At 51.2% G+C, this 115,343-nt stretch carries 89 protein-coding genes, 1 tRNA gene and 1 riboswitch (2 of these 91 cut by a window edge); of the genes, 45 read left to right on the top strand and 45 right to left on the bottom strand.

Annotated elements, in window-relative coordinates; genetic code table 11:
- The 14 genes from HGH92_RS24325 to HGH92_RS24260 form a co-directional block, all read left to right on the top strand.
- Positions 1-1,939: the 3' portion of a hypothetical protein gene (locus tag HGH92_RS24325; RefSeq protein ID WP_168873419.1), read on the top strand. It extends 1,325 nt beyond the left edge of the window; 1,939 of the gene's 3,264 nt are visible here — the last part of the coding sequence; its start codon lies beyond the left edge, outside the window; the stop codon is at positions 1,937-1,939.
- A 55-nt stretch (positions 1,940-1,994) separates the two neighbouring features.
- Positions 1,995-5,264: a hypothetical protein gene (locus tag HGH92_RS24320; RefSeq protein ID WP_168873418.1), complete on the top strand. Its 3,270-nt coding sequence runs from the start codon at positions 1,995-1,997 to the stop codon at positions 5,262-5,264.
- Between the two features lie 18 nt (positions 5,265-5,282).
- Positions 5,283-6,713, top strand: coding sequence for a contractile injection system tape measure protein (locus tag HGH92_RS24315; RefSeq protein ID WP_168873417.1), 1,431 nt, complete (start codon positions 5,283-5,285; stop codon positions 6,711-6,713).
- Positions 6,714-6,731: 18 nt separating this feature from the next.
- Positions 6,732-10,019 (top strand): DUF4157 domain-containing protein, encoded by a 3,288-nt coding sequence (locus HGH92_RS24310; RefSeq protein ID WP_168873416.1) that lies wholly within the window; start codon positions 6,732-6,734, stop codon positions 10,017-10,019.
- Between the two features lie 11 nt (positions 10,020-10,030).
- Positions 10,031-10,588 carry a T6SS immunity protein Tdi1 domain-containing protein gene (locus HGH92_RS24305; RefSeq protein ID WP_168873415.1) on the top strand — a complete coding sequence of 186 codons (558 nt, stop codon included), beginning with the start codon at positions 10,031-10,033 and terminating at the stop codon, positions 10,586-10,588.
- A gap of 1 nt (position 10,589) precedes the next feature.
- Positions 10,590-11,903 carry an ATP-binding protein gene (locus HGH92_RS24300; protein ID WP_168873414.1) on the top strand — a complete coding sequence of 438 codons (1,314 nt, stop codon included), beginning with the start codon at positions 10,590-10,592 and terminating at the stop codon, positions 11,901-11,903.
- Positions 11,904-12,052: 149 nt separating this feature from the next.
- Complete coding sequence (locus HGH92_RS24295; protein ID WP_168873413.1) at positions 12,053-12,454, top strand: helix-turn-helix domain-containing protein; 402 nt, start codon at positions 12,053-12,055, stop codon at positions 12,452-12,454.
- 84 nt (positions 12,455-12,538) lie between these two features.
- Positions 12,539-14,809: a heavy metal translocating P-type ATPase gene (locus tag HGH92_RS24290; RefSeq protein ID WP_168873412.1), complete on the top strand. Its 2,271-nt coding sequence runs from the start codon at positions 12,539-12,541 to the stop codon at positions 14,807-14,809.
- Positions 14,810-14,831: 22 nt separating this feature from the next.
- Positions 14,832-15,887 carry a ferredoxin--NADP reductase gene (locus tag HGH92_RS24285; RefSeq protein ID WP_168873411.1) on the top strand — a complete coding sequence of 352 codons (1,056 nt, stop codon included), beginning with the start codon at positions 14,832-14,834 and terminating at the stop codon, positions 15,885-15,887.
- Positions 15,888-15,994: 107 nt separating this feature from the next.
- Positions 15,995-16,207, top strand: coding sequence for a heavy-metal-associated domain-containing protein (locus HGH92_RS24280; RefSeq protein WP_168873410.1), 213 nt, complete (start codon positions 15,995-15,997; stop codon positions 16,205-16,207).
- A 13-nt stretch (positions 16,208-16,220) separates the two neighbouring features.
- Entirely contained in the window at positions 16,221-16,673 is a 453-nt protein-coding gene (locus HGH92_RS24275) for a DUF3347 domain-containing protein (RefSeq protein WP_168873409.1), read from the top strand.
- Between the two features lie 84 nt (positions 16,674-16,757).
- Positions 16,758-18,899: a multicopper oxidase domain-containing protein gene (locus HGH92_RS24270; RefSeq protein ID WP_168873408.1), complete on the top strand. Its 2,142-nt coding sequence runs from the start codon at positions 16,758-16,760 to the stop codon at positions 18,897-18,899.
- 41 nt (positions 18,900-18,940) lie between these two features.
- Positions 18,941-19,915 carry an NAD-dependent epimerase/dehydratase family protein gene (locus tag HGH92_RS24265; RefSeq protein WP_168873407.1) on the top strand — a complete coding sequence of 325 codons (975 nt, stop codon included), beginning with the start codon at positions 18,941-18,943 and terminating at the stop codon, positions 19,913-19,915.
- The gene (locus HGH92_RS24260; RefSeq protein ID WP_168873406.1) at positions 19,912-20,679 is read left to right on the top strand and encodes a hypothetical protein; all 768 of its coding nucleotides are present in this window, start codon (positions 19,912-19,914) and stop codon (positions 20,677-20,679) included. Before HGH92_RS24265 ends, HGH92_RS24260 begins: the two co-directional genes overlap by 4 nt.
- Before the next feature lie 4 nt (positions 20,680-20,683).
- On the opposite strand, the gene HGH92_RS24255 is transcribed toward HGH92_RS24260, so the two are convergent.
- Positions 20,684-21,811 (bottom strand): lactonase family protein, encoded by a 1,128-nt coding sequence (locus HGH92_RS24255; RefSeq protein ID WP_168873405.1) that lies wholly within the window; start codon positions 21,809-21,811, stop codon positions 20,684-20,686.
- Positions 21,812-21,965: 154 nt separating this feature from the next.
- Here HGH92_RS24255 and HGH92_RS24250 point away from each other — a divergent pair, with 154 nt between their 5' ends.
- Positions 21,966-22,304 (top strand): ArsR/SmtB family transcription factor, encoded by a 339-nt coding sequence (locus tag HGH92_RS24250; RefSeq protein ID WP_168873404.1) that lies wholly within the window; start codon positions 21,966-21,968, stop codon positions 22,302-22,304.
- A gap of 29 nt (positions 22,305-22,333) precedes the next feature.
- On the top strand, positions 22,334-22,723 hold the full coding sequence (locus tag HGH92_RS24245; RefSeq protein ID WP_168873403.1) for a DoxX family protein: 390 nt from the start codon (positions 22,334-22,336) through the stop codon (positions 22,721-22,723).
- Positions 22,724-22,762: 39 nt separating this feature from the next.
- On the opposite strand, the gene HGH92_RS24240 is transcribed toward HGH92_RS24245, so the two are convergent.
- The 3 genes from HGH92_RS24240 to HGH92_RS24230 are packed head-to-tail and all read right to left on the bottom strand — an operon-like array spanning position 22,763 to position 34,706.
- Complete coding sequence (locus HGH92_RS24240) at positions 22,763-28,168, bottom strand: T9SS type A sorting domain-containing protein (RefSeq protein ID WP_168873402.1); 5,406 nt, start codon at positions 28,166-28,168, stop codon at positions 22,763-22,765.
- A gap of 17 nt (positions 28,169-28,185) precedes the next feature.
- Entirely contained in the window at positions 28,186-30,273 is a 2,088-nt protein-coding gene (locus tag HGH92_RS24235; protein WP_168873401.1) for a fibronectin type III domain-containing protein, read from the bottom strand.
- A gap of 5 nt (positions 30,274-30,278) precedes the next feature.
- The gene (locus HGH92_RS24230) at positions 30,279-34,706 is read right to left on the bottom strand and encodes a hypothetical protein (RefSeq protein WP_168873400.1); all 4,428 of its coding nucleotides are present in this window, start codon (positions 34,704-34,706) and stop codon (positions 30,279-30,281) included.
- A 231-nt stretch (positions 34,707-34,937) separates the two neighbouring features.
- Between HGH92_RS24230 and HGH92_RS24225 the strand changes: the two genes are divergently transcribed.
- Positions 34,938-35,411: a macro domain-containing protein gene (locus HGH92_RS24225; protein WP_168873399.1), complete on the top strand. Its 474-nt coding sequence runs from the start codon at positions 34,938-34,940 to the stop codon at positions 35,409-35,411.
- Between the two features lie 116 nt (positions 35,412-35,527).
- Here the strand turns inward: HGH92_RS24225 and HGH92_RS24220 are convergent, their stop codons facing one another.
- The 8 genes from HGH92_RS24220 to HGH92_RS24185 all read right to left on the bottom strand — a co-directional run bounded on the left by HGH92_RS24220 (position 35,528) and on the right by HGH92_RS24185 (position 43,485).
- Positions 35,528-36,571: an SMI1/KNR4 family protein gene (locus tag HGH92_RS24220; RefSeq protein WP_168873398.1), complete on the bottom strand. Its 1,044-nt coding sequence runs from the start codon at positions 36,569-36,571 to the stop codon at positions 35,528-35,530.
- A 21-nt stretch (positions 36,572-36,592) separates the two neighbouring features.
- A complete protein-coding gene (locus HGH92_RS24215) occupies positions 36,593-37,738 on the bottom strand; it encodes a trans-sulfuration enzyme family protein (protein WP_168873397.1) in 1,146 nt (381 codons plus the stop codon).
- A 65-nt stretch (positions 37,739-37,803) separates the two neighbouring features.
- The gene (locus tag HGH92_RS24210; protein WP_168873396.1) at positions 37,804-38,775 is read right to left on the bottom strand and encodes a tail fiber protein; all 972 of its coding nucleotides are present in this window, start codon (positions 38,773-38,775) and stop codon (positions 37,804-37,806) included.
- Positions 38,776-38,927: 152 nt separating this feature from the next.
- Positions 38,928-39,683 (bottom strand): LytR/AlgR family response regulator transcription factor, encoded by a 756-nt coding sequence (locus tag HGH92_RS24205; RefSeq protein ID WP_168873395.1) that lies wholly within the window; start codon positions 39,681-39,683, stop codon positions 38,928-38,930.
- Between the two features lie 7 nt (positions 39,684-39,690).
- Positions 39,691-40,767, bottom strand: coding sequence for a sensor histidine kinase (locus tag HGH92_RS24200; RefSeq protein WP_168873394.1), 1,077 nt, complete (start codon positions 40,765-40,767; stop codon positions 39,691-39,693).
- Positions 40,768-40,781: 14 nt separating this feature from the next.
- Positions 40,782-41,768, bottom strand: coding sequence for an NAD-dependent epimerase/dehydratase family protein (locus HGH92_RS24195; RefSeq protein WP_168873393.1), 987 nt, complete (start codon positions 41,766-41,768; stop codon positions 40,782-40,784).
- 8 nt (positions 41,769-41,776) lie between these two features.
- Positions 41,777-42,577 (bottom strand): SDR family NAD(P)-dependent oxidoreductase, encoded by an 801-nt coding sequence (locus HGH92_RS24190; RefSeq protein ID WP_247655046.1) that lies wholly within the window; start codon positions 42,575-42,577, stop codon positions 41,777-41,779.
- Between the two features lie 131 nt (positions 42,578-42,708).
- Entirely contained in the window at positions 42,709-43,485 is a 777-nt protein-coding gene (locus tag HGH92_RS24185; protein WP_168873392.1) for an SDR family oxidoreductase, read from the bottom strand.
- 189 nt (positions 43,486-43,674) lie between these two features.
- On the opposite strand from HGH92_RS24185, the gene HGH92_RS24180 reads away from it, so the two are divergent.
- Positions 43,675-44,112: a winged helix-turn-helix transcriptional regulator gene (locus HGH92_RS24180; RefSeq protein ID WP_168873391.1), complete on the top strand. Its 438-nt coding sequence runs from the start codon at positions 43,675-43,677 to the stop codon at positions 44,110-44,112.
- A gap of 4 nt (positions 44,113-44,116) precedes the next feature.
- Here HGH92_RS24180 and HGH92_RS24175 read toward each other — a convergent pair whose 3' ends face one another.
- The 5 genes from HGH92_RS24175 to HGH92_RS24155 form a co-directional block, all read right to left on the bottom strand.
- Positions 44,117-45,352 carry a sensor histidine kinase gene (locus HGH92_RS24175; RefSeq protein ID WP_168873390.1) on the bottom strand — a complete coding sequence of 412 codons (1,236 nt, stop codon included), beginning with the start codon at positions 45,350-45,352 and terminating at the stop codon, positions 44,117-44,119.
- 127 nt (positions 45,353-45,479) lie between these two features.
- Positions 45,480-45,701 carry a hypothetical protein gene (locus HGH92_RS24170; RefSeq protein WP_168873389.1) on the bottom strand — a complete coding sequence of 74 codons (222 nt, stop codon included), beginning with the start codon at positions 45,699-45,701 and terminating at the stop codon, positions 45,480-45,482.
- A gap of 131 nt (positions 45,702-45,832) precedes the next feature.
- On the bottom strand, positions 45,833-47,533 hold the full coding sequence (locus HGH92_RS24165; RefSeq protein ID WP_168873388.1) for a GMC oxidoreductase: 1,701 nt from the start codon (positions 47,531-47,533) through the stop codon (positions 45,833-45,835).
- Between the two features lie 143 nt (positions 47,534-47,676).
- Positions 47,677-48,663, bottom strand: coding sequence for a hypothetical protein (locus HGH92_RS24160; RefSeq protein WP_168873387.1), 987 nt, complete (start codon positions 48,661-48,663; stop codon positions 47,677-47,679).
- A 358-nt stretch (positions 48,664-49,021) separates the two neighbouring features.
- Positions 49,022-49,861, bottom strand: coding sequence for a helix-turn-helix domain-containing protein (locus HGH92_RS24155; protein ID WP_168873386.1), 840 nt, complete (start codon positions 49,859-49,861; stop codon positions 49,022-49,024).
- A 191-nt stretch (positions 49,862-50,052) separates the two neighbouring features.
- Here HGH92_RS24155 and HGH92_RS24150 point away from each other — a divergent pair, with 191 nt between their 5' ends.
- Positions 50,053-50,895, top strand: coding sequence for a sugar phosphate isomerase/epimerase family protein (locus HGH92_RS24150; protein ID WP_168873385.1), 843 nt, complete (start codon positions 50,053-50,055; stop codon positions 50,893-50,895).
- Positions 50,896-51,139: 244 nt separating this feature from the next.
- Here the strand turns inward: HGH92_RS24150 and HGH92_RS24145 are convergent, their stop codons facing one another.
- The gene (locus HGH92_RS24145) at positions 51,140-51,982 is read right to left on the bottom strand and encodes a universal stress protein (protein WP_168873384.1); all 843 of its coding nucleotides are present in this window, start codon (positions 51,980-51,982) and stop codon (positions 51,140-51,142) included.
- 74 nt (positions 51,983-52,056) lie between these two features.
- Complete coding sequence (locus HGH92_RS24140; RefSeq protein ID WP_168873383.1) at positions 52,057-52,266, bottom strand: dodecin family protein; 210 nt, start codon at positions 52,264-52,266, stop codon at positions 52,057-52,059.
- Positions 52,267-52,525: 259 nt separating this feature from the next.
- Positions 52,526-52,625, top strand: a riboswitch (TPP riboswitch).
- A 349-nt stretch (positions 52,626-52,974) separates the two neighbouring features.
- Here HGH92_RS24140 and HGH92_RS24135 point away from each other — a divergent pair.
- From HGH92_RS24135 to HGH92_RS24110, 6 genes are read left to right on the top strand one after another with little or no spacing between them, the layout of a single operon-like run.
- The gene (locus tag HGH92_RS24135; RefSeq protein ID WP_211092734.1) at positions 52,975-53,631 is read left to right on the top strand and encodes an HAD family hydrolase; all 657 of its coding nucleotides are present in this window, start codon (positions 52,975-52,977) and stop codon (positions 53,629-53,631) included.
- Positions 53,631-54,473, top strand: a complete 843-nt coding sequence (locus HGH92_RS24130) for a phosphoribosyltransferase family protein (protein WP_211092733.1) — start codon at positions 53,631-53,633, stop codon at positions 54,471-54,473. Before HGH92_RS24135 ends, HGH92_RS24130 begins: the two co-directional genes overlap by 1 nt.
- Complete coding sequence (locus HGH92_RS24125; protein ID WP_168873381.1) at positions 54,463-55,017, top strand: TerD family protein; 555 nt, start codon at positions 54,463-54,465, stop codon at positions 55,015-55,017. The genes HGH92_RS24130 and HGH92_RS24125 overlap by 11 nt, the downstream gene beginning before the upstream one ends.
- A gap of 36 nt (positions 55,018-55,053) precedes the next feature.
- Entirely contained in the window at positions 55,054-55,668 is a 615-nt protein-coding gene (locus tag HGH92_RS24120; protein ID WP_168873380.1) for a TerD family protein, read from the top strand.
- 42 nt (positions 55,669-55,710) lie between these two features.
- Positions 55,711-56,811, top strand: a complete 1,101-nt coding sequence (locus HGH92_RS24115) for a toxic anion resistance protein (RefSeq protein ID WP_168873379.1) — start codon at positions 55,711-55,713, stop codon at positions 56,809-56,811.
- A gap of 13 nt (positions 56,812-56,824) precedes the next feature.
- Positions 56,825-57,787, top strand: coding sequence for a hypothetical protein (locus HGH92_RS24110; protein WP_168873378.1), 963 nt, complete (start codon positions 56,825-56,827; stop codon positions 57,785-57,787).
- A gap of 61 nt (positions 57,788-57,848) precedes the next feature.
- On the opposite strand, the gene HGH92_RS24105 is transcribed toward HGH92_RS24110, so the two are convergent.
- The 15 genes from HGH92_RS24105 to HGH92_RS24035 all read right to left on the bottom strand — a co-directional run bounded on the left by HGH92_RS24105 (position 57,849) and on the right by HGH92_RS24035 (position 74,008).
- Positions 57,849-58,661 carry a TerC family protein gene (locus HGH92_RS24105; RefSeq protein WP_168873377.1) on the bottom strand — a complete coding sequence of 271 codons (813 nt, stop codon included), beginning with the start codon at positions 58,659-58,661 and terminating at the stop codon, positions 57,849-57,851.
- A 23-nt stretch (positions 58,662-58,684) separates the two neighbouring features.
- Positions 58,685-60,193 (bottom strand): helix-hairpin-helix domain-containing protein, encoded by a 1,509-nt coding sequence (locus HGH92_RS24100; RefSeq protein ID WP_168873376.1) that lies wholly within the window; start codon positions 60,191-60,193, stop codon positions 58,685-58,687.
- Positions 60,194-60,224: 31 nt separating this feature from the next.
- Complete coding sequence (locus tag HGH92_RS24095) at positions 60,225-61,622, bottom strand: PP2C family serine/threonine-protein phosphatase (protein ID WP_168873375.1); 1,398 nt, start codon at positions 61,620-61,622, stop codon at positions 60,225-60,227.
- Between the two features lie 14 nt (positions 61,623-61,636).
- Positions 61,637-62,692, bottom strand: coding sequence for a TerY-C metal binding domain-containing protein (locus tag HGH92_RS24090; protein ID WP_168873374.1), 1,056 nt, complete (start codon positions 62,690-62,692; stop codon positions 61,637-61,639).
- Positions 62,692-63,321, bottom strand: coding sequence for an AIM24 family protein (locus HGH92_RS24085; protein WP_168873373.1), 630 nt, complete (start codon positions 63,319-63,321; stop codon positions 62,692-62,694). Before HGH92_RS24085 ends, HGH92_RS24090 begins: the two co-directional genes overlap by 1 nt.
- A 10-nt stretch (positions 63,322-63,331) precedes the next feature.
- Positions 63,332-63,967, bottom strand: a complete 636-nt coding sequence (locus tag HGH92_RS24080) for a vWA domain-containing protein (protein WP_168873372.1) — start codon at positions 63,965-63,967, stop codon at positions 63,332-63,334.
- A 17-nt stretch (positions 63,968-63,984) separates the two neighbouring features.
- The gene (locus tag HGH92_RS24075) at positions 63,985-64,623 is read right to left on the bottom strand and encodes a vWA domain-containing protein (protein ID WP_168873371.1); all 639 of its coding nucleotides are present in this window, start codon (positions 64,621-64,623) and stop codon (positions 63,985-63,987) included.
- Between the two features lie 72 nt (positions 64,624-64,695).
- Positions 64,696-65,379 carry a TerD family protein gene (locus HGH92_RS24070; protein WP_168873370.1) on the bottom strand — a complete coding sequence of 228 codons (684 nt, stop codon included), beginning with the start codon at positions 65,377-65,379 and terminating at the stop codon, positions 64,696-64,698.
- Between the two features lie 7 nt (positions 65,380-65,386).
- Positions 65,387-65,962 carry a TerD family protein gene (locus HGH92_RS24065; RefSeq protein ID WP_168873369.1) on the bottom strand — a complete coding sequence of 192 codons (576 nt, stop codon included), beginning with the start codon at positions 65,960-65,962 and terminating at the stop codon, positions 65,387-65,389.
- Positions 65,963-66,766: 804 nt separating this feature from the next.
- Positions 66,767-67,672, bottom strand: a complete 906-nt coding sequence (locus HGH92_RS24060; RefSeq protein ID WP_168873368.1) for a DUF6731 family protein — start codon at positions 67,670-67,672, stop codon at positions 66,767-66,769.
- 1,040 nt (positions 67,673-68,712) lie between these two features.
- Entirely contained in the window at positions 68,713-70,167 is a 1,455-nt protein-coding gene (locus HGH92_RS24055; RefSeq protein ID WP_168873367.1) for an aminoacyl-histidine dipeptidase, read from the bottom strand.
- 63 nt (positions 70,168-70,230) lie between these two features.
- On the bottom strand, positions 70,231-71,019 hold the full coding sequence (locus tag HGH92_RS24050) for an AAA family ATPase (protein ID WP_168873366.1): 789 nt from the start codon (positions 71,017-71,019) through the stop codon (positions 70,231-70,233).
- Positions 71,020-71,119: 100 nt separating this feature from the next.
- Positions 71,120-72,358, bottom strand: coding sequence for a thioredoxin family protein (locus HGH92_RS24045; protein ID WP_168873365.1), 1,239 nt, complete (start codon positions 72,356-72,358; stop codon positions 71,120-71,122).
- 114 nt (positions 72,359-72,472) lie between these two features.
- Positions 72,473-73,054, bottom strand: a complete 582-nt coding sequence (locus HGH92_RS24040) for an RNA polymerase sigma factor (protein WP_168873364.1) — start codon at positions 73,052-73,054, stop codon at positions 72,473-72,475.
- Positions 73,055-73,111: 57 nt separating this feature from the next.
- Positions 73,112-74,008: an aminoglycoside phosphotransferase family protein gene (locus HGH92_RS24035; protein ID WP_168873363.1), complete on the bottom strand. Its 897-nt coding sequence runs from the start codon at positions 74,006-74,008 to the stop codon at positions 73,112-73,114.
- A 647-nt stretch (positions 74,009-74,655) separates the two neighbouring features.
- On the opposite strand from HGH92_RS24035, the gene HGH92_RS24030 reads away from it, so the two are divergent.
- The gene (locus HGH92_RS24030; protein ID WP_168873362.1) at positions 74,656-77,760 is read left to right on the top strand and encodes a non-ribosomal peptide synthetase; all 3,105 of its coding nucleotides are present in this window, start codon (positions 74,656-74,658) and stop codon (positions 77,758-77,760) included.
- Positions 77,761-77,799: 39 nt separating this feature from the next.
- On the opposite strand, the gene HGH92_RS24025 is transcribed toward HGH92_RS24030, so the two are convergent.
- Positions 77,800-78,366, bottom strand: coding sequence for a hypothetical protein (locus tag HGH92_RS24025; RefSeq protein ID WP_168873361.1), 567 nt, complete (start codon positions 78,364-78,366; stop codon positions 77,800-77,802).
- A gap of 340 nt (positions 78,367-78,706) precedes the next feature.
- Between HGH92_RS24025 and HGH92_RS24020 the strand changes: the two genes are divergently transcribed.
- Positions 78,707-80,056 (top strand): outer membrane beta-barrel protein, encoded by a 1,350-nt coding sequence (locus HGH92_RS24020; protein ID WP_168873360.1) that lies wholly within the window; start codon positions 78,707-78,709, stop codon positions 80,054-80,056.
- 66 nt (positions 80,057-80,122) lie between these two features.
- Here the strand turns inward: HGH92_RS24020 and HGH92_RS24015 are convergent, their stop codons facing one another.
- Positions 80,123-81,472: a sigma-54-dependent transcriptional regulator gene (locus HGH92_RS24015; RefSeq protein WP_168873359.1), complete on the bottom strand. Its 1,350-nt coding sequence runs from the start codon at positions 81,470-81,472 to the stop codon at positions 80,123-80,125.
- Between the two features lie 36 nt (positions 81,473-81,508).
- Positions 81,509-82,699, bottom strand: a complete 1,191-nt coding sequence (locus tag HGH92_RS24010; protein ID WP_168873358.1) for a histidine kinase dimerization/phospho-acceptor domain-containing protein — start codon at positions 82,697-82,699, stop codon at positions 81,509-81,511.
- A 225-nt stretch (positions 82,700-82,924) separates the two neighbouring features.
- Between HGH92_RS24010 and HGH92_RS24005 the strand changes: the two genes are divergently transcribed.
- The 6 genes from HGH92_RS24005 to HGH92_RS23980 all read left to right on the top strand — a co-directional run bounded on the left by HGH92_RS24005 (position 82,925) and on the right by HGH92_RS23980 (position 92,180).
- Positions 82,925-83,122, top strand: coding sequence for a hypothetical protein (locus tag HGH92_RS24005; RefSeq protein WP_168873357.1), 198 nt, complete (start codon positions 82,925-82,927; stop codon positions 83,120-83,122).
- A gap of 26 nt (positions 83,123-83,148) precedes the next feature.
- A complete protein-coding gene (locus HGH92_RS24000; protein ID WP_168873356.1) occupies positions 83,149-84,783 on the top strand; it encodes a hypothetical protein in 1,635 nt (544 codons plus the stop codon).
- Between the two features lie 15 nt (positions 84,784-84,798).
- A complete protein-coding gene (locus HGH92_RS23995) occupies positions 84,799-86,964 on the top strand; it encodes a HEAT repeat domain-containing protein (RefSeq protein WP_168873355.1) in 2,166 nt (721 codons plus the stop codon).
- Positions 86,965-87,006: 42 nt separating this feature from the next.
- Complete coding sequence (locus tag HGH92_RS23990) at positions 87,007-89,799, top strand: formate dehydrogenase accessory protein FdhE (protein ID WP_168873354.1); 2,793 nt, start codon at positions 87,007-87,009, stop codon at positions 89,797-89,799.
- 209 nt (positions 89,800-90,008) lie between these two features.
- The gene (locus tag HGH92_RS23985; protein ID WP_168873353.1) at positions 90,009-91,313 is read left to right on the top strand and encodes a spondin domain-containing protein; all 1,305 of its coding nucleotides are present in this window, start codon (positions 90,009-90,011) and stop codon (positions 91,311-91,313) included.
- Positions 91,314-92,180, top strand: a complete 867-nt coding sequence (locus HGH92_RS23980) for an AraC family transcriptional regulator (RefSeq protein ID WP_247655045.1) — start codon at positions 91,314-91,316, stop codon at positions 92,178-92,180. It abuts the gene before it with no gap.
- A 1-nt stretch (position 92,181) separates the two neighbouring features.
- On the opposite strand, the gene HGH92_RS23975 is transcribed toward HGH92_RS23980, so the two are convergent.
- From HGH92_RS23975 to HGH92_RS23960, 4 genes are all read right to left on the bottom strand, one after another.
- A complete protein-coding gene (locus HGH92_RS23975; protein WP_168873352.1) occupies positions 92,182-93,423 on the bottom strand; it encodes an MFS transporter in 1,242 nt (413 codons plus the stop codon).
- A 205-nt stretch (positions 93,424-93,628) separates the two neighbouring features.
- On the bottom strand, positions 93,629-93,922 hold the full coding sequence (locus HGH92_RS23970) for a DUF3303 family protein (RefSeq protein WP_168873351.1): 294 nt from the start codon (positions 93,920-93,922) through the stop codon (positions 93,629-93,631).
- 91 nt (positions 93,923-94,013) lie between these two features.
- Positions 94,014-94,898, bottom strand: coding sequence for a DUF72 domain-containing protein (locus HGH92_RS23965; protein ID WP_168873350.1), 885 nt, complete (start codon positions 94,896-94,898; stop codon positions 94,014-94,016).
- 47 nt (positions 94,899-94,945) lie between these two features.
- The gene (locus HGH92_RS23960) at positions 94,946-95,983 is read right to left on the bottom strand and encodes a hypothetical protein (protein WP_168873349.1); all 1,038 of its coding nucleotides are present in this window, start codon (positions 95,981-95,983) and stop codon (positions 94,946-94,948) included.
- A gap of 159 nt (positions 95,984-96,142) precedes the next feature.
- Here HGH92_RS23960 and HGH92_RS23955 point away from each other — a divergent pair, with 159 nt between their 5' ends.
- From HGH92_RS23955 to HGH92_RS23945, 3 genes are all read left to right on the top strand, one after another.
- Complete coding sequence (locus tag HGH92_RS23955; protein ID WP_168873348.1) at positions 96,143-97,003, top strand: AraC family transcriptional regulator; 861 nt, start codon at positions 96,143-96,145, stop codon at positions 97,001-97,003.
- A gap of 63 nt (positions 97,004-97,066) precedes the next feature.
- The gene (locus HGH92_RS23950; RefSeq protein ID WP_168873347.1) at positions 97,067-98,254 is read left to right on the top strand and encodes an MFS transporter; all 1,188 of its coding nucleotides are present in this window, start codon (positions 97,067-97,069) and stop codon (positions 98,252-98,254) included.
- Between the two features lie 147 nt (positions 98,255-98,401).
- Positions 98,402-99,874, top strand: coding sequence for a M12 family metallopeptidase (locus tag HGH92_RS23945; protein WP_168873346.1), 1,473 nt, complete (start codon positions 98,402-98,404; stop codon positions 99,872-99,874).
- A 16-nt stretch (positions 99,875-99,890) separates the two neighbouring features.
- Here HGH92_RS23945 and HGH92_RS23940 read toward each other — a convergent pair whose 3' ends face one another.
- From HGH92_RS23940 to HGH92_RS23930, 3 genes are all read right to left on the bottom strand, one after another.
- Positions 99,891-100,559 carry a hypothetical protein gene (locus tag HGH92_RS23940; protein WP_168873345.1) on the bottom strand — a complete coding sequence of 223 codons (669 nt, stop codon included), beginning with the start codon at positions 100,557-100,559 and terminating at the stop codon, positions 99,891-99,893.
- Between the two features lie 13 nt (positions 100,560-100,572).
- Positions 100,573-100,646 (bottom strand) — tRNA-Lys (locus HGH92_RS23935).
- Positions 100,645-102,045: a hypothetical protein gene (locus tag HGH92_RS23930; protein WP_168873344.1), complete on the bottom strand. Its 1,401-nt coding sequence runs from the start codon at positions 102,043-102,045 to the stop codon at positions 100,645-100,647. Before HGH92_RS23930 ends, HGH92_RS23935 begins: the two co-directional genes overlap by 2 nt.
- Before the next feature lie 72 nt (positions 102,046-102,117).
- On the opposite strand from HGH92_RS23930, the gene HGH92_RS23925 reads away from it, so the two are divergent.
- Both HGH92_RS23925 and HGH92_RS23920 read left to right on the top strand, forming a co-directional pair.
- Entirely contained in the window at positions 102,118-102,831 is a 714-nt protein-coding gene (locus HGH92_RS23925; RefSeq protein ID WP_168873343.1) for a hypothetical protein, read from the top strand.
- A 97-nt stretch (positions 102,832-102,928) separates the two neighbouring features.
- Positions 102,929-104,383, top strand: coding sequence for an NAD(P)/FAD-dependent oxidoreductase (locus tag HGH92_RS23920; protein WP_168873342.1), 1,455 nt, complete (start codon positions 102,929-102,931; stop codon positions 104,381-104,383).
- Positions 104,384-104,431: 48 nt separating this feature from the next.
- On the opposite strand, the gene HGH92_RS23915 is transcribed toward HGH92_RS23920, so the two are convergent.
- Positions 104,432-104,812 carry a nuclear transport factor 2 family protein gene (locus HGH92_RS23915; RefSeq protein ID WP_168873341.1) on the bottom strand — a complete coding sequence of 127 codons (381 nt, stop codon included), beginning with the start codon at positions 104,810-104,812 and terminating at the stop codon, positions 104,432-104,434.
- Positions 104,813-105,070: 258 nt separating this feature from the next.
- Between HGH92_RS23915 and HGH92_RS23910 the strand changes: the two genes are divergently transcribed.
- The 7 genes from HGH92_RS23910 to HGH92_RS23880 form a co-directional block, all read left to right on the top strand.
- Positions 105,071-106,561 (top strand): ferritin-like domain-containing protein, encoded by a 1,491-nt coding sequence (locus HGH92_RS23910; protein WP_168873340.1) that lies wholly within the window; start codon positions 105,071-105,073, stop codon positions 106,559-106,561.
- A gap of 24 nt (positions 106,562-106,585) precedes the next feature.
- The gene (locus tag HGH92_RS23905; RefSeq protein WP_211092732.1) at positions 106,586-108,967 is read left to right on the top strand and encodes a hypothetical protein; all 2,382 of its coding nucleotides are present in this window, start codon (positions 106,586-106,588) and stop codon (positions 108,965-108,967) included.
- 75 nt (positions 108,968-109,042) lie between these two features.
- A complete protein-coding gene (locus HGH92_RS23900; RefSeq protein WP_247655044.1) occupies positions 109,043-110,341 on the top strand; it encodes a radical SAM/SPASM domain-containing protein in 1,299 nt (432 codons plus the stop codon).
- Positions 110,253-111,812, top strand: coding sequence for an NAD(P)/FAD-dependent oxidoreductase (locus HGH92_RS23895; RefSeq protein WP_168873338.1), 1,560 nt, complete (start codon positions 110,253-110,255; stop codon positions 111,810-111,812). Before HGH92_RS23900 ends, HGH92_RS23895 begins: the two co-directional genes overlap by 89 nt.
- A gap of 86 nt (positions 111,813-111,898) precedes the next feature.
- On the top strand, positions 111,899-112,492 hold the full coding sequence (locus HGH92_RS23890; RefSeq protein ID WP_168873337.1) for an RNA polymerase sigma-70 factor: 594 nt from the start codon (positions 111,899-111,901) through the stop codon (positions 112,490-112,492).
- Positions 112,493-112,749: 257 nt separating this feature from the next.
- On the top strand, positions 112,750-113,718 hold the full coding sequence (locus tag HGH92_RS23885; protein ID WP_168873336.1) for a FecR domain-containing protein: 969 nt from the start codon (positions 112,750-112,752) through the stop codon (positions 113,716-113,718).
- Between the two features lie 219 nt (positions 113,719-113,937).
- Positions 113,938-115,343, top strand: the start of a protein-coding gene (locus tag HGH92_RS23880; RefSeq protein ID WP_168873335.1) for a SusC/RagA family TonB-linked outer membrane protein. Its footprint extends 2,005 nt past the window's final position; only the first 1,406 of its 3,411 coding nucleotides appear in the window; its start codon is at positions 113,938-113,940; its stop codon lies beyond the right edge, outside the window.

Here is a 115,343-nt window from a genome sequence, read left to right as displayed (position 1 = left end):
TCTCATCATGGACATCCCCGAGGTGGTAAGCATCACCAATTTCCTGATGACCAGCTACGATGAGCGTGGCGAAGTGATCTATCACAGCCAGCCGTGGGTATTGCCGGTAACGACAGGCCATCAGCCACGGCTATACGTACAACGCAGCAAGTTCCTGTTTTATAAAAACGGGCTTCCCTTCCTGGCGGCCAACGAAGCGGAGCTCAACAGCATCCTGCAGGAGCTGCGCAGCAGTGGCGAATATCTCAAAGCGACCGGTATCAACAACGAACTGGACATCCCTGCCGCCACCATCCGCAATATGGAAGATTATTACCCGGTACAATATTCCTATCCGCTTACCTACGGTATCGGGGAATTTGGCCTCTCCGACACAGAACCGGCCGTACGCAAAGCGCAGGCGCGGCAGCTCAAAACCTATCTGCTGTTCTTCGAACAGCTGCTGGTCAACTACCTCGCACAACTGCAACATGCCGGTGATTTGTTCCTGGTAGACAGCAGCCAGCTACAGAGTTATTTTACCCACTGGCTGTCAGAGAACGATATCAAAGGTGTTACGGCACTGTATGCAGGCCTCACGCCGGCAGCACTGCAATCGCTCACAGAGCCGGCCAACGGCGGGCTTGCACGCCGCAACCGCTTCCTTGATCATCTGCTGGCACGGTTTGCAGAGAGCTTCAGCGAATATGCGCTGGCAAGGTATACCAGCATCCCCACAGAACAAACCGCCATGCAGACAGCATTGCTGCAATTGAAAACAGATTTCCTCAGCAATTATCCCGAGGCAAGCTACAACCGCGCCAGGGCGATCGATTATTCCATCGCCGTTCCGTGTACGGCCGGAAACATAGCCGGACTGCAACGGCGGTTGAACAGCCTGCTCAATATAGACGCCACCACCAGCTTCGTGATCATCGAACACCTGCTGCTGCGGCCCCGCATACCCGGACAGGTATTGCTGCCCATCTGCCTCGATAGTGGTTGCCATACCTGCTATGATAACGATCCTTATTCCTTCCGGCTCACGTTTGTAATGCCCGGATGGCTGGAACAAAACATGAAGATCGACTACCGGCGTTATGCAGAAAAAACCATCCGGCAGGAAACACCGGCCCACCTTCTACCCAAAATATGTTGGGTCGATAATAAAGCCTGTGATGACACGCTGCTGTGCGACCTGACAGATCTCCTCTGGGGGTTGCAGGTGCCGCTGCCCGCGACCAAAGAAGACGATGCGCTGCATCAGCTGTGCCTGGTGGCCGAGGCAGCCATAGCGGCCATGAACAACGCCTACCGGCAGGCATTGAGCACCGGCAACAATGTATTTCCGGTGAAAGCTGAGGCAGAAAAGTTTTTTGACGATAACATAAAAGACGGCATCGTGAATGGTGTTCCGGGCATCACACCTGCCGGCATTGATACCGTCAAAGCCTGGATGGTGGATTACTGGCTTAAACACACCGACTGTTTCATCTTCACCCGGCTGGAACTGGCCTGGTGCGCCTGGCTGAGCGCCAACGCCAAACTCGCCGCTAAGGACAACTATCTCGAAAACACACTGGCAGAGGCCCTGCTGAAAACAAATCCCGGTAAAAAACAACAGGATATCTGCTCGTGCGCCCAAAGCCTGATGGAACAATATGGTGAAACCATCCGTCTGTGGGTCATAGCGCAGCTGGCAACCGGCCTGCAAAAAGCGGCCTTCGACAGTATGATCAATGCCATGGTGCCGGTGTGCAGCGGTATCGTCACCACATCCGTCAATGCCGTTTTCACCACTTTTTATGATGCGGACAAAATACAACTGTTACAAACACATGCCGCGCTGATACAGGTCATGTCGGCACTGAAAAGCATCTATCCGCCGGCCACGCTGCACGACTGCGAAGACGGCAATGATGTAAACCCCGTCCGGCTGGGCGCTACCGCTATCGGATAAAACCGGCAGAAAAGGAGAAAGCTATTATTAAATCAAAGAAGTCATTATCATCATTATGATACCTTCCATTCAAAAGTACCCTCAGTTTGAGGCGAACCAGATACTCACCAACGAACAACTGAACCTGTTGTTCGGGTACAATGATGAACAAACGAGGCTGACCAGAAGCCATCTGATCGGCATCGGTATCATTTGCGGCCTGGATGCCATCACCGCGGCAGATGGAAAGTCCGTTACCATCACCCGGGGCGTGGGCGTCACTTCCGCCGGATACCTCGTCATACAGGATACCGACCTGGTGTATGCCGCCTCCCAAAACTATTCCCTGCCAAAGGAAGTAGCTTATCCGGTATTGCAGAACAATGCAGGCGCCAACCTGTACCCGCTGTGGCAGCTGCTGCCGCAGATACCCATCAGCAATCCGGACCCTTCCGCCCGCAACCTGGACAATCCTTTCCTGCTGGACAAAGTAGTGATGCTGTTCGTAGAGCTGAACAAAACCGGCAATAAAAACTGTCTGCCTAACTCCTGCGATGATAAAGGTTCCACCGTGGGCGTCACCATACAGCCGTTGCTCATACGAAAAAGCGATGCCGACAAAATAAAGGCCGTGATCCCTGGTTACCCCAACAAAGCAGCGCTGCCGGATATCCGGATGCCCCGCTTTGATGTGGCGAAAACAGCGCTCAATACCACAGCTGATGTCATCAAGGCATACAAGATCATACTGACCAAAGCTTTTATTGACAAGGTATTGGCCAACCTGAAAAAATTGTCAGACACGTTTGCCTTCCTGAACAGCAATGCCACGGCCCTTGGCAACCTGATACAGAACAACACTATTTTTAGTTATGATACCGACAGTACCATTAAACTGCCGGTGGAATATTACTACCAATACTATTATGATTTTGTCAGCGATCTGGTGGACACCTACAACGAGATAAAAAATAAATCGGGATCGGTACTGGCTACCTGCTGTCCCGACCCCACATGGTTCCCAAGGCACCTGTTTTTGAAAGAAGCCGTCAATCCACCGTCACCGAGCGCCTACCGCCATTATTTCCTGCCTTCGCCGGCAGTGGCAAGGGAAGGCCAACGCACGGAAGAGATCGTACAATTGCTGAACCGCCTCTACATGATGCTGCTCACATTCCCGAAGATAGCAGCGCCTACTATCATTGCAGGCGGCGGCGTCAGCAACTCAGACCTGCGGGTGACGCCCAGTTACCTTGGCAGCAATTTATCAGGCAAGGCTATCCCGCATTATTACAGTGAAGACAAACAAAGCAACAACCGGCAATTGTTTGAATACTGGAACTACCGGCTTACCAAGGATGGCAAAGCGAACCAGAATTTATCCTATCGCGCCATCGAATACCCTGCCACGGAAGATTTTGTTAAAAATCCATTGCGGTATGATGTAGAGCCGTACAACTTCTTCCGGATAGAAGGGCATGTAGGCAAGAACTACAAATCAGTGGTCAACTACCTGCAAGGCATCATCAATAACAACCGCCTGCCTTTTGATATCATAGCCGTAAAAACGGGCAACAAGCCGGATGCGCTTACCGGTAGTACTTTTGACGCACAGTTTGCAGACCTGGAAAGTGAATTCCTGCTGATACAGGCGGACATTATCTGTAAAGGCGGCGCCAACACGACTATCGACGCGTTTAAAAAACTAACGAAGCTGTCACAGCTCAACGACCCGGTGCCGCCCAACAACCAGACGATGCTGGCCATGCTGAAAGCCCTGACCATCGGCGGTATTCCCTGTGATGTGTCAGAACTGGTAAAGCTGCTGGACATTTACAAAACACGGATGACGACGTTGCAGCAGCAGTTCCTGCTTAGCAATTACGCTGAAAAACATGTAGGGTTGCAACATAAAGGCGGCGTGCCCGCCGGTGGCACGTTTGTGATCGTGTACCACGGCGACGTAGCTACGCCGTCACAGCCCGGGAAGTTTTTCGGCGACCTCATTTACCTCGACGCCGTGACCAACAAATACAAACTGGACGAACAGGCTTTTAAGTTTTATCATCCCGATGCCGGCACCGCTGCTGTTATCGGCAGTTTGCTCGGACAGATAGACCCTGCCAACCCGCAGGCAGGCGATTTTATAGAGAAAACCTTTCAACCGATCATCGGTAAATATAAAACCCCTTCGCGGAGACCTTCTTACGGAGGAAGAGGCGTCGTGGGTGCTGCCGGCGCCGGCTTTTCTACCGGGACACCGGTAGGCATCGCCGAAGGCATCGTGTTTGCCGACTTTTACCTGCCTTATCAGTGCTGCGGCGATGGCAGCACCATTCAGTACACCATCAACGAAAGCTCGCAGGCGCTGGCAGCGGACATCACCGGTTCAGAATGCGTCGATGGTCAACAGGTGGTGCATTTCCTGGTCACCGGTGGCACGGCACCCTATAAGGCGAACGGCAATGCTGTCAACAGCCGGTTTGACCTGCAATATGGCAGCAATCAGCCTGGCACCGTAGTCGTGACCGACAGCGCCGGTGGCAGTGTTACCGTACAGGTGCCGGCCAAAACCTGTGAGCCGCCCTGTAACCTGCCCTGTAACGGCATCGTCACCCGCTGTCTCTATCCCACCTGGATGGCACTGCCGGAGAACAACGTCTTTGACGCCAAACTTATCCGGATGGAGATCGCCTACCTCACTATTGCCGATGAAAACGGACTGGTACTGCTTGACGAGCAGTTCGTTAAAGACATTACCGACTATCTCCAGCAAACCGGCGGCATCAAAAACAGCAACTACCACGATTTCATGAAAGCGGTGGCAGACATGATCAACAAGCGGGTGGACAAACTCGCCAAAGGCATATTCAAGATCGAGTACCTCGTGAAAGATGATACGGTCACCGGACAGTTCATGATCATGTCCTATCCCTGCCAGGCATTTGACCTGCGGATACGAATGGACTTCGATGGTTATTATTACGACTACCGCTATACGAAAAACGGGGTGGACGCACAACTGGAAATCCGCAATCAGCACAGCGACCAGACCCGGCTGCCTAAATATGGCTGCTTTATCGATGACCAGTGCAAAGGCACCAGCATCCAGAAGCCCTGCGCCAACGACGGACTCGTGATCAAACGGGAAACAGACAACTTCTACTTCGTCACAGGTGAGTACAAGGCCATCTACTGGATAGCAGAAGAAGGAACACCGGGCTTCGGTACAGGGCCGCAGTTCCACCTGGACAACAGTGACAGGATGCCGGAAAAAATCAGGGTTATCGCCATTGACAATAATGGATGCTGGGCATACGCAGAATATACCCGCAGAAGTAATTAAACCAATAACCAGATAAATATGCATCTCATTCAAAAACAGCTGGTAGACGTGACTTTCAACGGTCCGGAATCGCAGGCGCTGCAACTACAGCGTGAGCTGTCTGCCCTGTGTGAAAATGAGCTGCTGCCCGCCATTGAAAAAGTGCTGGCGCCCTATGATTTTTTAGAAGATGATCTGATTTTTGATTATCTTAGTATCAGCGTTGACGACCTGCGGACGGGCAATTTCCGGCAGCTGTTCACAGACGCTGTAGCGCAGCAGTTGAAAGCAACCCTTGCGCAAAAGATACCGCTCCTTTCAGGAGAAGTATCTTCCACTACCTCCGACGTAATAAGGATAAAAAATAGAAAAAGAAGAGAAGCACAAAGTGCCGATCATCGGAATGTTGAGCAAATACTCTTCCATTTTCTCCTGCATGGCGTATATCCCTGGTGGGTATTGCCGGACAGGGCCAGGGAATGGAAGGGTGTTATGCTCAACATTTTTTTTGCACCCCATCCACCGATTACGCAGCTATTGCATATACTGAGAACAGTCCCTGTGGCACGGGAACGCCTGGCAGCGCAGTTTCCGGCAGACTGGCAGCAACAACTGCTGCAACAGATTGCTCCGGACGTGTATACTGCTACGTTAGCTGCCATTACAACATTACAGCAGTATATACCCCGCACGCGGGATATAACAGGGCAGGCTATACGTAAATGGCAACTGGACATCCTTGCGCAGGAACAAACCGCTCTTGCTGAAGCAACCCTGATCGCCAGCGCGCTGAGCAGCCTGCTGCCGGCCGGTCTGTCAATGCTGCAAACACTAGTGCAGGAGAACCTTCCCGGTCCGTTACAGGCCCTGGTGCAGCAGCAACTGGAACAACAGGCGGTCATCTCCCTAAAAGCAAAAACAAACACCTCCCCTCCTCCGGAAGAAAAACATACTGCCGCCATCACGGACGGTTACTATATACATAATGCAGGACTGGTATTGCTGGCGCCTTTTATCAGCCGGTTCCTGCAATACTGCGGGGCAGCCGATGACAAAACGCTGCTACGCCCCGGCTATGCCGCCGCCCTGCTGGAATGGCTGGCCACCGGCCGCACAGACATCGGCGAAGAAGAAATGGTGCTGAACAAAATACTCTGTGGTATCCCGTTGTCGCAAACGATGGAAAGAATCACCGTCATAGAACAGGCACACCAGGAAGAAGCTGCCAGTCTCCTTAAAATGGTGATCAGCAACTGGCCTGCCCTGAAAAACACCAGTCCCGACGGGCTGCAGGCGAGTTTCCTCCGGCGGCCGGGCAAACTGTCTGTCCGTGAAAACGACGGCAACTGGTTGTTGCAGGTAGAACGGGAAAGCTATGACGAATGGCTGTTGCCCGACCTGCCATGGGGCTATAACATGGTGATACTGCCTTATACCCCGCATAAAATGATCTGGACAGAATGGATATAACCGATTAAACCAACAGGAATGAAAGCAGGTGCAGATGCGGCCCCCAAAACGTCTGCCGCACAAAAAGCCCCCAAAAGCGCGCCTTCATTGAAAAATGAAGAGAAGCCCTTTTTTGCGCCTGCCATGCCCCCGGTACAAACCAAGCTGAAAGTAGGCAGCCCCAACGACCCTGCGGAAAAAGAAGCAGACAACATGGCCGACAAAGTGATGCGCATGCCCGCCGACAAGCCGGCAGCCAGCGTTTCCGCAGGCAGGAAAATACAAACCAAAAAAGAAGAAAAACCAGGCATACAAGCCAAACACAAAGACAGTAAAAAAATCCGCACCAAACGGGACGAAAAAAAGATTCAAAAGAAAGAAGAAAAAATCCTGCAACGAAAAGGAGAAGGCACGCCCATCACCGCCACCAACGAAATCGGGGAAGGCATCCGTCAACAGAGCGCCGGCGGATTCACGTTATCAGACGATACACGGAGTTTTATGGAAACACGGTTCAATGCTGATTTCAGCAACGTACGTATCCATACAGGGCCGGAATCGGCACAGCTCAACAATCAGCTGGGCGCCAAAGCCTTCACCTACCAGAACCACATCTTCTTTAACCATAACCAATATCAGCCCGAAGCACCGGCAGGCAAACACCTGCTGGCACATGAGCTGACCCATACCATACAACAGGGACAAAGCATACAACGTGCGGAAGCCACCAAAACCGAAGCCGCCAAACCAGCCATGGCAGCACCCACCGCTACCGCCATGGCGCCGCAGATACAACGGTTCCTCGGCATCGACATCCCGTCATGGCAAGACGTGCTCGACTGGCTCGCGGAAAAAGCCTATCATATTCCCGGCTACCGCATGTTCACCATCGTGATAGGCGTGAACCCGATCAACGGTGAATCTGCCGACCGCAGCGCCGCCAACATCCTGCGGGCCATCGTGGAATTCCTGCCCGGCGGCCACCTGATCACACAGGCACTTGACAAATACAACGTATTCGAGAAAGCCGGCAGCTGGGTGGAACAGCAACTGAAACGCTTCTCCGGTCTCATGGGTGAAGTCAAATCCGCCGTCAAACAGTTCATGGACGATCTTGACTTCCTCGATATCATCCTGCACCCGGTGCGTACCTGGGAAAGAGCCGTGGCCATCTTCACCAAACCGGTGAACGATATCATCGACTTTATCAAAAGTATCTTCCAGGCCATTATGCAGTTCATCCGCGATGCCGTGCTGAAACCGCTGGCTGAACTGGCCGCCAGAGCGCCCGGATTTGACCTGCTCTGCGCCGTGCTGGGCACCAACCCCATCACCGGCGAAACAGTGCCCCGCAACGCCGATACCCTCATCGGTGGTTTCATGAAGATGATCGGACGGCAGGACATCTGGGAGAACATCAAAAAAGGCAATGCCATACAACGGGCTTTCGACTGGTTCCAGAAAGCCATGAAAGGCCTGATAACAATGGTGACCAGCTTCCCTGGACAGTTCATCGCCATGCTGAAGTCACTGGAAGTGATGGACTTCATTGTGCTGCCCAACCTGTTCAGGAAAGTATTCAGCGTGTTCGGCAGCTTCGCTTCCGCCTTCTTTAACTGGGCTTTCAACACCATCTTCGACCTGCTCGAGATCATCTTCTCCGTGGTGGCCCCGGGCGCTATGCCTTACCTGTCCAAGGTACGCAGCGCCTTCCGCAGCATCATCGAAAAACCGATGGTCTTCGTCGGACACCTGATCAACGCCGTGAAGAAAGGCTTCAACCAGTTTAAAGACCGCATCGGCACCTGGCTGAAGAACGCGCTGATAAGCTGGCTGCTCGGCTCTCTCGAAGGCGCCAACCTGTATATACCACAGTCCTTCTCCCTGAAAGAACTGCTGAAACTGGGACTCTCCGTATTCGGCCTCACCTGGCAGAACTTCCGCGTGAAACTGGTGAAAGCCCTCGGTGAAACAGCCGTGGCCGCGCTGGAAACAGGTTTCGATATACTAAAAACACTCGTCACCGAAGGCCCCGCCGCAGCATGGGACAAAATACAGGACAAGATAGAAGAACTGAAATCCCAGTTCATCCAGGAAGTCACCACGTTTGTAACGGTCACCGTAGTGCAGAAAGCCATCGTTAAACTGCTCTCCAGCCTCAACCCTGCCGGCGCATTCATACAGGCTATCCTTGCTATTTATGACACCATCATGTTTGTCATCCAGAAGATCAAACAGATAGCACAGGTAGGCATGGCCGTTGTCAACAGCATCGTGGAAATAGCCAGCGGCAATATCAGCAAAGCAGCCAATGCCGTGGAAAACGTGCTGGGAGGCCTGTTGAAAATGGCTATTAGTTTCCTCGCCAATTTCCTCGGACTGGGCAAAATATCCGATAAGGTAGTGGAGATCATCAAAAAGCTGCGCGCACCGGTAGACAAGGCCATGGACAAGCTGGTGGACTGGATCGTGGCAGGCGGGAAAAAACTGCTGGGTGGCATCAAAAACAAAGTATTGGGCTGGCTGGGCGTTACACAGGGCTTTACCGCCAAAGACGGGGAATCGCATACGATCAGCTTTAAAGGCAAAGATGCCAATGCGAACCTGTATGTGAATTCCAGGCCCAAGCTGGTGACCGACTATCTCAATGAGCTGGCCGCCATACCGGAAAACGGGCCTTACATCGGTGCGGCCAGGAGCGCTTTCGACAATATCGCCAAACTGAAAGCCAATGATCCCGGCGATGATCCGGCGAAAGTAACAAAACAGAAAAATGATATTGAAGCCGAATTCAAAAAGCTCGCCGCTGCATTCAGCCAGATGAAAGGCGGCACACAACAGACCATGGAAAACGTGGCCATCGTCTTTAACCGCAGCAGCCTGACCACGCCGGTGGAACATAAAGAATTCGACGATCAGCTCGAAATGCAAAAGAACGCATTAAACAACATGACGATCCTGATCTGGCTCAGAAACAGAAACACCTTTGAACAGATAGGCAGGAGCAAACAAGGCACCAGGGCCATGCGGCGCGAAAGAACGCTGGAATGGACCAACCTGAAAAACCAGTACATAGCAGCCGGGAAAACACCTGCCGACGCAGAAAAACTGGCGGATGCCGATATGAAAGGCAAAGCCAAGCTTCATGTCATAGACCAGGTCGCAGGCGGGTACGACGATGAATTTGCCAAAGCCTCCGGCCTTTCCCGCGTTAATTCCATTATCGGTCCGGGCTGGGTCAACAAGATCCCGCTCATCCTCGATAAAATCAAAAAAGTAGATCCTAAAGCACAGGAAACAGCGAAAATAAACGTAACATTATCCTAACGTAAAATCATATGCAACAGATCGATACCTTTCTGGCAAACCTGCCACCCGACAAAGGCGCCTTTCCCGCCATCGCTCCTGCGGTGCAGGAAAAATATGCGTCGCTCGTGCCGGGTTTCCTCCTCGATATCTGGAAGAACAGCGGTATCTGCTCGTTTGGAAATGGTTTTATCTGGACCGTTAACCCCGACGACTATACGGACATTCTGCCGAAACTGGGAGAGCAGTACAAAAACGCTGTGGCCGTGCTGCGCACCGGATTAGGCACTGTGTTCTTTAAACAGGGAGATGAATATCTTTTCTTCGATCCTGTATATCTCGATGTGTCTTCCCTGCAGAACGTGCCGCTGGAAATCATCATGAACTATACCATTGGCGACAAAAGACCCGCTAATGAACTGTTCTATCAGAAGCTATATGAAAAAGCGCTGAAACGGCTCGGTCCACCGGCGTTTGACGAATGTTTTGCCTTTGTGCCCGCCATCGCCCTTGGCGGAGAAATGAATGAAGAAAACCTCCAAAAGATGAAACTCAGGGAACAGTTGATACTCCTCACACAACTGATATAAAATGAACACCTCTTTTCATATACCCCTGCAATACCTCCGGGAATACATCCTGGGAAGGCTGGCACTCCATTTTGGCAAAGCCACCAGTGTAACGATCAACGCCGATGCCTATGTACATGACGGCTCCCCTTTCGCCACCTGGATGGAAGAAGCACAACCCGACGCACCGGAGTTCGTCGCCCTGCTACTGGCACTGGCCCCGCATTTGCAGCCAGGGTTCTTTGAAGAAATTCTCCGGGAATATATCCCCGAAGGAGGAGATTTTATTCCCTTTGGCGGCATCAAATCCCAGCATCACCGGGGCATGTTGCCCACCGGCGAAACGCTGTTGTTCGTGCTGGCAGGCAATGACCCGGACAAACGGACAGACCTCCAGGGCAGCCTGCTGTACCAAAGCCGCTTTTTCCGTCAGGGCACCCTGAGCATTGAGCCGGTGAACATAGGCGAACCCGTGATGGCAGGACAATTATTGCTCGCTGCAGAAACCCTTGACTACTGGCTTACCGGCCGTGTCAGCCACCCGCGCTTTTCTCCGGAGTTTGCCGCAGAATATATCACCACCGACCTGTTATGGAGCGATCTTGTATTGCAGGAGAATACTTTACAACAAATACGGGAAATAGAACAATGGGTAATACATCACCGCACCCTGCTGGATGACTGGCAGATGATCAAAAAAGTAAAAAGAGGCTACTGCGCACTGTTCCACGGCCCTCCCGGCACCGGCAAAACCATGGCCGCCACCCTGCTGGGCAAATACACCCAGCGCGACGTGTTCCGGATAGATTTGTCCAAAGTAGTGTCCAAATATATCGGGGAGACAGAAAAAAACCTGTCGCGCATTTTTGACAGGGCAGAAAGAAAAAACTGGATACTGTTCTTTGATGAAGCGGACGCCCTCTTCGGCAAAAGAACAGAGATCCGGGACGCCCATGATAAATACGCCAACCAGGAGGTAGGCTATCTGCTGCAACGTATAGAAAGCTATGACGGCCTGATTATCCTGGCCTCCAATTTCAAAGGCAATATGGACGAGGCTTTTCTGCGTAGGATGCAGAACGTGGTGTACTTTCCTGTGCCTGCCGCCCCGGAAAGACATGTGCTTTGGAACCGCGCGTTCCCGGAAAGGGTCACCCTGTCTTCCGGTATTTCACTCGAACAAATTTCCCTGCATCATGAACTGACCGGCTCCAATATTAACAACATCGCCTTCCATTGCTGCCTGAAACTCATCAGCGATCAACGGATGGAACTTACAGGCGCCGACCTGCAAAGCGCCATTCACCGTGAACTGATGAAAGAAGGCAAATCTTAAATTTTCGCCTTTTCCCTCTAAACAACTCACATTGACATCCTGGCCCGGGGCTTCTGCCCCGGGTTCGAATTTTATAAGTGTTTCTTGTAATTGTGTAACATTTCCATCCCCGCTATCCACCAATTTTGTCATCATAAAAAACTGATGACATGCAACCGCTTACGTCCACACCCGAAACCATTACCCTGGCCGTAAAACAGCTGACAGCAAAGATCTACGGCGGCGATTTTGTGTTCCCGGAAAATTTCAATCTGGCCCAACAGGTGTCCCGGTCGCTGCAACTGGACTACGCCACCGTCTGCCAGGCTTTCCTGGCGATTGAAAATATTACACTGGAAAAATATATAGAAAATCTGCGCACTGAGAAAACAAAGGAATGGCTGGTATATACAGACGATTCCCTTCAGCAGATAGCAGCCAAACTGGGATTTCACAGTGCCCGTCAGCTGTCGGCCCATTTTAAGGCCGCTACGGGGCTCAATACGGGCTATTTCAAGGAAATCCGGAAGTCCAGGCAGTCCATACAGGCCATGCCCGGAAAACCATCTTAAAATTATATACAAATCATCCTTAATCATATAACAACACCGCCTTCCACTGTCGGTACCTTTGTTAAAATTATAAAACAGACCACTATGACCACCTTAACGCTTAACGATACATCCAGGGCCACCAGCCATCAACATAAAAAAGGACTCATTAAAGAAACCTATCCCGTACTGGAAATGACCTGCGCAGCCTGCGCAGTGAGCGTAGAATCCACTCTGGGCTCCGTTGAGGGCGTAAGCGCCGCCGGCGTGAACTTCGCCAACCAGACCGCCTGGGTGGAATACAATCCCGGCGTTACCACGCCCGAACAATTACGCGATGCCGTGAGAAGCGTCGGTTATGATATCGTCATCGAAAAAGAAAACCAGGACGAGATCAAGGAAGCCGCTCAACAGAAACACTATCAGGCGGTGAAACAACGCACTATCTGGGCTTCTGTGCTGTCGCTCCCCATTGTCGTCATCGGTATGTTCTTTATGGATATGCCCTACGGCAACTGGATCATGATGGCGCTTGCCACACCCGTAGTGTTTTTCCTGGGCCGCAGCTTCTTTGTCAACGCGTGGAAACAGGCCCGTCACGGTAAAGCTAACATGGACACGCTCGTGGCCCTCAGCACCGGTATTGCCTGGGTGTTCAGCGCCTTCAATACCATTTACCCTGAATTCTGGCACCAGCGCGGATTGCACGCCCATGTGTATTTCGAAGCCGCTGCCGTGGTGATCGCCTTTATTTCTCTGGGTAAACTGCTGGAAGAAAGAGCGAAATCCAATACCTCTTCCGCCATCAAAAAACTGATCGGCCTGCAGCCTAAAACAGTACTGCTGGTAGACGCTTCCGGCGATATCCGCGAAGTGCCCATTGCTACGGTAAAAGTGAATGACGTACTGCTGGTGAAACCCGGTGAAAAAATACCGGTAGACGGTACCGTTACCGGCGGTGATTCTTATGTAGACGAAAGCATGATCACCGGTGAGCCCGTACCGGTACTGAAAAAAGAAGGCGAAAATGTTTTCGCGGGCACCATCAACCAGAAAGGCAGCTTCCGTTTTAAAGCCGATAAAGTGGGTGCAGACACCCTGCTGTCACACATCATCAAAATGGTACAGGAGGCGCAGGGCAGTAAAGCGCCGGTACAAAAACTGGTAGACAAAATTGCCGGTATATTCGTTCCCGTAGTCATCGGTATCGCCATCCTTACCTTCATCACCTGGATGGTCTTTGGTGGCGACAACGCCTTCACCCACGCACTGCTCACTTCCGTGACCGTACTGGTGATAGCCTGTCCATGTGCCCTCGGCCTCGCCACTCCTACCGCCATCATGGTGGGCGTTGGTAAGGGCGCTGAAAACAATATCCTGATCAAAGATGCCGAAAGCCTGGAACTGGCGCATAAAGTGAATGCCGTTATCCTCGATAAAACCGGTACCATCACAGAAGGCAAACCAGTTGTGACCGATCTTTTATATGTAGATGACCAACAACATACTGTTGACCAGTCAGTGCTCTTTGCCCTCGAACAACAGTCAGAACACCCACTGGCAGCTGCTATTGCGCAACATCTCCAACAGGCGGGCGTGAACACAGTGCCTCTTGCGTCTTTTGAAAGCGTGACCGGTCAGGGTGTAAAAGGCACCTACAACGGCCAGACTTACCTCGCCGGTAATAAAAAACTGTTGCAGGAAAACGGCGTGGTACTGGACAACAAATCCATTACCCTTGCCCAGGGCCTGCAGGCAGCTGCCAAAACAGTGATCTATTTCGCCCGTGACAAAAAGATACTTGCCGTGGTGGCCATCGCCGACCGCATCAAGGAAAGCTCTGCTGCCGCCATTGCAGCGCTGCAACGCCAGGGCATTGAAGTGTACATGCTCACCGGCGACAACCAGCAAACTGCCGCCGCGGTAGCGCAACAGGTAGGCATCACCCAGTATACCGCCGAAGTAATGCCTTCCTTCAAAGCCACTTTTGTAAAACAGTTACAGGACCAGGGCAAAACCGTAGCGATGGTAGGCGATGGTATCAACGACTCCCAGGCGCTGGCACAGGCAGACGTCAGCATCGCGATGGGCAAAGGTTCCGATATAGCCATGGACGTAGCCAAAATGACGCTGATCACTTCCGATCTGAACAGCATCCCGAAAGCACTGAAACTGTCTTCCAAAACAGTGGCCACTATCAAACAGAACCTGTTCTGGGCCTTCATCTACAATATCATTGGTATACCGGTGGCCGCCGGCATCCTGTTCCCGGCCTACGGCTTCCTGCTGGACCCGATGATTGCCGGCGCAGCCATGGCGCTCAGCTCCGTCAGCGTAGTGTCCAACAGCCTCAGACTTAAAACAGCTCAACTTTAAACTTAATATTCTACCACGATACATGCCTTTATCATATACCTGGCACACCCAACAGGTCATCCGGGAAACAACAGACACCGTCACTATTATTTTCGATACCCGCGGGGAAAATTTTCACTATCTGGCCGGCCAGTTCATCAATCTCACTTTGAGGATTGATGGACGGCCGGTCACCCGTTCTTATTCCCTTAGCTCCGCACCCGGCACAGATGCCCCTCCCGCCATTACCGTTAAAAAAGTAAGCGGCGGCCTGATGAGCAGCTATATCACCGAAAACGCGGAGAACATCCATAACTGGGACGTTGACGGCCCTTACGGCGCTTTCACCCTGGACGATGACACCAGCAGTTACCGGCACATCGTATTGCTGGCCGGCGGCAGCGGCATCACACCGCTGTTTTCCATTGCGCGGACGATAACCCGCCAACTGCCGGACACGCGCATTACGCTGCTGTATGCCAGCCGGTCCGTCCCGGAAACCATCTTCAAAGCAGCGCTGGACAACTGGGAAGCCCGACACAACAATATCCGCATACAATATGTTTTATCCAAACATACCGCTACCGCGGATGATCCAGCCAATATCATGACCGGAAGGCTCAACAGGATCATTATCAAAAAACTCATCAGGCAAGCCATCGGCGAAAGTACCACACCCGCGCACTTTTTCCTTTGCGGACCGGCGGAACTGATGAAGATGCACCAGGAATCACTGACGGCGCTGGGAGTACCGGACACGCATATACGCCATGAATCGTTTGCCGTGGAAACCACTGCCCCTGCCATCGCCTTGCCCGGTAATACGCAGGAAGTACTGCTGCATTATTACGAGCAAAGCAACCTGCTGGAAGTGCAACCCGGGCAAACCATCCTGGCCGCCGCGCTGGAAGAGAGGATACCGCTGCCGTACTCCTGCCAGTCAGGCACCTGTGGCCGCTGCGCGGCCCGCCTTACACAGGGCGCCGTACATATGCAACAGAACTACGCCCTCCGCAAAGAAGACATCGATGCAGGCTATGTGCTGCTCTGCCAGAGCTTTCCGCTCAATAACGAAGTAACGGTGACCATGGGGGAATAACTACTTATAATTATGTAAAACGATTACTCAATTGTATAACAGTTCAGCCCCCTGTCCGGTGTAATTTTACATCATCAACAATAACAAAAACAAAAAAAGTTAATACAATGGAAACAGTTCAATTCAAAACCAATATCAAATGTTCCGGTTGCCTCGAAAAAGTAACTCCCGGATTAAACGAAACCGCCGGTGCAGACAACTGGGAAGTAGACCTGCAGTCACCTGACAAAGTGCTCACTATTTCCGCTGACCATGTAGACGCAGCCGCTATCCGTAAAGCCGTTGAAACAGCCGGTTACAAAGCAGAAACCATCGCCTAAAATAATTACAGCCATGAAAAAGTTTATTCTTGCCGCATCTATGCTCACCGCCCTCTTTCAGTTCCGTGGTGAAGCCCAGGACAAAGGACAGTCCCCGCTCCTGACCAATTACTACAGCATCAAGGATGCACTGGTAAGCGGTAACGCCGATAACGCAGCCAGCGCAGCCGCCTCTTTCGCTCAGGCAGCTAAAACATCAGACGCGTCCGTTAAAGACAAGCTGATCGCCGATGCGTCCGGTATCTCCGGTACCAAAGACCTGGCCCGTCAGCGGGAAGCATTCAAAGCCCTGTCCGACGACCTGTACCAGCTGGCTAAATCCTCCAAACTGTCAGACCAGCCGATATACCAGGACTATTGTCCCATGAAAAAGGCTTCCTGGCTGAGCAACAGCACCGCCATCAAAAACCCGTACTACGGCAGTCAGATGCTGAGCTGCGGTAAAATAAACGACACCATCAAATAACAGCACAGGCAAGGGAGCCGGGCCCTCTTCCCGCTCCCTTTGCCGCTCTGCTGACTTCCAGCCTCCCGGCGACAATCATCTCTTATGAAACAGCTTTTCGCACTACTCCTACTGCTTTTTACCACACACACCGTCCTTGCACAAAAAACCATCCGTTACGATCTTTACGTGGGCGATACCATGGTCCACTATTCCGGTAAAATGAAGCACGCACTGGCCATTAACGGTACCATTCCCGGTCCTACCCTGCACTTCACCGAAGGAGATACTGCCGAAATATATGTTCACAACACCCTGCATGAAGAAACTTCCATCCACTGGCATGGCCTGATACTGCCCAACCAGGAAGATGGTGTCCCCTACCTGACCACTCAACCTATTAAAGCCGGACAAACACATAAATTCCGTTTCCCGATAGTACAACACGGTACCTACTGGTACCATAGCCATACCATGTTCCAGGAACAAAGCGGCATGTACGGCTCTATCGTTTTTCATAAAAGAGATGCCGCCCCGCAAAAGGAAGAAGTTGTATTGCTAAGTGACTGGACCGACATCCATCCGCACCAGGTTAACCGCATGCTGCATAATGCAAGCGATTGGTTCGCCATCAAAAAAGGATCTACCCAGAGTTACACCGAAGCCATTAAAAAAGGATATTTCGGCACTAAGGTCGCCAACGAATGGAAACGCATGAACGCCATGGACGTGAGCGATGTGTATTACGAACGTTTCCTCACCAACGGTCAGCCTCAGGCCACAGCGCCCACCTACAAAGCCGGCGATAAGGTACGGTTGCGCGTTATCAACGGCAGCTCCTCCACCTATTTCTGGCTCAGCTACGGCGGCGGTAAACTCACCGTGGTGGCCAACGACGGCGCAGATGTAGAGCCCGTGGAAGTAGACCGTTTACTCGTTGGCGTGTCCGAAACATACGACGTGATCGTGACCATCCCGGACAATAAAAGTTACGAGTTCCTCGCCACCGCCGAAGACCGCACCAACAGCACCTCGCTTTGGTTAGGCACCGGTGATAAGGTAGCAGCCCGTCATCTCCCTAAACTCAAATACTTCGAAGGGATGAAAATGATGAACGATATGATGCGCATGGACGGTAACCTCGATACCAGCGGCGGCATGATGATGACCAACCAGACAATGGACATGAACACCGTCATGTATCCGGAAATCACCAACCCCGATTCCACCACCGGCGATATCGTGACGCTCAACTATGGTATGCTCAAAGCACCGGAAAAAACCACGCTGCCCGCCGGTCCCACCAGGGAGTTTAAGTTTGAGCTGACCGGCAATATGAACCGGTACGTATGGACCATCAACAATAAAACTGTTTCCGAGACTGATAAAATCCTGATCAAAAAAGGAGAAAATGTCCGCATCGTTCTGTACAACAATACTATGATGCGCCACCCCATGCACCTGCATGGCCACTTCTTCCGGGTACTCAACGGCCAGGGTGAATACTCTCCGCTGAAAACCGTGCTGGACATCATGCCTATGGAAGTGGACACCATCGAGTTTTCAGCCACAGAGAGCGGCGACTGGTTCTTCCATTGCCATATCCTGTACCACATGATGAGTGGTATGGGCCGTGTATTCAGCTATGAAGACTCTCCTCCCAACCCACAGGTACCTGATCCGGCGAAAGCCTACCGCATGCTGAAACGCGACGACCGTATGTTGCATCTCATGGCCCAGGTAGGGCTGGAAAGCAACGGCAGCGACGGTGAAATCATGCTGGCCAACACCCGCTACCGCCTCTCCGCCGAATGGCGTTTAGGCCTCAACGATAGACACGGCTACGAAAACGAAACACACTTCGGCCGGTACTTCGGTAAAAACCAATGGCTGCTTGGCTACGTAGGCTGGGATGTACGCTACCGCAAAATGGGCGACGACGACGAAAAAAATCTCTTCGGCCAGCGCAACACCAAAGACTTCCGTCAGGTACTGCACCTGGGCGTACAATACACATTACCCATGCTCATCCTGGCAGACGCCTCCCTTGATACCGACGGCAGGCTGCGTATACAACTGATGCGCGACGATGTGCCCGTCACGAAAAGACTACGGTTCAACTTCATGGTCAATACCGACAAGGAATACATGGCCGGCTTCCGGTACATCTTCACCCGCCATTTTTCCCTTTCTACGCACTATGACAGCGATATGGGGATCGGCGCAGGGATAACGTTGTCGTATTGATCTTCCCCGCATCAAATAAAATATTATATTATATTCGATGCATGAAAATCGCAATCACCGGCGCAACGGGTTTTATCGGCTCCGTATTAACGCCGTTGCTGCTGGCCCGGGGACATCAGTTGAGAATCCACGCCCGCAAGACACCATCACCGGTTACCGGCATTACCTATGTAAACGGCTCATTGTCAGATCCTGATTTTGTTGCGCGCTTTGTGGAGGATATGGATGTTGTGATTCACATGGCTGCGGTGATCTCGCTGAGCGATGTTCCTGATATGGATGCGTTCCACTTTAATACTGTCAGTACCCGGCTGCTGGCGGAAGCCGCGCAGCGGGCCAGTGTCCGGCGTTTTTTATTTGTCAGTTCCATTACTGCGTACGAACAAGCTCCTTATGATACGCCGATGGATGAAACCCGTCCCTATACACAGGGTATGCGTTACAGTTATGACCATTCCAAGGCGGTGGCGCAGGAGGCGGCACTGGCCTGTAACGGTCCGGAGCTGGAAGTGATCGTGCTGGCGCCTACGGCCGTGATAGGACCGTTTGACCAGCGTCCTTCTTTGATCGGCGACGCGGTGGTCCGTATTTACCGCGGGAGGATACCGGCGATATTTCCCGGGGGCGTTGATTTTGTGGACGTCAGGCAGGTGGCGCAGGCAATTGTACAGGCGCTGACAGCCGGCACACCGGGGCAGGCCTATATCCTCAGCGGTGAATGGATGACATTAAAAACATTGTCCGCCCATATCGCAAAGATTAAAGGGAAACGTATATTCCTGCCCGTATTGCCATTGTGGCTGATTATGGGACTGCTGCCACTCGTACGGGCCTTTTCGCGGCTGACGGGCGGCGCTCCGTTTTATACCAGGCAATCGGTTTATAACCTTATTCGCAGCAATCGCAAAATAGATAGCAGCAAAGCCCGCAGGGAACTGGGGTTTAATCCCGGCAGCCTAACCGCTGTTTTGCAGGATACTATCGCGTGGTTTAAAGAAAACAAGATGCTCCCATGAATCAATATTTGTCGCTTCAGCAGTACTATCTTTTTATCGGCGGCTGGTCTGCCGTAGGCATCATCACCGCCTTCTACCTGCTGCGGCGGGAAGCTCCCTATGGCCGTTTCACTTCTGAGAAATGGGGACCTATGGTCAGCAATAAAGTAGGATGGGTACTAATGGAAACCACGGTGCTGGTGTCTTTTTTTGTGTGGCAGCCACCGGCAACGGTCAAATGGACCTCGCCGGCAGGAATAATGACCGGCATGTTCCTGTTGCACTACCTGCACCGGAGTTTCGTATATCCGTTTATGATACGTACCCGTGGCAAGAAAATGCCGCTGGTAATTATGTTATCGGCCATGCTGTTTAATACCGTCAATGGTTCATTGCTGGGCTCATGGTTTGCGCACTACGCGCAGTATCCGGATGACTGGTACAGCAGCTTTCCTTTTATAGCAGGTACCTTGTGTTTTTTTACCGGGATGTTCATTAACTGGTCGGCCGATTATCAGCTGATAGGACTGCGCGGCAAGGGAGAAACAGGCTATAAGGTACCACAGGGCAGGCTATTTGAATATGTCACCTCTCCCAACCTGATGGGTGAAATCCTGGAATGGGGCGGCTATGCGCTGCTGACCTGGAGCGCCCCGGGGCTGGCGTTCTTCATCTGGACCTGTGCCAACCTGGTGCCCAGGGCAGCAGCCAACCAACGCTGGTACCGGCAGCGGTTCCCCGATTATCCTGCCAAACGGCGCATCCTGATACCTTTCCTCTGGTAGAAATTTAATAGGCTTTGATCTGCAGGCAGGAAGGCGCCGGCATGGTCAGCTCTGTTCCTGTTTGCTTCAACAGGCCTGTTTGTATATTACGTTCAAACACCACTACATTGTTACTGATCTGATTAGCCACCAGGAGATATTTACCGGTAGGGTCGATCACAAAATTACGCGGATGACCACCGCCGGTGGATTGGTAGCCTATCCTGGAGAGCAGGCCTGTGGCCTGGTTAATGGCGTATATGGTGATGATATTTTCCTTCGCCCGGACAGACGCATATAAAAAACGGCCATCAGGTGATACATGAATATCTGCGCCGCTGTAATCGATATCCTTTTTTCGTGTACGGTGTGCCGTTATCCGCTGCAGGCTGTCGAGCCGGCCATCGGCATAGCGGTAGACACTTACCATCCCTGACAGTTCCTCTATGCTGTACGCAAAAGGCTGCTGCGGATGAAACGTAAAATGCCGCGGGCCGCTGCCCGGAATAGTAGCGGTAAAGGGAGGTGTGGCCGCCTGCAACGGTTGCGCAGCTTCGGCATCAAAAGCAAAACAACGGATTTTGTCAGCGCCCAGATCGGGCAGGAAAAGGAAACGGTGTGCCGGGTCCAATACCGCCGAGTGCACATGTGAACTCCGTTGCCGGTCTGTCAGGCTACTGTCTTTGAAAGCCACTACCTGCGCAGCTTTGCCAATGCGGCCGTTTTCAACAGGAAACACCGCGGCGCTGCCACCGGTATAATGTGCCACCGCCAGCCAGCGATGACTATTATGCTCCGTAATGTATACCGGGTTTTCCCCACCTGCCGGCTGCGTGCTAAGCCATGTGGCCTGCCCTGTTTCCCGATTAAAGGCATAGCTGTTAACACCGCCTGCCCCCGGCGTTTGCGCCTCCGTACAGGCGTAGAGGTAGTTGCCATCTGCCGAAGGCACCAGGTAAGCCGGGTTCAGGACATCACTTACTGTGCTGACCGGCTGCAACCCGCCATCGTTCGGATTAAAACGATAAATGTAGATGCCTGGCTTGCTTTTATCGCGGTTATAGGAACCGATGAACAAATAATACTGCTGTGCGGCGAGCAGCTGGCTGATGCCTAATATCAGCAGGCACAACAATTGGATTCTCTTTATCAAAATGTTTTTCGTTTTAACGTGAAACAGAAAGACCTGGCTGTCATTACAAAACTATCAAAGCATCTCCGGAAATCATAACGGAAGCAGTCTCAAAAAAAAATTATTATACAACCAAAAGGTTACCTATATTTATACAACCAAAAGGTTGCATATTATGAGACGAGATGTGTTCCAGGCTATCGCTGATCCGACAAGAAGGGAGATAATACAAATGATTGCCACTACCCCATTGAATGTTAACACTGTGGCAGAGAATTTTGACGTCAGCCGGACGGCTGTTTACAAGCACATTAAAATACTGACGGAATGCGGATTGATCGTGATGCGGCAAAAGGGACGGGAACGCTACTGCGAGGCGCAGCTGGAGCGGTTGCAGGAGGTGGCTGACTGGGCAGAGCTGTACAAAAAGATGTGGAGCGCGCGTTTCGGGTTGCTGGACAATGTGCTGGCAGGCATGCAGGCCAATGACAAAAAGCCGGGCAGGAAAAAGTGACGTACAACACACCTATAAATAGCTATCACATGAAAAAGACAACTGTTCTCTATTGGATTTTCACCGGTTTACTGGCCGCGGGTTTCACCATGTCTGCCATACCGGACGCTTTATCTGTACCGGAAGCCAAAGCTATCTTTCAGCATCTCGGCTATCCGATGTATCTCCTGCCTTTCCTGGGCATAGCCAAGCTGCTGGCCGTTATTGCGATTGTAACACCCGGCCATCCGCGGCTGAAGGAGTGGGCTTATGCGGGCCTGACATTTGATATCACCGGCGCGTTCTATTCCAGCATCGCCATCGGGGAAGGCGCTTCCGCCTGGCCCATCATCATCTTCTATGGCGTACTGGCGGCCTCTTATATTTATCATCATAAAAAGCTGAAAGAGAGCGGTGCATCCAAATTATCGGTTGCTTAAAATATAACAGCCCTGTCTTACTGACAGGGCTGTTATATTTTAGCGATTGACAATAAACCGTACATCCCTGCTTTCGTTTTCAGTCACCACCCGCAGGATGAAGATGCCGTTGTTGACGCTTCCCAACGCAATGCGGTCGTCAATCTGCAAGGCAGGACTATAGGGCAGCTTCGCCAGGATACGCCCGTTCAGGTCGAACACGGTCACCATTACCTGCTGTTTGCGTTTCAGTTTTATCTGGAAACGGAAATTGCCGTCATTCGGATTGGGCGACAACATCACCGTATCTATCACGGAAACGGGCACACTGTATGACGGACCGGCGAGCGGGTCGTAGGCGTTGATCTGAATGTCTTTGCGCAGCTCATAGGTACATTCTCCGAAAGTGGCTTTCATGGCCACCCAGTAAGTACCTGCGGTGGTAAAGCGGACCAGTGGCGTACCGCGGTCATAGCCCAGCAGAATCGCCTGCGGATCGAACGTCCAGCTTACCAGGTCCGGCGCCGGCAGACTGATTTCCTTGATCACCAGCGTATCGAAAGCATTTTTCCGGGAGGCCACCAGGAAGTTGACGTCCGGCTTCACATTCCGTTTAATGATAGTGGTTGTACCGGTGGCGCCACAACCTCGGGCATCCTGTACTTTCAGGGCGTACTCCCCTGCTGTGAGGTTGGCAAAACTGTTACCGGCAGACCAGCCGCCGTTGTTCAGCGCATACTGATAAGGCTGGGTGCCGCCTTGTACCATAGCTGCCACGGTGCCATCGTCCACGCCGTCGCATATCTGCGAACCGGTGACGGTCAGCCCCAGGGCTGCCGGCTGCGTCACCTCATAGCTGTATGACCGGCCGCAGCCTTTTCCGTCCGTTACATTGACGGTATAGCTGCCAGCAGTAAGGCTTTGCGCCTGCGCGCCGCTCACCCCTGCGTTATTCCACTGATAGTTATAGTTGCCATCACCACCAGCCGGCTGCAATACAATAGTGCCGTTAGCTTCGCCGTAACAACGTACTGGCGTCACCGTAGCCGTGGCCGTCACCGGCGGGTACATTTCCTTCACTGTGGTGACCACCGTTGCCGCGCAACCGTTTATATCTTTTACCGACAGGGTATAATTGCCTACCGGCAGGGAACTGAATATTGATGATGCCTGCGGTATTCCGTTGTTCATCGTATAGGCATAAGGTGTAGTGCCTCCGGTTGTTTGCAGCGCGATGCTGCCGGTTGGGATACCGCCACAGGCCAGATGGGTGATATCGGACAGGGCGAGCGATACCGCTGCCGCCGGCTGTTGCAGCACAATGTTTTTAGTAATTTCACAACCGCGGCCGTCTTTTATTTTCACAGCATAGTTGCCGGCCGGCATACCGGTGTATTGTGTAGTACCCGTATAGGTGCCACCGTTAACACTGTACAAATATCCCTGATAGCCGCCATCATTCCCGCCAGTGGTAGTCAGGCTAAAAGCGCCGTCTGATAAGCCATAGCAGGATATCTGTTTTCCGTGGAAGTCTGAAGTAGCGACCGTTGCTGCCAAAGGATTTGCAGGCGCGGTGATGGACACCACATTGCTTACGGCGGAATAACAGCCAATCGCATCCTTTACCCGGACAGTATAATCACCCGCACCCAATGGCGTAGTATTGGTAAATGCCGTATAGGCGCCGCCGTTCAGCGCGTATTCATTGGTCAGCTGGCCGCTGCCGCCATGGGCCTGTACCTGAATGGCGCCAGGCGTACCGAAACAGATAACATCGTTTCGTGTGATGTTGTCTATGGTAATAGCCGGGTTTACAGACAGTATTTGCACCGGCAATGTGTTACCGCAGCTATTCGCGTCCCGCACAGTGACGGTATAGTTACCGGCAGTAAGGCCGGTAAACACAGGGCCGGGTTGCCAGTCAGTGCCGTTCAGGCTGTACAACAAAGCACCCGTGCCGCCGCTGCCGGCTACCGTAATACTGCCGCCCGGAATTGCCGCGCAACGTACATCCTGTTTGCCTACCAGCTGTATGCTCAATGCCTGTGCAGACTCGGTAAAGCTATAGTTTCGTGTGGCCACGCAGCCACGGCCGTCTTTCACTTTAAACACATGCATACCCGCTTTAATACCGGAAATCAGCGATGCCGGGCCAAAAGCACCGTTGTCGATAGCGTACGTATATCCGCTATATGTGGCCCCGTTGCCGCCCGTGGCCGTCAATTGTACAGAGCCGTTATCACCGCCGGCGCAGGAAATATTATATCCGTTATAATCTGACAACACCCCGAAGAGCGACAGTGAAGCCGGGGGCGCGGTGATGGTCAGCGGGCTGCTGTAGTTAAGGCTGCAACCGTGATTGTCCGTCACTTTTAATGCATAAACACCGGCATTCAGTCCGGCCCCGCTGGTATAAGCCTGCGACGTGGCCCAGTTGTCCGCGCTCAGGCGGTACTGATAGCTGCCATCTCCGCCGGCGGCATTTATGGCAATGCTGCCTGTGCTGCCGGAACATTGTATATCCGTTACTGCAGCTGCCGTAAAGGCCAGCGCAGGATACTGGTGACTGATCGTCAGTGTAGTGTCTTTTGTACAACCGTTGGCGTCGGTGACATGCAGGGCATAATTGCCGGCAGGCAGATTGGTTGCCGTAGCGCCGGTAACGTTAGTCCCATTGAGCTGCCAACGGTAAGGCGCAGCACCACCGATAATATCGGTAATGATGCTACCGGTGGGCTGACCAAAGCAGATCACGTCCTGTTTGGTAGCGTTGACGCTCATTTGTGGCTGTACCAACGTTACGCTGCCGGATGTCTCACAGCCACGGGCATCCTTTACGCTGATGGTATAGGTACCGGCTGTTAAACCGTTGAATATGTTTGATGGTTGATAGGCGCCGTTGTTCAGTTTATATTGATATCCCGTATAGGCACCACCGTTACCACCCGCTGCTGTTACGGTGATTTTACCATCTGCCGCGCCGTTACAGGATATCTGAAATCCGTTGTAAGCCGACAGTTGTGTGGTAAAACCCAATGCTGCCGGTGGCAGACTCACATCGTAGGCATTGGGCAGGTCCAGGGTACAACCTTTGCCGTCTCTGATGCGGAATCGATAGCTGCCAGCCGTATACACCTTCGTGCCTGATGTAAAGGCCGTATAGCCGGTCCCGTTCAGTGTAAAGAAATAAGTGTAGATATTATCTCCCCCGCTGGCGGAGATATTAATAGTAGCGCCATCAGCCAGGCAGACCGCCGGGGTGATCGTTACCCCGCCTGATTGTAAGGCCGGCAGCTCCGTGATCGTCACTGCGCCAGACTGTACGGAACAGTTGGCAGACCTACTATCTGCAACGGTTACACGATAAGTGCCGGTACTAAGTGCGTCTATTTTGGTGTCAGTGTCAAACCAGAAGGAATTGGTGGTCCAGACGCCGTTTTTCAGCTGCTCCCATTTGTAGATATAGAAGCCGGAACCACCGCTGACCACCGACTTCACGATGCCGTCCTGCGCGCCATTACAGCTGATATTGGTTGTTTGCAAGCTGACTTGCAGCACCGGTGGTTCTGTGATTGTTACCGGCTGCGACACAGCGTCGTTACAGCCGGCCACGTTGTTTTGCACGGTAATGGTATAAGTGCCGGCCTGCAAACCATTAAAAATACCGGTGCTGTTGCTCACCGCAGGCATACCGGTGCGCTGCAGCAAAAACGTATAACTGCCGGAACCGCCGCCAGCTGAGTATTTCAGCGACCCGTCACTTCCACCGAAACAGGTGACCATATTGCGGGCATCCTGTGCCAACGTTAAGGGGGGCACGGCGTTCAGACTGATGGTACCACTCCACCCGGTACAAACGGGGAAGTCCATGTTCAGGATTTCAACGGAGTAGTCTCCATTGCTTAGCCCTCCAAAAGTGTAGGTGCGCGAAGTGGTAACAGCGCTCTGTTGCAGCAGTGCAGCGTCTTTATATAGTTTATACTGATAGTTGGTAACACCGGGATCGGCCACAACGCTGATACTGCCGTTGCCCGGGGTGATACAGGTGGGATGTTGCGCCGTCAACTGTCCTTTTACCTGCGGCGGCTGCGTGAGTTGCACATTTACCGGGACCACCGGAGCACAGGCGCCGTCTTTCACTTCTCCCGTATAATTGCCGGCAGGCAAGCCGGTCCAGGTAAAACTGTTTCCGGACGACTGTTGCTGGGCACGTACCACCGTGCCGTTTTGTTTGAGGGTAAAGAAATAGCCGCTGGCGGCGTTTCCGCCGGAGGCAGTGATCGTAATTTTACCGTCGGTAGCACCATAGCAGGCCGGATTGGCAGACCGGGCCACATCCTGCGCGGCCGTGAGCACCGGCAGGTCGTCTATATCCACATCAATGGGCGTAAAACAATTTCCGGCCGTTCCGGACGGATTGATCACCCAGAGCGTATAACTTCCTTTTCGTACATTGTTCACCGTTACACCGCCTGATACCGGTACATTACCATTGCTCCAGTCGATGATATCACCGCAGGCAGAAGCGCCTCCGGCAAGGTCAGGATCGCAGGGCGTTGTCACGCCGGCGGGGCGCAGCATCCAGCGTATGGTGGCATAGCCGCTGGTGATAGCGCTGCCGGGAATAAAGATCGTACCGGTTTGCTCGCCCGCACAGGAAGACGTCTTTTGGAGTTTAGTCACATCTACCCGGGGACCGGCAGGCAGAAAGGTGTAGTTATTGGTTTCAGCAGAATAAGGGGAATAATAGTCCTTGTTGGCATAAGATGCTTTAATACGGCAACGGAAACGGACATTTATCATTCCGCTCTGCGTTTCCGGCATCTGGCTGCCGGTAAAACCATAGGAATAGGCAGTGGCATACTCCTGGCTGTTGCTTCCCAGCGTTTTCCATACGGCCCCATTATCAACCGAATACTCCCAGACGACCGATGATTGCACCAGGTTATCAGAAAAGAGCGGCCAGTTGCGGGGTGAGCTGAGGTAAACCATTTCCGTGGCACAGGTCTGGGAGGAAGGAGTCATGGAAGGTATGATGTCATTTGGCGCGATCATCGTATATACCCAGCGCGCTTCCACGGAACCAAGCCTTTTGTAGCCACCATAAAAATTGACATCCCCCATGAGCCGTCCTCCGGAAATGGGATAGATATCAGAAAAACTAAGGCTGCCGGCAAAGGAATTGTTCTGAAAAAGTGCATAAGGCGGAGCATACAAGACCCCGGTGCCTACTACAGGCCCGCCATCAGGCAAAGCGCTGAAGGGCGTGGAAGACAGGCTCCAGTTTTGTGAGGATGGCGTGACGCCCATTCCTAAATTGCCTATTGTTCCCGTTCCTATATAACTGGAGGGAATATTACCAAATACATAGACCATCTGCGACAGCTGCAGCTGCGCATACAATTGCCTGCCGGCACCGGACAATAGCAGTACCAGCGTACACAGGATACGTGGGAAACGAAACATCGTATTGCGTTCAGATTTTAGTATTTCAGGGACACTTCCCTGCTCATTTCAGCTTTGGCATCACCTTTCAGTACTGCCGTAATCTTATACCTGTAAATATTGCCTAACATTATTTCATCGTCCACCAATTGACGGGCAGTCCCGTCTACCGTACGGTAAAGGATATACGGCGCATCGTTTTTAGCGCGGTAAATACGGTACTGTTTTACATCCGGCTGATCATACTCCCAGGATAACACCACCTGCCTCTTCTCCGTGTCCACTATTCCTTTCCAGCTTTTCACCGCCGGGCGTCGGCCTGTTTCAAACCAGATATCGCCGCTGATATCTTTGGATTTATTACCACTATCGTCCGATACCACCAGCTCATAGAAGTACGTATTGCCCAGCACCAGCGCAGTGTCTGTATAGGACTCCCGCAGACGGGCTGTGTCCCATACCGCCACTTCACGGCGACTGCTGTCTTTCGTGTTGATACAATAAAGCGTGTATTTCACCACGTCTTCACTGGTACTGTTGTGCCATTGGAGCAATGCGGCTTTAAGGCTGTCGGAACGCAATGCTTTGGTGAATACAGGTGCGGAAGGCGCAATGGTGTCCGGCCGCTTCAGCATCAGCGCCGGCGTATAGGCGGAAGTGTTATAGTTCCGGTCCAACGCTATCACCTTGTAATACACTTTTGACGTCAGCGTATGCAGGGTAATTGTATCTGTAAAAGCCGGTGCAGCAAGAACCTCCTGCGTCACCTCCATAAATTCTTCTTTGGCGCTGTTGCCTCTGAACACACGATAACCTTTCAGGTCTTTCTCTGTGTTGTTATCCCACTTCAGCGTTACCACACCGGTAGAATCCACGGTGCCGGCCAATCCCTTTGGCATGTCCGGCGGGATGCTGTCTATCAGTTGCGCGAAATAAGGGAACGAATAAATGGCCTTGCCTCTTTTGGTGATGCCTTTAATCTTGTAATAGTTGGAGTTCATGGGCTTGGGGTCGGTGTAACTGTACACCGGCGCCTTGTCTGTTTTAAAGGTAGCGATGGGCAGAAACGGGCCGCTGCCTTTCTCCGAGCGGGTCACCACAATGGAAGACAGGTTTTTGGCCAGATCGCCCGGCAACAACCAGCGTAATTCAATCTTTTTATTTTCTATGACGATGATGGTGTCCATGACAGGCCTTTCTGCTACTGCCGGGATACCCATTCCCATCACCACCTGCGAGTACGGGCCATATTCCCCGAAAGGCGTGATACCTTTCACGCGGTAGTAATATTTAACGTCATTGTCAGGCAGCGAATCCTGGTAATAGGAAAATCCGGTAGCGTCGGGCGCTGTGGGCAGCACCGGCAAATCGCTCACGGGTTGAAATGTTTTTCCGTCGGTGCCGCGCTCCACCACATAGGCAGAATACATGCCCCGGTTGAAGTTGGTCAGCCAGCCGAGTGTGGCCGTGCTGTCGGCGCAAACGATGGCCAGTTCAGGCGGCCGTACCAGCAGCACGGTTTCGTTGAGCGCTGTTACCACGATGGCGGTATCGATGACGAGGTTCTTCGGTTGTTGCGCGACGCTGATACGGTAGGCATACCGCTCTCCGGGACGGACGGTGCTGTCTTCCAGGAAAAGGCCGGCAGCCCTGGCGGTGGCAGTGGACAGGTCGCAGCTCAGCAGCGCCATGCTCATGCGCCAGTCATTTTGGCTCTGGTTTTCAAACCAGGAACCGATGCCTTCTTCCGGTTTCACTTTTTTCCCTCCTTCTCCATAGATCAGTTCCGCGATGGCAGCTATGCGCTCATCCTTACGGGCGGCGGCTTCCATCTGCTGCAGGGAATAAGGTTTCAGCGGTTGCGCCGTTAGTACCACCGGTTTAGGGTTGGGTACCAGCACGCCGTTGACAGACGTTGTAAAGCGCTCTACCGTATAGCCGTACTTGTTACCGATCTCCCAGGCGATATATCCGGCGGGCGACCAGCGCAGCTGGATTTTGCCGGGCTTGGGATTTGCTATGCCCACAATACGGTGCTCACTTTGCTGTTGCTGCGCACTGGTGTGCAGGTAACCCATCAGCAACAAACTCACAGATAACAAACCGGTAAAAAGTTGACGGTACATCGATATTATAATTTATAGTAAATGCTTCGTGTAATGGTAGATGTTATATTGTTTTTGCCTGGCAGCCGGTATTGCAGTTCTACCGGGTAGAACTGGTTGCCCTGGAGGTCGGGGAACAGCGATGTCATCAGCCTGCTGATCGCCGGTGTTGGCTGTCCTCCGCTGATATAGTAGCGGTTTGCCTTGTTGAGCAACTCGTGGTAGTCGTCGTTGGCCACAAAGGAAACATAGTACATAAAGCGGCAGCGGCCGGCCTTTGAAGGCGCATAGCCATCGTTGATATTACCGTCTTCCAGTTTATAGCCGGCGATGTCATTGTTGTACAGTCTCACCGCTTCCAGTGGCGGTATGCCTCCGGTCACGTTCAGATCGCGGGTGATACTGATAGACGGATGGAACGGATAATTGTTGTACAGCAGCGGCATCAGCTGATTTTGCAGCCAGCCGTTGTTGGTACCGGCACGCAGGGTCACCAGCGGTTTGGTGGAGAAAGCGCCGTCGCCTTCCAGTTCAAATTTGTCGAAGGTTTCTTCCGCGTCAAAACGCTGGCCGATCACGCTGATGTAATTGGTGGCCACATCGAAGAGGTCCCGCGGATCGGTCATGGCATTCATTTTTTCAGCGAAGGTGCCATAGCGGCTGGTGCGGAAGTTATAGCTGATCACTTCTTTGGTCACTGCGGAGCTGGCGTTGCCTTTCAGCATTTTCTGGGAGAAGGTGGTGGTGTCCCCTTCTTCGCTGATAGTGGTGGTGTTTTTGGTCACCACGTTATTGGCTGCCGCTTCTCCGTCGAGGGAAGCGCGGTTGATATTGAAGCTATAGATAGTCTCGCGGGACAGGTTGGCCGGAATATCAAAACCTATTTCTGCGGTGTTTTCTGTATAGGATACCGGCACAGCAGTTGACTGGCCCTGTGCAGTGGCCATAGCGGCATTGACTTTCCACTTCTTGCCGGAATTATCAACTTCCGCAAACAGGTAAGGCTGGCCGCGTTTTAATTTAATATAGCCTTTACCGTACTCTCTTGTCAGCAGGTTGTACTGGCGTTTTACCGGGTAAGCATACGCTACGTTCTCCCATGGAATATAGTCAGGTGCTTCGCCGGTGGTGAAAGTAGCGGCTTTTGTTTCATAATCGATGTTATTGCCGTTTTTCAGCGCTTCCCAGCTGCCACCGTTCTGCCGGTCGATATGCACTTTGGCGGAAGCCGTGAGCGTGCTTTTCGGCGGGAGGATATCACGCAGGGTGAGTGAAGCGGAAGAACCGTCAGCCGCCAGTTCTGTGGTACCTCTGATCTCGGTCTGTTCTTTCATCAGCTTCAGTTCATCCAGCTGAATGCGGTAAGTGGCCACTTCATCAAATTCATTCATCATGCTGAACGGCTTGCCTACGGCCATATTGAATGCCACCTGCGGAGTGGCGAACACGCTGACGTCGTTGTTTTGGTCACCTGGTTTGATATCGCTGATCACTACCACGTTCAGCTCTTTGGCACCGACCAGTTCACATTGCGATCCGAGCTCTATTTTGATGTTGGCCGTACCTTTGATGAGGCCGCCCAGCACGGCGTATTTAACGCCTACCATACCGCGGAACCAGCTAGGGTTGGGCAGTTTAGCCTGGAGCAATACCGCTGCCGACAGTTTGGCGATGGAGAAACCTCTTTTCTTTCCAAATACTTTCACGCGGATACCCACATCTCCCTTCACAAACACATAAGCCTGGCCCGAAGCGTACCAGCCGTTGAAACCGATAATGCTATTGCTGCCTTTACACCTTGCCTCACCGTAGTTGCGCAGCAGGATGTCTGTTCCGGCGCCGAGGGCAAACTCGCCATATACGCCGAAGTCGAAGGAAAAACCGGCCCTGAAGTGCGCGCCGAAGCCGAAGCCACCACCTTTGCTCATGGTATTTTCCATGGCCATGAAGTTGGTGTTCACGTTATCAAACACTTCGCTTACCTCCTGTGGCACCGGTGGCATGTCTTCCACCTTGCTGCCCATCATGAAGTAGGTTTTTATTTCCGCCAGTCCAAGAATATTAAGGCCGAACATCTGCGACGGGCGGCCGATATAGAACCACCATTCGTTAGGTGCCATATGGAAGGCCGCTTCGCCCACCAGGCCGTTTTCATTGATGCCCCGCAGGACACCGGCAATATTGATATAGGTTTTGAAGCTGGCATCGTAGGTGCTGTTCACGTTATCATAACGCATTTTGAACTTCACCCATACAGGCGCCGAGGCGTCTTCTTTTGCCTCATCTTTGCTTTTGGCTTTCAGTGCCTGATGTACCACATACCCTGCACCGTCAAACTGGGCGTAGCGGAAGCCGCCGTCCGTGCCGAATTGTACTTCCAGCGCCACGTTGGCGTTGACCACCATTTCCTGTACAAACGCCAGCGATACGCCGCCGATGAAGCCGAGGCCGGCATCACGGGTAGGCACATACGGGAATATTTCAGAGACGTCTTTCAGACCGCCTTTTTGGTCCACCGCATTGCGGGACTCATACGGATCGAAGTTGGAAGGCCGTTCCATGTGATAGGACATACCGCCCATAAGACCGGTGATCTGCAACATGCCGATGGGGATGGTTACGCCGATGTAGGCGTCCACATGCCAGTAGCGGTAGTCGTCTTTGGAGCCGAAATAGGCGTTGGCCTTGGCTTTGGGAATAGGTCCGGGAATGGAAAAGTCCAGCATGCCGCGGAAACCGTTGCCATACACCGGATGATCATCGAAGATGGTGAGGATGCCGTGCATGGAAAACGCCATCACTTTTACGGTGAGCTCTATGTCGTTCACCGCCACTTTGTCGAGTTTCCAGCGGGTCCTTGTTTTTTGTATCACGGAACCATCAACAGTGACGGATTGTGTTTCTTCTTCCTGTGCTGCCGTTACCACGAAAGATGTTTTACCGCTGAAGCCCTTGTCACTGGAGTTCATGAAATTGAGCCTCACGGTGGCGCCTATACCGATTTTCCCTTCAGAGATACCGATATGGATATCGTCAAATCCTATCGGGAACCCGCCTACTTTGGAGGTGGAAGTGTCCGTATTCGTAATATCGAAGGTACCGCTGTGTACATAAGGTCGCTGGGTAGACAGCGTCAATTCCTGGAAACTGATATTATTGATATTCAGCAGGCGCTGTTTGAGGGATACTTTACCGTTCAGCACCGCCATCGGCACAAAGTCTTTTTCTGTTTTGGTGATCTGGATACGGCTGTTTTTGTTGAGCGTGATCTCTCCTGCAAAGAACGGGTACTTTTTATCTTCTGTGGTCCTTAAGGCGAAAGAATAATAAGTATCGCCGCCGCGCATGCTCACGGAGGCATCGTAGCCCAGCGGGTCTTTGCCGAGGAAATCCACCTGTAGCAGGCCGGCCAGCTCTCCGCCATTGAGTTTGTTCTTGCTGAAGGAGAGCCCGATCTTATCGACCGACAAAGGCCATCCACCGGCACTGGCATCGCCAAGCGGGAGAATGTTTTCAGCCGTGATGGCGCCACTGACGCCCTGGTCGTCCAGGATAAAATTAGTGACAGACACTTTGGGACGTCCTTTTTGGGTGGCCAGTTGTTGTGGCAGTCCTACTTCCAGTTCCTGTAAATAAAAGCCTCTCCACAACAGCGGGTTGCCCGGGTCAGTCAGCATATCGCCGGTAACGTTCAGCCCCGCGGGATTGGCGATATCGCTCATGTCCACGGTGGCGTTCTTCACTTTAAAGCTGAAATCTTTCAGGCCGTTGATATGGAAAGCAGGGATGTCTACGCTGGCCATAATGTTGTTAAGGTCATGCACATTCACCTGCATGGCTGCACGTAGTTTGTCGGAAGCCTTGTCTTCCGGTTGCAGCCAGCCTTTATCAAACTCGAAGATGCCGCTGAGGTTAGCAGCACGGAAGCCGTTACAGTCCCATTCTACGTAGTTGGTTCCGTCACCGGGGAATATCAGATCGAGGTGATCATTGATAGGGATGTCTTTTTGTTTGAGCAGTACCAGTTTGGTAGAACCGGAGGCCGCAATGCCCCCCGGCGTAAAGGCTACGTTTTTCGCTCCGAATATCAGTTCACTGTTGGTACCGGGAAAAGTAAACCGGAAATAAGCGTTGAAATAAGCGCCGGAAGGTGTCATGCGGGCGCTGTCTATTGCGATGACATAAATTTTTCCGTTGATCTCCCTTACCAGTCCTACCGGCAGGCTGCCCATCTCTTCAGCGCTCAGCGCATTCACATAGCGGCCTTTGTCTTTGATGTTTTTAAAAACGCCTTCCACATAGTCCACCACATCTGCTTTTTGGGCAGTGTCGGCCATGGGCGATAGATACGAAGAATCAGTGACAGCAGCATAACCGGGTTGAAGGCATAACAGTAGCAGCGCCAGCAACCATAGCGACAGTGCAGGGACAGGGTTAGGGATATTCTTGAACATTGGTCAACGGGATAGGCCCTTAAAAATGTTTATTTCACGGTATTGCCTCAAATATATATTATTTTTTATAATTAAATATTTTTTTAATCCGTACAATAAATGAGAGCGTGATTTACAGACCAGGACTGACGTTAGGCCTGCAATCATGCAACAGGAAGATCTTAACCCGGACGATGTTTTGGAATTACGACTTCGTTAACGTATTTTTGACGCAAAGTAATTTCCAGACAAATGAGCGGTATACAGTACATCAAGGGAGATGCCACACAGCCTGTTGGCGACGGCAGCAAGATCATTGTCCATATCTGTAATGATATCGGGCGCTGGGGAAAAGGGTTTGTACTCGCAGTATCCGCCCGGTGGCCGGAACCGGAAAAACAATTCCGCGAATGGTATGCTTCGGGAGAAGGATTTGCCTTAGGCAACGCGCAGCTGGTGGCGGTAGAACCGCACCTCTGGGTAGCGAATGTGATTGGTCAGCATAAAATCACCAACGCTAAAAACAGCCTCCCTCCTGTCCGCTACGAAGCTATACAGGAAGGACTGCGGCAGGTAGCGGATTTTGCGCTCATACATAAAGCGGCGGTACATATGCCGCGTATTGGCTGTGGCCTAGCCGGCGGCACCTGGGACAAAATAGAACCGATCATCCAACAGGAGCTGGCGGATAAAGGTATTGAAGTAACTGTGTATGATTTCAAGTAGGGGTTTCCGTTAGTTCTACTTTCCGGCCGTCAGCCCAACAGCAGGTGACAAGTATCAACAGCCCGCAAAAAAGTATAACGCCTGCGTACATAGGTATCCCCTACAAGTAATAGTTATTATTTACCGCTGACAAGTTTTGTGATCAACGCTGTAAAACTCTCTGCATATAATTCAAACGTCCATTTACCCTGACCATGTTCTGCAGTATATACCGGCGCATCGCCGTCTTTCACCGCCGAAAGGTCCAGGCAGTAGGGATCTGCGCCGTCATCACCGATCACCAGCAAGTGCGAAGGCCAGTCTGCCAGGTTTTCGCCGGTAACAGTATTATAAGCGTAACCACCCTGCCGCTCCGCCAGTTCATGGGCGCCATACAGAAAAAGGCCTTCTACAAAATCCGGCCCGGCAAAGGTTACTTTCAGCGGGGAATAGTATTGCAGGAAAGTAGCATACACTTCAGGCAATGCCCAACGGTCCCGTATATACGATATGTCTTTTTCATCGGCCATTACGAGCCAGTCAGACGGGTTAGCGTGGTCTTTATTCTTACGGCGTTTTTTCTCCAGCTGTTTGTCCAGTTTGGCCATCAGTTTCTCGAAATCATTGCCTGGATGCAGCAGCGAGGGATGCACCTGTGGCGGCGCATATCCCGCGCCATCGGGATATCCCTGGTGCTGCCAGGCTATCAGCTCGTCCAGCCGCAACTGCTCCGGTTTCCAGTAGCCAGGGTCTGAAGGCAGTTCTCTGTCAAACGGCTGACGGCTGTACATCGCCAGGCTTTTAACTGCCTTGGCGCGCTTCTCTGTGGAAAGGCTTTCATTGGCGGCCAAAGCCACGAGTGCGGGATAAGCCTTCCGGCCTGCGGTTTTCAGCAAACCATCTGTTGCCCGGTAAACGAGGGCAGGTTCGGTGATGGCCCACTCAAAAAAAGACCGCCAGCTATTTTCCGCAGGAGCTACAAGTTGAATAATATCTGTCATCAGGAAAGCACGCCAGTGCATCAGGCGTCCTTCACGGGCATAACGCACCAATGCTTCGATCACCGCCTGCCGGTCTTTGCCGGCATAGCTGCGAATAAGTTTATCTTTCAGCGTAGCGAACTTATTGCCATCTGTTTCCGCAAACAAAGTATCGATCAGGTTAACTAAAGTATTGCTCATGTGCCGCAAGGTACAACATTATCAAATGTCTGCACGGCGCATGGCCTGCTCGATGTCCGCTCTCAGGTCGGCTACGTCTTCAATGCCGACGGACAGCCGCAGCAGATTATCCGCAATGCCCAGCTCCTCCCGCGCAGCAGCTGACAACGCCCGATGGGAGGTGGTGGAAGGCTGGCAAATAAGGCTCTCCACCCCGCCAAGGCTCAGCGCCGGCCTTATCAGTTCCAGGTGATCGAGGAAAGCATTTAGCTTCTCAGGTGAGGTATTCAGCTCAAAGGACAACATCCCGCCGAAGGCGGTCATCTGATCACAGGCCAGCTGGTAATCGCGATGGGTGGGCAATCCGGGATAAAACACCTGTCCTACTTCCGGGCAGACAGACAGATACTCCGCCAGCGACAACGCATTGGCATTATGCTGCTGTACCCGCAATGCAAGTGTCTTAAGACTTCTCTCTGCCAGATAGCATTCCTGCGGCGCCAGCGATCCGCCATATGTCCTGGCCGTGTCCATGATCCGGTCATGATGTTCGGCATGTGCAGATACCAGCACCCCGAAAGGCAGGTCGTTATGGCCGCCCAGGTATTTGGTGCCGCTGTGTACCACGATATCAATACCAAGCAGCAACGGCTGCTGGTTCAGCGGCGTGGCGAAAGTATTGTCTACAATAGTCACAATGCCACGGCTGGCGGCCAGCGACGCGATGGCTTTTAAAGGCACGATGCTCAGTAGTGGATTGGCCGGCGTTTCGAGGTAAATAACTTTGGTATGCTTCTGCAGTTGCGCTTCAAATTCTGCGAGCGTATTGCCGGCATAACTGCAACGGATACCCCGTTTGGGCAGCTCCTGTTCCGCCAGCTTCCAGGTGCCGCCATACAGGTCTCGCGAAAACAGCACATGGTCGCCCTGCTGGGCAAATGATAGTATGGCGGTGGTGATAGCCGCCATACCGGAGCTGTAAGCCATGCCCCAGCTGCCTTTTTCGAGATTGGCGACTATCTGTCCCAGCCGTTGCTGATTGTATGTCGAATAAAAACCCGGATACCGCATTGTATCCGTATCCGTATAGGCGTATGCCACCGCGGGCATCACAGCGGCGGTAACGGCTCCATCGAGGGTACCGGAAAGGTCCAGCGGATGCACACATAAGGTGCCGGTGTTTTTCATGGCTACTGCTTTTGGTTCTCCCTAAAATTACCCAAAAGGGCAAAGGAAAGCAAACAGCCGGGAAATTACTTTTGCTGCAAAGCCTGTAACTGCTGCTCCAGCATGCGCTGCTTATCCCTGAGCGCGCTCATGTCTGCTTCCAACTTTTTACGCTGTTGATTTTCCTCCAACAGGTACAATGTCAGCTCTTCCACTTTTTTCAATAGCGCTTTGTTCATCTCCCCTACGTCCTGTCCTTCTTTTTCCACGACTGCCGCCGCTGGTATTTCCGGAAGATGACCATTGGTCTGGATATAATCTCTCACTTCCTGCAAGGAGGGAAGTTGGTAGTCTTTATGGAACACATAGTCAGGCCAGCCGGTAGCGGTCACTTTTATTTTCTGTGCGGTAATAGTGCCTGCCACGGCCAGTTTGGACTGCGGCGTGCGGGTACCGATGCCTACGTCGCCATTTATATTGGCGGTGATAGCCACCTTCGCAGAGGCAGCGCTATACGGATTACCAACAAATAGGTTCCATTCATTGGTCATAGGCATCAGCCCCGCAGGAGCAGCTGTGTTTCCTTTCGCGCTAAGGGGCACCCAGCTGTCGGTGAAGTTAACCGAACGAACTTTAATATCCACTCTTATGTCTGACGCAACACCCCAGGTGGCCATCGCCCTCACCCGGAAACGCGTATTTCCGTATTGAGAATTTACGTCGATTGCAAAACTTTCAACTGCAGATTCAACATACCCTCCTTTGTTGATACGGCCGGCTTCCCGCCATACATCAGGGTTAGCATGAGACACACTCACCAGGAACGTGGCCGCAGCGGCAATGTTGCCACGTGTATACGAAATTGACACCTCATAGTGCCCCGAGGCACCGGCATTGGAAGGAACTGCTTTCAGAAACTCTACATAGTCGCCCACTACATAATTACCGGGAAAGGTGACGGAGGTAACATAAACATCATTGCTCTGCGCGCGGGCACCGGAAAAAATTAACAAAAAGGCTAACACTGTTAGCGTACAGTACAGGGATATTTTTTTCATAAAAGGGTTTAAACGGGTCCGTCACAAACATAATAAAAAACCGGGAACAGTATTCCCGGTTTATCGTGAAAAAATCTTGAACCATACCGGCAAAATTATCTTGCCGCAGTCCAGTACAGGAAGGTCGCCACGTTATTCACTGCTTAACGGCATTAGCTTTTGCCTTCAAGCCAGTTCTTGAATTCCGCCACCCTCTCACGGCTAATAATAACATCAGTATCAACATAAGGCGCTAATTGAAGAATTAATCTGCTATTGTAATAGGTCGTTATTTTTTTGATGGCATCAATGTGAATGATAAACTGCCGGTTGATCCGGAAAAACACGTTGCGGTCCAGCATCTTCTCTATCTGGTCCAGCGAATAGTCCAGCGGGAAACGTTGGTTCGCGACCGTAGTGGCCACTGTCATCCCTTTGGAAAAATGCAGGTAAGCGATGTCCTGTGCTTTCACATATACCAGCTGATTGTTGATTTTGCCGATAAAGCGGGTACTGTTACGTTTCATGAACTCTTCGGCGAGCTGCTCTATACTGATGGCCGTAGCGGCGGAAGGCCGGAAATGTTCGTACTTCTGCAATGCCCGCTTCAGCTCTTCTGCATCTATCGGCTTCATCAGGTAGTCGATACTGTTCACCTTAAAAGCCTGCAACGCAAAACCATCGTAGGCGGTCGTGAAGATAATGGGCGTACTTACTTTCACCTGGCTGAACATTTCAAAGCAGTTGCCGTCCGACAGCTGGATGTCCATCATCATCAGGTCTGCGGCAATGCCCTGCTCCAGCCATTTAACGCCTTCCGCAACAGATTCTATCACGGCTACGACTTCTATCCGCGGATCGTACTGGCGTAACAGTTGTATCAGGCGTTCGGCATTATGCATCTCATCTTCAAATATGACTATCTTCATGTGGCAGTTATGTGGCAGTTATAATCGGAATTTTTACAATGAACATATCACCGGCCTGCAATACTTCAATTCCCTGTTCGCTGATCAGCGCGTAGCGCTTCTGTATGTTCTCCAGTCCTATACCGGACGATATCTCCGTGCTGGCTTTGCGACGGATATGATTGGACACCACCAGGCATCCGTCTTCATGTTTAACGTTGATCACCAGCGGATCGGCGGAAGAAAAACGGTTATGTTTGATCGCGTTTTCGATGAGCAGCTGCAACGACACCGGTGGTATCATTCCTTTACTGCGTACTTTTTCATCGATATCGATCCCGAACTGTATGCTCTGCTGATGCCGTATGCGCATCAGGAAGAGATAAGACTCCAGGAAGTCCAGCTCTGTTTGTATGGTGACAAGGTTCTCAAATTTTTTATCGAGGATATAACGATAGGTCTTCGCCAGCTGTGTGATATAGTCAGCCGACAAATCCGGGCTTTTGTACACCAGGTTGGTCAGCACGCTCAGCGAATTAAAAAAGAAATGCGGGTCTATCTGGTTCCGCAGCGCGTCGTACCGCGCCTGTATATTCTCCCGCTTCAACCGCTCCGCCTGCACCTGGTACTCTTTCCAGGCGGTATAATAATAAATGATGCCGTTGAAGGTCAGTATCAGCAGGTAAAACATGAAGATACCAAAGTTGAGATCATAGCTCAGCCGCTTAAAACTCTCCCATGCTTCATAACGGTGAAACAGTACGATGTCGGTGACTGCATAGAGGAAACCGAAGCCAATAGCGGCCAGCATACCATACAACACCAATGCACAACACAGGAGCGTCAGCCGGCGGGAAGCGCTGCCGCCTCCTATCCGCTTTTCCAGCACCCGGGCCAGCCACACCGCCCCTTCCCATACGATCAGCCCGAAAACCACGTATACCAGACTGAAGGTCCACCCCCTCACGTCCATCACCCGCAAATCATTCACAAACGTGTGGTCAAAAGATTTGAAGATAATGCTGAAAGTGAACAATACCAGTATCCTGGACAGATACAGGAACAGCTTGCTGGAGAATAAAGGTTCGTTTTCCTGGAAATTCATAATATACCGTACTCCTAAAAATAGTTATTTTCCCGGAACCAGTTGAATGCACCGCTGACGGCATCTTCAATCGGTGTATATCTCACCTGCAGCTCCCGTTCTGATTTTTTCCCTGAATAATAATTGTCGATACACAACAGGTAAGCCGATGTGTAATTCAACTTGCTGTGAAACCGTGTAAACCGCTGCAGGAGCGATCCTGCCATACCGCCGATTTTCAGCGCCACCTTTGGAATACGCACCATCAGTTTCTTTTCTCCCGCCACCCGGTTTACCAGGGCAAAAAACTCCCGGTAACTGAGGTTATGCCCGGCCAACAGGTAACAGTCGCCCGTTTTGCCATACATGATCGCATTGATGATTCCCCGGCACACGTCCTGTATATGCACGAAATTTTTTCCTCCCGGAGGATAAAACAGCACTTTCTTACCCAGACCGTACAACAGCAACTTGCCTGAACTAGGCTTCACATCGCAGGGGCCAAGCATAAAAGTGGGATTGACCACCACTCCCGGCAGCCGCGATGCCGCCACCTGTTCCAGCACATATTGCTGTGCAAGGTATTTGGTATTGATATACCCCGAATTGGCGTTGAACAGGGTGAAGCCGTTCAGCTCACTGCCCGGATGCAGGCGGCTGCCCGGCCCGATCGTATTGGCCGTGCTCACGTAAATGAACCGTTCCACCTTATGCCGGATACAGGCTTCCACGATATAACGCGTACTGGTGTAGTTGATCCGTTCGTATTCCTCAAAAGGGATGTCCCACTGATCAGTGATACAGGCCGCATGCACCACGATGCTGCAACCGGCCACCGCGGCCATCACATCGTCCGGATTATCGATATGCCCGTAGTACACTTCACAGGGAATATCGGCAATACCTTTCAGATCGGCGGTAGGCCTTATCATCGCCTTGATGTCATATCCCTGCCTGTATAGTTCCCGGGTAAGATTGGAGCCAAGGAAACCGTTGGCGCCTGTCACTAGTACTGTCTTCATGTTTTTGCTCAGATGGTAAATTGTATTTCCTTTTTCACTTCCCTCGACACCAGTTTCAGTTTAAATGACAACGGCAGCAGCTGCATCAGGGTGTGATTGATGCGGTTCATCAGCCCGGGGATGATCACCCGGCATTTGCTGAACGTTCCTTTCAGCGCGATGGCTGCTATCTCCGATGTGTTCAGCAGTCCCATTTTGCCTTTAAAGCCCTGCCCGATGATCCGGCGGGAGGTATGTGAATTGGTCATGATAGGCCCGGGGTACACTACGCTCACAAACAAACCGGTGCCGGACAGCTCTTCTCTCAACCCCAGGAAAAAAGAAGAGATGAAAGCCTTGGAGGCTGGATATACCGTTTTATAGGCAATAGGCGTGAATGCCGCCATGCTGGCGATATTCATGATATAACTCTCCTTGTGTTGCAACAGGTGCGGTATCAGCATCCGGGTAACGATCACGGTGCTGCGGATATTCAGCTGGATGATACTGTCTATCCGTTCCAGCGAAGTGTCCGTGATAGCGGACGTACCGCCAATGCCGGCGTTGTTGACCAGGAAATCCACCTGGTATTGGGACATCACTTCCTCCAGCGTTTGTTGCAATAAAGTGGTATTGGTCATATCGAATTCAAAAAACCGGACGTCCACCCCGTATTCCAGCTCGAGGCTTTCTGCCAGGGAGAACATATTACCTCCCGGCAGTGCCATCAGGATAAGGTTCCGGCCCATCGCAGCACATTGCCGGGCGAACTCCTTTCCCAATCCTGAACTGGCCCCTGTGATCATTGTGTACTTTGCAGGTTTCATCATATGATTGTTGGCTTTTAGTCGTCAAAACAGCCCTCGCTGTCTTTGCTCATATTACCGGACACAAAAATGCAGTAGCGCGAGGCTACTGCAAATGAATTTCCTTCGAGTTGAGGAAAAAAGACCCTGAGCCGTCAGACCAGCTTTTCAGCCGGTGTGAGCTTCTGACCAATACCGCCGTCTACCAGCAGCTCTTCGCCGGTGGTGAAGGTGGCGTCGAAAGCGAGGAACAGCACGGCTTTGGCCACTTCTTCGGGGGAACCGTGGCGGCCCATCGGGGTAAGGATATCGCCGGTTTTGCGGAAAGCAGCCCTTTCTGCTTCGGTGGCGTCGGTCACCCCCATGGTAGGCGTGTCTATAAAGCCGGGGCTGACAGCATTCACACGGATACCTTTAGGCAACAATTCCGCGGCGAAATTTTTCGCGAAAGCCCGTAACGCCGCTTTGGTGCCGGCATACACGCTCATCCCCGCATAACCGGAACTGTCGGCCACAGAGGTGGTGAAAACAATTGACCCGCCGCGGCTGATCAGCGGCACCAGCTGCTGCACGGTGAAAAAGCTGCCCCGCGCATTGATGGCAAAAGCCTGGTCATAGGCTTCCGGGGTCACGGTGTCCAGCATGGTCAGGGAGGAGATGCCCACGTTGATATACAGCAGGTCGATAGCGCCCAGTTTCTCCCGGACAATAGCGCCCAGCTCTTTGATATCCGCTATGCTGGCGGCATCGGAGACAATGGCATGCGCCCTGTCGCCCAGCGTCCGGCGGACAGCCTCCACATTGGCGGGATTGCGGCCTGTCAGCAGTACTGTAGCGCCCTCTTCGAGCAACATTTTCACGGTTGCCAATCCAATGCCGTGCGTTCCGCCGGTGACTACCACTTTCTTTCCTTCGTATTTACCTGGTTTCATGTTACTTGTTTTTGTGTTGAATTGATTTGCTTCGAATGTGTTTGTTGTTCGTTTTTTTGACAACACAAAGTGACGCCGATAAAGGGAAAGAGTCAAGAATGGCAATTATCTTCGGATACGGATAATTTTTTCCGTATACCCCGTTTGCGGAAATAGGGATAAATTTGTCAGTGTATAAAAACCGAGACGATGTACGAAAAGAAGATTCCCAAAAACTTTAGCTGTGGCATGGCCGTACTGATGGAAATTATCGGCGGCAAATGGAAATCCTATCTGATTTATCTGATCAACAACGATGTGAGGAGACCTGCCGACCTGCAACGGGCCATCCCTTCCGCAAGCCGCCGGGTGCTGGACCTCCAGCTGCGGGAACTGGAATTTCATGGTATCATCAAAAGAGTGATCTATCCGGAGATGCCGCCTAAAGTGGAATATTTCCTTACCCCTTTTGGTGAATCGATGTTGCCCGTGGTGGCTGCTATGGAAGCATGGGGAGGAGAATATATGGAAACTTTCCGCCAGCTGATGGAAAGCAAAAAGAAAAGCATCCTTACAGATGGTGAATCTGTGGAAATAAAACAGGAACCCGTAATCCGGCGCCGCCGCACCCTGGCAAAAGCAGTATAGGCGTCTATTCCACTCCCCTGACGGCAGAGAGGCCGACCGGCAGGTAAACAGTGAAGCGGGTGCCTTTGTCTACGTTGCTTTCCACGGTGATCGTACCGTTGTTCTGTTGGGCGAACTCTTTACAGAGAATCAGTCCGAGGCCTGTTCCCCGCTCCCCGCTGGTGCCGTAGCCGGGGCTCTGGTTATAGGAGAACAGGTTTAACACCTGCGTAGGCGGCATGCCCGTGCCATGGTCTGTAATGCTGATGCCTACCTGTGCGCCCGCCATCTGGGCTTTCAGCTCTATCACGCCACCGGCATAACTGAATTTGAGCGCGTTGCTGAGGAAATTACGCAGTATCACCGATACCTGGTCCTTATCGGCATACAACATCAGTTCGTCCGGAATGCTGGTCTCCACCGTAATGCCTTTCTGCTGGATCGTCATCTCAAAAAAATACAAGACCTCAGTGGCCAGTGGTCCCAGGTAAAAATTAACCGGCTGCGCCTGAATACCTTTCATACTGCGGGAGCTCCAACGCAACACATTATCCAGCGAGCCTCCCAGCTGGGATATCTTTTTATGCAGGATGGCCGCTGCGTCTTCCATCTCATCTTCCGGGTACTCCCCTTTGCGGAACATGTCCAGCAGGATTTCCAGCGTGGCCAGCGGACTGCGGATGTCATGCGCCACAATGGAGAAAAGTTTCTCTTTGTCTTTGTTCATAGTGGCCAGCGCCTCCCGCTGCTTTTCTATCTCCGCCTGGTAATCTGACTGGATATGTTTGAAAAAACTCAGGGCCACGATGATAAAAACAAGGGACGTGGCTATATTGGCCCATACCCGTACCCGTGGCACGGGTTCTGCCAGGTACCAGTGCTGCGGCATCAGCACAATCAACAGGAAAGCGCTAATGATCAGCAGTCCCAGACCGGCATTGAGCCATTTATTGTCATACACCAGCAGGCAGCTGATGAGGATATTGAGCAGGAAATATTCCGCGCCGTTGTGAAAGAAAAGACCTGTAACGGTGTATATCGCCACGCTACAGAGAATGGCCACCATGCGGGCGCTGAGGTAACGCTGCTTCCAGTGCAGCCATAATACAAATACGTTGATAGAGCTGGTCAGCAGGTTAAAGACGGCCAACAGGTAGCGGCCCTGGCTACAGTTCAGGACAGCGAAAAACAGCATAAAGGGAATGCAGGGAATGGACAGCAGGTTCAATAGTTTGGTACGCCGGGATTCAATGAAGGGCATCAGCGGAGTTACGCCAACATTGACGATATAATTCCACGCTCGCAGTGTAAGTTGGTATAGATAGCCAGAAAGACCCTTATGCATAGGACTGCAAATATACCGCGAAAATCGGCTTATCAAGCAGTCCCTAGCCTTCTTTTCCGGCGGGCCACAACATGATGTCCAGCAACACCGCAGCCGTCAGCATCAAAATAAAGAGAATGATCCTGAAGGCCGGTACCATGCCACCCACCTCATTTTCCCGGTATTGATGCCAGGCTTCCACCACTTTTCCGCCGTATTTTACGATCAGCACAGCTTCGATGACGAGAAAAACCAATATTACTGTCCATTCAGAGTAAGGATGCATAGCGCTTGCGTTATTTGTTTTGGTGATCCCGGGGCTGAAACCCTGGGTGAAGATGTTATTCAGGTACATTCGTCCTCTTCATACTGAACAGCCTGAAACACAATGTAGCCCAGGGCTTCAGCCCCGGGACACTATAAAGATTGTCGTTTCAGCTCCTCCACGGCGTGGTTGGCTGCCCTGGCGGTAAGCGCCATATAGGTAAGGCTTGGGTTCTGGCAGGCGGAAGAGGTCATACAGGCGCCATCGGTCACGAATACGTTTTTCACGGCATGTACCTGGTTCCATTCGTTGAGCATGGATGTTTTAGGGTCCCTGCCCATGCGGGCGGTCCCCATTTCATGAATGGCCATACCGGGATAGGAATCGCGGTCGAACGGCTGTACGTTTTTCAGGCCTGCGGCTTCCAGCATGGCGGCGGCCTCGCCGGCCATGTCCCTGCGCATTTTCTTTTCGTTGTCTTTGAATTCGCAGTTGATCTTCAGTACCGGCTGGCCCCAGGCGTCCTTCACGGTATGGTCAAGGCTGACCATATTTTCTTTATAGGGCAGGCATTCGCCGAAGCCCATCAGTCCCATCTGCCATGGGCCGGGTTCTGAGATATAATCTTTAAACGCGCCGCCTACGCCCAGTTCGGCAATACCTCTCGCCCATCCGTTACGGCTGCTGTAGCCGGTATAACCGAAACCGCGCAGGTAGTCCCGTTTGTCTTTACCTACATTGGCAAAGCGCGGGATATAAAAACCGGCGGGGCGCTGGCCGTGGTAGTATTTATCTGCGAAGTCTTCTGATATGCCGCTGGCGCCGGCATGGAAATGATGGTCCATCAGGTAATGGCCCAACACGTCGTTATCATTGCCCAGTCCTTGCGGGAAGCGGTTGGACGTGGAGTTGAGCAGCACAAAGGTGCTGGCCAGCGCGGAAGCGTTGAGGAAGATGATCCGGGCATGATACTCGGTCATCTCCCTGGTGTGTTTGTCGATGACACGCACGCCGGTGGCTTTGCCTTTCTTTTCGTCGTAGATGATACTGTTGACCAGGGAGTCTGTCAGCAAGGTAAGATTGCCTGTTTTCACCGCTGCCGGCAGTGTAGATGCCTGTGTGCTGAAGTATGCACCGAAGGGGCATCCGCGGGAGCAGCGGTCGCGGTACTGGCATTTGTTACGGTCGCCGATGGCCTGTGTGAGGTTGGCGGTGCGGAAGATGGTCATGCGTCTTTCGGGGAAAGCCGCTTCCAGCTTACCTTTCACATGTTTTTCAAAGCAGTTCATTTCCATCGGTGGCTGAAACACGCCGTCCGGCAGGTGTGGCAGCCCTTCTGCCTGCCCGCTGATACCGGCGAAAGCTTCCACATGGGAATACCACGGGGCCAGGTCTTTATAGCGTATCGGCCAGTCGATACCGATGCCTTCTTTGAGATTAGCTTCAAAATCCAGGTCGCTGAGACGCAGGGAACCGCGGCCCCACATGATGGACCGGCCACCCACGATATCAGCACGCTGCCAGTCGAACCGCTTTTCTTCGGTGTACGGGTTTTCGCCGTCTTTCATCCAGTAACTATGGTTGAATTCCGTGTAGACTTTCTCCCGGATAAGATATTGATGGTCTTTTTTCTGCCCGTTGGTAAGCACGCCGCGGTGGGGCACTTCCCAGGGCGCGGCGGTAGCCGTTTCGTAATCCTTTACATGTTCCAGCTGACGGCCCCTTTCTATCATCAGCACTTTCAGTCCTTTTTCACACAGCTCTTTGGCTGCCCAGCCACCGGTAATACCGGAGCCTACTACTATCGCGTCGTATGTATTGGCCGCTTCGGCCTTCAGATTCAGATTGATCATTCCACGGAATTTACTGGCAGGCCGAAAAATAATAAAATATTCATACAAACCTAACAGAAAAGGGACGACCGGAAAGCCATGCAGATGATCTGCTTCCTTCTTTCAGCGCCACATGCCGACTGAAGAGCATTGATTTGACAGGATCATTTATCGCCTTTCAGTTTTACCACCACCCCGGGCTTGCGGCTCTTTATGCCGTATTGCTTTTTCAACGCGGCTTTATCGAGAATAACAAGGCTGGCGAAAGTCTCCGCGGTAACTTCGGCGAGAGACGATTCAGGCTGATGGGACAAGGGTTTTCCTCTCAGGATATATATCACTCCGCTGTCAGCATCCGGCGACGGCACCAGTTTACGGTAAGCCTCATCCAGGCTGAAGATATTCCAATAACGGTGACGTACAAACTTTTTTGTTTCGATAAAAATGGCTCCCTTGCTGCCCACCAAAATTTTGTCTGTGGAATGCGTTAACGTCGTCACACGGCTAATATTGCCGGAGGCAAATACCCGGTCCAGGTCGGGCACCAAAACACTGTCTACATAGTAATTCGCAGACGCTGTCAAGTCCAGCCCGGATTCCGCAGGATGGCAGCCATAAACAAGATCGATGCCGGCAATGGGCTTTTTTCTATAGTAAGCGTCATCTATGGGATATAAGGGCTTCCGGCTGTAGTCTTTTTTTACATAAAACTGAATCAGGCTGTTGGATAGTATCAGGTAATCACTACCCGGTCGCGACATCCACATCCATCTGTTTACCAGTTCAGGATACATCCGGAGCACATCGGCGGCCTTCAGGCACCGGACATCAATCGCTTTTCCATCCGGTAGTTTGCCTTTGAAATCAGGTGTAAGCCGGATTTTGGTGATATAGCGGCTGTTCCGTTCTGTTTGAAAGATCATGCCCGGGTATCTGGCAGTAATATATCCTTTGCCATATTCATAACTACTGTCCGGACGGAGCGCCTTTTCCGGATACTCCATTTCCGTCACTTTTACTGGTTGAAGGGCATTACCGGCCTTTTCCAGATCATCCAGCGTGGTATAACAAAGACAGACACCGGCAACGGTCCGCTCGGGTTTGTCAAGTGAGGGTTGTTGAGCATACACGGTACCGCTGGCAAGCAGCATACCGAAGAGCAGGGGTAACCTTATGGCGGGCGTGGGAAATGCGGTTTCACTAAAGATAAATAAAAGAACCGCAACAATCAGACGACTGTGCGGCTTTTTTCACTTTAAACCAATTACTACTTTGGTGGGTACTGCATAAGAGAATTTTCAAAAGAATATTGGGGTACAACAAACAATGGGAATTACTGATTAAGACGACGCTAATTAGTAGTTCGCATGGCGGAAGGAAAGCAGCGTTAAGGCTATAAGCCCTTGTCATACACCGTGTTAAATGATGGTCAGACAAAAGCTGCCCTCTCTTCGGAAACAAAATTATCGTGATTACCGACAGGCGAATAGTACAAATGCGACATTTTTTTTATTGGTTCATCATCCGGTGAAGACGGATCGTGTTCTCCAGGGAGGTCTCGTCCAGGATGGAGGGGGTGATGCCAGCGAACTCCTTAAAATCACGGATAAAATGCATCTGGTCATAGTAGCCGCTCATATGCGCAATGCGCGTCCAGGTGGCTTCCGGATGCAGCTCTTTCAGGTGGTAGGCCTTACAGAAACGGATCAACCGCGCATAACGTTTCGGCGACATACCCGTACGCTCCACCACTTTACGTTCAAACTGCCGTACGCTCACACAGGCGTCGGCAGCGAGCTTTTCGATGGTCATATTTCCGGCGTTCGCCACCAGGTTGGTCATCACCAGATCTACCGGCAGCAAAGGTTTGAGACGGGACAGTTTTTTGAGCAGGTAGGTTTGTACGATACGGACCATCAGGTCCCAGTCATCTGTATTCTCCTGTAACTGTTCATTGATTTCCTTTATTTCATTGCCCAGCAGCATGCTGGTATCGAAGTCCTGTTCCTGCATTTCCGTCATGGGGATATTGAGCAGCCGAAACAACCCTCCGGGCTTAAATGCCACGCCCAGCGCCAGGTGATGCCGCCCCAGGTCCAGCATTACGGAGCGTTCCAGCGGCCCTACTGTCAGTGACACCGACTTGGTCTGGAAATCGTTGCTGTATACCCGCAACACTTTAATAGGGTCTTTGATATAAAACATGATATACCGCTGATAGGCAGGCACAAAACGGTACATATTGGAAAGTTCCGGTGATTTGGCAAAATCAGCTTCATAGATAGTGATGTTGGCAACAACGTCCTGCAGCGCAGGGTGTGGCGTATAGGCTTTCATGCGTGGGTTCATCTTCCTCAGTTTTATAGGTTATTTATCGACCGGCACTCCCAACCAATGCCCGCCATCAAACAAATGTAAACATTCACCTTCATAGTATGATACTGTGCCGGGCTGTTCAGAAAACACCAGCCAGGGGTAAAATTCGCCCTAAAAATACCGGAAAATTTGAAGATCTTGGCCTCCACATCAATCGTTTGCTTATGTCTTCGAGAAGAAATTTCCTGCTGCAGGCCTCCCTGGGACTGGCAGCCACCGGCCTCACGCCTTTGCTGTCAGCAGCACGCCCGGCAACACCGCCACCGGCGAAAGACCGTTTGTCCATCGGCATAGCCGGATATACCTTTTTCAAATTCAAAGCGGACCAGGCCATCGCGATGATGCAAAGGGCCAATATCAGCCACATCTCCCTGAAAGATGTCCACCTGCCGCTGCAAAGCAGCCCGGAGCAGATAGCAGCCGTACTCTCACAGTTCCGTGACGGCGGTATCAACGTATACGCTGTAGGCGTGATCTATATGAAAACGAAGCAGTCGGTAGACGATGCCTTTGCCTATGCCAAAAAAGTCGGGGTGCCCATGATCGTCGGCGTACCCACGCCCGAACTACTGGACTATACAGAACAACAGGTAAAACAATACGACATACGCCTCGCCATTCATAACCACGGCCCGGAAGACGCACTGTACCCCGGCCCGCGCAATGCATGGGAACATATCAAAAACCGCGACGCGCGCATGGGCCTCTGCATCGATATCGGCCACGCCACACGCGCCGGCGAAGATCCGGCCAAAGCAGTACTGGCCTATAAAGACAGGGTATTTGACCTGCACCTGAAAGATGTGACGGTAGCCTCCAAAGAGGGCAAACCAACAGAAATAGGCCGTGGCGTCATCAACTTCAGCAGCTTCGTCAACGCACTGGATAAAATACGCTACAAAGGCATCTGCAGCATTGAATACGAAAAAGACATGAACGACCCGCTGCCAGGCATCGCCGAATCAGCAGGCTATTTCAAAGGCGTGGCCAATGCCGTAAAATCATAATCCCCGGGGCTTAAGCCCTGGGCTACGTTGTGTTTTAGATTCCTTTGAGGGCAGCGTAGAAAATTTTCGGTCTGGTTTCTTCTTATGAACCACCTGAAGAATAACAGAACGGCCCGGATACCATTAGATTCAGACTGATCGGGTGGGCAAAAATAAAATTCTCAGGTCCATTAGTTGTTTCCATACAAAACAGCCTGAAACAGAACGTAGCCCAGGGCTTCAGCCCTGGGATCGCGCAATATGTTCATTCCGGCGATGCAGGAATAGACAACAACGGCACAGGAGAATTGTACGCCAGTTCCTTGGAAATGCTTTTATGGAAGATGGAAGAGATAAACGAGTGTTTTTTAGGCACGGTCACCACCAGGGAGGCGTGATGTTCTTTCGCAAACTCCAGCACGCTGTCAGCGATATGCGTGCCAGTCACATAATGGAAGGCCGGATTGTACTTTTCCAGGGTATCATGCAGCAGCGTGATTTCATTCCTGGTATTATCAGAATATTTATCGGCTGCGGGCGGTTCCACATTGACGATATGAACTTCCGGACGGAGCAGGTCGAGGAAACGATGCAGCTGTTCCAGTGAGGCTTTGGAGATATTCTGCAGGTCGGTGGAAAAAACAACGCTGCTGATCTTTTTCCCTACTACAGCCTCCTGCGGCACTACCAGCACCGGGTATTCACTTACTTTCAGCACCTGTGAGGTATTGCTGCCCATAAAAAACTGTTGCAGCCCCGTCTTGCCTGCAACGCCCATTACGACCAGGCCTACATTTCTTTCACGACAGAGCTTGTTCAACTGGTCAGGCAGATACGCGTCTTCCGCCAGTAGTTCATACTTCACGTTGGCATCGGTCATCATGCGCAGCTGGTCCTGCAGGGAGGCCAGTTTCTCCATATGCTCCACATAGACCAGGTTCTCCACCTGTGGCGCGGGCACCGGTATATCGGAGCCCTGTACCATCGTGCGGTAAGCATGGTAGAGGATCAGGTTTTCCACGCCCAGCAAAGGCGCCAGGCTGGTAGCATATTCCGCCGCACGAAAGGCGGCATCGGAAAAGTCGGTTAATATAAGTATCGATTTCATGACATCTTCATTTTCAGATGTGGTGAAAAAAAAGGGATTGAACATTAGCTCCGCCCAATCCCTGTCTGCCGGTTTCAACGTTGTTCATCAAGACGGAAAGACACTTTACAGATTGCCCCATAAGTGGTGATCTTACCATCCTTTACGTGTACCTTGAAGTCCTTCACAAATACAGAATCTACATTATGGATGGTTTTGCTTACTTCCTGCACGGCATTCTGCACAGCGTCTTCAAAACCTTTTTCGGAGGAGGCGATCACCTCGATTACTTTAACGATAGCCATAAGAAAAGTTTTAAATGATGAAAAAATAGGGCGTGTATATTAAAACAAACTGCCTACCGGTTTGGTTAACCCCGGCACCGTGGCGGATTACAGCAGGCATAAAGACAAAGCGGGCAGGCAATATTTCCCCCGGAACGCTACCCGGAATGTGCAATCCCCGCTACAGTAAAAGGTTGTGCCGGTAAAGGTTTTCATTGAAAATCAATCGGTTTCCGGAAGGTATGTTCGCTGGCATGGTCCTTTCATTATAGTAAGCAGATGTTTCTGAAAAGGGGTGGTTTGGTAAAACAACACCTGAGATTATACCCTTACAACCTGAACTGGGTAATACCAGCGTAGGAAAGCAGGAAACACCAGAAAGGCACTGGAGAACCCGGCGCCTTTCTTTTTTTGCATACACCTACTAGATAAGTTGTCATTTTGTCACCAAACCGTTTATTATCAATCCTTTAATCCTGCAATTTTTTCATTTCCGTATAGTATTATGTGTTATATTAGCTGACAAACACTACGGCAGGCTTTTTGTTATAATCCCAGCTCAGTCATGCATATCAGGAAAAGATGAATGTCCCGTTTGTAAACACTTATTTTCACACTATGCTACCATAAATAGGTTTAACCCTGATTTGTGCAGTATCCGTGAGGATTATACACCATAACCAACGAATGAACAACTACCAGCATTATTCCTTTGACCTCTGGTTAACCTTGATCAGATCTAATCCTTCCTATAAACGGGAACGGACGAAATTCTTTTTTGATCATTTTAATCCCCGGCAAAAATCACTCGAAGAAGTGGAACGTATCTTCCGCAGGATTGACCTGTTGGCCAATGCCATCAACGAAAAAACAGGTGGCAATCTAGATACCGACACCCTTCATCTGATGGTGATCAGCGAGATCAATGACCATCAGTACGACTTTGGGTCGATTGACCTGGCAGCACTGTACAACGAAATGGAAGCCCTGGTGTTCCGGCACCGGCCGGTCGTGTATTGCTCCGCCACCGTGGACGTGCTGCGTACGTTGCATCAGCGGCAGGACTGTACCCTCAGCTTATTGAGCAATACTGCTTTCATTAAAGGGCGTACCCTGAGGAAGATACTGGAGGAGCTGGAACTGGGCCGGTACCTGCATTTCCAGCTGTATTCGGATGAAACAGGCATGTCCAAGCCCAATCCCGGTATGTTCCGGCTCATGCTCGATTCCATTGCCACTACCAGGAACGGGGCGGCCGTCCTGCCCCAACAGATCATACATATAGGCGATAACGTAAAGTCTGATATCCGGGGCGCCACCAGGGCCGGCATTCATTCGTTACTGGTCAATTCCAACAATCAATGTATTTCAAGCCTGCTTAACTGATGACGACGACATACTCCCTCCATAAAATCACTGACACCAGCCAGTTCGGATTTTGTCCGGATGATTACAGCCGTTTTAAATTCGGTGATGACCTGGTAGCTGAAAGGTTCGGCGCCACACTGGCTGACGGGTTTATTGAACAGCACCTGAAAGGCCGCACTATCCCACAACTGGTGGTGGTGTCCAGCCCCTATGCGTTCATTCCCACCGCTACGTTCTCCATGAAGAACCACTTCGTGTTCCGGCTCAACCGCTGGCTGGCGGCCAACGGGCACCCTGTCACTCAGGAAACGAAAGTACACCGCACCATCACCTATAAGGAAGATTACGGGGAACTGGACGCCGAACAGCGGCTGAAACTGATTGGCAACGATTCGTTTCATATCGACCGGGAATTTCTGGCAGGCAAAACCATCGTGTTCCTGGACGATATCCGTATCACCGGCGGCCATGAACGCATGATCCTCAAAATGGTGGACACCTACGGCCTCTCCAACGAGATGTACCTGCTGTATTATGCGGAATTGCAGAACAACAGCATTCATCCCAACATCGAGAACCATCTGAACTATCATTTTGTCAAATCGATCTTCCACCTGGAGAAAATCATCCGGGACGAGCGGTTTGCCATCAATACCCGTATCGTAAAATATATTCTCAACTACGATTTCGATTCATTTTGTATTTTCCTGCAAAATCAGTCGGACCAGTTTATCAATATGCTGTATGATATGGCCATCGGCAACGGTTATCATACCATCGGGGCCTATCAGCAAAATCTTCAGTATATTAACCACTATATTTTTCATAGAAAACATAAAAGCATACAACATGGCAATTAATTTGCAAAAAGGACAACGGCAGGCGATTAATGCTCCCAAATTCACGATTGGCCTGGGATGGGATGTGAACTCCTCTTCCACCGGCACCAGCTTCGACCTCGATGCTTCCATCTTTGTGATGGGCGACAACAAAAAAATCCTGTCAGACCAGCACTTTGTGTTTTACAACAACCTCGTTTCCCCTGACGGCAGCGTGGAACATACCGGCGACAACCTCACCGGCGAAGGCGGCGGCGATGATGAGCAGGTTAAAATTGACCTCTCCAAGGCAGATCCAAGAGTGACTGAAATATGCGTGGTAGTGACCATCCATGACGCAGAAGCCAGAAGACAGAACTTCGGCCAGGTGAGAAATTCCTATGTACGTATATTCGATCCTGCTACTAACGAAGTGATCCTGAAATATGAACTGGAAGAAGACTTCTCTATCGAAACAGCCGTAGAGTTCGGCCGTATCTACAAACGCGGCGACGAATGGAAATTTGAAGCTGTAGGCGTAGGCATGAAAGGCGGCCTGCAGGACTACCTGAACAAATACAACTAATCTATTCCATACCATTTCCATTAAACAACCCGACAAATGGCAATTAATCTCCAAAAAGGCCAACGTATCAGCCTCGAGAAAAGCAACGGTACTAAACTGCAAAATATCTGTGTGGGCATCAACTGGGGCGCCATCGAAAAGAAAGGCCTCTTCGGCATGTCCAAATCCAAAGAAGCCGTAGACCTGGACGGCAGCTGCGCCCTGTTCAACGAACAAAAACAACTGCAGGAAGTCGTATATTTCGGTAACCTGCGCTCCCAGGACGGCTCCATCCGCCACAGCGGTGACGACCTGACGGGTGATATGAACGGCAACGACGGCCTCGACAACGAAGTGATCACCGTAGACCTCTCCCGCCTGAACCCAAGCGTGAACTACGTCGCTTTTGTGCTCAACAGCTTCCGTGGCCACGATTTCGGCACCATTCCGTTTGCTTCCATCCGCATATACGAAGGCACCCCTTCCCGTGTAAACGAAGTATTTGCCACTTACGACATCGCCAGCGGCCCCGGTTTTGCCGGCCACGTCTCCATGGTAATGGGCGTATTTTACAGGAAAAACGGCGAGTGGAAATTTAACGCCATCGGAGAACCCACCCGTGACCGTAAGTTGCAGGAAACTGTGGACACTGTGTCCAGGCAATACCTGTAGTCCTTACCTTTGCAATGCTATCACACATTAATCTGATACCTTATGGAATCTAATCCGAATGTTACTGATCAGGCGCTTCCCGTGGTAAGACTGGACAAAGACGGCAATGCCGACCTTGCCCGTATCACCCCTGAAGAAACGCAGAAATATAATGAGCTCAATAAGTCGCTGGTCACCACCGACGTGAACTCCATCCTGAACTACGGCGCCGACGTACAGAGCTCCATGGAGCGCTACAGCAACGAGTTCCTGACCTCTGTGCGTACCTACAACTCCGGAGAAGTAGGTGGCCTGATCAATGAACTGCTCACTGAGCTGAACTACGTGGACGTGGATGAGCTCAACCCCAGCGGGCTGAAGGGCTTTCTCTCCAAAGTGCCGTTCCTGAAAAAACTCGTTGTCGACGCGCAGAAACTCTTCCAGAAATATGATACCGTAGTGGCCAACATCGACAAGATCACCAACAAGATCAAAGCGGGCCGTATCAATTCCCTGAAAGACAACAGTTCCCTGCAAACCATGTTCGACAGCAATGTCAACTATATTAAACAGATGGAAGACCTGATCATCTCCGGTCAACTGAAGTATAATGAACTGACACAGAAACTGGCCGAAATGGAAGCCAACGCCGGCAACTACAACGACTATGAAATTGCGGACCTTCGCGATTTCGTCAGCCGTCTGGATAAAAGGCTCGCAGACATGAAGATCGTTCGTTTCATCATGCTGCAGTCACTGGCGCAGATCAGACTGGTACAGAACAACAATACCTCTATCGCTGAAAAGGCGCAGTCTATCATCTCCACTACCATCCCTGTCTGGAAAAACCAGCTCACCATCGCGGTAGCGCTGCAACGCCAGAAGGCCAACGTGGAAATGCAACGCAAAGTTTCCGATACCACCAACACCATCCTGCAGAAAAATGCAGACCTGCTCAAACAGAACAGCATCGAGGTGGCACGGGAAAACGAAAAGACCGTGGTGTCTGTCGAAACACTGAAACGCACCACCCAGTCGCTCATCGAAACGTTGCATGAAGTGAAGAGGATCCACGACCAGGGCGCCGAAAGCCGTAAAGTGCTCAACGGTGAACTGCAAAACCTGGAAACAGAGCTGAAGAAAAATGTAACTAATGTTCGATAACCGTGTGTAGATAATGGAGGATAACCTGGCGATTATATTAAATGACTCAAATAAAACCAACGGCAAACTACAGCTGCTGTCCGCTTTTTTTGAAGAAGAGATTATTTATAAAATATATCTCCGAAGCCAGGTTGTCCATAAATTATTCGAAACCAACCCAGAACTGGACATCAATAAGCTGGAGCTGTTCCACCTGCAATACACCGCATCCGCCATCGAGCTGCTGAAAAAAATCAAGGCCTCCAACGAAAGGAACGTCAGCCTGATCTATGATGAAATACAGCTCAACAAAGAAATGATGGAGAAGCTGAACAGCTCCGTCTTTTCCGAAAAAAACTACGACCTCGACAAACAAAAACAGGCGCTGAAAATAAACCTGTCGCTTCGCAGGCTGTACCAAACCCTGTCGGACAACACGGACGAATACCCGTTCTCCAAAAACATCAATACCTTCAGCAGCCGTTTCTCCCAGGATTTTTATTACGATATCTCCGCGGACCAGATGATGGCCCTCGTTCATTACGATGCGGCAGATGTCTATAAAAACAATTACGCCACTATCCAGAAGAAACTCATGGGACTGCTCTGCAAACATGAGTTCCGCACGGAATTCTTCTGTGGCCTCAAAACCGGTAGCATGATCGCGGAAGTGTACCGCTTCCTGGACATCGACCGGCATTTCCTTTTCTTCCCCTCCAAAAACCTGTTTTTGCTGTGTGACCTCTCCGCTATTCCGGACATCGACTGGACCAACTCCCTGTCCAAAAAAGCCAGGATCATCCAGGAAATGACCGATAAAAACGATCAGCTGGAAAGCAGGGCCAATATCCTCAAAACCGCTATCCCCGACAATGTCCGGGCTTTGCTGCAGGAGTATTATGATAAAATCTCCGAGGTAGACTTCCTTCAGAAAATCGGTAACTATGACGTACAAACGAACATCCTGCGCACCATGCTCAACACCGATACCCTCTAAAAAAAAATTGCATCAGCCCGAAGACCAATGCAATTTTTATATTTAGGTATTTAGTTGTTTATTACGCCTTTTCCCCTTCCAGCTTAGCTGTGGCGCCTCTTTTAGGCACGTTAAACAGTGCAGAAGTAATGATCGGCACCAGGAACACGCCTACGGTCAGGATAGAAGTCCATACGTCAGCGATGTGGCTTTCGAGGAATTTGGTCACCGGAGATTCTGTGTTGTAATGTTCCCACAGGGACAGTGACAGCTTCAGGCCCAGGATAGCGATCACGATATAGGCGGCAGTTTCCAGGAAAGCGAATTTAGTCATCAGTTTCACGAAAGCCTGCGCCACAAAACGCATGGCGAGGATACCGATAAATACGCCGAGGCAAACCAGCAGGATGTTGTCTGTGAATGCTACCGCAGCGAAGATATTATCAATAGAGAAGGCCATGTCCATCAACTCTACCAGCGCCACAGTGGCCCAAAAGGGACCGATAGCGCCTACCGTCATCTTATACAGCCAGTTTTTTTCCTTGTCAATGGATGCTTCCTCTTCTTCTTCAGCGGCTTTGGCTTTGGCACGTTTTTCTTTTGCCCAGCTGAACACCAGGTACAGCAGGTACAGGCCACCCAATGCTTTGAGCCACCAGAACTGGATCAGGAAGGAAGCAAACAGCATCGCAAGGCCACGGAACAAATAAGCGCCAAAAATACCATACTTCAGTGCGCGGTCACGTTGTTTTTCAGGCAGGTCCATTACCATAGTGGCCAGTACCGCAGCGTTATCAACGGAAAGCAAACTTTCGATGATAATCAGGTTGCCCACCACAATCAGGGACGGGATGGGATTGTCAATAATTTGTTGGAATAGTTCTGCAAAATTCATTTCAGTGTGTTTTTTATAGGTATTTATTTGTTCGCCATTGTGATGATCACCACCCTGCCGCCTTCTTCGCGGGAGAGCAGGAGTTTTTTGCCGTCGGTCAGTTCCACCATGCTGCCGGGTGGTATTTCCCTGTCTTCCGTCAGGTCTTTCAGGGTAGTTAGTTTCTGGTTGACCAGCACCCATTTGTTCTGATGGAAGGTAAAATAGCCGACAGGCACTTTCTGTTCCGCTGTCAGCCGCTCATTGCGGATGATATTGCGGTTGGCATGCCATTGAAACAGGTATTGGTTATGGTAGACCATCAACCGGTGGTTTTCCGGTTTCCAGACGGTCGGTTTAAATTCATAATACAAATCCAGCACCGGCAAGGTGCCTTTATGCGGCGTGCCACAGAACGGGCATTTCGGGGAGATGGTATTATCAAACACGTACCATTTCTGTTCGCAGGCAGCATTGCTGCAGGGCTGCATCAGGTCGGTGGTCTTCAGCAGCGCCTGTTCCCACATTTCCGCCGGCGGCCTGTTATTGGGCTGATGCAGGCCGGTAATGAAGGCCTGGTCAAACAGCTCTTTCAGGTAAGGGCCTGTGATGGTGTAGGGCAGTTTCGTCACATCTGCCCAGGGCAGCTCTTTTGGGTTCAGCTGGTTCAGCTTCGGCCGGTTGGAGGCATCCTGCGGATGTTCGATGAACAGGGCTTTTTCGCCCATAGACAGCAGATCGTCTTTTTCCGTGTCCAGGTCGTGTACCTTGCCGCCCTTTAGCGGATGCCGATACAGCAGGTACATATAGATCATGACGGCCAGCGCGTGCAGGTCCGTCAGCCGGTTCGGCAGTTTGCGGTTGGCGTCCTTGACGTCCAGGTGTTTGGTGGCCAGCACTTCCGGTGCAATGAAATCGGCGGTGCCGATCACATCGGGCGGAAAAAGGCCGGGCACTACGAGGCCGTCTATATCAATGATGGCGGCCGATTTGCTCACCGGGTCCACCAGCACGTTTTTATAGGACAGGTCGGAATGGGCCAGGCCGGCGGCATGCAGGCGTTTTACCCCACGTGCGATATTGACGCAGATCTGAAAATAACTCAGCCAGTTGCCCAGCTCCGTTTCGTCGAGACGCAGGGCGAATTGTTTGTTCCTGAATTTGGGGGAAGCAAACCATTTGCCCTCTTTTTCCTTTCCTCTGATCAGATCATTGGAAGCGTATCCTTTTTTGAAAAAGAAGTTTTGGTTGTAGCAGGGAACGATCAACCCTACTTTTTTGTCCAGTTCCACCATGTCGGTAGGCCAGCAGTACAGGTCTTTGTAGTAGTGGCCGCCTTCGCGGTTAAAGAAACTGTTATAGTATTCGGTCACAATTTTACGCAGCCGTTCGCGGGAGCTGAAATCCTGGTCATCCCGGTAGAACGCCACCACATAAGATTTATCGGGGCTGAAATACACATCTTTCATTCCACCACGCATAGGTTCGCCGTTATCAATATACTGATAAGACTTGCCTGCGTTAATGACGGAATGGACAGTTTTAGTGTTCATGATGTTACGGTGTTACCTAATCAATATGCAATTAACTGATGATCATCAGGGTCCTGTCGTCATGGTTTCCGGGGCTCCAGAAATCCATCCAGGCAGACAGGCGGCCGGCGCTTTCCGGTGCGTGTGCGCCCAGTGGCAGGGCCACTTTTTCCGGGTTGTTGCCGTTCAGGTCGTCCAGGAAGGCTTTCCATGTCTCTATTTTTTCGAGGTTAGCTTCCACCACGAATTTAGGATCATAGATACCGTCGGTCATCAGCATGAGATAAGCGAAGTCCGGCACCAGTTTAAAACCGAAACGGGTGGGGAATTTGTCGCTCGTAAAAATTTCGGGCATGGTGATGAACCGCGTGCCGCCTCCAAATTCTCCTACGTCGAGCCGGTTCATCAGGGTGATAGCGGAACAGTCCTTGTTCAACAGTCCGATGGGGCAGTCTCCTACTCCAAAGCTCATGATGACATAGCCAAATGCATACTTCTTCAGCAGCACAAATATAAGGGTGGAATGCAGATCTTTTATGGAAACCTGTTGAACGGCTGCAAATTCTTCCAGTTTTTTATGGGTGGCGAAAGCGGCTTTGCCCAGCGTGTCGTATACCAGGCGGGTAATCCGTTTCTGGGTATCGGTGCCGGTACCGGCGGCATATTCCTGGAAAAGGACGTCCATATCCGTTACAGGAGCGGTTTGGAAGTACTGCTCAAAGTAGTCGATGATGCTGGCGCAGGCGAGGCGGGAGCCTTCGCGGGACAGTCTGGCGCTGCCGGCGCCGTCAGATACGGCCAGCACGCTCCAGCCGGAGGGTTCCAGGTGCCGGAAAGCGTAGTCGTCGTCCCGGAACGATCCTACGTTGGCGTGGGAGCGTCCCCGTTTGGAGGCGACGGTCACCCAACGGTCGCCCAGCGGCGCAAATTCGGCCACATCGTCTGCTTTCCAGAAGGGACCGGCCATATCGCTGGGGATATTTTTCCAGAGCGAGCGGGGATCGGGATTAATGACGAGCGGCAGCTGCTTTTCGTGGGGAGCGGCGTTCGCATCGCCGCCTGTGAGGCGGAACAGCAGTTTAAGCCGGACATCGCCGCTTTTTACGGGCGTACCCTGTATGATGCCGGTGGCGGCATCATATTGCAGTCCGTATTCTTCCAGCCCTTCGATGGCCGTCCACGTGATATCGGGCCACTGCCGGAAGTCGAGCGTGGCCTGGTAAGGCTTGCCCACAGTGGCATTGGGAATGGTAACGGTTTGCTGCTGGATATCCGCCAGCCTGTTTTTATACTGCCATATGTCCATGAGTCGTTGTTGGTTTTCCAGTATCTGCCGCGCCAGTAGCTGATGTTGTTCATCATCCACAAAAGCGTCGAACAGCTGCTGTTTGCTGCCGGCGATGGTGATATTTTTGGCAGCAAATAATTCGCGGATATATTTTTTTGACATGCTGTTGGTTCCTTTTAGCCCTGGGCGCGGTTAACGTCGAATCCGCCTTCCCCGATGCCGTAAGTGCCTTTGTTGCCGCACCAGGGGCAGGTACTGATATGTTCCTCGCCGATGCAGTGGATCTGGCCGCATACGCACATGGCAAAAGCAACCTGGTTGCCGCAGCAGGGACAGGTAGGGCTTCCGATCAGTTCATCGCTGTTGATGCGGGATGGGCCGGCGCTGTCGTCTGACAGTTCCTGGTAGGTATTATCTACCTGGAAAGCGCCTACCAGGCGGTATGACAGGCGGTTGATGTCCAGTCCGTATATCTTTGCTTCTTCTTCAGAGCGGCGGTATTTCATCAGGTAATGCCGGTTCAGGTTCTGGCATTTGCCCACCAGCACTGCATAGTTGCTGTCCATATAGGACTGTGGCGGAATGGGTTTGGTGAGGTCTACCTTGCTGAGGGTATCGTCACTGTATATTTTGGCCAGTTCGAAGCCGGAAGCGTTTTTTTCCACGCTTTCGCTGCTGGTTTTGATAGAGTCTGTCACCCATTTGAAGAACTGTTTGTAAGCCGCGGCGTTGCTGTTTTTAAAATGGATGATGTTTTCGGTGAGTTCTTTCAGCACGTGCACGTCTGCCTCATTACCGAAGGAGATGGCCACCATATTGGCAGTGCGTTGCCAGTTCTGTTTCCATTCGTTGATGGCAGCGCGGGTATCATCTGTGGGCACGCCATCGGTGAACAGGAATACGATCGGTTTCCAGTCGCCTTTCTGTTCATAGGTGGTTTTCACCTGGTTTTTGCGCAGCTCGTACATCAGGTGCCCGAGGCCTTTGCTGAGCGAGGTGCCGCCACCGATGGGGAAACGGGGCGGGTAGAAATTGATGATCTCCTGCAGGGGTACCAGTGTTTTGGCCTGACCTGCGAAGACGATGATAGAAACCCAGACGGTTTCAATAGCGTAGGGGTCAGCCTTAAGTGCCTGAATAATCTGAGACAGGCCTTCTTCCACCTGCTGTACCGGCTCTCCGACCATGGATTCGGAGACATCTATCAGAAAATAAATGGGGAGTCTTCTCATTATCTGAAGTTTACGGAAGTTACATATACGGTGCCCGGCCCTGTGATTTTGAGCATGGAAAGGCCTTCGCCGCCGAGCATATTGCTGCCGGAGAAGTGTGACGACATTCTGTTCTGCATATCGGCGTTCATGCAGATAAAACTTTTTTCATCCACAAAAACCGTTTGACCGGCTGCCAGGTCCAGCGTGGTGGGCGTTCCCACTACGTCGAGGAATACGGTGCAGAAGCCGGTGATTTTCTGCATAATGAGGCCGGTGCCACCGATCAGCGAGGTGAGGTTCAGCTTCGCGTCGATATCTACTTTATCGGAGGAGGCCACATAGTATCCGGCACGGCAGATGATGCCGCCGGAGATATTTTTCAGGTTGACCGGCAGCATGCCTACCCTGCCGGCCACCATCAGTTTCTTTGGGTTAATATTGGTGTTGCACAGTTCTACCTGGAAAATGCTTTCGCCGGTCAGTTTTCTTTTCAATACGCCGGCGATGCCTTTATCAAATACATTGATGGAAGAATGGATGCCTTCTTCGTAATAGATCAGGGCTCCTTTCTCACAGTAAAATTTCTCGTTGTGGGTTAATTCTACCTGCAGGCTTTTGAAGTCGTGCCCTATAAGTTTTACGTTCATAAATTGTTGATCAGATCACTAAATTCACTTCCTGGGGTGGCGGCGGCAGGGTTACCTGTGAGGTAGTGCCCATGCTTTTATTGCCTTGTTCGATGGTATCCGACACCCATTTAAAGAACTGGCGCAGGGTGGCGCTGTCTGCGGTATCGAGGTGTACCACCGTTTCCGTCAGTTCTTTCAGCATATCGTTGTCGGCCGCTTTGCCGGCGGCGCATCCTACGATGGCGCCGAAGTTGAGGCCTTTTATTTTGGGGATCATCTCCCGGTAAAGTAGCTGGTCTGATGGTTTCCCATCGGTAAAAATAAACAACAGGGGGCGCCAGTCTCCTTTCTGGGTAGGCGTTCCGCGCTGTACTTCATTGACCACTTTACCATAGAGATATTCCAGTCCCTGTCCGGTGTGGGTAGGTCCGCTCTGCGGGCAGGTGATTTCTGGCAACTGGAAGCTCACCAGTTCGGTGAGCGGTACCAGTTCCTTTACTTCCCTGTCGAAGGTGATGATACTGAGCCACAGGGAGTCCAGGGCATGGGCATCCATACGAAGATTGTTGACCATCCCGCTCAGCGCATTATTTAATGCCTGAATGGGTTCCCCATACATGGAACCGGAGGTGTCCAGCAGGAAATATACCGGTAGTCGTCGCATAACAGTACATTAAAGTCTTACACTACAATATTCAGTTCGGAGGGTGGTGGCGGCAGTTCAGACAGGCCGGTCAGTTCCTTACCGGAATCTTCCACGCGGGTGGAGGTAACGCCGATGGAGGCGGTCACCCATGCGAAGAAGCGGGAGATAGTGGCACTATCGGCCGTATCGAGGCTGACCACATTTTCCGTGATTTGTTTCAGCACGGCAGTATCGGCGCCATGACCGGCGGCACAGGCTACGGTGTAGGCTGTTTTACGTTGTTTAAACATGCTCAGGCCGCTCTGCCAGTCGTCAGTAGGTACGCCATCCGTCATGATGAACACCAGTGGTTTCCAGTCGCCTTTTTGTTCAGCGGTGGTTTTCGCCACTTCTTTATCGATGCAGAGGCTGACCAGCTTCAGGGCTTCGCCCAGCGCGGTAGTGCCGGTAGCGCGGATATCGGCCATCTGGAAGGATGCCAGGTCTGTTAAAGGAACGATTTGTTTTGCATTGCTATCGAACGTGATGATACTGAGAAATGCAGTCTCGATGGCTTGCGGGTTCTGTCTTAATGAGCTGATCATTATCTGGACGCCATTCTTCACGGCCTCTATCGGTTCTCCGTTCATAGAGCCGGAGGTGTCCAGCAAGAGGTAAACAGGTAGTCTTCTCATAAAATAAGTTGGTTAAAGCGCTGCTGTTGATTTGGGTTAACAACATTGCTACAGTTACATACATTCAGAAAATCAGGAGTACACCATTGTCTTCAGTTCATCGATGAAGCTGTCGGACGGGTGCGGGTTACCGAGAGCCCTGAATTTCCAGGCGCCGTCTTTACGGTAAATCTCTGCAAACGTCATGGAGCACATGCCGTTGTAGGTGCTGTCACCGGAGAGGCTGAATTTGGCGATTTCTTTGCCTCTGGCATCTACTGCGCGGATGAACGCGTTGTCGATCATACCGAAGTGCTGATTGTTCGTACGTCCCTGATAGATAGTCACCATGAACAGGATTTTCTGGTAGCGCTGGTCCATCTGGTCCAGTTTGATGATGATCTGTTCATCGTCGCCATCGCCGGCGCCGGTCCTGTTATCGCCGGTGAGCCAGATATGGCCGGAAGGGTGTTTCATGGAATTGAAGAACACCACATCACCTTCATACAGGCCCTGGCTTCTGCCATCGCGTGTTTGCACGGTACGGCCGAGGTTGGCCACTTTGCCGTTGTTGTCCAGCAGGAAGGCAACAGCATCGAGGTCATACTCTTCTTCTTTTTGCCCGCCTCCGAAAATTTTTCCGAAGAAACCACCTTCAGCTTTTTTCTGTCTTACGTCCCAGCCGAGGCCAATGGTAACGGTAGAGAGATCGAATTCTTCTCCCTGGTCATTTTTACGGAGGTCGATAGTTTGACCTTTTACGAGATTGATCGCCATATACAGGTTATTTAATGATCTGTCCTTTAAAATATTTAGAGAGGAAAAATGCCAGGTCTTCCTTGTAGCCTTTACCGGAAGCTTCAAATTTCCATTGACCGTCTTTTACGTACAGGCGGCCGAATTCCACGCCGGTTTCGATGGAGAAGTCTTCACCCAGTTCGTATTTGGCGATCTCCTGTGAGGTAGCGTTGTCAACGATACGGATATACGAATCTCTTACCTGGCCATAGTTTTGTCTTCTGGCGATCGCGTCGTGAATAGTGACTACAAAGAGAATTTCTTTTACACGCGGGTCTACTTTTGTCAGGTCTACCGTGATGGTTTCATCATCGCCGCCGTCACTGTTGCCGCCCGTAGGGTCGTCACCGGTATGATGCAGCGCGCCGTCAGGAGAGTCGGTATTGCCATAGAATACAAAATAACGTTCTTCAGGGATCGTTCTGTTGTCATCGATCATAAAGGCAGATGCGTCGAGGTCGAAAGCCGCGCCAGTACCTTCGTTCGGCTCCCATCCCAGTCCCACACTGATGCTGGACAGGCCAATATCAATCCTTTGTCCTTTTTGTAAGTTAATAGCCATTTTCAGAAAATTTAAAACGTGGGTAAGATAGTATTTTTAATTAGAACGGGTGGCACATACCTTAAAATTATTATGTATAGAAAATGTTAAATCAGCAAGTCGCGAATTTGACCTGTTCCAAGAAAGCAGTAGCACAAGGGATCGGTGGTCGCTAACTAAAATCTGTACCAAATTAAACACCCCGTCAACCTATCAAGATAAACGTAGGACCAACGAATAAAACAACGAAATATAGCTTGATTTGGCTAGCAACTGCAATAAAAAAACAAACTAATGTCATAACTCAATAAAATATTGTTTATGTTTCTTAAGAAGTGTGAAATTAGAGCGAGGCTACTCATGGCGTTTGCTCTGGCGGGGAGGGATCTGCCAACAAAGAAACAAATATGTGAGTAAATCTGAAACTTACCAGAACCGTTATTAGAAATACCAACAAGTATGCAATATCCCAAATATTTCTACCATAGAACTCAAATGCAACATCCCCTCGACCGGTTACATACTTTGTCAAAAAAGAAAAACCTATAAGTATTACGTTGAAGTATATCGAATGCTTTAAGTATTTGAGCAATCTAACTATCATCCCTGAATCTCTTACAAATCTCATACGTCTAGTTTCGATTGCATTTACTAGTGTCAATATGGTTAAAAAAAAACCAACTAGTGTAACCCCAAGTGAAATGGCGTTATCGCATAGCTGATCTATTAATTTGTTAAAGTCTTTTATATGATCATAAAATATTACAACTCCTGCTGTTATTAACAGCGAAGCTAAATAGGGGTAATATTTTTCTAACCGATACTTCATTCTTCGGGTCTAGATCGTACTCTGTAAGTTGCAATTTGGGGTTTTATCAGATCATACTGCACTATAGCATCGTTAATTATACTTCTAAGTGTGGTAGGGTTCATATGTCGATATCTTGGTAAAGATACATCAATTATCACTTTATTGGTAATAAAATCGATTACCTTCATGGCTCCCTCATCCTCTTCCTTACCTGTCACCTCCATTTTAGTGATGCTTCCTTGACCCTGATCTGCACGTTGTAATAACCTTAATAAATTTGAGATAGCACTTCTGCGCATCCCACCAGATGCGAAACCCATTCCTAAGGTGATATTGATGGTATTTGCATTGGTTTTATCTGATATAGAATTTAATTCATTAAATGATCTCATAACGCCATCGTTTGCTAGGACACCTCCACCCTGTATTTGAGCTATTGACAATTCCACCTTTCTAATTTCAGTAAAATCTCCAAGACGCAATAAATCCGCAGGATTAATCACTACTTTAAATTCGATTTTCCTGATAAACTCACTAAAATTCTTTTTAAAAAAAGACGCTATACCATTCGCCGTTATGCCATTCCTATTGTACTGTACCATTATCATTTGGGTATCAGAATCATAAAAAAAAGAAGTATAATAGCCAAGGCCTTCATCCTCGTCCAATTCTAAATTCTGAGGTTCTGACCCAAACTTGACCTTTGGAGGTAAACTGTTTCCCTGACTAAGGCAGAAAGTTCCCCTATAAATTCCGTTTCGCTTCACAACATCTCCATCTAAATTAAACTTATTATCATTTTTTTTCATAGGATCCGTGGAACTAGGGATGTGATCCAACATTTCTTTGAACGATCTAATTTCGGAATCTACTTTAGGAGTGACTACAACATGAAACATATAAAACCTCGTATTGCTCATAAATGAAGTTTATGGTTAGGTAAATCCAACAACAATGCTTACTTATGTATTTAATTAATGCCGCCTTGGAGCGCTTCGGGTATGAGGACGGACATATGTACCATCTTTCCTGTAATACCCCTTAACATTAACCGTACCTCCTGAAGATGGTATAACATACGTATCACCAGAATAATAATTGCCAGAGGTGGAATTATTACTACTATACTGATGATATAAGGAGCCGTGCTTTCCTTGAAAATACCTATCATCATGGGAGATTGCGAGCGTAGCAGGAATAACTTTGAATATGGAACGGACACGTCTGATAAAAGACGGCTTATATAAATAGCCGATATATGTCCCGACTTGAAATTTCGGGTATCTACTTCTGCGAGAGGATTTGGTATATAAAGGAGTGCCCGGTTCTATATAAATACTGTACGCCGATGTTGTATTAGGTGAACTATATAAGTAATATCCTTTATCTGAAACGCACTCGTAATAATAGCTATCTGATTCGTTAACAGTTACACATGAGGAAGATAATGCAAGAAGTAGTACATACAATAGGTGAATGATTTTTTTCATAGCAGATATATTATTAGATGTTTTAGACGAAAGTAATAATCAGATCTTCTATGCCTAGCGTCACTTCATTTCGGGAATACCTTTAGAGATTATCAAAACTTCGAACAGAAAATGGCGTTTTTCGACATGGGATAATACATTCAAAGATGATCATTAAAAACCAGTAAGGGCACTGGTCGGGGTATTAAAATAAGGATCGGTTAAATTTTGATACACAGATGAAAACCTAAGCTGCGCCGGGCTCAAACTGTCAGAAAAATGGGGCTTCGTTATAATTGCCTTATTTGCAATATAGAAATAAAATCAGAGAGCGACAAACGGTTTCCCGTAATCGGGTCAATATACTATTAGTTCCAGGCTACAATGGGACATATTATTATTTAGTTAAACCAATACCATATTTCCGGAGTGCAATAAAATGAAAAGGGCTGGCTTTTTCAGCCAGCCCTTGTATAAAGTATTTTATAAGACTAACGTTTCGGTATCTCCTTCAAAATATCCAGCAAAAATGCATAGAACTTTTCTACGGAAGATATCCGCACACATTCATTCGGTGAATGCGCGCCGCGAATAGTAGGCCCGAAAGAAATCATGTCCGGTCCTTTGAGCAGCGAGCCCAGGATGCCGCATTCCAGTCCGGCGTGGATAGCGCCTACTTTCGGGCTGGATTCGAAGTGCTTGCCATGCAGGGACAACAATACCTGCAGTATCGGAGACTCCGGGTTAGGCTTCCAACCGGGATAACCGCCGGCCTGCACTACTTCACAGCCCATATTTTCAAAGGCCGACCGTACCGCGAGGGCTACATCTTCCTTGGTGCTGTCTACGTTGCTGCGTTGCAGTGACTGGGTGATGAACTTCCCTTCTTTGGCCGTCACCTTAGCGATATTGTTGGATGCTTCCACCAGGCCCGGAACATCGGGACTCATACGGAACACGCCGTTGGGCGCGGCATAGATAGCACGCAGCAGTTTGTCAAAATAGGCCGGTTCCATGACGGAAGCTGGTGTAGCAACCGGCTTGATTTCCACTGTCAGCGCTGTTTCCACCGTTTTGTATTCTTCCTTCAACACAGCGGCAAATGCTTTGGCCAACTCCTCAAAGCGGGCTTTATCAGCGCCCGGCACCACTACCGCAGCGTGGGATTCACGCGGGATAGCATTACGCAGGCTGCCGCCATCGAGAGAAGCCAGCTGTAGGTCAACGGACTGCCGCACTTTGTACAGCAGGCGGTTCATTAGCTTGTTGGCATTGCCTCTGCCGCGGTTGATGTCCATACCGGAGTGACCGCCCAGCAGGCCTTTGATGGTAATCTCATAAGCAGCGCCGCCGGCTGCGGCAGACACTTGCTGATAGGTCCCGCTGGTATTGGTATCGAGACCACCGGCACAACCGATGGTGATTTCATCATCTTCTTCCGTATCGAGGTTGAGCAGGATGGTGCCTGTATAAGGAGCAGGGTCCAGCTGCATGGCGCCGGTCATACCTGTTTCTTCGTCTATGGTGAACATGGCTTCGATAGCGGGATGCGCGATATCGGTAGCTGCCAGGATAGCCATGATGGTGGCCACGCCGATGCCGTTGTCTGCGCCGAGCGTAGTGCCACGGGCGCGTACCCAGTCACCGTCCACATACATCTCAATACCTTGGGTATCAAAATCAAATACGGTATCGCCATTTTTCTGGTGTACCATGTCCAGGTGGGATTGCAGGATAACGGTCTGGCGATCTTCCATACCGGCGGTCGCCGGCTTTTTGATGCACACGTTGCCGACAGCGTCTTTTATCGTTTCCAGCCCCAGCTGACGGCCAAATGCCTCAACGAAGGCGACTGCTTTCTCTTCTTTCTTGGAGGCCCGGGGAATGGCGTTCAGCTGACTGAAATATTGCCACAACGGTTGCGGGGCTAGTTTTGTTATTTCCATGTCGTATCTTAAATAACGTTGTTAGGCCGGCAATGTAGGTAAATCCGGCGAAACGGGCAACAACTACAGGTACCGCAGGTACATTTCAGGGTTATTGAGAAAAGAGTGCGTGATGCGATAATGTTCCGTGTCCCGGAAATCCACCTGTTGTATCCCCTCTTCCTGTATTTCGTATAGCCTTGCACCGGGAATGCCCATCAGGATAGGTGAATGGGTGGAGATGATAAACTGTGTATTACGGCTCTTCAGCATATCGAGCAGATAGGCCATGAGCGTCAGTTGCTTCTGCGGCGAAAGGGCCGCCTCGGGCTCGTCCAGCAGGTATATACCGTTATCGGATATATGTTCGCCAATGATTTTCAGATAGGCTTCTCCGTGGGAAAAGGCCTGCATCGAGTCGCCATAATCTTTGTACATGCTTTTCAGGGTCGGGTTCATGTTGTTGTTCATCTCCTCGATCACACTGTCGGCGACTGCTCCCTTCAATTCGTCCAGGTGGGCGGCATTTCTGTTGCGGTCGCGCCTGAGCGCGTACAGGAATTCGCTGAAGTCTTCGGCGCGGAAGAAAAAACTTTTCAGGGGCCTTCTCACCTGTTGTATTTCCAGAAAGGGCTGTAATGCCCGGGGCCCTTCAAATCCTTGCCTGCCGCCAATACGGCCGCCTATCAGCGGCGCGTCCAGGTAAAGGCCGATCGTTTCCAGCAAGGTGGATTTCCCACAACCATTGTCACCGGCAAAAACAGTGATACGATCGTCCAGCGCGATATTCCGGGCAAACCTGACGCCCGGCACATTGAAGGGGAAAGGGTGCTGCCTGCTGCAGTTGAGCGAGAAAGAACGGATAAAAGGCATAACAAACTGAATTACGAATTACGAATTACGAATTACGAATGTAGGGTTTATTCGTATAATGGGTCCAAATCGTAATTCGTAATTCGTAATTTATGGGGGATTATAGCTTTTCACCGCCTTTCATCTTATCAAGCACTTTCTGCTGATATTCTCTTTTGTATTTGTTTGCTATTCCGGCGGAAAGCTCATTCACTACTGTCTCCTGTAAACGGACAGCTGCGGGGACATCTCCCAGTTTATACAACAGCAACGCCTGTACGCTCATGGTTTCGGCATGAGGGTCTTCCTTCACGGCACGCTCGCTCCAGGACAAGGCGGTGCGCAACATGGCCGTATCGGTAGCATACTGGCCTACCGTGCGGGCGAAGCTGCTCAAATCCCTGGGGTCAAGTTGCTGATTGTATTGTTTCAGGTAGACTTTCACTGCTTTCTCAAACTGGTCGTACGCTTTGTTGCGCTGGTACCATTGCAGCCGGAACTTATCTATCACGATGCCTGTCAGTTCGGGGTATTTCTTTTTCAGCTTTGCCTGAATAGGCCTAAAACCGGCATTAGCGCCTTCCTGCGGCGCGGAATAAACCTCTTCCACAAAGATGATCTGCTGCACCCTGTTTTCCGCGTAACGCGCACCTTTTACCTGATTGATTTTTGCCGGATTTTTCCGGAAGATGGTAAAGCCGGTGTCATGACTGCTGAGGGTAAACCTGTCCAGGAAGTCCACCACGTCCGGCGCAAAAATATCCGGGACGGCGTGGAGATAACGTTGTAAAAACAAAGCGGTGTAGCGGCCATCGTACATCTTCCTGGCTTCTTCGGCCAACCGTTTCAGGGTGTCCGGCTGGTTGCCGGCGTTTTTAGCCATCGTCTCCATGCGGGTGTAGTACTGCGTTGCAGGATCCAGCGCCTGTGCGGAGGAAGCGATAAACGCAGCGGCGCTGTCACCGCCTACTACCAGGTGAACCAGCCGGCCATCGGGGGCAAAATACAAAAACGTGGGATAGGCCATCACGTTATATTCCCTTGCAATAGCGGCGGCATCGTCATACCAGCGTTTTACAGCGGCATCATCCCCGGCTGTTTTGTCCATCTGGACCTTAACGGAGATAAATTTGCCGTTGAAAAAATCTCCTACTGCCTGCTGCGGGAAAATGTCGCGGCTCATCATTTTACAGGGCCCGCACCAGGTGGTGTAGCAGTCCATGAAAATAAATTTGCCTTCTTTTCTGGCTTTTGCCCGGATATCTTTCCAGCTTAGCTCACGTTCAAAATGAATACCCTTGTCCTGTGCCATGGCTGTCAGGCCGGTCAACAGGAATACATACAAAAGGAACTGCTTCATAAGAAAAATAGAGGACGGTGAAAATATCCTCCGCCGCTTTTTTACTGGTTGGTAATTGTTTCTTTCTATAAGACACAATCAGACAGGCAGATTGTCTATCCCCGTAAAAAAAATTTAGCGGCGTTGCAGCAGGTATAACAATACGAGAAGGGAAAAGTCTACGAAATGTTCCCGGAGGCGCTCTAAAGCGCGGTACACCAGTTTGTAGGTGCCGTTGGCGTTAATTTGCAGAATAGCGGCAATTTCTTCAAAGGAAAGGTCTTCATAGTATTTCAGGAAGATAGCTTCCCGTTGGCGGTGGGTCAGTGCATCTGTCAGGGCGTCCACCTTTTTTTTCAGGTCGGCTGCCCGCTCTGCGCGAATGAGCGGGTGTTCGTAAGACAGTTCCAGGTAAAATGGGACATGTTCTTCAGAAAATGTTTCCTCCAGCCGGGACGGGCTGTATTGCAGTTTACGCAGTAAGATCTGCCGGAAGGAGAGCAAAAGGTATTGTTTCACTGCCGGCGGCGTGCCGGTTGCATCCCGGTTGCGCCATAATCTCTGAAAGAGGTCCTGGATGCTTTCGTCTATCAGTGATTTATCTTCCGTGAATTTAAATCCGTAATTGGCAAGGGGCATATAATAGGCATTATACAGCCCTTCCAGGCCACTGATTTCTCCGGATTTATACCAGGACCAAAGTTCTTTGTCTTGCATGTCAAATAGGAAAGCCGATGAAGATACAATTTACAGGAAATTTTTTTGTCGCCCAATTCAGCGGGAAATACCAGCCAGGTGTTCACACCTTACCAGCGCCCAGTCCATATCGTCCATATCGCCGGCGATGGCCGTCTGGTATACTTCTGTTAAACCGATATGCAACTGGTAACAATCCAGCCGTGCTTTGTCAACAGGTTGTGTTTCGAAGTAGCGCGCCTGGTACTCCATACAGTCCAGCCACGTACGCCAGAAGAAAATATTCGCCATGTCGTACAGACTGTCACCTATCATGGCCTCCGACCAGTCGATCACACCGGTGATCTTGTGTCCGTCGGTAAGGACGTTGTTGGAACCGAAATCGCCATGTACCAGCTGTCTTGTTTCCGGGATGTCCTGCAGCTGTTGCAACAGTTGCTCCTGCAGTGGCCTGATACGTTTCAGGGGCACTCTTTTGCCTGCTGCGTGCCAATCGTAGTGTTCTTCCCGGCAGATGCTTTCCAGGTAAGTCTTCCAGCTGGTATGCCGGGTTTCGCCCCTGGAATTGAAGGGACCGAAGCCGGTGATGCCTTGCAGCGGCGCTGCGGCCATGGCCTGCATCACTGCTGCTACCGGCGCCGTAACGGCCGTCAGGTAGGCTTCCGGCAAGTCCTGCAATGTCACGCCGGGCGCCTGCGCCGACAAACACCAGGCGACTCCGTTCTCCAGCAGGCCAATCGCTTCTATCTCCGGCACCGGCAGCCCTGGTGCGGCGAAATGCCGGTTGGCGAAATCATCTTTCTCAAAGCCTTCCGCCTGATGATTAACGCGGAGCACGTATTTTTTTCCGGAGATGACCACCCGGAATGCAAAAGATTCCATTCCGTCCGGTACCGGCTCCATATGGGTTATCTTTCCATAATGATCTATGACCGCGGCTGTCAGTTGTTCTATATCTACTATGGGTTTGTGCATGCAACTTTTTTTTTAGACAACAAGAGGAAAGCCAACAGGTTCAGTTCACCACTATAAGTTTTTATTAAAAATAGGATCTTTTTGCGTGCCGGTGCTGTTAGCCACTGCAACTTCCCCGCGCACCAACCCGCATAGCTACCCACGGCAAAATTTGCTCATAATACACACAGTATGTTTATTATGAACCAGTTATAACATTTTTATTACTTTTCTTCTACTGCGGCCCCATTTCAGTAACACTAACTAACTTGCTCATCAATCGGACCGGAAAAACTCAGTGACCATTTTTTCGACATAGCAAATCCATACACTTTCCCTGTTCGTATATTTTTTTTGAAAACCGGATATATTTAGAAAATCTTTTTTTAATTAATGCACCGATCCGCCGCCGGACATGTGAATTCCTTTTTTGCTGATCTTTCATTACAGATGACCTATGTAAAATAGTAATTGGAAAACCTTTAAACCACAGACCTATCCATGATGGACCGCACACCTATCCACACTGCGACCAGTGAACCATTTTTGCTGCGCTTTCAAAACACACGATCACCGGACAGGTGAATCATTTCCTGAACTTTAAAACCACGTATCCACCACTTATTTAACCGTACTCCTTTTTTAAACCCTCATTAAACCACGATCCTATGGACGCGATCCTGCACGATGCGAACGGGCAGCAGCGGAATGCTGTTGCAACCGATAGCAATCAACACCTGGCCGATTTATTGAAACAATCATCCTGGGAAGAGTACAATTCCCGGGAAACGCTGGTCTCCCTGTTCCGCAAACAGGCGGCCCGCACACCAGACAACATGGCGGTATCTTTCAAAAACCACTCCCTTACATACCGGGAGCTGGATGAAAAAAGCAACCAACTGGCGCACTACCTGCTGGCGCAGGGCGTGACCACCGGCAACTATGTGCCCGTATACCTGGAACGCTCTGCTGAATGGGCCATCGCGGTATTGGGCATCCTGAAAACAGGCGCGGCCTACATCCCGGTAGACGCTATCTACCCCGGAAAAAGAGTGGCCTACATCCTCGAAGAAGTGGAAGCAAAAGTGATCATCACACAACTGTCGCTGGGCTCACGGCTTTTCCAGGTAAACCATACAGCCGTCGTATACCTGGACAACCTCTCTATTCTTCAGGACCAGCCTGCCACGGCACCGGAAAAAATACCGGCGCCAACTGACCTGGCCTACATCATCTACACCTCCGGTTCTACCGGTCAACCGAAAGGCGTAATGATCAGCCACCTCTCTATCCAGCACCTTGTCACCTGGCATCAGCAGCAGTATGCCGTTACAAGCAGCAGCCGGCTGTCGCTCGTAGCCGGACTGGCATTCGACATCTCAGTCTGGGAATGCTGGTCAGCCCTCCTGTCCGGAGGCACGTTGTTCATCGCTGACAACGAAGAAAGGACCCATGCCGGGCTCCTGTTGGAATTCTTCCGGAGAAACCAGCTCACGCATGCTTTCGCCCCTCCGGTGCTGCTCCCTGAACTGATAGCGCTCAGCCGGCAGACACAGGGACTGGCACTGCAATATCTTTTTTCCGGCGGTGAACAAATGAAACCTGTATTAACCGGCGGACTGCCTTTTCAGGTGATCGATTACTATGGTCCTACGGAATACACCGTATATGCCGCCCACCGGCATGTAGTGGATGTAGACGGACAATACTTCCCTACCATCGGCATGCCTATCGCCAACACACAGGCGTTTATCCTTGACCGTGACCTGCAACTGCTGGTGCCCGGTGCTGTAGGTGAACTGTGCATCAGCGGGATAGGACTTGCGCAGGGTTACTTCAAAAACCCGGCGCTGACAGACAGCAAATTTGTGCCACATCCTTTTGTGCCCGGCCAAAAGCTGTACCGTACCGGTGATCTGGCCCGCCGCCTGCCTGATGGCAACATCCAGTTCCTCGGCCGTATCGACAACCAGGTAAAAATCCGCGGCTTCCGTGTAGAACCAGGTGAGATAGAAGCAGCGCTGCTACAAGTACCACATGTTAAAAGCACCGCTGTGATAGCGGTAGACAACAACCGTCAACAACAACAACTGGTGGCCTTCATTGTACAGGACCATCCCAACGAACAACAAGGCATCGCCATGGCACGGCAACAACTGAAACAAGACCTGCCCGGCTACATGGTGCCCGCCCGCTTCATCACCCTTCGCGAACTGCCCGTGAACGCCAATGGCAAAGTGGACAAAGCGGCGCTGGTAAGGCTCTCCTCACAGGCCGTCGGAGGTAACCAGGAAACTGCGGAACCGCTGAGCGAAACAGAACATGTCATCGCAACAGTATGGGCCGATATGCTGGAAAGACCATATATCCATCACAGTGACAACTTCTTCGACATCGGCGGCGATTCCCTGCTGGTAGCCGCTGTGGTCACCAAACTGAAAGACCGCTTCAATGTGAAAATGTACCTGCGCGACCTGTACCAGTATCCCGAACTGCGGGCATTGGCCACTATGATCGACAACCGCGTCAAAACCGGCGAAACAGGTATCCCGGAAGAAGACGTGGAGCCATATGTGTCCCTGCAACAGGACGCTTACCTCTTGCCTGATGTTGAATACCAACGGCCCTTTGACGCCAGCGTGCTGCAACATCAGTCGGCCATAATGCTCACCGGCGCCACCGGTTTTGTAGGCATCCACCTGCTGCAGGAACTGCTGGACAATACTTCCGCCGTCGTGTATTGCCTCGTTCGCGCAAGAGACGAGCACCATGCGCTCGACAAAATACATCAAGCATTTGCGGCCTATCATATCCCGGTGCAGGACGATACGCGCCACCGCATAGTACCGGTACCAGGAGATTTTGCACAACCATACTTAGGCATCGCTGACCAAACCTACCAGGAACTGGCCGGCAAGGTGGAAGTGATTTATCATTCCGGCAGCTCCGTGAATTTTATTGAGCCTTACTCTTTCATGAAGAAACCCAATGTAGACGGCCTGCGGGAGATCATACGTTTTGCCGCCACCGGCAAAATGAAGTGCCTATCGCTGCTGTCCACTATTTCAGTCTACAGTTGGGGTCATGTGTTCACACACAAAACCGTCATGAAAGAATCGGATGATATCTCCCAAAACCTACTCGCAGTGAGCAAAGACATTGGTTACGTCAGAAGCAAATGGGTGATGGAAGCTGTTGCCGACCTGGCCGCAGCAGCCGGTGTACCGCTGATCACTTTCCGGCTGGGTTATGCTATATGCCACAGCCAGTCGGGCGCCAGTGCGCCTTACCAATGGTGGGCAAGCCTCGTAAAAAACTGCGTGCAGTACTCCTCCTACCCCACGCTCCGCGAACTGCGCGAAGGGCTTATTACCGTAGACTACATGGTGAAAGCCATTGTACATATCACTAAAAACAAAGAAGCCATCGGACAGAAGTTCAACCTGATCTGCTCCCCGGAAACTAACCTTACATTGGAACAGTTCTTCGGGCGCCTGATGGACATCTACGGCTTTAAACTGAAACCGCTGTCTTACAAGGACTGGCGCAAACAGTGGGAAGATGACAGCACCAACCGTCTGTACCCGCTTACCAGCCTGTTCAGGGACAATATGCATGAAGGACTTTCCACGGTAGAACTTTATCAGGACACCTATGTATGGCACCGCGACAACGTGGACAAGTTCATGCAAGGCTCCGGCATACCGGAACCTGTGTTCGACAAAGCCGTATTGGATAAGTATTTACAGTATTTAGGTATACTAGTTGGCTAAAATGAAAACCGCCGCATGATGTCTTCATGCGGCGCTTTTTTATCTGATAAGCCATTCCAGCTTGTACATGTGATGGAAGTTGTCATATGCCATCAGGTCGTCCTTGTCACGAAAAACAGCGTCCATCCGGTCGGGCAGATCTTTGTCTGCCGCAAACGCCTCTTTGATATGCTGTGAGGTCAATTCCTGAACAGCGCCGTCACCGGCTGAAAAATAATAACGCCACGGGTTGTCAGGATATGTTTTAGGCGATGCCGGTAACTTCCGCCGATATAAAAGTATTTTTGGATGACGGTTCAGCAACTCATAGTTTTCTCCGCCCTTCATGCGAAATATTTTTCCGTCTTTCAGTTGTAAAGCAAAAAAACGGTCTTTCTGCAGCTTTGTTTGCTCACCGCCGCCATTCAGCAGAATATGATCTTTGGGGACCATTGTATAAAGCCTCGCCCTATAAGCATGGCCGTTGGTTTCGGTATACGACATCCGGTGCCGGAGATAGTCGTCCTGTGTAAGATAAATACCGGCTATTTTCTGTTGTGCCGTTGCTCCCGTACTGACCATCATTAACAATCCTGCTGCCAATAGGGATAATTGTTTTCCTTTCATGATTTTGTTGTTTGATGAGCAAATGTCAATGGAAATGCCATACTGAAAAGGAGCCGCAACCTATTGAGTATCAACATGTGAAAATTACAGGCTCCCCCGTGTTCGTTTGCCACAATGAAAAATATGCGTCAGAATGAACATCCCCGCTCCTTTTTCCCATTTTGAAAAGCTTTTTCATTTTGAACCGGAAGGTATCATCTTTTTGGCAAAGCCAACAAAAACGGCTTATCAGCTGTAATCCTTCATGGCAGACAATTTACTGCCCCCGTGAAAAAATTGTGTTATTCAGGGCACATGTTTGGTAATTCCAGCTGTACAATAAAATCAATTTTACCCGGACATGAAACACGGATTTATGATCCTGCTGATGTTGTCAATGACATTATCTGAAGGATACGCACAACAAGACACCACACATGCATCAGCCACTGCAACGGACAGCAGCGGCAATGGCAGGAGCCTGCCGTCACCCCTCTCTGCACCACCGTTTCCCGGTGGTGAATGGGTGGGCAATCCGCTGATCGGCATACCCAGCGACGCACCGGATTATCCGTTAACGAAACTGCTGGGCCTCGCCCAAAACAAAAGCCGCATTAAAATTTACGGATGGGCGGATGTTGGTGCCAACTTTAGTACCTCCAAAAACTCCAATGCCCCCACATCCTACAATCTCGTTCCCAACAGGGTAGTACTGGACCAACTGATACTGCGCATTGAGCGGCAGCCTAATACTGTGCAGCGGGAACATGCCGACTGGGGTTTTGTGGTTGACAACATTTTCGGCACTGACTATCGTTACACGCTGGCAAAAGGCATCTTCAGCGATCAGCTGCTCAAAGACAACCATCTGTATGGATATGACCCCACACAGGTGTATGCCATGCTTTATTTACCGAAAATAGCAGAAGGCCTGCTCATCAAAGTTGGACGCTTTATTTCACCAGCTGATATTGAAGCGCAGTGGGCGCCGGACAACTACCTCTATTCCCACTCGCTGATGTTTACAGTAGACCCGTACACGTTTACCGGTGTACATGCCGCACTCCGATTAAATGCGCACTGGCAGTTGTTTGCCGGCGTACATGGAGGCAACGACATGGCGCCCTGGAGCAAGTCATCCAGCGTGAACGGCCTGTTCATGGCCCGATGGGTTTCCGGCAATAACAACAACTCCCTGTATGGCGGTATCAATTCACTGGGACGGGGCTATTACAAAAATGAACACGACAACCTGCAGATGGCCGTACTCACATGGGGTCACCGCTTCAGTTCCATGGTTCATATGAATACGGAAGTCTATTATATGTGGCAACATGATGCAGCAGTGGGTGGCACCGCTATCGACGGGCCGGCTAAAGAATGGTACATGAACACCGGCCTTGGGGATATTATCCCGGGCGTAGCATCTGCCGTGGGCGCCGTGAATTACTTCCAGGTACAGCTGTCCCCTGCGAAAGATTATCTGTGTGTACGCAACGATCTGCTCAATGATCCGCAGGGTAACCGTACCGGTTTCAGCACGCTGTACACCAGTCATACCATTGGCTGGGTACATCACTTCAGCCCATTATTGCGGATACGGCCGGAAGTTCGCTATGAGCGGGCCTGGCGCAATGATGCCACCCCTTATGACAATGGCCTTCGCCGTGACCAGTTCACCGCCGCAATGGACCTGATTGTTCGTTTCTGACCTTATGTGATAGTAAAAGAAAGAAAAAAGGACATCTGCTGTATTGCGAGATGTCCTTTTTTTCTTTTACCTGGCCAGGCTGTATTCGTCCATTTTGCGGTACAGTGTCGACAAGCCAATGTTCAGCAGCCGTGCGGCTTTGGTCTTGTTTCCGGCGGCGTAACGGATCACCCATTGTATATGCTCCCTTTCCACGTTCGCCAGATCGAAGGTGCCGGTACTTTGGCGGCCCCCTTTATGCCAGCGTACCTCCAGTGGCAATGTTTCCGGTGTCAGCTCCAGGCCTTGTGCCACGATAACGGCCCTCTCCATCACGTTTTTCAGCTCCCGGATATTACCGCGCCAGTCATGCTGTTTTAGCTGCGCCACAAAATCACTGGTCATACCGCTTACAGCTTTACCACTTTTAGCGGCGAACAGCTGCATAAAATAAGCGGCAAAGAGAGGGATATCCTCCTCTCTTTCGCGCAGTGCCGGCAACCGGACCGTAAACATATTTAATCGGTAAAAAAGATCTTCCCGGAAACGGCCTTCTGTTATTTCTTTGGTCACTTCACGGTTGGTGGCCGCGATAATACGTATATCCGTTTTCGTTGGTTTGGTATCCCCTACCTTGATAAATTCACCGGATTCGAGCACGCGCAACAGCTTTGCCTGTAGCTCCAGGGGCATTTCCCCGATCTCGTCCAGGAAGAGCGTACCCTGATGTGCTTCTTCCATCAGTCCTTTTTTATTTTTGACGGCGCCGGTAAAGGCGCCCGCTTTGTATCCGAACAGTTCACTTTCCAGGATATCTTTTCCAATAGCGCTGCAGTTAATGGCCACAAAATCTCTTGCCGCCCGACAGCTCGCGTTGTGGATCGCTTGCGCGAACATTTCTTTTCCCGTGCCGGTTTCTCCCAGCAACAGTACCGGTGCATCGCTGGGAGCAGCCTGTGCGGCCAGTTGGCGGGCAGCTTTGATACCCGGGGCGGTGCCGATGATTTCCTGAAAAGAAGCATAACTGGTCCCGATGCGTGTTTCCAGGTGCTGAATACGTTGTTGCAGTCGTACTTTTTCCATTGCGCGGAAAAGCAAAGGTATGATACGCGTGTTGTCATTGCCTTTGGTAAGATAATCAAAAGCCCCTGATTTGATGGCGCGCACACTATCGGAGATGTTGCCATAAGCCGTCAACAGGATAATTTCCGCCGGCAGCTGTCTCTCCCTGACATAGGTCACCAGATCGATCCCATTGCCATCCGGCAACATCACATCGCACAGCACCACATCTACCGGCGTATCTTCCATTAGGCGGCGGGCAGATTTAATATTGGCGCAATCCTGTACGTTAAATCCTTCGAGTGCGATAATACGTTTCAGCAGATGACGGACCTTCTCCTCATCTTCCACTAACAAGATGTTTCCCGTTGTCATGTTTTGGTGAAATTTTAGTAATCAAAAAAAATGCTGTCAAATCATTTGCAGTTGTTCATCTGTTGCATCCAGGATTTCGCTGCTGATTTTCAGGATGCGGTCCACATCTTCCTCCAGGCTGTTGACCAGCTCGAGCTGACCCGGCAGCAGAGGGCCGGTGCGGGCATCGGCCAGCAGGCCAAGGCTCATCTGCATGGACGCAATGGGAGTTTTCAGTTCATGAGAGGCTGTAGCAATAAATTTAGTCTTGGCAGCGGCCAGTTCCTGTATAGCGCTGATATCGCGCAATACCATCACTTCTCCGATCGCGTCCCGGTTATTTTCCACGGTCATTACTTCTTTAACAAAAGTGTAAGTCTGGCCGGCGTGGCTGATCGTCAGCCGCTGTTGCGCAGGGTGATGAATGATGGTGTCCAGCACTGTATTACCGGGCGCTTTCACCTGTCCGCATAACCGTTTGGCCACGGTATTCATAAACAGGATATTCCGTCTTTCATCAAACCCGATCACGCCGTCATGCATCAGGTTGATGATGGTCTCCATCCTTGCTTTTTCCGCTTTCAGTTGTTCGATGTTGCTGTTTTCATAGCCATGCAGCTTTTCCGCCATATTATTAATCCCTGCCGCCAGTTGTCCAAACTCGTCACCGGGGCGCAGGTCGATGCGGGCACGGTAGTTTTTCTCCGCTATCTGACGGATACCGTTAGCCAGCAGTCCTACCGGCCTGCTGATGATCTGTGGGAAACTGAAGATAAAAATGATATACACGCTGAGCGACAGCAGGGTAAATACAGATAAGGCTAAAATAGCGTTGGACGCGGTTTTGGATGCCACGGCACTTTTGCGGGATATGGCTTCCTGGTTAATGATGGCAATCCTCAACACCTCCTGGCGCAGGGATTTGATCAACTCCTCATTCTCCGGGTCTGCCTGTAGTTTTTTCACCGTGGCCGCTGCAGCGGCCGTAGCCGCATCTTCTCCATGCTCCGTTATGTTCCGCTGCTGCAGGGCCAGGTCCTCCTTCAGGGAGGCCAGTTGCACCGGCCGTGTTTCCAGCGCCTGCAACATATTATTACAGTAAACAATAGAATGCAGGTTTTGCTGTAAGATCAATCGCGCATCACGGTCCAGCTGATAAATGCGGTAAATACCCTGCATACTGATGGCTAATGTCACGGCAAACAGGAAGGTAAGGCCGAGGATCAGTTTTGTTCTTAACCGTAACATGGTAAGTGTTTTTTATATCGCCACCAAAGCGATGCCATACCCACGAGCAGAATTTAACTGTTTGGTTATTAACTTATTGAGATTTTACCGCTATCTTGAGACCCTTCAGAAATGGTAGGGTTATTATCAAAATGGTAAAGTATTTACCCGTTTTTCCGGGTGGTGGCATCCATTAAATACTTTATATTTACGGCCCATCCGGAAACAATATAAAATGTTAACCATATGTCCGAAACGAATGTATTCCTTGTCATGCTCGAGAGTAGTCAGCACGAACAATTACCGGTCAGTATCTATTTAACCCATCACACGTTCAGCGGTATCGTGACCCACATCACCCCGGAGACCGTAGAGATCAGAACATCCGGAGGTCAGCCGGCGATCATTCTGCTGAACAAAATTGAAGCTGTTATCGGCAGCTGATTTCTTTACATTGAAAAAACGATAGCATGGAAAATAGTACCCAACGCCCGGAGCACGCCTTGCCCGGGCTTATCCGCAAAGTATTGGGCAGCCCGCATTCCGAACAGGTGATCAAAGCGCAGATTATCCAGATGGCTTCCCAGAACCTGCATGTACCGGAAGTGACCACCGCGTTGCTGGAAGTACTGCCCCTCACAAAAGATAAAGAGACCCGGGACCAGCTGCTGCGCTTCCTGTCAGCGCTGAACACCTCCCGTTTTGCCGATACCGGCGCCTTGTTCCAGGCGCTGCTGGACGTGTACCGGCAGGAAAAAGACCGCGATACCCGCACCACGCTGTTATATCGCCTGCAGGAAAGTATCCACCAGGACCCGCGGCTGGCAGTATTCTTCGTGGAACTGTCGGGCCAGGAGAACCTCAGTGAACAGGAACGTATAGCCGTACAGGATACCCTTGCCTCCCTTCCTGTTATCACGGAAGATATTGCACTGGCAGCGCTGCTTAAAAACGTGAACGCCCCTACGATATTACAATTACAGGCCATAGAGATAGCAGAGAAATGTCCATCCTGGAGCGCGCAAATGGTGGCCGGCCTGCAACCTTACCTCGACGTCAAAAACGATCGCGGTATCCGCTTCCGCATCCTGCAACGGCTGGCAGCCGCACGCCTGCTGGAACCTGCCTATGCCGATGTGCTCATCCCCGTACTGCGTACCGACAACGATGTCCTTGCCCGCCACGAGGCGCTGAACGCCCTGTCACGCATCAAACCATGGAACGAGGCCATCCTCCTGCAGCTGCTCTGGTCTTCATCCCACGACGGCGATGCAGGCATCCGCAGCCAGGCTTTGGCTTTGCAGGGAGAACAACCCGAACGCACCAACGAACAGCTGATCAGTATGGCCGGCCTGCTGGCCACTGACCGCTCGGAAGGCGTACGACTTACCCTGCTGCAGCAGCTTAAGCCCGTAATGCGCATAGCGGAGATCAGAAACAAAGTGGCCACTGCTTTCGCCGGGAATCCCGGTGTTTTTAATGACGAGGAATTTAACCAGCTGACCGATATGCTGGCTCCTTACGCCGGCAGAGACGAACAAGTCAGCCAACTGTTGCTGCAAAGCATCAAAGACCTTCCCAGCACCAGCCAGCGTCAGAAAGTACTGCAACTGCTCATTGGAAAAATCAGCCTCGAAAAAATGCTGGACCCGGTGGTACAGCTGTTTACCCGGGAGCACAACGAAGTGCTGCGGGAAGTGCTGTTCAACCAGATCAAGGCGTTGTCCGTGTCCCGCCATCCGCAACTGGTGGATATATTCTGCGCGGAGCTTACCGAGCCGGGATCACCGTTCAGGGTCACCTGCGCCGGCATCCTTGCCAACGCGGCTGAGCTTTACGCACAGATACCACCGGCACTGGAAGACGTACTGTTGTACGATAACGAACGGGAACTGGTACGCCTTTGCCTCGATGGCTACCTGCGCCCCGGCGTAGACAAAAAGTTCGATGTACTCATCCAGGTAGTGAAGAACGAGCTGATAGACAACGCCTCCAGACAGAAAGCACTGGACGCCATCCTGAAACTTTCTTTAGATGAACACCAACAGGAGACCATGGCCAACGCCTTGTCCGGACTGAAGCCCGGCACACTGAAAACCTCCTGATAAACGACCGTCAATATGGACCTTAGCCAAACCATCGCCACCATCCGCGAACGCAGGAACGCCGGCACCGAACAGGCGCTGCTGATGCTAGATATGGTGCCGCTCTCCGATACAGACAATAAATATTCGCTGCTCTCCGCGGCGGCCCATTACCTTAATGATCCCGCCTTGATCAGCAAATGGATCGGGCTTATTGCCGCCGAGACAGACACCCGGCTGAAAGCGGACATGCTGCAACGCCTCGCCGCCACAGGGCTGCAACAGGTCCCGGACAAGCAAGGCTTCGCCGACCTGCTGGCCACATCGCTGCAACAGGACGAATCCAGGGACATCATCCTGCCCCTGCTGGGCAGGCTCTCCCTCATTTATCCGCCCGCACGGGAACGCCTCATCGCTTTTTATCAACAACAACATAACGCTGATGTCAACCGGCAAATCCTTTCATGGCTGCTGATACCCGTTCAGGCTACGGAGGCCGACCTGGCCTTCTACCGCAGCCTGCTGGACAGCACTGATACGGACGACAAACTGCTGCTGCTGAACCGGCTCCTGCTGCGCGACCAGCTGACACCGGAGCAGATAGCACAACAGCTGCAGCCCGCCACGCCGGCTGTTATCAAAGAGATGGTGCTGCGTTTCTGTTTTGACCGCTCCACCGTTCCCGAAGCGGCCCTGTGTACGCTCGTTCGCGCGGATAAAACACCGCAGATACGCAAATGGAGCATACAACTGCTGGCCGTACACGGCGTCAGCAACAACGATGTGCTGGACACCCTCCTGCATGCATTAAGGGAAGACCCCGACCCGGCCGTAAGACAGGCCGCGATGTTTGTATTCGCGTACAGCCTAACCCTTACACCGGCAATAATTGAGCATCTCACACGCTGCCTGCAAACAGAAAAACATATGCAGGTAGCCTTACAGCTGCTGCAGCTGCTGGCACCCTATACAGAAAAAAATGAGGCCCTGACGGAAGCATTGTGGCAACTGCCGGACCGTGACATCCCGGTCGATCTGGCTGCCACGTTATACGACATACTCGGCCGGCAGGTGCCTGTAAAACCGGCGCTGCTGGAGAAGTTCATGGCCGCCTACGAAAAAGAACAGCATGACGCCTGCAAGGCCATCATCCTGAAAGCCATCACCAGCGCCATGAACACCGGAGAATCGTGGAACCGTTTTTATCTCCGCGCACTGGAAGCACCCTCCGCCGCTATCAGGAGCTGGGCCGTACAAGCCATATTGTACATTCCGCTGACGCCCGACAATACCAGTACTATCGCCGCAGCAGCGCCGGTGTTGCTGCATCCGGAGATACCACACCAGCAACGGCAACTGCTGGCACGCAAAATCAGCTGCATCCCGCAGCTGCCTGCCGCCGCCGTACAGGTGTTCAGCAAGCTGGCAGACCATAGCAACGATGCTGAACTGCAACGCCTCGCCACCAAAGTACAGGAGAAAGCCATCTCCCATAACGGCGGCACACAGATCAACTGGGAACAGTGGCTGCATAAAGCAGAAGTAACCCGCGACCTAAACGGCATCTTCCCGCATATCTGGCTCTTCTACGATGACAATCCGCAGATGGCCGACAAAATATTATTCGCCGCCATTAACCCGGCAAACAGCAATAGCCTGTACCAGTCCGGCGTAACAGACATCGAAATACTCAATTTCCTTTCCGTGAAAACCGGCATCAATGACGACATGAGCCGGTATGCCCTTAACCAGTTACTACATACCGATCTGGGCAACGAATCGAAATTCAAATGGTACCTGCTGGTGCTGAAAAGTAATCCCGCCAATGCGGAGCTGCGGGAAGGCCTTTGGCTGCTGCTGGAGAAGAGAGGACGTTATATCAATATGATACAGCTCGACGAACTGCTGCGCATCATATGGAAAGAGCAGCTGGAGGCTGTTTTCCGGCAACACCTCTTACAACAGACCACCGCCGCCGGTGCCGTGCCTTACCTGCAACACCTGGAAGCCAACAATACCTGGGAACCGATGCCGGTATTGCTGAAAGAAGCCGCGCAATTGCCCGGCATGTTACAGGACAGCAGCTTTAAAGAAGCGTTGCAGCGGGCTTGCCGCGCTGCCGGGCTCGATGTGGACGACCTGCTGCGCAGCGCCGCACCGCCTGCCGCTCCCGAAGCAGATGGCCCCGGCTTCGCCGATTAACCGGCGCTGGTACATTATTTCATCATCTTCACAGCACAACATATGTCGGAAGAAATCTTATTATTCGATATACTACTATCTACAGAACGCAGTACAGAAGAGCGGCTGACCGCCCTTTCCCGGCTGCGTCCCTTCCTGGAAGCGGCAGAAGGCATTACCAGATTATGCGATGCCGTACAGGCGGAGACAACAGTCGCTGTAAAAACAGCGATGCTACAACAGTTATGTGAACTGGACAGTGCCCGTGTAACGGACCATCCATCCTATATCTCCACGCTGGCCCTCATTGCCTGCCTGGACCCCGAGCGCCCGTTGCGGCTGATGGCCGTCAGCACCCTGGCTTCGCTGGCCGCGCATGTTGACGATATACAGGACATACTGGCCGAAACGATGGCCCATGACCTTGATACAGCTATACAGCTGGCCAGTATTCAGGGCCTGCGAAACAGCGTCCGCAAATCGGAGGCTACCATCGGCAGGATAGGTGAATACATCCCGCAGGCGCCGGCGGCGTGCCGCGAAGCACTACTGGCACTCGTGCAACAGCTGCCCTTACCTGCCGCCGCCACGATGGCCCTGCAGTTTACCGGACCACTGGAAGCCACCCATCTGCGGCTAACGGCAATCGGTTTTCTGGCGGCCATGCCGCAAGTGCCCTCCGATGCGCTGTCACAGCTGGCCGCCATGATACCAACAGAAACATCGTTGCCCGTACGCGAGGCTATCATCAGCCTGCTGGCCGGCATGCGACAGGTAGATGAAACACTGTTCAAAGGCATCTTCCAGGCGTTGCAACAAATGCCGGACCTCCCCGATCTGCTGGCGCTGGTCACCGGAAGGCTTACCGCCCACCCGGAGCTACAGGACGCCTTCGCAGCCCTGTTTGTCGCCACACCGTCCGCAGGGCTGAAGATCAGGCTGCTCACACTGTTACAACAGGCAGATATGCCACAGCTGATCGTCAGCGGGATGCAGGATGCCAATCCATATGTAAGAGAAGCGACGCTGCCGTTGCTGACATCCCGCTTTGCCGCCTTCCAGGAGCAGCTGGAACCGGCACTGGCAGCAGCTATCCGGCAGGAGCCACTACTGGCGCTGCGCAGCGCCATGGTACAGGTAATCCTGCAAACCGGCCGCAAATCCGCAGAGACAGCGCGTTTGCTCGTAGAACTGGCCACCACGGAAACAGACCATCACCTGAAAACACAACTCGCCACCGCCGCGTGTGAGGTGACCATACAGGAACAATTCCAGCCGGCGCTGTTACAGCTGTATTGTGACATCCTGGAGGGACAGTGGTACCCTGCCGCTCTCAAACAACAGGTGATCGACCGGCTGCAAACCTTCTCCTACAGCGACAACCCGCATCTTCGTAAAAGCCTCGGCCTCCTGCTCGACCAGGCTAAAGATATCCATGAGCTGGACCGCATCTACCGCGTGCTGAAAACACTGGAAGCAGATTTCAGTCAGCTGGCCCCTTCCCTGTTACAGGCACTCTACCGGCACATCGCCTGGTACCCGCAGCAGCCACTGGATGAATGGGTGAAACTGATCGGCCAGCTGGCGGAACAACATCCGGGCCTAAGAGCGGAACTGCCTTACCTGGTGTCTGTCACCGGCGCCACATGGCTGCTACAGGGCGCAGAAAAAGCAGACCAGACAGGCGCCTTCCTGCCCACGCTCAAAGATGCCATGATGAAAAACAACGGCATGCAGAGCTTCATGGAAGTGCAACGCCTCATCAACGACGCGTGGAACAACCGCACCATCAAAAAAGGCGAGATCATTGCGCTGTACCAGATGCTGCTGCAAACGCCGAAGTCCTCCGGGCTGCTGCAACAGGTGACCGGCATCCTGCAACAAGGCAAGCTGGTAACACCGGAACTGGTGACCCTCAGCCTCGACTATATCCTTACTTCACAGGACACGGAAGGCGTATATGTGGTCCGCAAATACCTGGAGCAGGCAGGCTTCATCGACCTGGAGTACCGGGAACGGCTACTCCGGCTGTTTACACAGGAACGGTATGTACAGTTTATGCAGCACCGCCTGCCGCAGCTGCATTCCAAACGCCGCATACAAACATTCAACGACTGGGAATATGCCGGTGGATGGACCTGTCCGTACGGCCAGTGGCCAATTGCAGACCTGGTATTTGCAATTGAACCGGGAGACCATATCATGCAGGTGTTCAGCGAACTGCCGGCAGGTGAAGATACCAACGCCACATTGCCTTACCTGGTGCTGGAGCACCTGTTCCGCAATAGCAACGGCGTATGGGCGAAACAGTTATATGGCGACAATCAACGGCTGGAACAGTTCCTCACCCTGCTTTTCAAAGGATATCAGCAGCTCACCGCCCGCAACCCGCTGGGCGACCGGATGATGTACACCTTCTGGAAAAAATGGAATGACTATGTGAACCGCCTCAACGGCCAGCCGGCTCCGCCTGCCCTCGCAGATGCCGCCACGCTTATATACGCAGGCGTATGTCAGTTGGCGCATCGACTGGACCCCGTCCTGAAAAACAAACAGTTCCCGCAGGTGCTTAAAGGAATGAACAAAGATCTGCTGCATCAGCACTGGCCCTGGGACCAGGACCTTTGGGAGACTTTTTCCTACAAGAACTTCCCGGTATACGACCCTGATCAGGAAGCGGCCGTGCAGCTGTTTCAACAGGCCGCTAAAACCTTACAGGCGGGCAATCATGCCGAAGGCTACCAACTGCTGAAAGACCTGCTGGCACGGTATCCGCACACCCGGCAGGTGAAAGAACAACTGTCTGTGATTAATAATGCATTGCAACAGCTGGAAGAAAAACTTCGTCCTGCATAAAAAATAATAAACCGCGGCAGCTCGTTCCCTGCCGCGGTTTATTTTTACATTTCCCCCTCCACCCTGATTTTTCCATGGCGGCCAAATGACATGGCTACTATGTTACGCCTCATGTCGGGAAAATTCGTCAACTCACAGGGAAAATCAGATATCAACCGGCCCTCTCTATCCGGTTATCTTTGTTTTGATTCCTAATAAAAAAGATCAGCATGAAAAACAAGCAACCGGCATGGGCGTCCTTTTTAGGGCTCTCCCTGATAATATCCGCCTGCAATAAGGATGATGAGGGCAATATGGGCATGACATCATCCCCCACGATCACGGTAGAGAACATATTGGATTCAAGACCGCTGGTTGAATCAGGCACTTTTAAAAACACCGGCAGTTCACCCGTGATTATGCCGGGAGAATCCATATCCTTCCAGTTCTCCGCCGGAAAAGGCCAGGCAGTGTCGTTCGCCACCATGTACGGGTGGTCCAATGACCTTTTTTTCGCCCCCGCCAACCCCGGCATCAAAGTATACAAAGATGACGGAACGCCCATAGAAGGCGATGTTTCAGCCCAGGTAAAACTTTGGGACAATGGCACCCGGATTAACCAGGCACCGGGAGCTTCCGTCATGCATCCGGGCACGGCAGAAGACACCCCCAAAAACATAACAGAAGTAAACGGCACAGACGCGCAGGGCAATACCTATGCCGCAGCATCAGCCCTGATGAAGGCCAGTTTGCATTACAACGGCAATTCTATCTTTACATTAACCATCACCAACACCTCCGGCGGCACGTCCAACCCCACCCCTTTCAGTCCGGGCGTGTGGACAGTCTCCTACCTTGCCGGTGGCAATTTATTAAGCCCCAATCCGCTGTACGAAGCCGGTAAACCCAGCGCCAACGGGTTAACCAACATCGCAGAAATGGGAGACAACAGCGTGCTGGGAAATTATATCAGTGGGCAAACCGGTATTTTTACGCCATTATCGCCTATATTGGTGGTGGTGTATAACGGTATTGACAACCCGATCTATAAGACAGGAGAAAACGACCGCGGCCAGGGATTGAAAAAACTCGCTCAGACCGGTGATGCCAGCGATCTGGCAGCTTATTTGAAAACAGTAAAAGGCGTTAAAAACGTATATGTGTTACCAGCCCCCAACACTACGGTATTATTGCCCAAAACCGGCGGCCAGACAGGCGGCAAGGTTTCGCAGCAGTTGAGCGTGGCTAACGGCGACAGGATAGCAATCGCCACCATGTACGGCTTATCAAACGACTGGTTCTTTGCGTCGACCGGCAATGGTACGGATGCCACTCAGACCGGCGATATCTCCGGATCGATTGCCCTTTTTGATGATGGCACCGCTGTCAACCAGTTTCCGGGGGCAGGCTTCACACAAGCCAACTTTGGCGGCACTCCTCTCCCGGAAAACAAAAACATAACAGCAGTACCCAATCCCAATGACTTTACCACACTACCGGCAATACCCAATATCATTAAGGTAACTCTTCAGTAAATGTGTATGGTAAGTGAATATGATGAAAAAGCGACATCGGCACGGTTCATTATGCATGTCAACAATGACCGGTTTAAGGGAGCAGGGATGCATAAACCCACCGTGCCGATCAATACCTTTGTGTACAACAAGGGGAAAGCACAACGGGTAACCATTGATGAGATCAGTTATATGATGCCCACAGCTTCCATCCTGCCATTGGTATCCAATCAGCATTTTGTATTTGAAGCCCCGGACCAACTGGTAGCATGGCAGTTTAACCGGGAATTCTACTGTATCGTGGACCACGATGCAGAAGTGGGCTGCGTCGGGTTTCTTTTCTATGGCATTCATCACCCCATGTTCATCAAACTGGATAAAAGCCAACAGGAAGAAATACAATACCTGGAGAAAGCATTCTCCGCAGAATGGCCGTCCCAGGACCCTTTTCAGGGAGAAATGCTGCGTACCCTGCTGAAACACCTGATCATCAAAACAACCCGTATCGCCAAACAGCAAAGCGATTGCTATCAACAGTTTTCAGATGAAAGAATGGATATTGTCCGGAAGTTTTCCCTGCTGTTGGAATGCTCATTCAGAAAGGAACACGGCGTAAAGTTTTATGCAGGCGCACTGAACAAATCAGCCAAGACACTTAGTAATATCTTTGCGCTGCTGGAACAGCCCGCCCCCTCCAGGCTTATTCAAAACAGGATCATACTGGAAGCAAAACGATACCTTCATTATACCGGTAAGACAGCCAAGGAGATCGCTTATGAACTGGGGTTTGAAAGCCCCGCCCATTTCAGCCGTTTTTTTAAAATGTACACCGGTATCAATATCTCTGCATTCAGGGACAGTCAATCAGCAGTAGACATCCTTCCTTAAACTACACCGCCGGCGTGGTTTCCCGTTGCAGTGCGGCGGCTTCCTGCCAGTTCACGATCAACACCCGGTACATCACCACTCCGCTGGCCACGATCAGCGCCATGTAGCTGAAAGACAAATTCTGTCCGTCTTTGGCGGGCAACACATAAATGATCCCCGCACTGAGCATGGACACGATCACGTATACCAGGCCACCAGTAAGGCCTCCGGCGATGCCTGCATTTTTGGGGAACCGTTGCAGGCAGTAAGTAAAGTAGTTATTGTAAGTGAAGCCTGCTCCCACATGCACGAGGAAGGCGAATACCAGTACCGTCCACAACTGGTTGAACAGCAGGAACGTGCCCCACAGCGCAAAGGCCGCTATAAGCTGGCAGCCTATATTGACATTCATCTTGCGGACAAAGGGCTTGTTAATGGTCCCTTTGCCAACGAAACCGCCCACCATCCAGGCAAAGCCCAGGAACAGGGAACAGTAGCCTGTTACCACCGGCGACAAATTAAAATAATGTTCAATGATGAAAGGCCCTGACATGTTGTAGATCATCACCATGGTGTAAGCCAGTCCCAGCATACCGATACCTAGCGTAAAACTGCTGGTGCGCAGCATCTCATAATAGATAGACACTATCTTCGCCGGATGGAACGGTGTTTTCTGTTTGAGGGTCTCTCCGCTGAAGAACACTTCCAATACCAGCAACAGCGCGGCATATCCGCCCAGGAAATAAAAATTCGATTCCCAGCCGAAGTTCACCTCCAGGTAACCACCGATGAAAGGCGCTATGATAGGCCCGGTAGACCATATAATGGTAAAGAAGCTGAGGTAATGTTTTAATTTTTCGCCGGAGTAGAGGTCTACAAAAAGCGCTCTTTTACTCACCACCATAGCAGCGATGGTGATGCCATGCACGATCCTCATGGCATATACCACATATAAGCTGTGCGTATTAGCGATGATACCGCATGAAATGCAGAAAAGCAACATGGACACCAGGGCTATCCTGTAGCGGCCGTAGCTGTCAAGCAATCCACCGATGAAGAGTTGTGAAACGCCGTAGCTGATCAGGAACAGGCTAAGCGTTAGTTGTGCTTCGCTGCTGGAAATACCGAGTGCATTGGTCATGCCTGGCAGCGAGGGAATGTAAATGTCGGTGGCAAATCCCGACATGGGTATCATGGCAAAAGCGAGCAGGGTCGCTATCCCGATGTTGCCTTCCTTAATAGGTCTAACAGTGCTGGTCGTCATTTTTACAGAGGCTGGTGATTCAATTCGCTGCAAAATTAGGTCTTCATCCCCTATCTATTGACATAGTAATCTCATAAAAAATGTAGCGCTGTTCCCATAAAAAACATTTTGAAGAGAAGTTGAATTTTTGGTAAAAACATTAACAGCCGGTATGAAAACCATCATACCGGCTATCTTCATTGTTTACTTTTCTACAGCAATATTTTTATTTGCCGGCTGCGGCAAGCCCCTTTTGCAGGTCTTCCACATTCATCACAGGCTGAAATTCCAGTTTGGCGTTCAGCTCCATAAAAAATGGTTCCGCAATAACCGGGATCTGAGATGGATCTTTCATATCGAATACCATGAGGCAGGTACGGCAGCCTTCCGATGCGAAAAAGTAAGTTGCTTCAGGCTTGATTTTATCGACAGTAGCTTTGATGATTTCGGGGAGACGGCCTTTTTTAATGGCTTCATTGCCGGCCGAAACTTCCATCACGACTTTTAGCATGGTACGCATAACATTTGGGGTTTGGTTATGCTGTAATTTCGCACTTTTTGCGCAGGGGAAATGTTATCCGAAAGTTATAATGCACTGCCGCCGTGGCTGCTTAGAACAGTGACATCTGTGTTTGCTGTGGTTGTGGTGACAGCTCCGGCAGCCCGAATACTTTCCTTACCACCTGGTAAAAATCCGCCTCATGTACGCCGTCATGCACATGCAGGAAGAAATAAATATCCTGCAGGCCCTGTGCTTTCCAGGCATCGAGGCGTTCCTTCCAGGCGTGGAGCCGTGTAACGTCCAGCGGATGCCCTCCCTTTGTCACGAACCGCAGGAACAGGTGTGGAATGGTATGTGCCATATGCAGACAATCGCGCCTGCCGGGCGTGTCTGTCATCACTACTCCAATGCCCAGCTGGTGCAGCGTACGAAAGAATTCTTCCCGCTCTGCGGTTTTTTCAAACCAATCAGGATGCCGCACCTCCACATAAAAACGGATGTCCCGGGGCAGCAGCTCCAGGTATTTATAAAGGTTCAGCTTACGTACGGGAGAAAAATGTTCGCTAAGCTGCAGGAATACCGGCCCCAGCTGCGTTTCAAACGCCCTTATACTTTCCAGGAAAGCAGCGGTTTCCGTACCGGCATTCAGCAAGGTGCTGTGATGACTGATGGACTGCGGTACTTTGGGACAAAAACGGAAATCGCGCCCTTTGGTCTTATCCGTCCATTTGCGGATATCATCAGGACTGTAAATTTTGTAATGGGTGGCGTTCAGCTCCACACAGTTGAACAACCGGCTGTATTCTGCCAGGGTATCTTTAATGCCTTTGGTATACAGGGTGCCGGCATATTCTTTCCGGCTCCAGCCGGAAGTGCCTATCCTCAGCACACTATCGCCCGCGACACCGCTCAATACGGCCGTGGTAGGCCAGGCATCAGCCGGCAGGCTCAGGTCCAGTTGATCGTAAGATTGCCAAAGGGCGCCAAAATCCATGCCTGGTTGCTTTTTTTGTTAGCCGGTAAAATTACAAAAGTAAAGGCTTATTTCGCCTCCAGCGCCCGCAGCCTGTTGTCCTGTTCTTTCAGTTGCTGCTGCAAACGCATGATCAGCTCCTCCTGTGTGTTTATTTTTGTTTGTTGTGTCTCCATCTTTTTTTGCTGATCGATCAGGTACAGGGTCAATCCTTCTATCTTCTGCATCTGGCGTTGCTGCATATCCCCCAGGTCCAGCCCCTGCTTCGCGATTTCTGAGGCGGAAGGTATACCCGGAAGATGCCCTTTTGTTTGTGTATGCTGTGCTACTTCTTTCAGGGAAGGCAATACATAGGCGGAATCAAACACGAAGTCGGCCCAGGTTTCCTGTGTCACTTTTATCCTTCTGGCGCCGATAGTGCCGTCTACCGCCAGTTTGTAGGGATTGTTGGGAGATGTCACACCAATACCGACATTCCCCGTGTAAGAGACTGCCAGCCGCGGCGCTCCTCCGGTGAAAAACTTCATACCGCCAAATCCGCTCAGCCAGTAGGTAGGGCCGTTGCTGCTCCAGCTATCGAGGGTCCATTGCATGCCATAGTTAGGCTGGTTCTGGTTGTTATACATCATATAGTCATGCATGGCAACACCTATTTTGTTTCCCAAACCGGCCACACCGATATTTCCTGCTACTAACAGCTGCTGGTCTGGATTAGTGATGCCAATACCTACTCTTCCTACTCCATCCAGAAAAATTCCCCGCTGGGAAGAATTATCTGCGTCATTCTGGATAGCGAAGACATTACTGTTTCTTAAAAAGCCCATCCCGGCTATCTTAGTGCCTGACCGGATAAACGAAAGGTGAAACTGATTATCTCCCTGATCAGTATGCCGGGTAATCTGAATTCCTTTTCCATAAACTACCGGATCATACCATTCTCCAAAAAATGCAGTCCCTTCAAATCGGGATTTGCCGGCGACATGAAGTAAAAAATCTGGCGAAGGATTGGTGCCAATACCGACGGGTCCGGGGTAGGTTTGTGCATTCACGTGATACAGCAGGGATCCAGCCAGCAACAGGCCATAGGTTAAACAAATCTTTTTCATAGAGGGTAATATATTTAGCCGGGCAAGATAACATATTTTCGTCATTAAGAAGATCGGTTCTGCGGGACCAGCATCAACCATACACGTTGCTGTAGACAGAACTATTCTTATCTTAGCGGCATGTCGTACACAGACTTTTGGAGTCGATAAAACAAATACATGAAAAGCCAGCCACCCATCCCGCTACATGGCAAAGAACTGCAGGACCTCGGCGTAGAACTGAAGACAGGCACCTATATACACGAGGGCATGAGGCACATCCACCGCGATGACCATTACGTTTTCCTGCTGTTGACGGAGGGTGAATTTGTGCTGGAAATTGATTTTATCGAATGGCATATGACTGCGCCGGCGTTATGTTTCATTGCACCCGGACAGGTACACCGTTACATCCGGCAGCACCCTCGCAGCAACGGCTGGTTTCTGTTTGCCGCCCCCGGCATGGTCAGGGGAAACTGCCGCGATATTTTTGAAAACTACCAGCGGGTACAACAACAGTTTCCACTCCCGCAGTCACCTGCTGTTTTCCTCAGCATGCCGGTATTGCAGCACGCACTGGAAGCGACCGGCCGACTCCTGAAAAAACAAATCGTGACATCACTGGCAGAAGGCATATTAGGGCTCTTCGCCGCTGAAATCATGCAACATGATTTATCCCATACCATCGCCAACAGCCGACGGCAAACCATCACCGTAAAATTCAGGAAACTGGCAAAAAACAAATTCAGGGAACTGAAGCAGGTGCAGCAATACGCCGAACTGCTGCACATTACGCCGCTCTATCTCAACGAGTGCGTAAAAGCCGTCACCGGCTTTCCTGCCAGCCACTGGATTGCAGAAGAAGTACTGCTGGAAGCACGGCGGCTACTGTACTATACCCGCCTGGACGCAAAGCAGATCGCGTTTGAACTGGGTTACGAAGATGCAGCCTATTTCTCGCGGCTCTTTAAAAAACATACCGGCATGACGCCATTGGCATTCAGGACACAAAACCATGAATTGTCCAATGATGCCCATTAATCGGCCTACTCCTCCCTTTCTTTCCCTCATAGCTTTGCACTCATAATAAGCTGATAAAAAGTTATGAGTACAATTGCTAAAAACAGTATGGAGAACCCGGCTATTAGCTTCGGTTCCCTGGTGGCCCCGGTAGTGCTTTCCGTATTGTCTATCTTTCTGACCATTGGTGTTTCTTTCGCTGTGTTACCGAAACTGGTACACGATCAACTGGGATATGGCAACGTGCTCGTTGGTGTGGTGATAGGCCTTGCCAATGCCACCGCCCTGATTACCCGTATGTACGCAGGCACGCATACGGATACCCGCGGCCCTAAGTCCGGGCTGGTACGCGGCATCATTACCACCGCCGTTGCCGGCCTGGTGTATGTTTGTTCCGCCATTGGCGGCCTCCCTCCGTTACTCACCCTGGGCCTTTTGCTTGCCGCCAGAATCCTTCATGGCATTGGCGAGAGTTTCCTCATCACCGGCGCGCTGACACTGGGCATTGGGCTGGTAGGCCCTGCCAGGGCAGGTAAGCTCATGGCCTGGGTGGGCATCTCCCTGTATGCCGGTATCGGTATGGGCGCGCCATTGGGTAATTTTGTGCACCAGTATTTTGGCGTGATGGCAGCCTTTATGCTGATCCTGTTATTGCCGGCACTGGGCAGCCTTCCTGTATTAAGAAGCCCCGAAATAGCCACCAATGGCAGGAAACCAGCCGTTCCGTTTTATCGGGTGTTGTCCATGATTTCAAGACAGGGCGTATCCCTTGCTTTGTCCGTGATAGGGTTTGGTTGCCTCTCTTCCTTTATAGCGCTGATGTTTGCGGCCAACAAATGGAGCGGTGCGCCATGGGCGCTGAGTGTATTCGCCACTACGTATACCCTTGTCCGTTTGTTCTTCGCCTCATCGCCCGACAAGTACGGCGGATACCGGATTGCGGCCATCTCCATCGTGATCGAGATGGCAGGTCTGCTCCTGTTATGCAGCGCCGGTTCTCCGGCCATGGCATTGATAGGCTGCGCGCTCACCGGCATCGGCTTCTCCCTGATATTTCCTGCTTTAGGCGTGGAAGCGGTCAAAAAAGTTTCTCCGGAAATACGTGGCAGCGCGATGGGCGCCTATACGGCCTTCACCGACCTGGCGCTGGGCGTTACGGGCCCCATTGCCGGGCTGATCGCCAGCAGTTTCGGTTATCAGGCGATTTACCTCTTTGGCGCCGTATGCGCTGCATTGGCACTACTGCTGATCATGATCAGAAAAGAACAATAAGCTACATACCAACAATAACCCCATCAAATCTCCGGACATCCACCCGGGGATTTTCCCATTCATATACATACTTAGTTATCCTAACTTTATTACATTAGAAAAATACAACACCGGACACCCTATTGTTTCACTCCTAAAAAAAACCACATGTCAGTTACTCCCACCAATGTATCGTTGTGGACTTACCGCACCATTCCTTTCACTTTTGAAAGCGGCTATCCCTACCAGCAGGAAGTCTTAGCGGCCATGGCCCAATGGGAAAACGCCGCCGGCGTCACTTTCCTCCCCTGGTCAGACGAGCCTAATTACCTGTACATCCAAAAAGAAAGCGCCGATAATGAAAGCGGCATAGGCATGCAGGGTGGCAAACAAATCGTTGGCATCAGCCAGTCCGACCTGGCGCTGCATGAACTGGGGCATGTCATTGGCCTGGCCCATGAACATTCCAGAAGTGACCGTGATGACCACATCGACATGCAATGGCAAAACATTGATGGCGGGCAGGGTAATGTGCAGTTCACCAAAGACCTGTACAGCAACAACCTCACAGACTATGACCCGCTGTCGGTCATGCATTATCCCGCTCCGGCAACCGGCTGGGGCGGATACCCGGACAACCAGCAGGTATGGACCATGCGATGGAAACAGGACAACAGTCTCAAACTGGGCGCTGGCGACAACCAGGGCTACACCGCCTTGTCGGCCAATGATAAAAACCCCGGTGGCATCCTTTCGTTATACCAACAGCAACGAGTGCCTATGGGCCCGCAAATAGCCAGCGGAAAATGGAAAAACCCTTATGCGGTGCAATTTTCTTTCATCATCGATGGCCAGACCTATGCCTTCGAGCACAATCCATCCGCGAAAAGCTGGTATATACAGATACTATCGCCCGACGGAACCCCAGGCGCCACCACTCAGCATGGTACCTGGTACGATCCTTACGAAGTACAGTTTCCGTTTACTGTTGGTGGCAGGACGTTCTATTATGGTCAAAATCTCGAAAAAAAGAACTGGTTCATCCAGGAACTGCTGGCCGGCGGGCTTGTAGGACCAACTACCGCCACCGGCTCCTGGCATAACGCTTACGCAGTCCAGGTCCCGTTTACAATTGGCGGCCGTGTATTTTTTTTCGGCCAGAACCTTGAAACATACTACTGGTTCATCCAAGAGTTGCTGCCGGATGGTAAAATGGGCAGTGAAACAGACCATGGCACCTGGCAAAACCCCTATCATCGCCAGTTCACCTACACGATGGGCGACCGTGTATTTCTTTGCGGCCAAAACAAAATTAAAAAGAGATGGTTCATCCAGGAACTGCTGCCAGGCGGCAAAATGGGAAAAGAAATTTCAGCGGGCTACTGGCAGGATGCATATGAAGTACAATTTCCCTACAATCTGGGCGGTGTACAATACTTTTATGGGCAAAGTATGACATCAAAAACCTGGTTCATCCGCCAGCTAAATGCAGACGGCACTATGGGTCCGCTGGTACAAGCCGGAAGATGGGACAAAGGTTACCAGGTACAGTATCCCTTTGTAAGCGGGTATCAACAGTATTTCCTGGGCCATAACACTGATGACTATAGCTGGTTCACGCGGCAATTAGTTGCTTTATAATATCGTAAGCCGTCCCTTACCGGGACGGCTTCTTTGTCCGTTCTTCCTGAATACGGATAGTTTTCAGGAGTGATAATGCTTCGGGGATAAAGTAATCAGTGAAGGAGTCTTTCTTTGCCGACAGCAGTTCATATGTAAACTCTAAAGAATTTTCGTTGATGATGGTAGCTGCGGTAACCTCCTTACGTTGCAGGGAATCTGAATAATCAAAAACCGTAATGGCATAATATCGGCCATCGATTTTTTGTATGGTGTCAAACAACAGTTTATTGCTAGTCCCCATCATTTGGGCCTCCTTTTTTACATTTTTGAGATAAGCTACATGTATGTTTTTGGAGGTATCTTCTGTTCCATACCGGCGCATTACCAACGGATGTTTGATGGTAAATTTATCAATGGTGTCTCCGCGCAACTGGGGCCCCCATGCATCGAATTCATGTACTATACGCAGTGCTTTGGACTGATACCGGTAACACTGACTATTGCAGTTCCGGCCACAGTCACTTGTATAGGTCCAGGAATAACAGGTATCATACCGCTCGGGAACAGCGATGGTGATAATGCCCAGGCTGTCAATCAACGGTATCTGCACCAATTTGGAATGCGGAGGAAGTGGCTCATCGTTCTTCGCTTCCTGGCAGGCGGCCAGTAGGAATAATACTACGAATGGCAACAGGTATTTCATGGCGGGATGATAGAAACGGAGGCAGGGCTCGAACCTGCGTCTATCCGGATTAAGTGCCGGAAGCTCTACCAACTGAACTACTCCGTTAGTTTTTTTCGGGAGACAGCGGCGAAGCGTCTTTCCCTGAAAAATATTTGTGTTGCTTTAATATGGTCGCAAGATAGGGATTTGACACCGTAACACCATGCACCAATTCCGGTGTTGGCAGAAAAGGTACGGGGTGATGTACCCTTGGGGCAATCCAGCCGGAACGTTCAGGGTCCAGCCCTGCTGCCTTACAGGCAGCAGCCACACGCTCGCGGTTACACGTAGTTTTACCGGAAAATACTTCCCAGGGCAACGGCAGCTGGTTCCATACCGACAGGTTAGGGTCGCCTTTGTGCCCTTCCATGTGGTGCCATTCAGCCACATCGCCAGCTATCAGCCGCATCACTTTTCCGAAGCACATCTCCTCCAGTATAAATTCCATGCCCAGGGCATAGATGAGGCTCATCCAGCCGTCACGTGCCTTGTTCCAGGCATTGGCGGTATTGTTCCAGGTGGTGGAATCGTTGCCTGACCGCACCACCATCGACTGACGGTCAAAAACGTTCGTTTGCCACAGCTCTTCCAGGAATGTGGCCACCTGCTGCAACAGTGTGGTCCATTTACCGAGTAAAAAACCCTGTTGCTCCGGTGACAATTTACGCAGCACCTGCTGGTCCGGATATACCATGGCAATAGCCGGCCAGTTGGCCGTATCCTGCTGCCGGGGCTGACGTTTCGCCGGCATAATATCCCACCAGCTGGCATCCACCGGCTCATATAGACATCGTTGCAACAACATATCAGCAATTTCATCAAACGCCCGTTGCTGCCCGCTTACTGTGAATTCACTACGCAGGTTGCAACGTGCGGTATAGTAGGCTATAAAACAAGCGCTGTTCACATCTTTCATAAAATCTTCCCGGGTGATGTCTTCCGCGAAGCCATGTTTACCGATACGCTGGAACAAACTTTTCCTATGCCCGCGGAGCATGGTATGCAGCTTCTTATCGAGATGCCGTAAACAGCGGAACAACTTATTGTAGCGGCGGCGGGAAATGTCCAGGCCGGCAGCCATCCGTTCTTCCCGGTTCAAACGGTCTGTTTTATAATCACTGTATCCCGGGTTTTTATGTATTACCGCGCTCACTTTCGCTAAAAAGGCCTCTACCACCAGCGGGTCGTCATAGGCAGACATATCATTGGCGCCATCTGTTTTAAACAGTTGCATGGCCCTGCTCACCTGTACCTGTGCTCCTGACACGTCCGCGAACGCCTCCAGCATGGAGGTGTATTGCCATACCTGGTTACGCAGCGCCCCGGACGCGGCTTTATTCAACAGCTGCATTTCCTTTGCGCTCAGGTCGCCCTGCAATACTTCTTTGATCAGCACCGCAATGTCTTCCGGGCGTTTTCGCAGACGCAGGCTTTCGTATAATGTTTCCAGGTTAGATTGGGTCATTGCTTTCACTACAGAATTTCTCAAAGCTACTAAGTTCTGTCGTTTTTATTTATTTTTAAGAAAATCCCGCATATGAAGCTCCCTTACCTATTGTGCTGTTGCCTGGTCATTCTTGGCGCCCGGGCCTATGGTCAGAACATTGATATCCTCCGTAAATCAGACACCTTTGAACGCAAAGGAAAACACCGCGACTTCGTTTACTGGAACAATCCGGCAGATACCGCCGGACTGGAATATGTGGCCACGCTGTCTTCCAAAGGTTCTGCCATGGGCGGCAGCTCCCTGTGTGAAATCTGGAGCCATGCCGGCAACCGGTCTGCCAGATTAGGCTCCAACGTGTTTATCTTCCGGTCATTTACCGACAGCGATTCCACTAAACCGGAGCTGGTCCTTGATCTGTATCTGGCCTCTGAGGAAGCCCTGCAGCGCAATGCCGGCCGCGAAGAAAAAAACGTGGTATATCTTTTTGGCAACAAAGGAAAAGAGATGTCTGTAAAAGTGAATGCCACACAGAAAGATATTCCGGCCAACGGTGTGCTACGCTTTGCGCTGCCTGCCGGTGAAGAGCTGAAACTCAACAAGGGTGGCGCTACCGGCGCCTGGAGAAACATCAGGGGAGAAGAAGGAAAAGCAGCGTTGTATTTTTCCGTATCAGGACCAGGGCTTGGCGGAGCAGTGCCCCCTGCCGGTTCTATGGGCATTTCCCTCAACAGTGGGCGTATCACGGAAATGAACCCTCATTTTGCCCGCATGATGATGGCCGTACAGCAACAGCGCATAAAATAACCTTTCAAAAATAATCCGGCAGGTATAAAAAATAATCCCGCCAGCGCCACAGCAGGGCATCCGGAAAGATGAGCTTTGGTCAAAAACACATGACCATATGAAAAAAGTAATCATCATCGGAGGGGGTATAGCCGGACTTGCTGCAGCACATGTGCTGTCGGATTTCTGCCCGGAGATATTGATTATTGAAAGGGACGAGTTGCCTACCACGCCTGAAACACGGCCCGGTACGCCGCAGGCATACCATCCGCATCATCTCACGCCGAGAGGGCGCATGATCCTGGAACAGCTTTTCCCGGGCCTGAACAATGAATTGCTGGAAAACGGCGCCGCTTCGAGCCTGGGCAAAGACATCCGTTTTTATTACCCCTTCGGGGAACTGATCATGCCCGATCCCGGCAATGACGCGGCGTGCAGCCGGCCTTTCCTCGAATGGCATATCCGGCAACGGGTGCTGAAAAACAAGGGCGTCCGGTTGCTGACAGAAACGACTGTCACTGATCTTGTCATCGACAGCGAACAAAACAAAGTATGCGGTGTGACCATCACCAGCGGCAACACTACCGCCGACATCAATGCCGATATGGTGGTAGTGGCCACCGGCTTCCATTCCCGTTTAAGCGAATGGCTTAACCGTCCCGGCTATACGATTCCCGAACCGGAATTACTGACCACCAACCTGGGGTACAGCACCCGTCACTATGCCCTCCCTCCTGCCCTCACCCTTCCCTGGAACCTGCTGCATATCGAAAACCAGGAACAGCCCGGCGTGCCTACCTGTGTGGTAAGCATCATGGAGAACAATATCCTCGAAATCATCCTGGGCAATATCGGCGGCCTGTACCCGCCTACAGACACCGCAGGTTTTGAAGCAGCACTGGCATTGCTTGACAATGCGGTATTAAAGGAACTGCTGCAACAAGTAACACCGCTGGAAGCACCACGTGGCTACCGGATAAAAGACGTGACGTTCCGGCATTATGAAAAGATGGCTTCGTGGCCGGACGGATTAATGGCCATAGGCGACGCTTTCTGTACGTTTGATCCTATTCATGGCACCGGCATGACCATCGCTGTGATGCAGGCAGCGCTGCTGCAAAAAAAGTTACAACATACCGGTATACTATCCCCTTCCTTTGGTAAAGATTTTATGCAGGCCGCCGCAAAAATTGTGGCCCCTGCGTGGTGGATAAATGCGGTGGCCGATACCGGTCATCCACAGGTAAAGCACCACTATACGGAAGCACAGAAAGGACTGCAGTTTGCGCATGTTTTCATGGAACAGGTGTTGCGGTTTTCCGTCAGCTTCCGTCAACCGGCTTTATTTGGATTGGTGTGGCTGGTCCGGACTTCTTTCTTATCGCCGCAGGAACTGATCAACCGGCCGATGCTGGACATGCTCCGGGAAGCAGGGCTGGCCGGCCCGCTGGACCAGCTGATACAATCCGGTGAAGTATCAGATCCCCGGCAGTGGCACCATGACCGCTGTCCGGACATCCCTGCGTTTGAAGAGGAACTTTTTATTCCCCGGGAAGTATTGAGCAGGCAATAATTCCCATATCCCAAAGATCTCCCTGTGGGAGATCTTTGGGATTAACTATTAATAAAAAAACTGTTCGAGAATGATCTTCCCGTCTTTCACTTCGTAGAGCATGATCTCGTTCATTTGAATTCTGCCATGCGGTCTTACCGTGATGTCCGTTTCCCTGGCCACCGCAATGTGATTGCCCGTTACAATTGGCGCGCTGGTATATACCCGGTGTACTGCCTCAATCCGGCTCACGAAATCATCCGCTTTTTTACGCACCGCTGTTTTACCAAAAGCGTCTTCCATATAGGGAGAACCAGCCGGTTCGATGCTCCGCACATCGTCCGCAAACAACTCATCCTGTATATCAAACCATTTTTCCTGTTGTGCCAGTTCCACGAAACGTGTTACCACCTCCTGTGTTGTCATTACTTTTTCTGCTATCTGTGTCATAGTGTTACTATTTTTTTGTGTGATGTTTTCTCTGACAAAACTACTTTCCACCTGCTATTTTCTACCGGGGTTAAACAGACTTTGTTACGGGTTGATCTGGACAGGTCCGGGGAAATTCCCGGTATATTCCAGGTAAAATAATTTTTTCTATTTGACAAAAATGATCTTATTTTATCTGACAGTACCGATAACCTCATAGTGACCATTTCCTTCGAGAATATTCCAGTCTTTTAACAATAACCATAATCCAAAACCCTCATGCAACCGAACTACACGCGTTTTCTGGGTCCTGTATTTTCACGTGCCCATGCACTGGGCCGCAGATTTATACCTCCCCGGCAGGAGAATATCATCGGCGGAAAAGAAGGAATCCAAACTTTCCTGCAAGAACCCGAAGCAGCCATTGAAGCCACACAAATTGTTATTCCTCCGGAATTTAACGGCAAAGATTATGTTACATTCCTGTTACACATTGACGCCGAGATTGAACACGGACTGATGATCCAGTACCTGTATGCTGCCTACAGCCTTGGCGGGCCGCAGGTGCCGGAGGCGAACCAGGCCACAGTGGCCAGGTGGCAGGAAACGATTTTAGGCATTGCGAAAGAAGAAATGGGACATTTTGTGTCTGTACAGAACGTACTGAAACTGATAGGCGCGCCGCTGCACTTTGAGCGGCAGGATTATCCGTGGGACACGCCTTTTTACCCTTTTCCTTTTAAACTGGAACCGCTCACCCTCTCATCGCTGGCCAAGTACGTATATGCAGAAGCGCCGGAGTCTTTCCTGACAAGCACCGACCCGATTGCGCAGGAGATTGTCCGGACAGTGAAAGCAGACGTCACCAATCCGAATACAGTAGGCGCATTATTTTCCGTATTGCTGCAACTGATAAAGGACCCTAATGTTATCGGGGATGAAGTATTCCAGGCCAATACCTATCCCTACCAGGCAAAATTCGATGAATGGGGCCGTGGTTACCAGGGCGGCGCCAGAGGCAATGTAAAGGGCGGAAGCCCTGCCGGCAGCCCGGACGTACTGGTAATGCCCCTTGCCAGCCGGGACGATGCCAACAACGCCCTTAACGCTATTGCCGAACAGGGAGAAGACAACACCGGGGCCACCGATGAGCCATCCCACTTTACCCGTTTCCTGAATATCTATACAGAGATGCGGAGCATGACCGGTATTCCCTTTTCACGGAAACTGGCCACCAATCCGTACATCCAGGAAGATGTGGAAGACCCTAACGCCTCCCCTTCCGAAGGCCAGACTGACAACAGTGATCCCAGAGACCCCATCACCAACCCTACCGCCCTGCAGTGGGGACATTTGTTCAACCTGCGCTATCGTATGCTGTTGAATTTCCTCACCCATAGCTTTGTACTGGACGACGGCCTGAATGTGGCCGGCGCCATTACGCCGAGAGGGTTGATCATTAATTCCACCTTCGGTGAGATGTATAACCTGCGCGCTATTGCCTCCGAGATGGTGAAACTACCGCTCAACACCGGTAAAGGCGATAAACTGGCCGGGCCGCCCTTCCTCATTCCATACACACTGGAGCTGCCTACCGGTGAACTTAACCGCTGGAGGACCCATGCCGATCTGATACAGGCTTCCGGCACACTGATCGACCAGATGCTGGCAAACACCAATATTGGCCATCAACGTTACCTGCACGCGCTGAAAGAAGCGGATGCCAAACTGAATCAGATCATCGGGGACATGCTCGCTGTAAACGCTTAATCTCTCACCTGTCAATTCTTCCACATGGCTATCATCGCAATCAGAATATTACCTCCCTTTGCCATTGCCCGGCTGGGGTCTTCGTCTGTACCACAGACGCCGTATGACTTACAAATACCTGCTGACAAACCGTTAGGGTTCCGTGAAATGGTGCCGCAACCAGAGTACTACGTGGACCCCAACACCGGCAAAATCACCGCAGGAGCTGCTCCACAGGCGGTCATCTTCAAAGACAACGTAACCTCCATCAAAGACAAACAGGGAAGAATACGGCCGGTAGCGCCTTTCCTGGACGTCTTTGCCATCACCTCAGATGCCCCGGACAAGCTGGTGCCACTGACACAAAAAATACTCGACGCTGCCAATATCAAAATCAATGATTTTACCTGGACCGTAAAACTCAGCAATCTCAAACTCGAACGCAGAACAAACGACCCTAACGACGCAATACATGCATCTGTCACTATAAAGGGAGGCGATTACACGCCCAAACCGGTCATTGGCTATTGTACCAACTTCATATCCGGCAAATCACTGCCACTTGGTTCTGTCCAATTTATCCAGCCTACCACGGATTTTCCTCAAATAAGACTGCGGTATACGCCCGGCCCGGGAAAAGTGTATGGCTGTTCTGTAGACAGCGTCAAAACTTATGGTCAACCCGCTACCAAAGACCTTAATATCACTGATCCTAACACCCAGGTGATTTACGACCCCAGTAAACCATGGGCCAAATATGTGGAAGGACCGGATTTTAATCCGAACTACACCATGCCCGCACAGATCTTTGCCGGCTATTCAGACGACAAAGGCAACCAGTACAGCTGGGGTTACATCGACGATGAGTGTGATGGTTATGTGGAACTGAATATCAACGGCACCAATCCGCTCGTAGCCCGCACCACCATATGCGCAGGCCCTCCGGCATTTGCCCCGGACATCATGCCGGTACGCACCATCGCCGATGAACTGGAACAGGTATACCTTGGCCCCGACAGGACAGACCCCGTTCCTATTGATGAAGCAGAAGAAATTGTGCGCCGCGCGCTGGAATCCATCGTGCTCATGAATACCAGCGTCATGAACGGCAATCCTATCAACGGCAGATGGAACGTGGCCAGCACTATGGTCCGCCAGGACACCAACGATCTCGGACGGCTATACGAACCCATAATGGCCGACTCGCTGGTAGACAACCTGGCACTGCGTACCCTGCACGAAAGAGTATTCAACGGACTGAGCACCGGTATGACCTCCTGGTTTGCCGATGCGCTGCGCCGGCCTGATAAAATAGGCGACGTGTCCAATACGGAAAGGCGTAAAATGCCAGGTCTGATGCGCGGTGCAGACGGCCGCGCACTGACACTCACCTGGCGTATGATCAACACCGTTATAGCCGCAGCCGCAAATGCCCTGTTCAACGACAACACTACCGATCCGCCGACACCATCCAATGGCGTTATTCAAAAAGATGATTATATCGCGCAGGTGAATTACCGTTCCCCGGGCAATCCGTACAGCGTTATTCCAAGAGCAGCCATATCCAACTGTTTTCCGGGACTGGAATCAGATTTCAGGAACATCTGGGTGAATGTTTTCACCGGCCTGGTCATGAGTGAAAATGACAACTACGTCATCAGCGGGAAGGTGCAGCCCGGCAATGTGGATGTTTCCGGGCACAGGCTCATCGGCATCAATCAAAATCCGACCATGGTAGCAGCAGAAGGCCCTGTATTTCCCAATGGCGACAACGTGCCGCTGGTCACCAGCCAAAACCCCAACGGCGCAGTATTCATGGAATGGTCCAACCTCATCGCCTCCATGCATATTAAACCGGGAGACACTGTACAGCTGCAGTTTACCAAAGACAAAGCCACCTTTCCTGTACTGGTAACAGCAGCAGACCTGAAGACCAATCAATACCCGGTGTATAGTACGAAGATGGCGAATTTCTTTGCCAGCAAAGACCTTACAGGCGGTGAACTGGATACGCACCTGGTAGCTGACGGTTACCTTACCCGCAGCCTTTGTTCGCCCTGGCAGAACGACTACCGCGAATGTGCCTGCTACTACTGGGCCGCCACACGCCCCGACTATGTAAATGTGGAACCCGGCGAGAACGGCCTCAGTAAAGGCGATATGTGGTTATCCAAAAATCGTACAGGCGAATACGTGCCCGACAACCGTGTGGACACCCGGCTGGTATCTTACAATGATCTCTTCCAGAACTGGGAAGGTGAGCTTAATTTCATCGTAAAAGGAAATGATGCACTCACCAGCAGCGGCGCTACCACCATCGATCCCTCCAGCGAGCTGTTTGAAAACTGGGACGGTGAACTCAATTTCATCGTTAAGGAAAAGGACATACTCGCCAGCGGCGGCGCCTCCACTATTGAAAACTCATAGTACCATCTCATGTTAGATCATTCTTCCCTACATACAATCGCTACACAATTAGCCTCACAAGCAGCCAGGCATTCCATGCCTGGCTCTTCTCAGGTCCACCTGGTGCCTGGCGGAGGCAGGACGCAGTTGTTGGTGACCAACGGCAGCAGGCTGCATAAGATAGGGCCGTTTGCGGAGCAACGCTTCAGGCATCTGATCTCCCAACGGAACGAAGCCGCTATTCAACAGGAGCTGGTGTCCATGGGTATTGACACCTCCCCGTTCATAGACGATACTCCGTTAAAGAGCCCGGGCGTATATGCGCTCTCTTTGGCTATCGCGCAGAAATGCAACATGGGCTGCACCTACTGCTACGCCGATCAGGGCGACTTTGGCGGGCCCGCGAAAAATATGGACATGGCCACCGCCAGACAATCGATCGATCTGTTGCTGCAAGGCTGTGTGCCCGGCGACAAAGTACAGGTCACCTTTCTGGGCGGTGAGCCGCTGATCAACCGGAAAGCCCTGCGGGAAACCACACTTTACGCACTGGCAGCCGCAGCGGAAAAAGGCATACAGGTCAACTTTTCATTGACCACCAACGGCACGCTGCTGAAACCTGACGACGCCGATTTCTTTGAAGAACATCGTTTTGCCGTCACCGTTAGTCTGGACGGCATCGGTGCCGTACATGACCGGCAAAGGCCCATGAAAAACGGCGCCGGTTCTTACGAACGTATCATAGAAAAGATAGAGCCCCTGCTCCGGCAACAGCGAAAGATGCAGGTATCTGCCAGGGTGACCGTCACACCGGCACAGCATCAGCTGACAGACATGTTACAGGCATTCATCGATATGGGGTTTCACAGCGTAGGCTTCTCCCCGTTATTACGCTCTTCCAACGGCAAAGATGAAATGACCAGGCAAGACCTGGAAAGGATGCTGGAAGAGATGATCGCCTGCGGATTGTTGTTCGAACAACATATCATCCAGGGCAAGCGCTTTCCCTTCCTCAATATGGTGAACGCACTGAAAGAAATTGCCAAAGGCACGCACCGCCCCTATCCCTGCGGCGCCGGCGCCGGGTACATGGGCGTATCTGCCGATGGCGGACTGTATGCCTGTCATCGTTTTGTGAACGAAGAAGCCGGCAGCATGGGCAATATTTACGATGGCGTAAATGCTGACCAGCAGAACAACTGGCTGGCCTCCAGGCATGTGCATCAGCAGTCGCCCTGTAACAGCTGCTGGGCGCAATACCTTTGTGGCGGCGGCTGTCATCACGAAGTGCTGGAAAAAGGCAGGCATGCCTGTGACTATATCCGCGGATGGTTGCACTACACCATACAGGCACACGAAAGAATCAACCGCCTGGCGCCACAATGGTACCAGTAACAGTTTACCTTTTATCACCATGGACACTTACGATATCCTGATAGTTGGCGCTGGCCCCGCCGGGACCTGTGCCGCGCTGCGCCTGTTATCGCTGGGCTATCGTGTGGCCATGGTGGAACGCGAACAGTTTCCGCGGCCGCAAATAGGCGAATCCCTGTCGCCCGGCATCCGGAACATATTTGACTACCTTGACGCCACGCCGTTGTTGCAGAAAGCCCATTGTCTGCATCAGCTGCCCGCACACGTGATCTGGCAGCAGCAACATGCAGATCTGCTACCCCGCGGCCACAGCGTAATGACAGACCGCGGCCGGCTGGACAAGGGATTGCTGGACCTCGCCGTTGCCAGAGGACTGGTATTGTATCAGCCAGTGAAATATGAGCAGAGCGTCCGTCATGGCGATACCTGGCAGGTGAGCGTCCGTGGACCGGAAGGGCTGCAAACACTTTCCGCCGTGTTTCTTCTGGACGCACGCGGCAGAAAAGGCATTCAGCAACAACAACGCTGGCAGACCGCGCCGCCGATGGTAGGGATATGGGCTTACGTCCGGGCTGATGACATGCCCCGGTCCACCTGTGTGGAAGCTGTCCCCGACGGTTGGCTGTGGGGTGCTCCTTTATATGACGGTCAATACAGAATACTCGCTTTCACCGACCCACCATTTGTCAGGCAACAATCAATTCTTTCCCATTATCTTCATTTGCTTTCCACTACGCAACTGTTCCGGCATGCTGCGGAAAAAGGACCATTATCATCTCTGCAAAGCTGCCATCTATTCAGCTATGTTCACCACAGGCCATGGCACCACAACCGTATACAACTGGGAGAAGCCGCCTTCGCCATCGATCCGCTTTCCTCCTCCGGGGTGGAAAAGGCGATGCGTATCTCTTTACAGGCGGTCATTGCCATTCATACCATCTTCCGGAAAAACACACCGGCCATAGCACAGGAATTTTTCGAAAGCCGTTTAGCCGCTTCCGTTGTAAACCATATGCAGTGGACCAGCCGGTATTACGCAGAAGCATGGCCGGCAAACACCCACCCCTTCTGGAAAAAAAGGACAGCGCCTCCCGTGGGCGGCCACTCTGTATCTCCCTTTACCGCGAAGGTAGAGCAGTCTCTCACCGCCTATCATCCACCGGCATCATCTCCCCCTAAAAAAATTAACATACAGGACACACTGCAACAACTGTGGCATAAAAAACTGTCTCTCTCCCCCGCTATTTCCTACCGGCAAACCCTCTGCGTGATCAACGATTGCGTGGAACAGAAAACCGCCCTCTATCACCCCAACCTCGGCCAGGAAGTGGCATTCCTTGGCAACCACGACATCCTCCCTTTAATACAGATCGCGCAGGAAAGCGAAACGTTCGGGCAGCTGATACTCCGGTGGAAACAGCTCGTTCCTCCTGACATGGCCATTCCCATGATACTGCAGTTATGGGATAAACAACTGCTTTGCGAACATTAAATATCACCCGCTCAACACGTTTGTATTTTATTATTATTGTCATTATCTTGATCGTGGATAATTGTTCAAAATACCTTTAATGAGCTATGGGTGATCCTGTAGATGAGATACGTCAGACCGGTACTTCGGTACCGCAGGATGCAGCAGCGCTTGAGCCTCTTTTTAAAGCGTGTTATGCCCTGTTGCTGTCGTATGCCTGTAAATACGTGACCCGCGAAACAGCAGAAGATATTATCCAGGACGTATTCATTCAACTGCACAAAAAAGGCCCTTCCCTACATATCAATTCCAGCATCAAGGCATATCTTTTCCGCAGCGTACATAACGGTTGCCTCGATCATATCAGGCGGGAAGCTATCCATCAACGTTATATCAATGCCACAATTCCGGGGCTGAGTGAAGCAGAGCTGGACTATTTCAATCCGGACGGGCCGCGGCAAAGCCTGCTTCAACAAGATAACCTGGCTGCCAGCGTCTGGCAGGCCATAGAAGCACTGCCGCCCAAATGCCGCGAGGTGGTCAGGCTACGCTATGAACAGGGCCTTAAAACAGGCGAAATATCAGCAACAATGGGCATCTCCACCCGTACCGTGGAGACACAACTGTATAAAGCCATTAAACAACTGCGTGCCCTCATACGCAAAACCAGCATTTTCCTCTTTGCGATTGCTCTTTTTTAAAATGGATATATATTATATTCCCGTCCCAGGGCTGAAGCCCTGGGCTACGATTTGTTTTCAGACTGTTTCATAGAGCTTGTCCATAACTGGCGGTGTTAAATCTTTTATGCTGCAGAGGAGATTAATACCAAAAGTTATGGAACCAGTATCCTAAAACCAGAACTAATCGTCACCCAGGGCTGAAGCCCTGGGCTAAGAAAAAAAATTTCCAAAATCTGTACGTAGTTCCTATTCCTTTCTCGTCTAAATAATATGAAATGGCACCTAATAATACTAACAGGTTGGATTATACGATATTAATAAAGTTTATCGATGGCCAGGCCAGTCCTGCAGAAACCGCTGAGGTGGCCGCCTGGCTGGATGCAGCACCCGGCAACCGTGAGCTGTATTTCCAGGTCAAGGACATATTGGACCAGCAGCGGGTATCAGCTGTGACCAGGGATGAGACTGACCATCGCTGGCAGCAGATAGCTGATCAGCTGCAGGCACCTGTGCCGGTACGACGCCTCCACCGGCTGAAGTATGCAGCAGCCGTATTGGTGCTGGTGGCAGCCGGCGGTATTGCCGCCTATGTGTTGACACGGTCCCCGAAACAGGCGCCGTTCATCACCCTGGTATCGCAGCAGTCAACGGTACAGCAACTGCTGTTGCCCGACAGCACGCGCATCTGGATAAAACCGGGCAGCCTTCTCCGTTATCGTAAGGTGAAAGACGGACTGCGGGAACTGTGGCTGGATGGCAGCGGTTATTTTGAAGTAGTAAAAAATACAGCAACGCCTTTCAAAATACATACGTCCGGTATAGACGTTACGGTATTAGGTACCTCATTTACAGTGAACAATGATCAACACAACACCAACGTAATAGTAAATACCGGCATGGTAAAAGCCAGCACGCATGAGCAGGAGATGCTGGTCCGGCCGGGACAGAGAGCAACGGTAGTCAACAACGCCCTGCAGATGGACAGCGTCAACGCACAGCTGTTCGCCGCCTGGAAAGATGGGGATTACAAATTTGAAAACACCACCGTGGAAGAGCTGAAGGAATTACTGCAGCTCAACTATGGGTATGAAGTCAATGTACTGCAACCGCACAAATTCCGCAACACCAGCATCAGCGGCCGCATGCTGATAACAGATGCACAGAGCCTGTGCAAATCGCTCTCAGGCATGCTGGAAGCCGATGTCAGCAAAGATGGTAACCGGATTATTATTCAACCAAAATGAGTCATCACGTTTTAAACAACAAACAGATTTAGCAACATCATTTTTTAACCAGAAAAAAACTATCCGAATTCCCAATCGCCGCAGGTGACCCTGCGGGAACAGTGACTTTGTTTTTCTAATGGAAAGGAATTTCTCCGCAGGCCGCGCGATCCTGCGGCAGGTAACTCCTTGTCATTCACATATCGCTTTATGTAGTCTTTAACCAAAATTTTACCCGTTATGAAATTTGGACCTCTACGGCTTTGCCTGAAGGGAATGGCCGGCCTATGTCTATTGCTGGGCATTTCAACATCTTCCACGCAGGCACAGGACGCAGTAGCCGGCGTACAGACGCCACCGTTACCACAACACCAATACCGGAAACCCGGCAACACAGACACCAGTCCCGCCAGCCAGGTACTCTCCCTGAGCAATGCCCTGGAAAAAGTGTATACAAAATACCAGCTGCGCATAGCCATGAATGAAAAATATGCACGGAATATTTTTGTGCCCGACAAACTGCTGAACAGCGGCGCTTCTGCAGCCATCGCCTCACTACAGAAAATATTGCAGTCATACGGCCTCACGCTTAACATGACCGGTCCCTCACAATACATCATCACGCCGGTTGAGCCTCGTCCGGCTCCCGCACCCAAACCACCAGCTAAGGTCCGTGTATCCGGCACCGTGAAAGATAAACTCGGCGCGCCTCTGGTAGGCGTGACCGTGAAAATCATCAAAACGCCCGTCGGCACCACGACCAATGACAGAGGTTTTTATGAGCTGGACGCAGAGCCGACCGATACCCTTGAATTTTCCTACATCGGCTATCAGACCCAACAGATCAGCGTCCGCAACAGGTTAGACATTAATATCGAAATGCTGGCCAAAGAAGGAGGGCTCAACGAAGTGGTGGTAGTGGGTTTTGGCGCACAGAAAAAAATCAGCCTCGTGGGTGCCCAATCTACCATCAAACCGGAGGAGCTGAAGCTGCCGGTGAGAAGTCTCACCAACGCCCTCGGCGGCCGCCTGGCAGGCATCGTGGCCGTACAACGCAGCGGTGAACCGGGTTACGACGGATCAGATATCTGGATACGTGGCATCTCTACTTTCGGCTCCAGCCCACGCGGGCCGCTCATCATCGTAGACGGCGTACCTGACCGCAGCATCAATGACCTCGACCCGGAAGACGTGGAAAGTTTTACGGTGTTAAAAGACGCTTCCGCCACCGCCGTATACGGCACCCGTGGCGCCAACGGCGTTATCCTCGTCAACACCAAAACCGGACGCCCCGGCAAACCACAGATTAATATAGAACTCAATCAGGCCATCACAAAATTTACGCAGCTGCCAAAATTCGTAGATGCGCCCACGTTCATGCGCCTTTACAACGAAGGACTGCAAATGCGTGGCAGGACGCCCCTCTACACAGAAGAGCGCATACAGAAACATATCACCGGTGAAGACCCTGACCTGTACCCCAACGTGGACTGGTTTAAAACACTGTTCAACCAGTTCGGCCAGAACAGAAGGGCCAATCTCAATGTACGCGGTGGCTCCGAATTCGCAACCTATTATATCTCCGCAGGATATTACTCCGAAGTGGGCATGTTGAAACGGGACAACCTGCAATCCTATAATTCCTC

The organism is Chitinophaga varians, from assembly GCF_012641275.1.
GTDB lineage: Bacteria > Bacteroidota > Bacteroidia > Chitinophagales > Chitinophagaceae > Chitinophaga > Chitinophaga varians_A.
The sequence above is the reverse complement of the archived record's forward strand: the minus strand, read 5'-3'. Positions and strand labels throughout refer to the sequence as shown.

Coding starts and splice junctions, on each gene's coding strand:
- HGH92_RS24235 (WP_168873401.1), bottom strand. CDS start 30,273: ATGTACCGTCAACTTTTTACCGGTTTGTTATCTGTGAGTTTGTTGCTG.
- HGH92_RS24110 (WP_168873378.1), top strand. CDS start 56,825: ATGGAGGATAACCTGGCGATTATATTAAATGACTCAAATAAAACCAAC.
- HGH92_RS24310 (WP_168873416.1), top strand. CDS start 6,732: ATGAAAGCAGGTGCAGATGCGGCCCCCAAAACGTCTGCCGCACAAAAA.
- HGH92_RS24240 (WP_168873402.1), bottom strand. CDS start 28,168: ATGTTTCGTTTCCCACGTATCCTGTGTACGCTGGTACTGCTATTGTCC.
- HGH92_RS23965 (WP_168873350.1), bottom strand. CDS start 94,898: ATGGATTTTGGCGCCCTTTGGCAATCTTACGATCAACTGGACCTGAGC.
- HGH92_RS23930 (WP_168873344.1), bottom strand. CDS start 102,045: ATGACCCAATCTAACCTGGAAACATTATACGAAAGCCTGCGTCTGCGA.
- HGH92_RS24200 (WP_168873394.1), bottom strand. CDS start 40,767: ATGAATTTCCAGGAAAACGAACCTTTATTCTCCAGCAAGCTGTTCCTG.
- HGH92_RS24040 (WP_168873364.1), bottom strand. CDS start 73,054: ATGCAAGACAAAGAACTTTGGTCCTGGTATAAATCCGGAGAAATCAGT.
- HGH92_RS24090 (WP_168873374.1), bottom strand. CDS start 62,692: ATGAGAAGACTCCCCATTTATTTTCTGATAGATGTCTCCGAATCCATG.
- HGH92_RS24010 (WP_168873358.1), bottom strand. CDS start 82,699: ATGTTACGGTTAAGAACAAAACTGATCCTCGGCCTTACCTTCCTGTTT.
- HGH92_RS24150 (WP_168873385.1), top strand. CDS start 50,053: ATGTCTTCGAGAAGAAATTTCCTGCTGCAGGCCTCCCTGGGACTGGCA.
- HGH92_RS24280 (WP_168873410.1), top strand. CDS start 15,995: ATGGAAACAGTTCAATTCAAAACCAATATCAAATGTTCCGGTTGCCTC.
- HGH92_RS23940 (WP_168873345.1), bottom strand. CDS start 100,559: ATGAAATACCTGTTGCCATTCGTAGTATTATTCCTACTGGCCGCCTGC.
- HGH92_RS24065 (WP_168873369.1), bottom strand. CDS start 65,962: ATGGCTATTAACTTACAAAAAGGACAAAGGATTGATATTGGCCTGTCC.
- HGH92_RS24145 (WP_168873384.1), bottom strand. CDS start 51,982: ATGAAATCGATACTTATATTAACCGACTTTTCCGATGCCGCCTTTCGT.
- HGH92_RS24075 (WP_168873371.1), bottom strand. CDS start 64,623: ATGAGAAGACTACCTGTTTACCTCTTGCTGGACACCTCCGGCTCTATG.
- HGH92_RS23885 (WP_168873336.1), top strand. CDS start 112,750: ATGGCACCTAATAATACTAACAGGTTGGATTATACGATATTAATAAAG.
- HGH92_RS24015 (WP_168873359.1), bottom strand. CDS start 81,472: ATGACAACGGGAAACATCTTGTTAGTGGAAGATGAGGAGAAGGTCCGT.
- HGH92_RS23975 (WP_168873352.1), bottom strand. CDS start 93,423: ATGACGACCAGCACTGTTAGACCTATTAAGGAAGGCAACATCGGGATA.
- HGH92_RS24055 (WP_168873367.1), bottom strand. CDS start 70,167: ATGGAAATAACAAAACTAGCCCCGCAACCGTTGTGGCAATATTTCAGT.
- HGH92_RS24285 (WP_168873411.1), top strand. CDS start 14,832: ATGCCTTTATCATATACCTGGCACACCCAACAGGTCATCCGGGAAACA.
- HGH92_RS24095 (WP_168873375.1), bottom strand. CDS start 61,622: ATGTCAAAAAAATATATCCGCGAATTATTTGCTGCCAAAAATATCACC.
- HGH92_RS24085 (WP_168873373.1), bottom strand. CDS start 63,321: ATGAACGTAAAACTTATAGGGCACGACTTCAAAAGCCTGCAGGTAGAA.
- HGH92_RS24045 (WP_168873365.1), bottom strand. CDS start 72,358: ATGAAGCAGTTCCTTTTGTATGTATTCCTGTTGACCGGCCTGACAGCC.
- HGH92_RS24230 (WP_168873400.1), bottom strand. CDS start 34,706: ATGTTCAAGAATATCCCTAACCCTGTCCCTGCACTGTCGCTATGGTTG.
- HGH92_RS24315 (WP_168873417.1), top strand. CDS start 5,283: ATGCATCTCATTCAAAAACAGCTGGTAGACGTGACTTTCAACGGTCCG.
- HGH92_RS24215 (WP_168873397.1), bottom strand. CDS start 37,738: ATGAAAAACACCGGCACCTTATGTGTGCATCCGCTGGACCTTTCCGGT.
- HGH92_RS24220 (WP_168873398.1), bottom strand. CDS start 36,571: ATGAGCAATACTTTAGTTAACCTGATCGATACTTTGTTTGCGGAAACA.
- HGH92_RS24000 (WP_168873356.1), top strand. CDS start 83,149: ATGGAAAATAGTACCCAACGCCCGGAGCACGCCTTGCCCGGGCTTATC.
- HGH92_RS24305 (WP_168873415.1), top strand. CDS start 10,031: ATGCAACAGATCGATACCTTTCTGGCAAACCTGCCACCCGACAAAGGC.
- HGH92_RS24190 (WP_247655046.1), bottom strand. CDS start 42,577: ATGATGAAACCTGCAAAGTACACAATGATCACAGGGGCCAGTTCAGGA.
- HGH92_RS24155 (WP_168873386.1), bottom strand. CDS start 49,861: ATGAACCCACGCATGAAAGCCTATACGCCACACCCTGCGCTGCAGGAC.
- HGH92_RS24275 (WP_168873409.1), top strand. CDS start 16,221: ATGAAAAAGTTTATTCTTGCCGCATCTATGCTCACCGCCCTCTTTCAG.
- HGH92_RS23950 (WP_168873347.1), top strand. CDS start 97,067: ATGAGTACAATTGCTAAAAACAGTATGGAGAACCCGGCTATTAGCTTC.
- HGH92_RS23895 (WP_168873338.1), top strand. CDS start 110,253: ATGCCTGTGACTATATCCGCGGATGGTTGCACTACACCATACAGGCAC.
- HGH92_RS24245 (WP_168873403.1), top strand. CDS start 22,334: ATGAAAAAGACAACTGTTCTCTATTGGATTTTCACCGGTTTACTGGCC.
- HGH92_RS24030 (WP_168873362.1), top strand. CDS start 74,656: ATGGACGCGATCCTGCACGATGCGAACGGGCAGCAGCGGAATGCTGTT.
- HGH92_RS24130 (WP_211092733.1), top strand. CDS start 53,631: ATGACGACGACATACTCCCTCCATAAAATCACTGACACCAGCCAGTTC.
- HGH92_RS24205 (WP_168873395.1), bottom strand. CDS start 39,683: ATGAAGATAGTCATATTTGAAGATGAGATGCATAATGCCGAACGCCTG.
- HGH92_RS24070 (WP_168873370.1), bottom strand. CDS start 65,379: ATGGCGATCAATCTCGTAAAAGGTCAAACTATCGACCTCCGTAAAAAT.
- HGH92_RS24170 (WP_168873389.1), bottom strand. CDS start 45,701: ATGCATCCTTACTCTGAATGGACAGTAATATTGGTTTTTCTCGTCATC.
- HGH92_RS24195 (WP_168873393.1), bottom strand. CDS start 41,768: ATGAAGACAGTACTAGTGACAGGCGCCAACGGTTTCCTTGGCTCCAAT.
- HGH92_RS24180 (WP_168873391.1), top strand. CDS start 43,675: ATGTACGAAAAGAAGATTCCCAAAAACTTTAGCTGTGGCATGGCCGTA.
- HGH92_RS24165 (WP_168873388.1), bottom strand. CDS start 47,533: ATGATCAATCTGAATCTGAAGGCCGAAGCGGCCAATACATACGACGCG.
- HGH92_RS24260 (WP_168873406.1), top strand. CDS start 19,912: ATGAATCAATATTTGTCGCTTCAGCAGTACTATCTTTTTATCGGCGGC.
- HGH92_RS24100 (WP_168873376.1), bottom strand. CDS start 60,193: ATGAACACTAAAACTGTCCATTCCGTCATTAACGCAGGCAAGTCTTAT.
- HGH92_RS23945 (WP_168873346.1), top strand. CDS start 98,402: ATGTCAGTTACTCCCACCAATGTATCGTTGTGGACTTACCGCACCATT.
- HGH92_RS23925 (WP_168873343.1), top strand. CDS start 102,118: ATGAAGCTCCCTTACCTATTGTGCTGTTGCCTGGTCATTCTTGGCGCC.
- HGH92_RS23995 (WP_168873355.1), top strand. CDS start 84,799: ATGGACCTTAGCCAAACCATCGCCACCATCCGCGAACGCAGGAACGCC.
- HGH92_RS23970 (WP_168873351.1), bottom strand. CDS start 93,922: ATGCGTACCATGCTAAAAGTCGTGATGGAAGTTTCGGCCGGCAATGAA.
- HGH92_RS23990 (WP_168873354.1), top strand. CDS start 87,007: ATGTCGGAAGAAATCTTATTATTCGATATACTACTATCTACAGAACGC.
- HGH92_RS23900 (WP_247655044.1), top strand. CDS start 109,043: ATGCCTGGCTCTTCTCAGGTCCACCTGGTGCCTGGCGGAGGCAGGACG.
- HGH92_RS24210 (WP_168873396.1), bottom strand. CDS start 38,775: ATGAAAAAAATATCCCTGTACTGTACGCTAACAGTGTTAGCCTTTTTG.
- HGH92_RS23890 (WP_168873337.1), top strand. CDS start 111,899: ATGGGTGATCCTGTAGATGAGATACGTCAGACCGGTACTTCGGTACCG.
- HGH92_RS23955 (WP_168873348.1), top strand. CDS start 96,143: ATGAAAAGCCAGCCACCCATCCCGCTACATGGCAAAGAACTGCAGGAC.
- HGH92_RS24300 (WP_168873414.1), top strand. CDS start 10,590: ATGAACACCTCTTTTCATATACCCCTGCAATACCTCCGGGAATACATC.
- HGH92_RS23980 (WP_247655045.1), top strand. CDS start 91,314: ATGTGTATGGTAAGTGAATATGATGAAAAAGCGACATCGGCACGGTTC.
- HGH92_RS24265 (WP_168873407.1), top strand. CDS start 18,941: ATGAAAATCGCAATCACCGGCGCAACGGGTTTTATCGGCTCCGTATTA.
- HGH92_RS23985 (WP_168873353.1), top strand. CDS start 90,009: ATGAAAAACAAGCAACCGGCATGGGCGTCCTTTTTAGGGCTCTCCCTG.
- HGH92_RS24105 (WP_168873377.1), bottom strand. CDS start 58,661: ATGAATTTTGCAGAACTATTCCAACAAATTATTGACAATCCCATCCCG.
- HGH92_RS24185 (WP_168873392.1), bottom strand. CDS start 43,485: ATGAAACCAGGTAAATACGAAGGAAAGAAAGTGGTAGTCACCGGCGGA.
- HGH92_RS24160 (WP_168873387.1), bottom strand. CDS start 48,663: ATGCTGCTTGCCAGCGGTACCGTGTATGCTCAACAACCCTCACTTGAC.
- HGH92_RS24250 (WP_168873404.1), top strand. CDS start 21,966: ATGAGACGAGATGTGTTCCAGGCTATCGCTGATCCGACAAGAAGGGAG.
- HGH92_RS24005 (WP_168873357.1), top strand. CDS start 82,925: ATGTCCGAAACGAATGTATTCCTTGTCATGCTCGAGAGTAGTCAGCAC.
- HGH92_RS24050 (WP_168873366.1), bottom strand. CDS start 71,019: ATGCCTTTTATCCGTTCTTTCTCGCTCAACTGCAGCAGGCAGCACCCT.
- HGH92_RS23960 (WP_168873349.1), bottom strand. CDS start 95,983: ATGAAAAAGATTTGTTTAACCTATGGCCTGTTGCTGGCTGGATCCCTG.
- HGH92_RS23920 (WP_168873342.1), top strand. CDS start 102,929: ATGAAAAAAGTAATCATCATCGGAGGGGGTATAGCCGGACTTGCTGCA.
- HGH92_RS24290 (WP_168873412.1), top strand. CDS start 12,539: ATGACCACCTTAACGCTTAACGATACATCCAGGGCCACCAGCCATCAA.
- HGH92_RS23905 (WP_211092732.1), top strand. CDS start 106,586: ATGGCTATCATCGCAATCAGAATATTACCTCCCTTTGCCATTGCCCGG.
- HGH92_RS24175 (WP_168873390.1), bottom strand. CDS start 45,352: ATGCCCTTCATTGAATCCCGGCGTACCAAACTATTGAACCTGCTGTCC.
- HGH92_RS24320 (WP_168873418.1), top strand. CDS start 1,995: ATGATACCTTCCATTCAAAAGTACCCTCAGTTTGAGGCGAACCAGATA.
- HGH92_RS24140 (WP_168873383.1), bottom strand. CDS start 52,266: ATGGCTATCGTTAAAGTAATCGAGGTGATCGCCTCCTCCGAAAAAGGT.
- HGH92_RS24080 (WP_168873372.1), bottom strand. CDS start 63,967: ATGCGACGACTACCGGTATATTTCCTGCTGGACACCTCCGGTTCCATG.
- HGH92_RS24035 (WP_168873363.1), bottom strand. CDS start 74,008: ATGCACAAACCCATAGTAGATATAGAACAACTGACAGCCGCGGTCATA.
- HGH92_RS24125 (WP_168873381.1), top strand. CDS start 54,463: ATGGCAATTAATTTGCAAAAAGGACAACGGCAGGCGATTAATGCTCCC.
- HGH92_RS24270 (WP_168873408.1), top strand. CDS start 16,758: ATGAAACAGCTTTTCGCACTACTCCTACTGCTTTTTACCACACACACC.
- HGH92_RS24120 (WP_168873380.1), top strand. CDS start 55,054: ATGGCAATTAATCTCCAAAAAGGCCAACGTATCAGCCTCGAGAAAAGC.
- HGH92_RS23910 (WP_168873340.1), top strand. CDS start 105,071: ATGCAACCGAACTACACGCGTTTTCTGGGTCCTGTATTTTCACGTGCC.
- HGH92_RS24225 (WP_168873399.1), top strand. CDS start 34,938: ATGAGCGGTATACAGTACATCAAGGGAGATGCCACACAGCCTGTTGGC.
- HGH92_RS24060 (WP_168873368.1), bottom strand. CDS start 67,672: ATGAGCAATACGAGGTTTTATATGTTTCATGTTGTAGTCACTCCTAAA.
- HGH92_RS24295 (WP_168873413.1), top strand. CDS start 12,053: ATGCAACCGCTTACGTCCACACCCGAAACCATTACCCTGGCCGTAAAA.
- HGH92_RS24020 (WP_168873360.1), top strand. CDS start 78,707: ATGAAACACGGATTTATGATCCTGCTGATGTTGTCAATGACATTATCT.
- HGH92_RS24115 (WP_168873379.1), top strand. CDS start 55,711: ATGGAATCTAATCCGAATGTTACTGATCAGGCGCTTCCCGTGGTAAGA.
- HGH92_RS23915 (WP_168873341.1), bottom strand. CDS start 104,812: ATGACACAGATAGCAGAAAAAGTAATGACAACACAGGAGGTGGTAACA.
- HGH92_RS24025 (WP_168873361.1), bottom strand. CDS start 78,366: ATGAAAGGAAAACAATTATCCCTATTGGCAGCAGGATTGTTAATGATG.